This is a genomic window from Stenotrophomonas rhizophila, assembly GCF_003751305.1.
In the GTDB taxonomy this organism is placed as follows: Bacteria; Pseudomonadota; Gammaproteobacteria; order Xanthomonadales; family Xanthomonadaceae; genus Stenotrophomonas; species Stenotrophomonas rhizophila_B.
Window position 1 is genome coordinate 1,028,462 of the sequence record NZ_RJKV01000002.1, and the last position, 111,774, is coordinate 1,140,235.

The following is a 111,774-nucleotide window of genomic DNA, read 5'->3' on the forward strand; positions in this document are numbered from 1 at the left end:
TCCAGGGTGCAGCCGGCAGCATCAACGATGCCGCACAGGAACTGGCCGCAGGCCACAGCGACCTGTCGCGCCGCACCGAGCAGCAGGCGGCCAATCTGGAAGAGGCCGCTGCCTCGATGGAAGAGCTGACCTCCACGGTCCGCCAGAACGCCGAGCTGGCCAACCAGGCCGACCACGAAGCCCATGCGGCCGGTGCCGCGGTCAAGGCAACCGAGCAGGCCATCGCGCAGATGGCAGCCGTCATGAGCGAGATCGACCAGTCTTCGGCGCGCATCTCCGAGATCTCCTCGGTGATCGATGGCATCGCGTTCCAGACCAATATCCTGGCCTTGAACGCGGCGGTGGAAGCGGCCCGTGCCGGTGAGAACGGGCGCGGTTTCGCGGTCGTGGCCACCGAGGTGCGCACGCTGGCGCAGCGTGCCGGTACGGCGGCCAAGGAGATCAAGGACCTGATCGACGAGTCCAGCAGCAAGGTCAAGACCGGACTGAGCGTGACCGTGCAGTCCGAAGCGGCGATCGCCCGCCTGACCCAGGCCAGCTCGCGCACCAATCAGCTGATGAGCGACATCGCCGCCGCGACCAAAGAACAGGCCGCCGGCATCGAGCAGGTCAACCAGGTGGTCGTGCAGATGGACCAGGTGACCCAGCAGAACGCGGCGCTCGTGGAAGAAGCCACCGCTGCCAGCCGCGCGCTGGAAGAACAGGCGTATGCACTGACCGAATCGGTGGCGGTGTTCAAGCTGGACAACAGCGCGGCAAGCCTGCGTCGCCCGGCGGCATTGCAGGCAGCATGACGACACGTGTGCGCTGAGTAATACAGAAAAGCCCCGCTTCGGCGGGGCTTTTTCATGCCGATCGGGCTGGCCGACGCAGCGGCGCGCCCGCTCAGTCCTCGTTCTCTTCCGCTGCTTCGCGACCCTGCTGGCGGATCAGTGCTTCTTCGCGCGCATCGTTGATGGCATGGCGGACGCCATCCAGATCGATGGTGCTCTCATCCTGCTCGAATTCACCGGTCAGTACGCTGTCCGGCAGCAGATCGCCAGCCTCGAACAGCGCCCACATCTCCTCGCCGTACCAGGTCTCCAGCAGCTCCGGTGCCCAACGACCCAGATACGCGGTGAGGTTGTTGACGTCGCGCAGCAGCATCGTGCGTGCGGCATTGTTGCCCGCCGCACTGACCACCTGCGGGAAATCGATCACCACCGGGCCTTCCGGGCCGACCAGCACGTTGTACGGCGACAGATCGCCGTGGATCAGACCGCAGCACAGCATGCGCACCACCTGGCGGACCAGGATCTGGTGGAACTCGCGCGCCTGTTCCGGGCTGAGTTCAACCTCGCCCAGCCGCGCGGCGGAATAGCCTTCAGCATCGGTGACCAGCTCCATCACCAGCACGCCGTGGAAGTAGCCATACGGCTCGGGCACGCGCACGCCGGCATCGCGCAGCTGGTACAGCGCATCGACCTCGGTGTTCTTCCAGGCTGCTTCCTGCTGCTTGCGGCCGTAGTTGCTGGCCTTGCCCACGGCGCGCGCTTCGCGGCTGCCACGGACCTTGCGGCCTTCCTGGTACTGCACGCGCTGCTGGAAGCTGCGCTGGGCCATGTCCTTGTAGACCTTCGCGCAGCGCACATCGTCGCCGCTGCGGACCACGTATACCGCTGCTTCCTTGCCGCTCTTGAGCGGGCGGAGCACTTCATCGATCACGCCGTCGTCGATCAGCGCCTGCAAGCCTTGGGGGGTCTTCACGGTATCTCGGGAATCGGCTGGCGCGGGGCCTGCCCTGGAGGGGGAGGGATTTTCGCATCTTCGGGCCCATGGAGCCATCGACACGGCGCCCGGCGGTCGGGTTGTTCAGCTGCGTGCACGGTGGCGCCCGCTTGAAATCTGCTTCACATCCGCGCGGCAGGCTGGGGTCACTTCCCAAGGAGTGCCACCCATGATGCTGTCCCTGCTGCGCCGCACCGGTGCCGTTCTGGCCCTGCTGCTGGCTGTCCCCGCACTGCATGCCCGCCCCGCGGCATCCGATACGGTGCTGATCGTGGTCAGCGGCGAAGGCCGTAATCACGGCAAGACCCGCCCCGGTTTCGAGATGGACGAGTTTGCCCAGGCCTACCTGATCTTCCGCGACAACGGCCTGGCCGTGCAGGTGGCCAGCCCACGCGGCGGGCCGGTGGAGGCCGACAAGTTCGACCCGAAGGAGCCCTTCAACGCGCGCGTGCTGGCCGATCCGGCGGCGATCGCGCTGCTGGCCGATACCCGCGCCACCTCGACCCTGCGTGCGGCCGACTATGCGGCGGTCTACGTGGTTGGCGGCAAGGGCGCCATGTTCGATCTGCCGACCGATGCGGCGCTGCGCGGCCTGCTCGGTACGCTGCACGACGGCGGCGCCGTGGTCGCCGCCGTCTGCCACGGTCCGGCCGCGCTGGTGGATGTACGGCTGGCGGACGGATCACTGCTGGTCGCAGGTCGCCGCATGACCGGCTTCACCAATGCGGAGGAGGGCGTGTTCGGCAAGCGCTGGGCCAAGGAGTTCCCGTTCCTGCTGGAAACCGCGCTGCGCGAGCGCGGTGCGCGCTGGGAGCAGGCGCCGCTGATGATGCCCAAGCTGGTGGTGGACGGGCGTCTGATCACCGGACAGAACCCGTACTCCACGCCGGCGGTCGCCGAGGCGATCGTACGTGCCACCGGTCGCACCCCGGTCGCCCGTACCCCCTGGCGTGATGAGGCCAGCATGACGCTTGTGCAGCGCCTGCTCGACGGTGAAGGGGAGGCGGTCAAGCGCGAGCTGGCCAGCGACCGCACCGGCTATCACGACCAGTTGATCGGCGTGCTCGGCTACTACCAGCTGCAGGCCGCGCAGGACGATGCGGCCGTGCGTGACGCCCTGGCGATCATGCAGCTGGCGGCGCCGTACATGAGCGAGCCGCAGCTGCCGCTGGGCATCGCGCAGGCGCACTGGCGGCTGGGCGAGGTGGAACAGGCGCGCAGCGTGCTCGGCAAACTGCTGGAAACGCACCCTGACATGGCCGAAGCTAAGCAGCTCAAGGACACGATCGAAGGCTGACGCCATGCATGACGGCCTGCACATCCTGGTCATCGAGGACAACCCGGCGCTGCGCGCCGGCATGGCCACGCTGCTGGAGGCGCGCGGCCATCGCGTGGCCTTCGCCGCCGATGGGCTCAGCGGCCTGCAGATGGCGCTGGACGAGCCGCCGGACGTGCTGGTGCTGGACCTGACTCTGCCGGGTATGGACGGTCTGGGTGTGTGCAGCCATCTGCGCGAGCGGGCCGACCGCCACATCCCGATCCTGATGCTGACCGCACGTGACACACTCGGCGACAAACTGATCGGCTTCCAGGCCGGTGCCGATGACTATCTGGTCAAGCCGTTCGCCGGTGAGGAACTGCTGGCGCGGTGCCTGGCGCTGGCGCACCGGCATGAGCGGCGCGAGGGTCACGTGCTGCGCATCGGCTCGCTGCATATCGATCGCCGCCGCGGCAGCGCGACTCGCCGCAGCCAGGTGCTTGAGCTGCCGCAGACCGCGTATCGCCTGCTGGTGCTGCTGGCCGAGGCATCGCCGCGCACGGTGACCCGCAGCGAGCTGATCCGTCGTCTGTGGGGCGATGAAGCGCCACCGTCGGATCCGCTGCGCTCGCACCTGTACCTGCTGCGCCAGGCCCTGGACAAACCGTTCGATCGGCCCATGCTCAAGACCGTGCACGATGTCGGCTTCAAGCTGGAGGCCGACGCATGACGACGCGTGTGCATCGCCTGCGCAACCGGTTGATGCTGGCCTTCGCGGTGTTCGCACTGGCGGTGGCCAGCCTGTTCTGCCTGTACGTGGCGGTGTTCGTGTACAGCGTGGAGGATCGCTTCTTCGATGCGATGCTCGAACAGGAAGCGCATCAGCAGCTGGATCAGCGGGCCGCGGGTGGTATCTGGTCGGCGCCGCGCAACGCGTTCATGACCGTGCACGAAAGCAGTGCCACGTTCCCGGCCGATCTGAAAACCGCGTTCGATGCCGAGCCGTGGCGCCACGAGTTCGCTGGCACGCAGGGGCGGCACTATCACCTGCGCGCACTGCAGCCGGTCGGCGCCGGTACACCGGGATGGCTGGTCGCCGAGGTCAGCGAGCAGCTGGTGGTGCGGCCGATGCGCGGCCAGATTCTGGGGCTGCTGGCCTGGTCCGGGCTGGCCGTGGTGGTCGTTGCCGTGCTGGCCGGTGCGTGGCTGGCACGACGCACCACGCGTCCCTTGTCCAAGCTGGCCGCACTGGTCGATGGGATGGCGCCTGATCGACTGCCAGTCGGGTTCGCGGCCGAGTTCCCCGATGATGAAATCGGCGTGCTCGCCCGGGGGCTGGACAACCTGACCGGGCGGGTGCGTGCTTTTGTTGCCCGCGAACATGCCTTTACCCGGGATGCCAGCCATGAGCTGCGCACCCCCTTGGCGGTAATCCGCAGCGCGACCGAACAGCTGGCCAACGAACCGGAGCTGTCTGTGGCCGGACGGTTGCAGCTGGCGCATGTGCAGCACTCGGCGCGTCAGCTCGAACAAACGGTGATCACCCTGCTTACCCTGGCCCGCGAAGAGAGCCTTGAGCAGGACGCGCTGCCACTGGCGGTGCTGCCGGTACTGGAACAGGTAGTAGTCGAGCAGGCCGCGCTGCTGGACGGCAAGCCGGTGCAGGTGCGTGTCGAGGTACCCGGCAACGTGCGCCTGACGGTGCCCGGGCCGGTGCTGCACATGCTGCTGGCCAATCTGGTCGGCAATGCGTTCGCGCACACGCGGGCAGGTGAGGTGCACATCGATGTCGCGGCCGGACGGCTGCGCATCCGCAACACCGCACCGGCCGGTGACCCTGACACGATCGTGCGGCCTTTCGCCAAAGGCGAAGGCAGTGCCGGCTTTGGGCTCGGCCTGGCGATCGTGTACCGGCTGTGCGACCGCTTCGCCATCGACCTGCGCATCGAGGGAACCGAGCACGCCACGGTGGCCAGTTTCAGCGTGCACTGAAGCGGGGCGCTCCTCGCACCACATCCGCCCACTGCCACGCCCGCTTCCGTCCACCGCCAAAGTGCGCGATGCTCTGCTGAACGGGGAGGGGCGCATGGGGAACAGGGACGAGGGCATCGCGACGGCCGCTGGCGGCGAGTCGCAGACACCAGCGGCGGATCAGACGCCGACCGACTGGTCGTTGCTGCCGGTCACGCATGGCAACGAAGACTCGATGGTCGCGGTGATCTGGCGCCTGCTGCGCCAGGAGCCGGCGTTGATGGTGAGCGCGGGCTACGTGTTCCTGTCCGCGCTGGGGCTGTGGTCGAGCTATTTCTTCTACTTCAAGTTCCGGCTGTCGATCCTGGATTACCTGCAGGTCAGCGACTTCCTGGTCGCCGGTCTGCGCGATCCGGCCTATGTGCTGATCCTGCTGCTGGGCGCACTGCTGGCGGTGCTGCTGGGCTGGCCGGAAACACTGCGGCGGCGCAACCCGGCCAAGGTGGCACGCCTGCGTGCACGGCATTGGGGATGGCGGATGCTGTTCTCCGAATCGCCGTGGATGAACTGGGAGTTTTCCGGGCTGCGCCCCCTGACCGGCATGTGCATGGGGGTGGTCTGCTTCATGGCCATCGGCGCCGCACTGTATGCGTTGAACAAGGCCGAAGCCATCCGGGATGGCAACGGAGGCACGCCGGTCCAGGTGATGCTCAACGGTGACAGCGCCACCTTGCCCGGCACTGCGAAGCTGCTGGGCTCCAGCAGCGCGTTCGTGTTCCTGTGGTGGCCGGCACAGCGCCGTGCCGAGGCCGTGCCGATCGGCTCGATCCGGCGGCTGCAGTCGATGGCCCTGCCGGTGAAGCCGGCGCCGGTGCCCAAACAGGCCCCGGCGCCGCCCCCCGCGCCGCGCTGAGATCAGCACGGCGCTCCGCGCACGGCTTCAGGCGAGCGTGCGCACCTTGGGTTCACGCGCCCACTGGCGGGTGGCCGCCGCAGCCAGGAAGGCCTTGGCGTCCTCCGCCTCGACCACGCCAGCATCGTTGCCGACCCGGGCAATCTTCAGCAGCGCCTGTGCACCGTCATCGGCAGCGATCGCCTTCAGATGGGCCCAGGCGTCGCTGACGAAATCGATCGCGGCCGATTCCCTGCTCAGCTTCTTGGCGGCATCACTGCTCAGCACCACGGCGACCGCATCGAAAACCACCGAGGGCGTGCCCGCCAGCTGGCCATCAGCGGCCAGCGTCTTGCCGTCACTGAGCTTGGCGCCACCGATCTTGGGCGCGACCAGCTTGACGCTGGCCCCGGCCTTGTCGGCCGCCTTGCGCAGGTTGGCGATCAAGGCTGCATCGGAGCCCTCGTCGAACAGGATGCCGATGCAGCGGCCTTTGAGCAGGTCCTTGGTGCGGCCGATGATGCGCACCTCCGGCGCCTTCGGGAAATCCTGTGCCGGGGTCTGCGTGGCGGCCGGCTCGGGCAGCGCGGGCATCGCCAGGCCGTCGGCCACGCGCTTGGCCAGTGCATCGTCGATGTTGCGCAGGTGACTCACGGTGCGTTCGCGCACCTTGACCGTCTCCACCTTGGAGAGCTCGAACACCAGCGCCGAAGCCAGATGCGCCTGCTCCGGTGCCTCCAGGCTGCGGAAGAACATGCGGGCCTGGCTGTAGTGATCGGCGAAGCTCTCCGCGCGCACGCGGCCCTTGCGGCCGTCATCCGGCGCGGTGGCGTGACTGGGGAAGCCGTCGACGCTCTCACGCGGGCTGTCACCCTGCAGCGAACTCGGGTCGTAGGCGACCCGTCCCTTCGGGATGTTCATCTGCATGTGGCCGTCGCGCTGGTGGTTGGCGAACGGGCACTTGGGCGCGTTGACCGGGATCTGGTGGAAATTCGGCCCGCCCAGTCGGCTGAGCTGGGTATCCAGATACGAGAACAGACGACCCTGCAGCAGCGGATCGTTGCTGAAGTCGATGCCCGGCGGCACGTTGGCTGGGCAGTAGGCGACCTGCTCGGTCTCGGCGAAGAAGTTGTCCGGCCAGCGGTCCAGCACCATGCGCCCGATCACGGTCAGCGGCACCAGCGACTCAGGAATGATCTTGGTCGAATCCAGGTGATCGAACGGGAAGGCGTCGGCCTGTTCTTCAGTGAACAGCTGCACGGCCAGCTCCCACTCGGGGAAGTCGCCGGCGGTGATCGCCTCGAACAGATCGCGGCGGTGGAAGTCGTTGTCCGCGCTCTGCAGCTTGACCGCCTCGTCCCACACCGTGGACTGGATGCCCAGCTTCGGTCGCCAATGGAATTTGACGAAGGTCGATTCGCCGGCATCGTTGATCAGCCGGAAGCTGTGGATGCCGAAGCCCTCGATGGTGCGCAGCGAGCGCGGGATCGTGCGGTCGCTCATCGCCCACATGATCATGTGCATCGACTCGGGCATCAGCGAGACGAAATCCCAGAAGGTGTCGTGCGCGCTCGCCGCCTGCGGGAAGGCACGGTCCGGCTCCATCTTCACCGCATGGATCAGGTCCGGGAACTTGATCGCGTCCTGGATGAAGAACACCGGGATGTTGTTGCCGACCAGATCCCAGTTGCCTTCCTTGGTGTAGAACTTGACCGCGAAGCCGCGCACATCGCGCGGGGTATCCACCGAACCGGCGCCGCCAGCCACGGTGGAGAAGCGGGTGAACAACGGCGTGCGCACACCGACTTCACTGAGGATACGGGCGCGGGTGTACTCGCCGAGCGAGCGGGTCAGCTCGAAGTAGCCATGGGCGGCGCTGCCGCGCGCATGCACGATGCGTTCGGGGATGCGCTCATGATCGAAGTGGGTGATCTTCTCGCGCAGGATGAAGTCTTCCAGCAGCGTCGGCCCGCGCGGGGTGGCGCGCAGCGAGTTCTGGTTGTCACCGACCGGGATGCCCTGGTTGGTGGTCAGCACGGGATGGCCATTGCCTGCACGCTGGTGCAGTTCATCCCCTTCGCCACGGACATCGGTGGCGGGTGCAGGGGCGTTCTTCGTGCTTTTCTTGCTGGCGGCCATGAGGCGACTCCGGGAGCTGGCGGGAAGGGGGATCGCTTCACACTGGCGGCCGGGGCGTTAATCGACGGTGCGAAAAGGCGGCGCCGCTTGCACCCGCGCTTCACATGTGGCGCTTCGGCGCTGGGTCGGCGGCGCCCGGGCGGGTATCCTTGATGGCGTGTCCTTCTGTCTTTCCCCGCCGCATGCGCGTTGAACCTGCCGACATCGAAGCCCTGTTTGATGCGATCCCGGACGTCCTGTTCTTCATGAAGGACTGCGACGGGCGCTACACACACATCAACCAGACCATGTTGCGTCGGCTGGGGCTGAAATCCCGCAAGGACGTGATCGGGCGCACCGCAGCGGAGATCTACCCGACCGGGCTGGGTGCCGATTACGCCACCCAGGACGAGCAGGTGCTGGCCGGCAAGGTCATCGAGAACCTGATGGAACTGCACCTGTTCGCCAACCGCGAGCCGGGGTGGTGCCTGACCTGCAAGCGGCCGCTGGTGGTGGACGGGCAGATCCGCGGGCTGATCGGGATCTCGCGCGATCTGGGCCAGAAGGACAGCCTGGGCACGCAGTACGAACAGCTTCGCCTCGCGCTGGCGCATCTGAATGCGCATTACGCCGAGAACGTGCGCATGCAGACCCTGCTCGACATCACCGGGTTCTCGCTGTCCAAACTGGAGCGCACCTTCCGCAAGGTGTTCCAGATGACCCCGCAGCAGGTGCTGACCCGGCTGCGCATCCAGATGGCGGTGCATCTGCTGCATGGCCCGGACAGCATCGCCAGCATCGGCCAGGCCTGCGGCTTTACCGACCAGAGCGCGTTCACCCGCAAGTTCAAGGCCGAGGTCGGGCTGTCGCCACGGGCCTACCGCGCCCAGATCAGCGAGCGCGCGGCCGCCTGAGGCGGGGTGGGGCTTGTGGCCTATGCCGTCGCGCGGCCGACAGGGTATGGTGTCGCACTTGTTGCCCGCCAATCGATTCCGATGCCCGCATCCCAGACTCCGGCTTCCGCCACTCCGCCCGCCGCTGCCCGCCTCGGGCACGCGCTCAAGCCCCGCCAGCTGATCATGATGGGCCTGGGCAGCGCGATCGGCGCTGGCCTGTTCCTCGGCTCCGGGGTGGGCGTCCAGGCCGCCGGACCGGCGGTGCTGCTGTCGTATCTGGTCGCCGGCGCGCTGGTGATCATCGTGATGAACGCGCTCGGCGAAATGGCCGCGGCCAAGCCGACCAGCGGCGCGTTCTCGGTCTACGCCGCCGACGCCATGGGTGCCACCGCCGGTGCCACGGTCGGCTGGCTGTGGTGGGTACAACTGGTAATCGTCATCGCCGCCGAGGCGGTGGGGGCCGCTGGGCTGCTGGCGACTGTCTGGCCGGCGATCCCGGTCCCGATGGCCGCGCTGGCCTTCATGCTGTTCTTCACGGCGATCAACCTGCTCGGGGTGAAGAACTTCGGCGAGTTCGAATTCTGGTTCGCGATCCTCAAAGTGGCTGCGATCATCGGCTTCATCCTGATCGGCGTGGCCCTGCTGATGGGCTGGCTGCCGGACGTGGCCTCGCCCGGCCTGCGCAACTTCACCGAGCACGGTGGCTTCATGCCCAAGGGCCTGGCCGGGATCGGCGCGGCGCTGCTGGTGGTGGTGTTCGCCTTCGGGGGTACCGAGATCGTGGCGGTGGCTGCGGCCGAGACCGAAGATCCCGAGCGCAGCATCGCCCGCGCGATCCGTACCGTGGCGTGGCGCATCCTGGTGTTCTACATCGGCTCGCTGAGCGTGATCATCGCGGTGGTGCCGTGGACCAGCGAGGCGCTGAAGTCGCCGTTTGCTGCCGTGCTGGAAGCCGCCAGTATTCCGGGCGCGGCGACGGCGATCACGCTGATCGCGGTGATCGCGCTGCTGTCGGCGCTCAATGCGAATCTCTACGGCGCGTCGCGGATGATGTACTCGCTGGCGCAGCGCCGTGAGGCCCCGGCGGTGCTGGGCTGGACCGATCCGCGCCAGGTGCCGATCATCGCGGTGCTGGCCAGTGTGCTGTTTGGTTTTGCGGCAACGGTGATGGAGCTGGTGTTCCCGGACAAGGTGTTGCCGGTGCTGCTCAACATCGTGGGCTCGACGTGTCTGTTGGTGTGGACGATTTCGTTGTTGTCGCAGTTGATTCTGCGCCATCGTGCGAACCGGGATGGGACGCGTCTGCCGTTCCGGATGGCGGGGTATCCGTATCTGACGGTGATCGGGTTGGGGGTGTTGGCGTTGATTTTCGGTCTGCTGCTCTCCGAGTCGCATACGCGGTTGCAGTTCCTGTCGATGGCGGCGCTGACGGCGGTGATTGCGGCGAGCAGTGAGATTGCGCGTCGGGTGCGGGCTGGTCGGGGTAGCTGATTGCCAACTGCTAACAGCCAGCAGCCAACAGCCAACAGCCGCAGGTTTGAGCCTCCGCTCGCCTGGGCGGGCACGGGTGGGTTGTCGGGACCCGCTGCAAGTACGTCCATGTAAGCTCGTATGCCGCCATCCATGGCGGCATACGGTCCCGCCAACCCACCCGTGCCCACCCTTTGACAGGGGGCTGGTGGGCAATGGGAAGTCAAAAGCAGAACGCAGAACGCAGAACGCTGCCGAGCTGGTGCTGGGATGTTCGATGCACTGATGCTGGCAACACAACACAACACAACACAACACAACACAACGCTCAAAGCTCAAACCTCAAAGTTCGACACTGAGTGCGCAATGCGTACTTAGCACTCAGCACTCAGCACTTAGCACTTAGCACTCAGCATTGAACGTTGGGTGCCCAAGCTGATGCTATGGACAGTCATCCGATGAGTGCATGAGGTGTTAGTGCTCGCCTCCGTTGCACGGCGATCGCGTTTGCTTTTTCAGAGGCAGCCGACCCACTGTCGAGGGCGGGGGTGTGTGGGTTGGCGGGACCGTTGGAGCGGCATGGATGCCGCTCACGAGCCTCCAGGGACGGATTTACGGCGTGTCCCGCGGACCCGCACACCCCTGCCATGCCACAGGATCTCGCCGACGTTGATCTCGGCCGGTGCGCCAGATTGTGGGGGCATGAGGCAACACAAAAACGGCCCGCTTGCGCGGGCCGTCTGCTGTTGCGTCAGGGTAGGGAGGCTTAGACCTCCACGCCCTCGTCTTCCTTGTACGCATCGACCGGGATGCAGGCGCACATCACGTTCTTGTCGCCGTAGACGTTGTCCACGCGCGCCACCGGCGGCCAGTACTTCTGCTGGCGCAGGCTGGCCAGCGGGAAGGCCGCCAGCTCGCGCGGGTAGGCGTGGGCCCACTCGCTGGCCGAGACCGCCGTGGCGGTGTGCGGGGCGTGCTTGAGCGGGTTGTCCTCGCGGTCCAGACGGCCGTCTTCGATCGCGGCGATTTCCTCGCGGATCTGGATCATCGCGTTGATGAAACGGTCCAGTTCGTGCAGCGATTCGCTCTCGGTCGGTTCCACCATCAGCGTGCCCGCGACCGGGAAGCTCAGGGTCGGGGCGTGGAAGCCGAAATCGATCAGGCGCTTGGCCACGTCCTCGGCGCCGATGCCGGAGGTCTTCTCCAGCGGACGCACGTCCAGGATGCACTCGTGTGCCACCAGGCCGTTGCGGCCGGTGTACAGCGTCTTGAAGTGCGGGGCCAGGCGCTTGGCGATGTAGTTGGCGTTGAGCAGGGCGACCTGGGTTGCCTTGCGCAGGCCGGCGGTGCCCATCAGCGTGATGTACATCCAGCTGATCGGCAGGATCGAGGCGCTGCCGAAGCTGGCCGCGCTGACCATGCCCACATCGCCTTCGCCGCCCAGCACCTTCGGCAGGAACGGGGCGAGGTGCGACTTGACCGCACACGGGCCGACGCCCGGGCCGCCGCCGCCGTGCGGGATGCAGAAGGTCTTGTGCAGGTTCAGGTGCGAGACGTCCGAGCCCCACTTGCCGGGCTTGGCCACGCCGACCAGGGCGTTCATGTTGGCGCCGTCGGTGTACACCTGGCCGCCGTGCTGGTGCACGATCTCGCAGATCTCCACCACCTCTTCCTCGAACACGCCGTGCGTGGACGGGTAGGTGATCATCAGCGCGGCCAGGCGGTCGCTGTACTTCTCCGCGTTGACGCGGATGTCGTCCAGATCGACATTGCCGTTGGCATCGGTCTTGGTCACCACGACCTTCATGCCGCACATCTGCGCCGAGGCCGGGTTGGTGCCGTGTGCCGAATCCGGGATCAGGCAGACGTCGCGATGGCCTTCGCCGCGCGAGCGGTGGTAGGCGCGGATCGCCAGCAGGCCGGCGTACTCGCCCTGCGCGCCGGAGTTCGGCTGCAGGCTGACCGCGTCATAGCCGGTGCACTCGACCAGCATCGCTTCCAGGCCGTCGATCAGTTCCTTGTAGCCGGTGGCCTGGTCGGCCGGAGCCAGCGGATGGATGTTGGCGAACTCCGGCCAGGTCACCGGGATCATCTCGGCGGTGGCGTTGAGCTTCATCGTGCAGCTGCCCAGCGGGATCATGGTGCGATCCATCGCCAGGTCCTTGTCCGCCAGCGAACGCAGGTACCGCAGCAGTTCGTGTTCGCTGTGGTGGGTGTTGAACACCGGGTGGGTCAGGAAGTCGCTGGTGCGCACCAGGCCGGCCGGCAGCGCATCGGCGGTGGCCGCATCCAGTGCATCCACGTCGACCGTGGCACCGAACAGCTGGCCGAGCGCGACGATGTCGGCGCGGGTCGCGGTTTCATCCAGGCTGATGCCGACTGCATCGCTGTCGATCGCCCGCAGGTTGATGCGCGCCGCCGCAGCCTTGGCGTGGATCGCCTTGGCGTCCACATCCTTGACGTGCAGGGTGTCGAAGAAGTGCTCGCCCACGTTGACGCCGGCGCCGCGCAGTGCGGCGGCCAGGATCGCGGCCAGGCGGTGGGTGCGACGGGCGATGCGGGTCAGGCCTTCCGGGCCGTGGTACACGGCGTACATCGAGGCCATCACCGCCAGCAGCACCTGGGCGGTGCAGATGTTGGAGGTCGCCTTCTCGCGGCGGATGTGCTGCTCGCGGGTCTGCAGCGTCAAGCGGTAGGCAGCGTTGCCCTGCGCATCGACCGAGACGCCGATCAGGCGGCCCGGCATCGAGCGCTTGTACGCATCGCGGCAGGCCATGAAGGCGGCGTGCGGGCCGCCGAAACCGAACGGCACGCCGAAGCGCTGCGAGTTGCCGACCACGATGTCCGCGCCCCATTCGCCGGGGGCGGCGATCAGGGTCAGTGCGAGCAGATCGGTGGCCACGGCGACCAGGCCGCCGCGCGCGTGCACGGCATCGGCCAGCGCCTTGTAATCGCCGATATGGCCGAAGGTGTCCGGGTACTGCAGCAACACGCCGTAGGCTTCGGCTTCCATCGCCTCGGCCGGGGTGCCCACGCGCAGCACGATGCCCATCGGCTCGGCGCGGGTGCGCAGCAGTTCCAGCGTCTGCGGGTGCACGGCGTCGTGCACGAAGAACGTATCGGACTTGGACTTGGCCGAACGCTTGGCCAGCGTCATCGCTTCGGCCGCGGCGGTGGCTTCATCGAGCAGCGAGGCGTTGGCGATCTCCATGCCGGTGAGGTCCGCGCACAGCGTCTGGAAGTTGATCAGCGCTTCCATGCGGCCCTGCGAAATCTCGGCCTGGTACGGAGTGTAGGCGGTGTACCACGCCGGATTTTCCAGCACGTTGCGCAGGATGACGTTCGGGGTCAGCGTGCCGTAGTAGCCCTGGCCGATGAAGGTGCGGAACACCTGGTTCTTGTCGGCGATGGCGCGGATCTTGGCCAGTGCCTGCACTTCGGTCAGCGACTCGGGCAGGTCGAGCGGTGCCGGCGATTTGATCCCGGCCGGGACGATCGCATCGGTCAGCGCGTCCAGCGAGGCATGGCCGACCACGTCGAGCATCTGCGCGATTTCGGCGTCGTTGGGGCCGATGTGGCGTTCGACGAACGCGTGGCTGTGTTCAAGCTCGCGCAGGGAGGGGGTGTTCTGGGACATGGCTGGCATCCGGAAGAGAGGGCACGCACGTTCGGAAGGCGGCCGGGGCCAGGGCGCGTCGCGGGCGACAGCGATCCACCGGACCTTGCGGTCTTCCTGGGTGCCCCTCTGTCCTTTTGCCTGAGAGTTTGGAAGCGCGCATCTGCGTGCTTCGTGCCCCTTCGGCGCCGGCACTCGCCGGTCTCTCCAGAGTTTTGGTACGGGTGGTATCGGGCCTGAGCGATTACGGGCGTTGCGCCTTCGGCAGCGGGTGTCCGCTTCTCCCACCATGTAGCCCGGCGATTATAGCCCAGCGCTTTCGGCCGCTGGGCCTTTCCGCTACATGAATACGGGACCATCCCGACCCCGGAAACGTGCCCTCGGGCATGGTGCCGGGCGCGGCAAAGGCCTATGATCACTGGATCCTCGTATTCATCTGGCGCCGCCCGTTCCGGGCCAGGCGCCCGCCGTGCAGTGCGCATGGCCGCTGACGGAAGCCCGCATGACGCCCGCCTCACCCTCGACCCGCCGTCTGGCCCTGCTGCTTGCAGGCCTGGCGATGTTCGGTCCGTTCTCGATCGACACCATTTTCCCGGCCTTTCTGCTGCTGGGCGAGCGCATGCAGGTGGACCAGGTCGCGGTGCAGCAGACCATCAGCGTCTACCTGCTGTTCTATGGCCTGATGAGCCTGGCGCACGGCCCGCTGTCGGATGCCTTCGGCCGCAAGCGGGTGATCATCGGCGGGCTGGTGTTGTTCATCGGCGCCTCGATCGGCTGTGCGCTGTCGCGGGACATGACCACGTTGCTGGTGTTCCGCGCGTTGCAGGGCGTGACCGCCGGCGTCGGCGTGATCGTCGGCCGCGCGGTGATCCGCGATCTGTACCACGGTGCCGACGCGCAGCGCTTGATGAGCCAGGTCTCGATGATCTTCGGTGTGGCCCCGGCGATCGCCCCGATCATCGGTGGCTGGATCCTGCTCGGCGGCGGCGACTGGCCGCTGATCTTCTGGTTCCTGGTGCTGTTCGGCGTGGTCCTGCTGCTGGCCACGGGCAAGTGGCTGCCGGAAACCCATCCGGTCGAGGCGCGCACGCCACTGTCGATGCGTGAACTGCTGCGCAGCTATGCCCGCATGGGCTCCAACGCGCGCCTGCTGCGGCTGTCGGCCGCCGGTGCGCTGAATTTCTCCGGCATTTTCCTGTACATCGCCTCGGCGCCGGTGCTGGTGATGCAGCACCTCAAGCTGGGCGAGGGCGGTTTTGCCTGGTTGTTCATTCCAACCATCGGCGGCATGACGATGGGCTCGTTCCTGTCCGGGCGGATGGCCGGGCGGATCCTGCCGCAGCGGCAGATCGCGATCGGATTCGGCCTGTGCGCAGTGTCGGCCGTGCTCAACATCACCTACGTGCTCTCGGTGCAGCAGATCGCGCTGCCGTGGGCGGTGATGCCGATCTTCCTGGGCGGCGTGGGCATGGCGCTGATCTTCCCGGTGCTGGCGCTGGCGGTCCTGGACATGTACCCGCACCAGCGCGGCCTGGCGTCTTCGATGCAGATGTTCATCCAGCTGATGATCAACACCGTCGTGGCCGGTGTGGTCTCGCCGATGCTCAGCAGCAGTCCGGTGCATCTGGCGCTGGGCTACATGGGCTTCTTCGCGCTGGGCGGCTCGTTCTGGTACTGGGAGCGGTACTGCGAGCGCCGCCGCGAAGTATTGACACCCATCGAGTAGGCCACGCGGCTGGCGGGTCCATCAGGGCCCGTGCGGTATCCTTTGCCCTTTCATGCAGTCCGGAAGTCCCTGATGTCGACCACCTCCAAACTGCGCCGCGACATCCGCCGGCGCCGTGAAACCCTGGCCGCCAACCGCGAGCAGGCCGCCACCCCGCCGGTCGAGCCGCATGCCGAACTGCGCGACCAGCAACGTACGCTGTTGGCCGGCGTGGTACGCCGCGATGGCGAGTGGGTGCTGGGCATGGATGGGCGTATCGCCGGCCAGACCACCAGCGCGGCACGCGTGCTGGCCTTGATCATGCAGGCCGCCGAACTGCACGAGCGGCAGGGCACGCCGGTCCGGCTGGTGTACTCGGACGCGTTGAAGGATGCCGCGCACGCCGAGGCCAAGGCCGACGGCATGGACTTCGAGCAGTTCAAGACCGAGCTGGCGGCCGCCCTGAAACCCAAGTCGTAGCGCCACGCCACGCGTGGTTGCACGTGGTCCCGGCCCATCGAGGCCGGACGCAGGCCAAAGCATCTGGGACACAAAAACCGGCCTTTCGGCCGGTTTTTTCATTGCAGGCTGCGGCCGGGCAGGGCCCGGCCCAACCGGTTACGGTGCCGCGGGCGCCGTCGGTGCGGCCGGGGCGGCAGCCGTGGCCGGCGGTACCTGCCAACCACACATCTGGCCCTGGTTCTGCTGCTTGAGCCATTCGTTGACCGGGGTGAAGTACTCGATCATCGGGCCGGCATCGAGCTTGTCGCCGCCGGTGATTTCCTTCAGCGTGGCCTGCCACGGCTGGCTGGCGCCCTTGCTCAGCATTGCCCAGAACTTCTGGCCGGCTTCCTTGTTGCCGTAGAAGCTGCACTGGTGCAGCGGGCCCTTGTAGCCGGAGGCGTCGCACAGGCCCTTGTAGAACTGGAACTGCAGGATGCGGGCCAGGAAGTAACGGGTGTACGGGGTGTTGCCCGGCACGTGGTACTTGGCACCCGCGTCGAAGAACTCCTCTCCGCGTGCGCTGGCCGGCGCCACACCCTGGTACTTGGCCTTCAGGTCCCACCATGCCTGGTTGTAGTGGTCCGGGGTGATCGAGCCATCGAACACACCCCAGCGCCAGCGGTCGATCATCAGGCCGAACGGCAGGAACGACACGCCGCTCAGGGCCATGCGCATCTGCGCGTTGATGGTTGCCTCGCGGCTTTCCTGCGGGGTGTCGACCAGGCCGATCGAGTTGAGGTACTGCGGCGTCATCGCCAGCACGATGGTGTCGCCGATCGCCTCATGGAAGCCATCGTTGGCACCGCCCTGGAACAACGGCGGCAGCGGGTTGTAGGCCAGGTCGTAATAGATGTGGCCCAGCTCGTGGTAGATGGTGGTGAAGTTTTCTTCGTTCGGCTTGATGCACATCTTGGTGCGCACGTCGCCTTCCATGTTCATGTCCCACGCGCTGGCGTGGCAGACCACGTCACGGTCCAGCGGCTTGATGAACTGGGTCTTGTCCCAGTAGGACTTCGGCAGTGCCGGCATGCCGAGCGATACATAAAAGTCCTGCGCGCGCTCGGTCATCTGCTTGGCGGTGCGCAGTTCGGCTTCACGCTGCGCCTTGTACAACGCTTCCACGTTCGCGCCGCTGCCGGCCTTGGCCAGTGCGCCACTGAGGTTGGTCTGGTACTGCTTTTCCAGCGCGGCGGTGATGTCCAGGTTGCCGGCACCGGGATACGGTTCCAGCTGGTCCCACAGGTTGGACCAGTCCTGCTGCCACATGTTGCCGGTCAGGTGCGCGGCGATCAGGCCGCCGTTGACCTCGGCCTTGTCCTTGCCGTACGTACCGTCGAGCTTGGTGCGGGCATAGCAGTGCAGCTGCTCGTACATCGGCTTGACCTGGTCCCAGAGACGGTCGGTTTCCGGACCGATCTGGTCGGCGGGCATGTCATAACCGCTGCGCCACATCTGGCCGGCATCGGCGAAGCCCATTTCCTTGGCGCCTTCATTGACCAGGCTGACGAAGCGTTCGTAATCGGCGCGCATCGGCTTGGTGGTGCCGTGCCAGCCCTGCCAAGCGTCGAGCTGCTTGTCGTAGTCGCGGCTGCGGGCGAGGACCTGTTCCAGATCGCCGAGCTGGCGGCAGGTCTGCGGGTTGGCTTCATCGGTGCAGTATTTGCCGGAGCCGTAGGCGCCTTCCATGCGGCTGGCGATGCGGGTCAGCTCGGAGAGCTTGGCCGGGTCGCGCGGGGCGGGCATGGAGGTCATCAGCTTGAGCAGGTGGATCTGGCGCTTGGTGTCTTCGCTCATGGGCTGGCCGTCGTACTGGCCGGCCTGGGTGATCCAGCCATTGAGGACGGTGAGCCAGCGTTCGTTGGCCTTGGCCGCGACGCGCTCGGAATCGTCGTTGATGTAGGTCGAGGACAGCCACTGGGCCGAGGTCATTTCCGGGTACATGGCTTTGTACTCGGCGTTGACGCGGGCGATGAACTGGTCCGCGGTTTCCTTGGACTGGGTGGTGCCCGTGGCCGGTGCATCGGCGGGGGACGGTTCCTTCTGGCAGGCCGCCAGCGTCAGTGCGGCAGCACTGACTGCCAGGGCCAGCAGGAGCGGGCGGTGGTTCACGGGCACATCCTTGGGTGGTGACAGACCGGCGAAGGCTAGTGAAGCGCCGGGCGCACCGCAAGGGGCAGGGCAGCAGGGTTCGCGTGGGATCGTAGCGCCAACGTCAACGGCGTGGCGTCATTGCATCCTGGTTTGGGTCGGTGCGGGCGGGTTGTCGGGACCCGCCGTGAACCCGTCCCTGGGGGCTCGATATGCGCCATCCATGGCGCATAACGGTCCCGCCAACCCACCCACACCGCCCCGTCGACAGTGGGTCGGTGTGCATGGAGAAACAACGGCGTTCAAAGCGAACGTTGACTGTCTAAGCGAATGTTTTGCCTTTGCCTGCCGTTCCGACAACGCAATCTGTGGGGGCGAGGCAGGCCATACCGTGGCGGGACCGTCGGGCGCCATGGATGGCGCACGTCGAGCCCCCAAGGACGGGTTTACGGCGCGTCCCGCCGGGGTATGGCCTGCCTCGACCCAAACGGAAGACCGAAAAGCTGGACAGCGCTTCGCTCAAGGCACTGGACACTGCGCGCCGAACGGATCAAACCTCGCACGACGCAAACAGATCCCGGTCACGTTCATACACCGAGGTCTTGATCTGCATCAGCCCCAGCACCGACGGGAACAGATTGTCGTGGTCGGTGTACTTGCCCGCACGCTCCCGCACGCAGGCCAGGTTGAGCCCGCGATTGGCCGCGAAGGACGGCGAGAACCACATCGTCATCGGCACGCGGGTCTGCTCCTGCGGGGCGATCGCATACGGCACGCCGTGCAGATACAAGCCCTTTTCGCCCAGCGATTCACCGTGATCGGAGAGGTAGATCATCGCCGTGTCGTAGTCGTCCATGCCTTTCAGCGTGCCGATCGTGCGCGACAGCAGGTGATCGGTGTACAGCAGCGCATTGTCGTAGCTGTTGGTGATCTGCTCGCGGCTGCACTTGCCCAGGTCCGGCGTGTCGCAGGTCGGCGTGAAGCGACGGAAGCGCGCCGGATAGCGTTCGAAGTAGCTCGGGCCGTGGTTGCCCAGCTGATGCAGCACCACCACGCGGTCGCCCGGTCTGGCGCGCACCTGGGTGGCCAGATCGTCGATCAGGATCTCGTCCATGCAACGCCCGTTGGCGCACAGGGTCGGGTGCCTGGCATCGTCCAGTGCCTGCATTTCCAGACCCTCGCACACGCCCTTGCAGCCGGACTGGTTGTCGCGCCACAAGGTGCTGATCCCCGCGTGGTCCAGCACGTGCAGCAGTGACTGGTGTGCGCGGATCTTCGTTTCGTCGTAGTCATGCCGCCCGTACGGCGAGAACAGGCAGGGCAGGGAGACCTCGGTACTGGTGCCGCAGGAGTGCATGTCCGGGAAGTTGATCACCCCGGCCTGGGCCAGTTCCGGCGTGGTCTGCCTGGCATAGCCGTTGAGGCCCCAGTTCTGCGCGCGTGCGGTCTCGCCCATCACGATCACCAGCAAACGCGGGCGGCCGCCCGCAGCACGTGGAGTCGCTTTGGCATCCATGCCGATCGGCAGCTTGGGAGCGCGCTGGATCGGATTGTCACCACGCAGTGCCTTGGGCAGGCCGAGCAGGAAGTTGCCGGGCGTGGCCAGGTAACGCACCTCGCGCTGGTTGCGCATCAGCGATGACATTTCCTGGAAGGACAGCATCGCCCCGCCGAAGGCGATCAGCGCCGACAGCAGCAGGAAACCGATGCGCCACAGCAGCGCCCTGCCCAGCGTGCGCCGGCGCAGCTGCACGCGCCACAGCAGCAGCATGGGGGCGAGGGCCAACAGCAGCAGCGGCAGGATCAGCGTAGGGGTGATCAGCTCGCCGCTTTCCTTGTGATCGGTCGCCAGCACGTTGCGCAGCATGTCCGCATCCAGATAGATGTGGTAACTGCTCATGTAGTGCGCGGCCAGTGCGGTGCCGAGCAGCAGCACACTGATCACGACCTTGGCATTCCAGCGCCAGACCAGCAGGCCCATCAACAGGCTGTGCGCGCCGACCAGGAACAGCAGCAGCGAGAGCGCGAAGCGGATGCTGCCCGGGTGGGTCGCCATCGCGTTGCGCCAGAACAGGCCATTGCAGGCCAGCGCGAAGAACACGCTGGTGAGCACGATCAGGGTCTCGGTCGTGCACTGCGGACGCCACGCACGCAGGGTGGCCAGTGCGGGAAAGCGCGCAACGCGTGGAAGGGTCGCGCTCATGCTGCGTCTTCCTGCGCGATGCCCAATGCAGCGCTGCGTTCGCGCAACCGGACGCGTTCAACCAGCAGATACAGGCTCAGCGATACCGCCCAGCAGGTGGCCAGCGTCCACAGGTCGTGCGAGAGAAAGTGGGCACCGCGCAACTGCTGCGAGAACCCGAACAGCCCACCGGCCAGCAGGCCGACCCCAAGGCCACGCCACCGCCACGCCGGGCGCACCATCAGGGCGAAGAAATACAGGCTGATCCAGGCGAAGCCAGCGCTGGAGTGCCCGCCGGGAAAACACACACCGCGCGGCATGCCGGTCGGGCGGATCGAGAACAGGCCGATGAACGGGCGGGTGCCGCCGTAGCGGGCCAGATCCCACGGGCAGTCCATGTTGGTCAGTGACTTGAGCAGCGAGACCAGACCGGTCCCCAGCGCGACCGCCAGCACCAGGTACAGCAGCGGCCAGCGCCATGCGGCCGCGCGCTCACTGCGCCAGGCGTGGGTGCACAGCACGATCGCCGCCAGTGCCGCGGCACTGCTGGCCCATTTGCCGGCGTGATGGATCAGGTGAGTGGTGACCCAAGCGTTCTGCAGCGCCCACTGTTGCCCCTCCAGGCGATACCACTGGTCGGCCAGCCACTGGTCGCCCCCGACGCCCATCAGCACAGCGCTGGCGAGCAGGGTCAACGCCAGCGGAGCCCAGAGGTGGTCGCGGAGGAAGCGCGGCGTGGCGGTCGCCACTGGCGCGGAGGAAACGGCAACGGTGGACGCTGGGAACATGGACAATGGGGCCGGCGGGAGATTCCGGCGCCATGGTCGTCAGCGGGGTGTCGGAGAGCGGTCGGAGCGATGTTGCCCGTCAGTTAAGCGCGACCCATCGTTCAGTCTTCTTCGTCCCGCCCGGTGTCGTTGGCCGTCACTGCGGCATGGCAGTCCGCTCGCCACGCGGTTCCCGGGAACAGCAGCCAGCGGTTGCGGTTGGCGCTGCCGATCTCGATCACCGCCGAGGGATCCACGCACGGGCTGATCGCCTCATCAAGCACCAGCAGCCAGCGCTGTGCTGGCGCCTGCGCCAGCCACGGGCCGGCGGCGTGCCATTGCTGCTCCCATGGCGTCTTGAAGCCGAAATCGGTCACCGGGCGGTCGGCCTGCAGCAGGTTCTGCTCGCGCCAGGCCACTACACCCAGCTCGGCCTCCGGCCCGATCCGTGCGCCCACCCGCTGCATCACGGCGGAGGCGGAGCTGTACGGATCCAGCGTGGGCATCAACACCCAGCCGTACAGATTCCAGAGCAGGAAGGCGGTCGCCACCACCAGTGCGCCCGCGCGCCGTTGGCGCCACCACAGCGCCAAGGCCAGCAGCGCCACGCCGAAGGCGATCAACCAGCCGCCCAGCACGGGCAGCAGTGCATCGGGCATGGCACGTCGGGCCAGCTGGAGGTGCGCCCACGCGCTGCCGCTCCACAGCTGCGTGCCGATGTACAGCGCCGCTGCGCCCAGCACGGCGACATACGCCCACAGCAGCCAGCGCAGCCCGGCCCGGCGCAGCAGCCCGGGCAGCAGCGGTGCGGCGGCCAGGCATAGCGCGGGCAGCATCGGGAAGAGGTACACCTCGCGCTTGCCCGGGCTGGCACTGAAGAAGACGAGTACCAGCAGCGCCCAGCCCAGCAACAGCCACCAGCGCCCGTCCAGGCGGTTGAGGCGGCGCCACCACGCGGGGATCAGCGCCGGCAACAGCAGGCTGCCGGGCAGCCACAACGTCGCCATCACCTGCAGGTAGTACCACGCCGGCTTCACGTGGTGCCAGGCGTTCGCGTAGCGGGTGCCGGTCTGCTTGAACAGCAGTTCGCGCGCATACGCGTGCAGGGCGGGGTCGGGCGAGTGCAGCAGCGCCACCCCCAGCGGTGCCAGCCAGACCGCGGTGCCGAGCAGGAAGGCCGGCAGCAGCCACCACAGATCGCGCGCGGTGCCCGGCGGCAGCGCCGTGCTACGGTTGCGCCAGCGCCACAGGGCAAACGGCACCAGCACCAGCAGCGGCAGGAAGCCGACGCCCTTGGTCACCGTGCCCAGGCCGGCGGCGAACCCGGCCAGCCACAGCACCGGCCGGTTGCGGCGCTCCAGCAGGTGGCGCAGCAGCCCCCACAGCGACAGAGTGGTCATCGCTACCAGAACCATGTCGATCTGGGCCCGTTTGGCCATCAGGCCGAACTGCAGGCAGCTGAACAAGGCGAGCATCGCCCACCAGCCGATGCGTCGGGTCCACAGGCGTCGGCCGAGGTCCCAGGTCAGCCACAGCGTGAGCAGCGCGGCCAGCAGCGAGGGCACCAGAAAGGCGAGGGCCCAGCCGTCGAACAGCTGATGGCTGGCCGCCTGCATCCACATGAAGACCGGCGGCTTTTCCGCATACAGCTCGCTGCCACGGTGTGGCAGCAGCCACTGGCCGGACGCGACCATGGCCCGTGCTGCGAGCACGAAACGCGGTTCATCGGGCGGGGAGGGCTGGCGCAGGCCGATGCCGGCGGCCAGTGCCAGCAGCAGAGCGAGGCAGACCAGCACACGCGGCCACCGCCGCAGGAAGAAGGAGTCGGGCACGCGCAGGCTCGTCGGCAAAACAGCCACTGTCTCCCCGACAGCGTAGGAAAAGCGTCGTAAACCACCCCATTGCGACCGGATTCCGACACGGTTGCCGCTACCATGCGCTCAACCGGTCAAGAGAGTCTCCCATGCGGCTGCTGGTCATTGAAGACAACCGTCAGCTGGTTGCCAATCTATTCGATTATTTCGAGTCGCGGGGCCATGTGCTCGATGTCGCGCCCGACGGCGTGACCGGCCTGCACCTGGCCGTGTCGCAGCCCTATGACGCGCTGATCCTGGATTGGATGCTGCCGCGCATGGAAGGCCCGGAAGTGCTGCGCCGGCTGCGTGCCGACCACGGTTCGGAAGTGCCGGTGATCATGCTCACCGCGCGCGACGAGCTGCCGGACAAGATCGCCGGCTTCCGTGCGGGCGCCGATGATTACCTGACCAAGCCGTTCGCACTGCCCGAGCTGGAAGTGCGCCTGGAAGCATTGATGGTGCGGGCCAAGGGACGCAACCCGCGCAAGGTGCTGGAAGTGGCCGATCTCAAGCTGGATCTGGCCACGCTGGAGGCGCATCGCGACGGCAAGGCGCTGCACCTGTACCCGGCCTGCCGCAAGCTGTTGGAAGTGCTGATGCGGGCCAGCCCGGGCGCGGTGACCCGCCAGCAGCTGGAGTTCGCGCTGTGGGGCGACGAGTTGCCTGATGGTGATCTGCTGCGCTCGCATGTCTACGAGCTGCGTCGCAGCGTGGATGGCCCGTTCCAGCAGAAGTTGATCCACACGTTGCCACGGGTTGGCTACCGTTTGGGCGTGTCGGCCGCGGACAGTGCAGATGACGCGGCATAAGCGCACGCCAACGCCAGCGCCGATGCACCGGCGCATGGTCTGGTGGTTGCTGGGCTACCTGGCGCTGATCTCGCTGGCGGTATTCAGTGTCGGCAACTACGTGCATGAACATGCCGAGCACTCGGCGTGGCGCGCCCTGCTCAACTCCGAGCTGGACAGCATCGTCAACCACATCGAGCACGAGCCGCACTATCGCTGGCAGGACTCGGACACGCTGCGGTTGTTCTACCTCAACGGCAGCCCGACGGTGCCGGAAAGCCTGCGCACCCTGCATCCCGGGCTGCACGACGGCGTGGAGGTCAACGGTCGTGCCAGCGCCGTGATGGTCCGGGAGACCACGCAGCTGGGGCGGCTGGCGCTGGTGCTGGACATCAACGACTTCCATGAGCTGGAACAGTTCGCTACGCGCTGGGTGCTGCTGGCCGGCGTGCTGATGATCATCGTCACCGTGCTGATGGCGTCCTTCGGCGTCGGTCGTCTGGTACGGCCGCTGAGCTCGCTGGCCAAACGCATCGACGACCTGCACCCTGGGGTGCCCGGGCAGCGGGTGGAGGTGGACCCGCGCGCCAGCTCCGAGCTGTACGTGATCGCCAATGCGTTGAACGACTATCTGGCGCGCAACGAGCAGTTCGTCGAACGCGAGCGGATCTTCATCAGCACGGCCAGCCATGAACTGCGCACGCCGATCGCGGTGATCACCGGGGCTGCCGAGCTTGCGCTGGGCCAGCCGGAGATCCCCGACCGCGCGCGCCAGCAGATGCAGCGTGTGCATCGCACGGCCCAGGGCGTGGAGCAGCTGATCCAGCTGCTGCTGGTGCTGGCGCGCGACCCGGCACGACTGGCAGCACTCGGCGAGCGCATTCCGCTCGATCTGCTGGTGCCGGACATCATTGAAGACCATCGTCACCTGATGGGCGACAAGGACCTGCGCATCGAGATCGATGGTCTGGCGCGGGTGGATATCGTCGCACCACTGGGCGTGGTCCAGGCGGCGATCGGCAATCTGCTGCGCAACGCAATCGAGAACAGCGGCCGCGGCACCATCCACATCCAGGTGTCGGATCAGGCGGTGGTGACCCTGCAGGATCCCGGGCTGGGCATGAGTCCGGAAGAAATCGCCGCCGTGCACGCGCGCATGGCACGAGGTGACCGCAATGAGCAGAGCGGGATCGGGCTGGAGCTGATCGCCCGGCTCTGTGAACACCTGGGCTGGGCGCTGCAGATCGCACCCTGCGTGCCACGCGGAACCTGTGTGATTCTCGATCTCGGTGCCTCGTTGCCGGAGGCCAACGCGCGTCCGTCGCTGCCTGAGACGTAATCAGCCCGCGCGCTGCGCTGCAAAGTGTGGCGTCGTGAAGACAATGTTAAGCTCCGGAGGCGCCGCTCTATGCGGCGCTTTTTTTTTATCCCTTCGATCGACAGAGGATGGCGTGATGCCGACCGAACCCAGTACTGCCCTGATCACCAACGACATTGTCGGCCTCGGCCTGATCGCCGCCACCCTGGCCGTGATCTTCTGGGCCGCCAGCGGCCCGACCCCGATCCTCAAGAAAATTTTCGCGTGGGTGCCGGCCCTGCTGCTGTGCTACTTCATCCCGGCCATCTACAACACTTCCGGCCTCATCGACGGCCACAACACCTCGCTCTACAACCCGATCGCGCGTGACGTGCTGCTGCCCGCCGCGCTGGTGCTGCTGACGCTCTCGATCGATCTGAAAGGCATCCTGAAACTGGGCCCGAAGCTGCTGGTGGTGTTCTGCGCCGGCACGCTGGGCATCATTCTCGGTGCGATCGTGTCGTTCCAGGCGATGTCCTGGATCCACCCGGCCACAGTGGCTGGCGATACCTGGAAGGGCATGGCCGCGTTGGCCGGCAGCTGGATCGGCGGCGGTGCCAACATGGTGGCGATGCGTGAAGTGTTCGGCACGGATGCGACCACCTTCGGCCAGTTCGCCGTGGTCGATGTGGCCTGCGCGAGCCTGTGGATGGCGGTGCTTCTGTTCCTGGCCAACCGCGCCCAGCAGATCGACACGCGCAATGGCGCCGATACCCGCGCCATCGATGAGATGAAGGCGCGGATTTCCGCCTACGAGGCACAGAACGCGCGGATCCCCAGCCTGACCGACCTGATGGTGATCGTCGGCGTGGCGCTGGGCGGCGTCGGCCTGGCGCATGCCATCGCGGCGCCGCTGAGCGGCTGGTTCAAAGCCAATGTGAGCTGGGCCAGTCAGTTCAGCCTGGACAGCGCGTTCGTCTGGGTGGTGCTGTTGTCCACGGCGCTCGGCCTGGGCCTGAGCTTCACCCGTGCGCGGCGCCTGGAGTCGGCCGGTGCCTCGCGACTGGGCACGTTGTTCCTGTATTTCCTGATCGCCTGCATCGGCATGCAGATGGACCTGCTCTCGCTGCTCGATCGTCCGTGGCTGTTCGCGCTCGGCGCGATCTGGATGCTGACCCACATCCTGGTGCTGTGGATTGCAGCCAAGCTGCTGCGCGCGCCGCTGTTCTTCTTCGCGATCGGCTCGCAGGGCAATATCGGTGCAGCCGCATCGGCCCCCGTGGTCGCCGCCGCGTTCCATCCGTCGCTGGCGCCGGTCGGAGTGCTGCTGGGCACCGTGGGCTATGCCACCGGGACCGGCCTGGCGTATGTGACCGGGCTGATCCTGAAATGGATGGCGGGCGCGTAACGCACGCTGCCCATGGTGTTCCTGGAGGCGGCCTTGAGGGCCGCCTTTTTTTTGTGCGCTTCGCTCCTCTGCGTGGCCAGTATGCAGCCCAGTAAAAACGGCGGCGCTTTCGCGCCGCCGTGTTGGAGTTCATCCGCTGCCGGACGTCAGCAGCAGCGTCCGCCGTTCTTGCCGCTGTAACGCGCCTCCTGGCGCTCGCGGAAGAACGTCTTGTAGTCCATCGGTACACGGTCGGGATGTTTTTCCAGCACGTGCCGGACGTAGTTGTCGTAGTCGGGAATGCCGCAGCACAGCCGCGCGGTCTGCACCAGGCGCCGCCAGATGCGGCGGTGGGCCTGGTACTGACCGGCGGGGACGAGTTCGGTACTCATTACAGGTCCGCCATCTGGTGCGGCTCAAGCGCCACGTACGGGGTTTCCTTGTCGGTCCGCTGCGCGGTGCGACGGGCCATGAAGATGGTCTTGATCGCGTAGAACAGGATCGAGAACACCACGAACAGGAACAGGACGGTCAGGCCGGTGTTGACGTAGGCGTTGACCACGATCTGATGCATCTGGCCGACGGTCTTGGCCGGCGCGGTCAGCGTGCCGCTGGCGATCGCATCCTGGTACTTGTGGGCCTGGGCCAGGAAGCCCTGGGCCGGGTTCTTGTCGAAGATCTTGATCAGGCCCGCATACGTGGTGCAGATCAGCAGCCACACCGCCGGCACGCCGGTCACCCAGGCGAAGCGGTCACGCTTCATCTTGAACAGCACCACGGTGCCGAGCATCAGCGCGATACCGGCCAGCATCTGGTTGGAGATGCCGAACAGCGGCCACAAGGTCTGGATGCCACCGAAGGGATCGACCACACCCGTGTAGAGCAGGTAGCCCCACAGCGCCACGCAACCGGCGGTGGCGATGATGTTGGCGGTCCACGATTCGGTCTTCTTCAGGGCCGGGATGAAGTTGCCCAGCAGGTCCTGCAGCATGAAGCGACCGGCACGGGTACCGGCGTCGACTGCGGTGAGGATGAACAATGCTTCGAACAAGATCGCGAAGTGATACCAGAACGCCATCATCGCGTTGCTGCCGCTGGGGATCGCCTCGTGCAGGATCTGCGCGATGCCCACCGCCAGCGTCGGTGCGCCACCGGCGCGGTGCAGGATGGTCGGCTCGCCGATCGCCGCGGCCGTGGCCTCCAGTTGCTCGGGGGTGATGATGAAGCCCCACGTATTGCTGATGTAGGCCGCAGCTGAGACCGCATCCGGGCCGATCACGGCTGCCGGCGCGTTCATGGCGAAGTAGATGCCCGGGTCGATGATCGAGGCGGCCACCAAGGCCATCACCGCGACGAACGACTCCATCAGCATGCCGCCGTAGCCGATGTAGCGCATGTGGCGCTCATTGGCGAGCAGCTTGGGTGTGGTGCCCGAGGCGATCAGGGCATGGAAGCCGGAGACCGCGCCGCAGGCGATGGTGATGAACAGGAACGGGAACATCCCGCCTTTCCAGACCGGGCCGTCGCCACTGGCGGCGAACTGGGTCAGGGCCGGCATCTTCAGTTCCGGCATGACGATCAGGATGCCGATCGCCAGCGCCACGATGGTGCCGATCTTGAGGAAGGTGGACAGGTAATCGCGCGGGGCCAGCAGCAGCCACACCGGCAGCACCGAGGCCACGAAGCCGTAGCCGATCAGCATCCAGGTGATCTGGATCCCGGTGAAGGTGAAGGCCGGGCCCCAGACCGGATCGGCGGCGACCTTGCCACCGAACCAGATCGCGGCCAGCAGCAGGATCAGCCCGACCACGGAGATCTCGCCGATCTTGCCCGGGCGGATGTAACGCATGTACACGCCCATCAGGATCGCGATCGGCATGGTCGCGATGACCGTGAACATGCCCCAGGGGCTTTCGGCCAGCGCCTTGACCACCACCATCGCCAGCACCGCCAGGATGATGATCATGATCAGGAAGGCGCCGAACAAGGCGATGGTGCCGGGCACCGGCCCCATTTCCTCGCGCACCAGGTCACCCAGCGAGCGGCCGTTGCGGCGGCTGGAGAGGAACAGGATCATGAAATCCTGCACCGCGCCGGCCACGACCACGCCCACCACCAGCCAGAGCAGGCCGGGCAGGTAGCCCATCTGCGCGGCCAGCACCGGGCCGACCAGCGGGCCTGCGCCGGCGATGGCGGCGAAGTGGTGGCCGAACAGCACGTGCTTGTTGGTCGGAACGTAATCCAGGCCATCGTTGTTGATCACCGCGGGCGTGGCCCGGGTCGGATCGAGCTGCATCACCTTGTCGGCGATGAACAGGCTGTAGAAGCGATACGCGATGAGATAGATGGAGACCGCAGCGACGACGATCCACAGCGCATTGATGGGTTCACCGCGGCGCAGTGCGACGGTGCCTAGACAGAATGCGCCAAGCAGTGCGATGACTGCCCAACCCAGTTTCGAAAAACCTTTCATGAGATTGCGTCTCCCTGGAGATCGTCGTAAGAGTCCGCCTTGGCACTGACGGGGTCAATGCAATGGCGGGGGCTTGCCGCTAGTACTTTGGTCGTAGGGTGGGTGTGGCGCGTGCCTGTACACGTCGCCGGAACATCACGCTTGGAACAATCGGTTGCGGGCATGACCGTTGGCCGGGGGGACGCATGAGCCCATCTTGTACCCAGTTTCCTCAGTCTGGAGTCACCATGAGCAGCCCAACCCCGGCGCGCGTGCTGCGCACCATCCGTGGCATGGCCACCTCCGATGGCGCCGGCGTGCGCCTGACGCGGGTGATCGGTGGCCCCTCGCTGCCCGATCTGGATCCGTTCCTGCTGCTGGATGAATTCGGCACGGACCGCGCCGAGGACTACATCGCCGGCTTCCCCAGCCATCCGCACCGTGGGTTCGAGACCGTGACCTACATGCTCGACGGGCGCATGCGGCACAAGGACAACCACGGCAACGAGGGCCTGCTCACGCCGGGCAGCGTGCAATGGATGACGGCCGGCCGCGGTCTCATCCACTCGGAGATGCCCGAGCAGGAATCCGGGCAGATGCGTGGGTTCCAGCTGTGGGTGAACCTGCCGGCGCGCGACAAGATGACCGACCCGAAGTACCAGGAGTTCGCCCCGGACCACATACCGGTGACCGCGCCGGCCGACGGCGTGCAGGTCAAGGTCATCGCCGGTGAGGTGGGTGACACCGTTGGGCCGATCGTGCAGCCGGCCACTGATCCGGTGTACCTGGACATCACCCTGGATGCACGCGCGGGCTGGAGCTACACGCTGCCGGACGGCCACAACGCCTTCGCGTACGTGTTCGAAGGGGGCCTGGAGATCGGCGAGGGCGACGACGCGCGCCCGGTGGCCAAGCAGGAAATGGCGGTGCTGGGCGGCGGTGAGCGGCTGAGCCTGCGCGCAGGCGACACGGGTGCGCGCCTGATCCTGGTGGCGGGCCGACCGCTGCGTGAGCCGGTGATGCGCCACGGGCCGTTCGTGATGAACACCAAGCAGGAGCTGATGCAGGCCTTCGTGGATTTCCAGGAAGGCCGTTTCTGAGGCGCGTTGGCACCGCTCGCTGGCCGGCAAACGCATGACACCTGACGGTGTGGGAGGCGCCGGCCAGCGGCCGGCGCTACCGTGGATGGCGGGATGAGTGCGGTGCACCGTCCCGGCCTCGTGCTCAGCGCCCGGCGGCCACGGCCGAGGGCGTCAGGTTCATGCCCTGCGCCAGCGATTGCAGCGAACCCAGTTCGCTCTTGTCGCCAGCGTACAGCGCGATCTGCGCGAAACGGTTCTTGTCGAACTTCACCACCGTGATCCGGCGCGTCTCATAGCCCGGCGGTTTCTGTCCACCCAGGTCGGGCTGGTACCAGTACAGCGTTTCACCGGCGAAGCTGCCTTTTTCCTGGCGCAGCGAGCGGTTCAACGGCAGCTCGGGATTGCGGGCGCTCAAGGTCAGGCTGAGCACTTCGCGCCCATCGGCGGCGGTGGCCTTGCACAGGATGAAGTCGCGTTGGGCGAGCTCCTGCCATTGCAGGCCGCTGCTGGCGGGCAGGGACGGACATTCGCTGGTCGATTGCGCCGCAACGGCGCCGGCAGTGACCAGCAGACACACACATACGACAGCGCGCAGGACGTTCATGGTTCCCCCAAGGTCGATGATCGCGTCCGTCGCTGACAGGCATTCCGGTGGCCGTCGACAACCCAGGCCGTGGTGGCGCATTCCCCGCGCGCGTACCGGATCACTCGCTGCCGTCAGTGTCGGACGAGTGATCGGGACCTTAACGGAATGTGACTCAGTGTACAAATAACGGTTTCAGGTGAACCTTTATGCGCTGACGCCGGGCGGTTCGGGGACCGCCCGGCCAAACCGTCAGCGGGGCGCGGCGCCCATCCATTTGTAGACGATGCCGCCGATCAGGCCGCCCAGCAGCGGTGCCAGCCAGAACAACCACAGCTGGCTGAGCGCGCCGCTGCCGGCGAACAGCGCCACGGCGGTGGAGCGTGCCGGATTGACCGAGGTATTGGTGACCGGAATGCTGATCAGATGGATCAACGTCAGCGCCAGGCCGATCGCGATCGGGGCAAACCCCGCGGGCGCGTTGCCGTGGGTCGCGCCCATGATCACGATCAGGAAGAACGCGGTGAGGACCACTTCACACAGGAAGGCGGCGGCAACGCTGTAACCGCCCGGTGAGAGGGCGCTGTAGCCATTGCTCGCGAACGCGCCGGCCTGGCTGCCATCGATCTGGAAACCCGGCGCTCCGGAGGCGATCTGCAGCAGGATGAAACCGGCCAGCGCGCCACCCAGCACCTGCGCCACGATGTAGGGAAGCAGGTCACGGGCGGGGAAACGACCGCCGGCCCACAGGCCGACACTGACCGCGGGATTGAAGTGCGCGCCGGAGACGTGCCCGAACGCATAGGCGCCGGTCAGCACGGTCAGGCCGAAGGCCAGCGCCACGCCCAGAAAACCGATCCCCAGCGGATTGCCATCACCACCGAACTTGGCGGCCAGCACCGCGCTGCCACACCCGCCCAACACCAGCCAGAACGTGCCCAGGAACTCGGCGGCCAGACGTTTGCCCATGCTCATCGACGTGCTCCACGTTACGCCCGGGGTGGGCAGGCGCAACGTAGCTGAATCGGGGTTCATCGGGGTGATGGTCGCGTCAACAGCCGACGAACGGTTGTCCGCCGACTGGGCGGCTCAGTAAGCAGGCAGCGGGATGAACTCTTTATCGTCGCCCGGAATCGTGCCGAAGCGGCCGGATTCCCAGTCGTGCTTGGCCTGCTCGATCCGCTCGGTGGAGCTGGAGACGAAGTTCCACCAGAGATGGCGTGGCCCGTCGAGCGGTTCGCCACCCATCAGCATTGCCTTGATCGGGGTCTTGGCGCGCAGGCGGCCGCGTGCCCCGGGCTCGGGAATGATCAGGTGCTGGGCAGGGACATCCACACCGTCGAGCTGGGCCTGGCCTTCGAGGATGTAGAGCGAGCGTTCGGCATGGCCGGTATCCAGGTCGATTTCCGCATCGGCATCGAGATCGATGGCAACGTTGAGGGTGTCGGCGAAGACCTTGACCGGCGATTCTTCGCCGTACGCGCGGCCGGCGATGACGCGCAGCCAGGCTCCGTTGCGGCGCTGCTGGGGCAGGGTCGCGGCAGCGTGGTGGTAGAACGCGGGGTCGGTGTCTTCAACGTCTTTTGGAAGCGCCAGCCAGGTCTGCATGCCGTGCAGCGGGTGGTCGTGTTCGCGTTCGACGGCAGGCGTGCGTTCGGAGTGGGCGATGCCGCGGCCGGCGGTCATCCAGTTGACGTCGCCGGGGCGGATGACCTGGTCCGAGCCGAGGGTATCGCGGTGGCCGATGGCGCCGGACCAGAGGAAGGTGACGGTGGCCAGGCCGATATGCGGATGGGGGCGTACGTCGATGCCGGTGCCCGGGGAGAGCACGGCCGGGCCCATCTGGTCGACGAACACGAACGGACCGACACTGCGCGCCTGCAGGGTCGGCACGGCGCGGCGGACCTGCAGGCCACCGATGTCATGGATGCGGGGGGCGATGATGGTCGTCATGCGGGCGGTCTCGCTGGCGGGGACAGAGCGGGAGGATCGCATGCGGGGTGTGGGGGTGGGAGGCCTGTATCGGTAACAGGTTGTTCTGGTTGCACGCAGGCGGACACAAACAAAAACGCCAGCGTGCGCTGGCGTTTTCGCGATCCTCAGATCACCGGTTCGCGCAGTACCGGCGAATCCCAGCCCGGGCGCGGGGCGAAGCGATCGCCGTAGCGCTGCTGCAGGACCTTGAGGCGTTCGACCAGGGCATCGGCGCCGGTGGCGCGGATGTACTGGATCGGGCCGCCGCGGAACGGGGCGAAGCCGGTGCCGAAGATCACGCCGGCATCCAACAGGTCGGCGTCGGCGACGACGCCGTCGTGCAGGCAGGCCACGGCTTCGTTGAGCAGTGGCAGGATCAGGCGGTCTTCCAGATCGGCCGGCACCTCGTAGTTGGCGGGGACGTCCGGCTTCTGGGCGCGGCCGTTCTCCCACTTGTACAGGCCTTGGCCGTCCTTCTTGCCACGCTTGCCCTGTTCCACGGTCGCCAGGGCGGCCGGTACCTGCAGGCCGAGGAAGGGCGCCAGTTCCTTGCCGACGCCGGCGGCCACATCCAGGCCAACGGTGTCGAGCAGTTCGATCGGGCCCATCGGCATGCCGAACTTCACCGCAGCCTTGTCCAGCACCGGGCCCGGCACGCCTTCGGCATACGCGGTGGCAGCTTCAAGCATGTACGGGAACAGCACGCGGTTGACCAGGAAGCCCGGGGTGCCGGCGACCGGCACCGGGAACTTGCCCAGTGCCTTGCAGAAGGAGGCCAGGCGGCGCTCGGTCTCCGGCGCCATGCCCTCGTGATGGATGATTTCCACCAGCGGCATCTGCGCGACCGGGTTGAAGTAATGCAGGCCGGCGAACTGCGCCGGGCGCTCGATGTGGTCGCGCAGTTCGTCCAGCGGGATCGAGGACGTGTTGGTGGTCAGCAGCGCATCGGCCTTCATCCTGGGCTCCAGCGACTGGTACAGCTCGCGCTTGGCCTCCGGGTTTTCGATGATGGCTTCGATCACCAGATCGGCCTGGGCGACGCCCTCGCCAGCGAGATCGGCTTTCAGGCGCGCCGCCACGGCCGGACGCTTGCTGTCGTCCTTCACCCGCTTGGCGAACAGTGCCTGCGCGCGTTCCATGGCCGGGTCGATGAAGCGCTGCTCGCGATCCTGCAGGGTTACGTTGAAGCCCTTGTAGGCCGACCACGCCGCGATGTCGCCGCCCATCACGCCGGCGCCGACCACATGTACGTGCTGGATGCCGTGGTCCTTGCCGCCCAGTGCCTTCAGGCGCTCGGTCAGGAAGAAAATGCGGATCAGGTTGCGTGCGGTCGGGGTGCCGGCCAGCTTCACCACAGCGCGGCGTTCGGCATCCAGACGCGTCTGGATCGGGCTGCCACCGGTGCGTGCCCAGGTGTTGATCAGTGCGTAGGGAGCGGGGTAATGCTCCTTGCGCGCCTTGCGGGCGACCTGCTTGGCCATCTGCGGGGCGAGCAGCTTGCGCGCCAGCCAGGTATTGGTGATCCACGCGGTCGCGCGCTGCTTGAATGGGCGGGTAGTGCCCTTCAGCGCGAGCGACACGGCGGTATCGAGCAGCACGGCCGGTGCGACGACCTTGTCGACCAGGCCGATGTTGCGCGCGGCCGAGGCCGACAGATTGCGGCCGGTCAGCATCATGTCCATCGCCGCCGGGGCGCCGACCAGCTGCGGCAGGCGCGAGCTGCCGCCCCAGCCCGGGAAGATGCCCAGCTGGGTTTCCGGCAGGCCGATGCGGGTGGAGGCATCGTTGGAGGCGACGCGATAGCGGCAGGCCAGCGCCAGCTCGGTGCCGCCGCCCAGGCAGTGGCCGTGGATCGCCGCGACGGTCGGGCAGGGCAGTTCGGCCAGCTTCTGGTACGTGCTCTGGCCACGGCGGATCGCGTCATTGACGGTGCCGCGGCGGTCGAATTCCTGGAATTCCTTCAGGTCCGCACCGGCGATGAAACCGGCGGCCTTGATCGACTGGATCACCACCGCCTTGGGCGGGTCCATCGCGATCCGCTCGATCAGGTCGCCCAGCTCGAGCAGCACGTCCTGCGACATGGCATTGACGCTGCTGTCCTGGCGGTCGAGGCTGAGCACGACGACGCCATCGTCACGGATCTGCGGGTGCCAATGCGAGAAGCGGAGCCCATCGAAGCCTGAGAGCATGGGAACGTTCCATCCGGTTGTGTATGGAGAAGGGGGCTATGATCCAGAGGTTGTTTCCTCCCCGTCAAATCCCTATAGCTGGGGAGAGAAGCCGCCGATCCATTGCCTGGATCGGAAACCTTAACGGAACGGTGGTTAAAAGCTGGTGCGGCGCGGTGTGATCGAGCGCTGAACTTTTCCCGGGATTGGCAGTCTCATTGCCCGACGTCGGTTGGGCTGACAGGAGTGCGGCCCCCCATGGCCGAGGTTGAAACACCACAGGAGCTGGACCTGGAGCTGGTCCGACGTGTGCAGCGTGGCGAGAGCGCGGCGTTCGATGTCCTGGTGCGCAAGTACCAGCATCGGATCATCGCGCTGATCGGGCGCTACATCGCGGACTGGAGTGAATGTCAGGACGTGGCCCAGGACACTTTCGTCCGCGCGTATCGCGCGATCGGCAGTTTCCGCGGCGACGCCCAGTTCTATACCTGGTTGCACAGGATCGCCGTGAACACTGCCAAGAACCATCTCGCCGCCCACAACCGCCGCCCGCCCACCGATGACATCGAGATCGGGGACGCCGAACAGTTCGACAGCGGTACGCGTCTGCGCGACACCGACACGCCCGAGCGCGAGTTGATGCGGCAGGAGCTGGAACAGACGGTGATGAAGGCGGTCTCCGCGCTGCCTGAAGAACTGCGATCGGCCATCACCATGCGCGAGGTGGACGGCCTGAGCTACGACGAAATCGCGCAGAAGATGGGGTGTCCGATCGGCACCGTGCGGTCGCGGATCTTCCGTGCCCGCGAGGCGATCGACACTGAACTTCGGCCGCTGCTCGATGTGGGCAGCGCCACCCGCGAGAAGAGCCGCGCATGAGCCACGATATGTCCAATGATGCTTCCCGGGGCGCGTCCCCCGATAAATTCGACGCCCATTACCGGCAGCAGCTGTCTTCGTTGATCGACGGTGAGCTGTCGGCCGATGAAGCCCGTTTCATGCTGCGTCGGCTGGAACACGATGAGGCGTTGTCCAGCTGCAACGAGCGCTGGCAGATGCTCGGCGATGTGCTGCGCGGGCAGGCCTGCGCACCGGCGCCGGTCGATTTCGCCGAGCGGGTCCGCGTTTCCGTGGCCGCTGAGCCGGCACCAGCGATGCAGGCCAATGTCGAGCGCAGCCAGGGCCGCAAGGAACGCCGTGGCGGCTGGCGTCGTTGGGGCGGTGGCGCGGCACTGGCCGCTTCCGTCGCGGCCGTGGCGATGTTCATGACCCGCGAGCAGTTGCCGGACCCGGCAGCGCTGGACGCGCCGACCACGATCATCGCCAGCCAGGCCGAGCTGCCGCCCGCGCCCGCGCCCGCGCCGGCGACCGAAGCCTCTGCCGCCGAGCAGGCGCTGGCCGTAGCGGCGGTTCCGGCTGCAGCCGTGGCGGCCGCCAGCCGCCGCCAGGACGTGGCCAATGCGCGCCGCGCCAGTGCCACCCGCACCCAGCAGGCGGCACGCAGCGCTGCCGAGCGCAGTGCCGAGCCGCAGCGTGCGGTCGCCAGCCAGGCGCCGCTGACGCCGGCCGTACCGGCGGCCACCGCGCGCCAGTTCCCGTTCGGTGAGGTGGGCAATCTGCAGGCCAAACCGTGGCCGCGCTCCAGCCTGGCCCCGGCCGCGGGCGGCGCGCTCAATGCCAGCTTCTCCACGCAGGCACCGCAGGCCGCGTTCTATCCGTTCGAGCCGCGTCTTCAGGAATCGGCCGACACGGCCGAACCTGCGCGCCGGCACCGCGACTGAACATCGTTGCCCTGACGTTCCGCTCCGGCCTGTGCGCCGGAGCGCTCCCCCCCCCGCTTTGTTCCCTGACCCGGAGGTTCGTGTCTGATGACCGCCCGTATCCGTACCCATGCCCTGGCGCTGATCGCCATGACCCTGCCGCTGGTGGCCTGCGCTCAGTCGCCATCGCCGACGACCCCGGCCGCACCGGCCGCCGCCGCACCGCGGGCACCTGCGCCGCAGTTGGTCAGTGGCCTGCCGGACTTCACCAACCTGGTCGAACAGGTCGGCCCGGGCGTGGTCAATGTCGAAACCACCATCGTGCGCAGCAACCGCCAGGCCCGGACCATGGGGCCGGGCGGCGACGATGAAATGCCCGAGTTCTTCCGCCGCTTCTTCGGCCCGGACTTCCAGATGCCGGGGCAGGGCCCCGGTGGCCAGGACGACAGTCCCCGCATCCAGGGCCGGGGCATGGGCTCGGGCTTCATCATCTCCGCCGATGGCTATGTGCTGACCAACTATCACGTGGTCGCCGACGCCAGCGAAGTGAAGGTCAAGCTGGGCGACCGCCGCGAGTTCACCGCCAAGGTGATCGGCAGCGATCAGCAGTACGACGTTGCGCTGCTCAAGATCGACGGCAAGAATCTGCCGACCGTACGCGTGGGGGATTCCAACACCCTCAAGCCGGGCCAGTGGGTCGTCGCGATCGGCTCGCCGTTCGGCCTGGATCATTCGGTCACCGCCGGCGTGGTCAGCGCGGTGGGCCGCAGCACCGGCGGCGCTGACCAGCGCTACGTGCCCTTCATCCAGACCGATGTGGCGATCAACCAGGGCAACTCCGGCGGCCCCCTGCTCAACACCCGCGGTGAAGTGGTCGGCATCAACTCGCAGATCTTCTCCGCCTCCGGCGGCTACATGGGCATCAGCTTCGCGATCCCCATCGACCTGGCCATGGGGGCAGTCGAACAGATCAAGAAGAATGGCCGGGTCAGCCGCGGCCAGCTGGGCGCGATGGTCGGGGCGGTCACGGCGGACGTCGCGGAGGGCTTCAAGCTGCCCGACAGCCGCGGCGCACTGGTCAACCAGCTGGTGCCCGGCAGCGCTGCCGCCAAGTCCGGCCTGGAGGTCGGTGACGTGATCCGGTCCGTGAACGGCACGCCGATCAACGTGTCCAGCGACCTGCCGCCGTTGATCGGTGCCCTGCCGCCGGGAACCAAGGTGCGCATCGTGGTGCTGCGAGAGGGCAAGGAGCGCGAGATCACCGCCACGCTGACCGAGTTGGCCGAGGACGCCGATCGCGGCAACGCGCCCCAGACGGCCGACGCGGCCAAGCCGGAAACCGGTGCCAATGCCCTGCTGGGCCTGGAAGTGGCCGATCTGACCGCGCCGCAACGCCAGCAGCTGGGCCTGGCCTCGGGCGAGGGCGTGCGCATCACCCGGGTCACCGGTCAGTCGGCACGGGATGCGCGCCTGTCGCAGGGCATGGTGGTGCTGCAGGTCGGGCGGACCCCGGTCGGCAGCGTGGCCGCGCTGAACAGGGCACTGGGCGGTTACAGCAAGGGCGATGTGGTCATGTTGCTGGTCCGTGCCAACGGCAACAGCGCGTTCGTGCCGGTCAAGGCCGGCCAATAAGCCCGCCCCGCCTGCGTTTCCGGGCCCGCTTCGGCGGGCCCGGTCGTTTCTGGGGGGCCGTTGGCGACAATCGCTACCGGGCCCACGCGGGACCGGGCCGGCCATGCGATAATCCGCAGTCATCCTGACGACGCGACGCGCCGCCGCCACCTATGTCTTCTGATTCGATGCGGTTCATCCGCAACTTCTCCATCATCGCCCACGTCGACCACGGCAAGTCCACGCTGGCCGATCGCATCATCCAGCTTTGCGGCGGCCTCCAGGCCCGTGAGATGGAGGCGCAGGTGCTCGACTCGAACCCGATCGAGCGCGAGCGTGGCATCACCATCAAGGCCCAGTCGGTCTCGCTGCCGTATGTCGCCAAAGACGGCCACACGTACCACCTGAACTTCATCGACACCCCCGGGCATGTCGACTTCTCCTATGAAGTCAGCCGCTCGCTGGCCGCCTGCGAAGGCGCGCTGCTGGTGGTCGATGCGGCCCAGGGCGTGGAAGCGCAGTCCGTCGCCAACTGCTACACGGCCGTCGAGCAGGGGCTGGAAGTGGTGCCGGTGATCAACAAGATCGACCTGCCCACCGCCGATATCGACCGTGCCAAGGCCGAGATCGAGGCCGTGATCGGCATCGATGCGACCGACGCCGTGGCGGTCAGCGCCAAGACCGGCCTGAACGTGGGCGACGTGCTGGAGGCGATCGTGCATCGCATTCCGCCGCCGGTGCCGCGCGATACCGACAAGCTGCAGGCGCTGATCATCGACTCGTGGTTCGACAACTACCTCGGCGTGGTCTCGCTGGTGCGCGTGATGCAGGGCCAGATCAAGGCCGGCGACAAGTTGCAGGTGATGTCCACCGGCCGCAATCATCAGGTCGACAACGTCGGCGTGTTCACCCCCAAGCGCAAGGTGCTGCCGGCACTGAACGCCGGTGAGGTGGGCTGGGTGACGGCCAGCATCAAGGACGTGCACGGTGCGCCGGTCGGCGACACCCTGACCCTGGCCGCCGATCCGGCCGCCAAGCCGCTGCCGGGCTTCCAGGAAATGCAGCCGCGCGTGTTCGCCGGCCTGTTCCCGGTCGATGCCGAGGATTACCCGGACCTGCGCGAAGCGCTGGACAAGCTGCGCCTGAACGATGCGGCGCTGCGCTTCGAGCCGGAAAGCTCCGAAGCGATGGGCTTCGGCTTCCGCTGCGGCTTCCTGGGCATGCTGCACATGGAAATCGTGCAGGAGCGCCTGGAGCGCGAATACAACCTGGACCTGATCAGCACCGCGCCGACCGTCGTCTATGAAGTGCTCAAGACCGACGGCAGCATCATCAACATGGACAACCCGGCCAAGCTGCCGCCGGTGAACATGGTCGATGAGATCCGCGAGCCGATCATCCGCGCCAACGTGCTCACCCCCGAGGAGTACATCGGCAACATCATCAAGCTGTGCGAAGAAAAGCGCGGCAGCCAGATCGGCATCAACTACCTCGGCAGCCAGGTGCAGATCAGCTACGAGCTGCCGATGGCCGAAGTGGTGCTGGACTTCTTCGACAAGCTGAAGTCGGTCAGCCGCGGCTATGCCTCGCTGGACTACCACTTCGTGCGTTTCGATGCCGGTCCGTTCGTCCGCGTGGACGTGCTGATCAACGGCGACAAGGTCGATGCGCTGTCGCTGATCGTGCACCGCAGCCATGCCGACCGCCGCGGCCGCGAACTGTGCGAGAAGATGAAGGAACTGATCCCGCGCCAGCAGTTCGACGTGGCCATCCAGGCCGCCGTCGGCTCGCAGATCATCTCGCGCACCACGGTCAAGGCGATGCGCAAGAACGTGTTGGCCAAGTGCTATGGTGGCGACGTTTCGCGCAAGAAGAAGTTGCTCGAAAAGCAGAAGGAAGGCAAAAAGCGCATGAAGCAGGTCGGCCGCGTGGAAATCCCGCAGGAAGCCTTCCTGGCCGTGCTGCAGATGGACAAGTAAGGCCGGACGGCCTCCCGGTGGCGGCAGGCGGCACCCTCCCGGTGTCGCCGGGCGCGCAGGGAACCACCCCCGTACCGCTGCAATCGTTCCCAAGGACACTGCATGAAATTGTTTGAGATCCTCCTGGTCGTACTGACGCTGGCTTCGGGCCTGATCCTGCTGGGCGAGAAGCTGTACTTCGCCAAGCGCCGCGCCCAGCGTGCCGGCCTGCTGGATACCGAGCCGGTGATGGTCGACTACGCGCGGGCGTTCTTCCCGGTGCTGGCGATCGTGCTGGTGGTGCGCAGCTTCATCGCCGAGCCGTACAAGATTCCGTCCAGCTCGATGATGCCCAACCTGCTGATCGGCGATTTCATCCTGGTCAACAAGTTCTCCTACGGCCTGCGCCTGCCGCTGAACAACGCCAAGGTGGTGCCGTTCGGCGAGCCCAAGCGCGGCGACGTGGTGGTGTTCCATTTCCCGGGCCATTCGGACAACGATCCGGCCAAGGGCGAGAACTTCATCAAGCGCGTGATCGGCGTGCCGGGTGACCAGATCGAATTCCAGGGCAACGGCCTGATCCTCAACGGCGAGCCGGTCACGTACGACAACAAGGGCCTGTACGCCGGCCACAATGGGCAGGGCGAGGGCAGCTCACTGCTGGTCGAGCACCTGCCGGGCCGTACCCACACCGTGCTCGAGACCGACTACGCGCGTGGGCAGGGCCAGTGGACCGTGCCGGCCGGCAAGTACCTGGTCATGGGCGACAACCGCGACAATAGTGACGACGGCCGCTTCTGGGGCCTGCTGCCGGAGGAGAATCTCCGTGGCAAGGCGTTCCTGATCTGGCTTAACTGCTCCGGCTGGTTCTGCAAGGACGGCTTCGAGCCGTCGCGGATCGGCACGGCTATCCATTGATTCATGGCACACGCGTATCTGGGGAGAAACGCAATGAAGAACATGACATCGCAGCGCGGCATCACCTTGACCTCGTTCCTGGTGGTGCTGATCGTGGTCGCTTTCGGCCTGTACGTCGGCATGAAGCTGTTCCCGATGTACCAGGAGTACTACGCCGTACGCACGGCGCTGAAGAGCCTGGCCAAGGAGCCGGGTGTGGCGAACATGGAGCCGGCACGGGTCCAGGAGCTGTTCTTCAAGCGCGTTCGCATGAGTTACTCGGAAAATCTCAAGCCCTCCGATATCAAGTTCGATCGCATTGATGGCGGCTGGAACTTGAAGGTCAACTACGAAGTGCGCCGTGAACTGATCGGCAATCTCGATGTGGTGGGCAAATTTGACACAAACCAGGATTTGACTCTCCGCGGTGCCGACTAAGACTTTTCAACGCGGTGACCTGATAGGTCACGCCTTCAACGATCCGGGCCTGCTCACGCAGGCCTTGACGCATCGCAGCGCCGGCTCGCCCAACAACGAGCGGCTGGAATTCCTCGGCGACAGCATCGTCAACATGATGGTGGCCCAGGCGCTGTACGAACGCTGGCCCAAGGCTGACGAAGGCGCGCTGACCCGCGCCCGCGCCGAACTGGTGCGCGAAGGCGCACTGGCGGTGATCGCGCGCGAGCTGCAGCTGGGCGATCGCCTGATCCTGGGGCCCGGCGAGATGAAGACCGGCGGCCACCGTCGCGACTCCATCCTGGCCGATGCGCTGGAAGCGGTGGTCGCGGCGATCTACCTCGATGCCGGTTTTGCGGTCTGCCAGACCGTGGTGCTGCCGTGGTTCCTGGCCTCGATGCAGGCCCTGCCGGCGACCGGCAAGCCGGAGAAAGACCCCAAGACCCGCCTGCAGGAATGGCTGCAGGCCCGACAGAAGGCGCTGCCGCTGTACGAGCTGGTGTCAGAATCGGGTGACGATCACGCCAAGACCTTCCGGGTACGCTGCGGCGTAACCGACCCCGCTGTCAGCACCGAAGGCGAAGGTGCCTCGCGACGGCTGGCCGAACAACAAGCGGCTGCGGCCGCCCTTGAGCAACTGGATTCCAAGTGAACGAAGCAACCCCCCATCGTTCCGGCAGCGTGGCCGTCATCGGTCGCCCCAACGTCGGCAAATCCACCCTGACCAACGCCCTGGTGGGCGCCAAGGTCAGCATCGTCTCCAATCGCCCGCAGACCACGCGGCACCGGTTGCTGGGTATTGCCAGCTACCCGGAAGGCCAGATCGTGCTGGTCGATACCCCCGGCCTGCACCGAGCGCAGAAGCGGGCCATGAACCGGGTGATGAACCGCGCCGCGCGCGGCTCGCTCGAGGGCGTGGACGCCGGCATGCTGGTGATCGAGGCCGGCCGCTGGGATGACGAAGACACCCTGGCCTTCAACGTGCTCAGCGACTCGGGCATCCCGGTGGTGCTGGTGGTCAACAAGATCGACCGCCTGAAGGACAAGGGCGCCCTGCTGCCGTTCCTGCAGCAGGTCACCGAAGGCCGCACGTTCGCGGCCGTGCACCCGATCTCGGCGCAGAAGCGCAACGGCCTGGAATCGCTGGTCCGCGACCTGATGAAGTTGTTGCCGGAAGCCCCGCCGATGTTCGGCGAGGATGAGATCACCGACCGCAGCCAGCGCTTCCTCGCCGGTGAACTGGTCCGCGAGCAGCTGATGCGCCAGTTGGGCGAAGAGCTGCCGTACGCGACCACGGTCGAGATCGAGCGCTTTGTCGAAGACGGCAACCTGCTGCGCATCGGCGCGGTGATCTGGGTTGAACGCGAAGGTCAGAAGGCGATCGTGATCGGCAAGGCCGGCACCCGCCTGAAGGAAATCGGCGCCAAGTCGCGCCTGCAGATGGAGCGCCTGTTCGGGGCCAAGGTCTTCCTGGAAACCTGGGTGCGCGTACGCGAAGGCTGGTCCGACGACGAAGCCGCGCTCAAGGCGTTCGGCTACGAATAAGCCGGCCACTCCGGCCCCGGGCGGTTGAGCCATGCGCATCGAGGATGAGCCGGCCTTCGTCTTGCACGCCAGGGCCTGGCGCGAGACCAGTCTGCTGGTCGAGGTGCTGACCGAGCAGTACGGCCGGATCGGGGTGCTCGCGCGGGGCGTGTCCAGCCCGCGCAGCCAGGCGTTGCGCGCGGCCCTGCAGCCGCTGCAGTGGATTCGCCTGACTGCCGTGCAGCGGGGCGAACTGGCCCAGCTGCGCGGCGCCGAGGCCTTGGACGCCGCGCCGCGGTTGACCGGCGAAGCGATGCTGGCCGGGTTCTATATCAACGAACTGATGATGCGGCTGGCGCCCCGCCAGGATCCGCTGCCGGAGCTTTACGACCATTACGCGCAGGTGCGTGCGCGGCTGCGTGACGGAGAGCCCTTGGCGTGGACGCTGCGTCGTTTCGAGCGTGACCTGCTGGAGGCCTTGGGCTTCGGCTTCGACCTGCTGCACGGCAGCGATGACGAGCCGGTCGATCCGGCGGCGCGGTATGAGCTGGATCCGCAGGAGGGGCCTCGCCGGCTGCTCAGCGATCGGGGCGTGGATCAGCGCCGTGGTACCGCCACCGGCAGCGCGCTGCTGGCGTTGGCTGCCGATGAAATGCCCGGTACCGAGGATCTGGTCAGCCTGCGTCGGCCGATCCGCGCGGTGCTGATGCACCATCTGGGCGGGCGGGGGCTGAAATCATGGGAGATGCTGGAGGACCTGGCCCGGCGGCGCACGTAGGCCCTGGCGGGCCGCTGCATCGTTGCGGGGTGACTCAAGCGGCGCCGGTGCCCCGGCTGCCGCCCCGTGCTCACTGCAGCAGGGCGTCAACCGCGACGCGGAAGCGGCTCTGCGCACCGGTCGACTCCGGCGCCTGGTGCAGTTGACGGACTGCCCGAGCCAAGCGTGCGGCGCCGACGAACCCGCAGCTGGCCTGCAGCCGATGCAACTGCCCGCGCAGGGCCCGCACATCGTCCTCGCGCAGGGCCTGGGCCACAGCGTCGCGGACCCCGGGCAACTCGGCCAGGAACAGTTCGCGCAGCGCGATGAGGTGGTGGCGCTGCCCGTTCAGCGCAGCCAGGGCGGTGGTTTCATCCCAGTCCTGGCGCTCGCCTTCGACCTCGTCGGACCCGGCAACCGCCGGGGCGGACAGGCTGCCAGCGGTATGCACCAGGGCGCGGCGGACGGCCTTGAGCAGATGCTCGCGGCTCAGCGGCTTGACCAGGGTTTCACTGAAACCGGCATCGCGCAGGCGCGAGTGGATCGAGGTGTCACCGTCGGCGGTATGCGCCAGCGCCGGGGTGTCCGGGCGCGAGCGGCGCAGTTCCTGCAGCAGCTGGGTGCCATTGCCGTCAGGCAGGTTGACGTCGATAAGCCACAGATCGTGCTGGTTGCCGCGGGCGCGGTCCATGGCCGTGGCAAGGGAGTCGGCGGTATCCACCTGCGCCGGCAGGGTTTCCAGCGCCGCCTTGAAGAAGCCGCGGCTGATGGTGTCGTCCTCGACGAGCAGGAATCGGGGCATGGGATCCCTCGGGGTCATCTGCATTGTGGCTGCCTCCATGTCAGCGGCCTCCATATTAAACGCGAAGTCCTCGCCTGCAAGCGGTTTCAGCGGGCGGCAAGTCAGTTGGCAGTTGGTATCTGCGACAATACGCACCCTTTTTGCCCGCAGCCTGTTGCCACGTGGCCCGAACCCGCTCCCGACTCGACCGTACCCCCTTCCAGACCGACATCCTCGACCTCAGCCATGACGGCCGTGGCGTTGCCCGCCGCGACGGCGAGGGTGGCAAGGTCACCTTCATCACCGGCGCGCTGCCGGGTGAGGTGGTGACCGCGGAGCCGACCGCGCGCAATCGTCATTTCGATGAAGCCCGGACCATCGAGGTCGTACAGGCCTCGCCGCAGCGGGTGACCCCGCGCTGCCCGCATTTCGGCGTCTGCGCCGGCTGCGTGCTGCAGCACCTGGAGGAGTCGCAGCAGATCGTGGCCAAGCAGCGGGTGCTGATCGACAACCTGACCCGGATCGGTCACGTCAGTCCCGGCACCGTGCTGCCGCCGCTGGTCGGCGACAGCTGGGGCTACCGCCGCAAAGGCCGCTTCTCGGTGCGCCGCGTCGAAAAGAAGGACAAGACCCTGGTCGGCTTCCGTGAACAGGATCCGCGTTTCGTCGCGGACCTGAGCCAGTGCCTGACCGTCATCCCGGAAATCGGCATGAAGGTGGGGGTGCTGGCCGAGTTCATCGAAACCCTCGATGGCAAGCGTGATATCCCCCAGATCGAATTCATCGCCGGCGATGACGCGATCATGCTGACCATCCGTCACATGCAGCCGCTCAGCGACGCCGACCGTGCTGCATGGACCGCCTTCGGGCAGGAACACGGCTTCGCGATTTCGCTGCAGCCTGGCGGCGTGGAGTCGGTCCACCCGCTGTGGCCGGCCGAGGTGCCGCTGTCGTTCAAGCTGGCACCGTGGGATGTCGAGCTGGCGTTCCGCCCGCTGGACTTCATCCAGGTCAACGCCAAGCTCAATGTGCAGATGATCGCCCATGCGCTGGCCCTGCTTGATGCGGGTCCGGACGAGCGCGTGCTGGATCTGTTCTGCGGGCTGGGCAACTTCACCCTGCCGCTGGCGCGCACCGTGCGCAACGTGGTCGGTGTGGAAGGTGACGCCGGCCTGGTGGCGCGTGCGAAAGAGAACGCCGTGCGCAACGGGCTGGAGAATGCCGAGTTCTACGCAGCGGACCTGACCCAGGACCAGCGCCAGACGCCGTGGATGCGCCAGGGCTTCGACAAGCTGCTGCTGGATCCGCCGCGCTCGGGCGCCATCGAAGTGCTGCAGCAGCTGCCGCTGAAGCAGTTCAAGCGGATCGTCTACGTGAGCTGCCATCCCGGCTCGCTGGCGCGCGACGCCGGCTACCTGGTCAACGAGCAGGGCTTTACCCTGGTCTCGGCCGGCGCGATGGACATGTTCCCGCACACCGCGCACGTGGAAAGCATCGCGGTGTTCGAAAAGCGCTGACGGCGTTCGCGCTTACCGGCCGTTCCCCGGTGCGGCGTTCTGCCACTGGCCCTGTGCGTCGAACACATAGGTCTGCGGGTAGGTGCCGCGCTCGGTGTCATCGCCCGCGGTGATATCGCAGCGGATGTCCGGCGACTGCGTGCTGTGCAGTTCGCAGTCGTCGACCGCAAGAATCTGCACGCGCTGCTGGAAGGCGCGCAGTTCGTCGCGGGCGGCGGCATCGGTGAGGGATGCGGCACGCTGACCGAGCTGTTCGATGAGCAGTTCGCGGACACGCTCGCGCGGGGGAACCGGCGCAGCGACATCAGCCCGCTGCATCGCCCAGCCCATGCCCTGCGGAACGAAGCGCAGCATCCGGTAGCGGTTCTTGAGCCCGATCTCCATGCCGACCAGGCACTCGTAGGCACCGGTGACCGTCGTGCTGGCAAAGCACGGCCCATGCTCGAACCCGCGCGGGGTGAACATCGACTGCAGCAGCAGATCCTGCGCGGAGCCCGCCGGCTTCTTCTCGGCCTCGATCATGGCCATGATGGCCGCTTCGATCTGCGCAGGGGCCGGTGGCGTCGCGGCGACCCCGGGCAGTGGCAGCAGGGTCAGCAACAGGGTGGGGAAGAGGGGTTTCATCGGGCGTCCATGCAGGGCAGTCGGCCAGTATAGAAGCCGGCCGTGGTCGCAGTGCGGTGATCGCCGCATACTGTGCGCATGGGCATTGAAATCGAACGCAAATACCTCGTCACCGGTGAGGGCTGGCGCACTGCCGCGCACGCGGTGATCCCGATGGCGCAGGGCTATCTCAACGACACCGCCGCATTGGACAGCGGCGCGCAGAAGGCCTCGGTGCGCGTGCGCATCCAGGGCGGGCAGGCCTTCCTCAACATGAAATCGCGCGAGATCGGGCACACCCGGCAGGAGTTCGATTACCCGATTCCGGTGGAGGATGCACGCGCGCTGCTGGCGCTGTGTGTCGGCGGGCTGATCGATAAGCGTCGGCATCTGGTCGAGCACCAGGGACTGCTGTGGGAAGTGGACGAGTTCCTGGGCGAGAACGCCGGGCTGGTGGTGGCCGAAGTCGAGCTCGAGCACGCCGATCAGGCGATCACGCTGCCCGACTGGGCCGGCGCTGAAGTCACCGACGAGGTCCGTTATTACAATCTGGCACTGGCTGCCCATCCGTTTTCACGCTGGTCCAGTGCTGAACGCAGCTGACCGCCAGACCTTGTAAACGCTCCGCAGCACCCACAATCTGGCCGGATGAAAATCGATATCTGGTCGGATGTGGTGTGCCCCTGGTGTTGGATCGGCAAGCACCGGTTCCAGCAGGGCCTGGCGCTGTTGGGTGATGACGCCCCCGAGGTGGAGGTGCACTGGCACCCCTTCCTGCTGGATCCCGACGCGGGAACCACCCCCGTACCGCTGCGCGAGGCCTACGAGGCCAAGTTCGGCAGCGCCGAGCGCACCCGGCAGATCCTGACCCAGACCCAGACCGCCGCGCGCGCCGAAGGCCTGCCGATGGATTTCGACCAGGGTCAGGTCCGGGTGACCACGCTGCCCGCACACCGCCTGATGTGGCTGGCCGGGCGTGAAGGCGTCCAGGCGGCGGTCGGCGAGGCGCTGTTCCGCGCGCATTTCGTGGAGGGCCGCAACCTGGCCGACCCGCAGACCCTGATCGCCGCCGGCGCCGCCGGTGGCCTCAGCGCCGAGCGCATCACCGGGCTGCTGGCGGGTGAGGAGGGGCTGGAGGAAATCCAGGCCCAGCTTTCCCAAGCTCAGGCATTGGGTATTCAGTCGGTGCCCACCTTTGTGATCAACGATCAGTACGCCATCCAGGGTGCCCAGCCGGCCGAGGCCTTCGCCCAGGCGTTGCGGCAGATCGCAGCGGAAGGCCCGGCCGCAGGAGCTGCCGGGCCCGGTGATGGCTGCGGCCCGGACGGCTGCGAGGTCTGACGCTGCGCGCGGGTTCTGCGACAATGCGGCGGTGCGCCATCGTGGCGCCCCGTATTGGAGACATCCCATGCTCGTGATCGGCGTTGCCGGGACCGAACTCACCGCCCAGGAACGCGAATGGCTGCAGCACGACGCCGTGGCCGGCGTCATCCTGTTCAAGCGCAATTTCGCCTCGCGCGAGCAGGTGGCCGAGCTGTCGGCGGCCATCCGCGCCGCCGCGCCGCGCCCGCAGTTGATCTGCGTGGACCAGGAAGGCGGCCGCGTGCAGCGCTTCCGTGACGGTTACAGCGCGCTGCCGCCGCTGCAGGGCTTCGACGCCCTGTATGCCACCGATCCCGAGGCTGCGCTGGCATTGGCCGAACAGCATGCCTGGCTGATGGCCAGCGAAGTGCGCGCCAGCGGCGTGGACCTCAGTTTCGCCCCGGTGGTTGATCTGGGCCGTGGCAACCTGGCTATCGGCGATCGCGCGTTCAGCGCGGACCCGCAGGTCGTCGCTGCGTTCACCGCCGCCTATGTGCGCGGCATGCACAGCGTCGGCATGGCCGCCACGCTCAAGCATTTCCCCGGGCACGGCACCGTGCTGGAAGATACCCATTTCCACGATGCCAGCGACCCGCGTTCGCTCGATGAACTGCGCGCGCTGGACCTGGTCCCGTTCGCGGCCGGCATCACTGCCGGCGCCGATGCGGTGATGATGGCCCACGTGGTCTACCCGCAGGTCGCGCCGGAACCAGCCGGCTACTCGCCACGCTGGATCCAGCAGATCCTGCGCGAGGAGATGGGCTTCCGTGGCGTGGTCTTCTCCGACGACATCGGCATGGCCGCCTCGTTCTCGGCCGGTGGCGTCAAGGCGCGCGTGGATGCGCACCTGGATGCCGGCTGCGACGTGGTGCTGGTCTGCCACCCCGAACTGGTGGAAGAATCGCTGCGCGCGGTCGAAGGCCGCACCCTCAACACTGCTGCGCTGCTCGGCCTGATCGGTCGTGGCGCGCTGGGCTGGGACGGCCTGTTGGCCGATTCCCGCCATGGCACTACCCAATCCCGTTTGCTTGACACCCTTGGAAGAACCGTCTGATGCCCAACCTCACCATTTCCCAGGCCCTGGCCCAGGCCGACCTGCTGGTCGACCGTCCCACCATCGACAAGGCCATCGCTGGCATCGCTGACGCCATCGCGCGCGATTACAAGGGCGAGGTCCCGTTGTTCCTGTCGATCATGCACGGCGCGCTGCCGTTCGCCGGCCAGCTCGCGCTGGAGCTGGGCGCACGTGGCCAGGACGTGCAGTTCGATTACCTGCACGCCACCCGCTACCGCGGTGAAACCACCGGCGGCGATCTGGTCTGGAAGCACAAGCCGGCCACCTCGCTGTTCGGTCGCCGCGTGCTGCTGGTCGACGACATCCTCGACGAGGGTTACACGCTGCAGGGCGTGCGCACCTGGTGCCTGGAGCAGGGCGCCACCGATGTGCGCATCGCCGCGCTGACGGTCAAGCTGCACGACCGCGCACTGCCGGACGTCAAAGCCGACTATGCCGGCATCGACCTCCCGGACCGCTATGTGTTCGGGTTCGGCATGGACGTCAATGAGACGCTGCGGTGCGTGCCGGCCATCTACGCGATGAAGGAATGATGGAGCACATCTCTCTCGCCGTCATCGGCGGCACCGGCGTCTACAAGCTGGCACAGCTCGACGACGTGAGCAGCCATCAGGTCGAGACGCGCTACGGCACGCCGTCCGGTCCGATCCGCGTCGGCACGCTGCTGGGTCAGCGCGTAGCGTTTCTGGCGCGTCATGGCGAAGGCCATTCGCTGCCGCCGCACAAGATCAACTACCGTGCCAACCTCGCCGCGCTCCAGCAGATCGGTGCGCAGCGCGTGCTTGCGCTGAACACCGTCGGCGGGATCACCGAGCACTTCGGCCCGCGCGTGCTGGCCTGCCCGGACCAGTTGATCGATTACACCTGGGGCCGCATCTCCACCCTGTGCGAAGAACCGGGCACCGACGTGCTGCACGTGGACTTCGGCCATCCGTACACGCCGATGCTGCGCAGCAAGGTGCTGGCCGCGGCGAAAGTGACCGGCGTGCGCCTGCACGATGGCGGCTGCTATGGCGCCACCCAGGGCCCGCGTCTGGAAACCAATGCCGAAATCGCGCGCATGCGCCGTGATGGCTGTGACCTGGTCGGCATGACCGGCATGCCCGAAGCCAGCCTGGCCCGTGAGCTCGGCCTGGACTATGCGTGCCTGGCAATCGTGGCCAATTGGGCCGCCGGCTGTGGCGATGGCGATGAAATCACGATGGCCGAAGTGCTGGCCAATGTGGACGCTGCCTCCTCCGGCCTGCCCGAATTGATCGGTGAATTGGCACGGGGGTGATTGTCATTCCGGTACAAGGTTTGCATACTCCGCCAGTGCGCTGGTTGAGCGTACACCACCCATTCATAGAAGAAGGTCTCGCATCACCATGCCGAACGGTACCGTCAAGTGGTTCAACGACGCCAAGGGATTTGGCTTTATCTCGCCGGAGGACGGCAGCGCCGACGTCTTCGCGCACTTCTCCGCGATCAACTCCAAGGGCTTCCGCAGTCTGCAGGAAGGCCAGAAGGTCACCTATGACGTGACCCAGGGCCCGAAGGGCGCCCAAGCCTCGAACATCGTGCCGGCTGAGTGATTCTTTCAGCTGCGCATTGAAAACCCCGCTTCGGCGGGGTTTTTTTTCATCAGTGAGTACGCGCATGTCCCCACGTCGCACCATCGCCATCGTCGGCTACGGCACCGCCGGGCAGGCGCTGTCGATCCTGCTTTCACGCGATCATCACGAAGTGCACGTGTTCGAGCGTGCCGCAACCCCGGGTCCGGTCGGCGCCGGTTTCCTGCTGCAGCCCAGCGGCCTGGAGGTGCTGTGGCAGATGGGGCTGCTGCCCGATGTGCTGCACCACGGCGCCAGCGTGCGCCGGCTGTACGGCGAGACGCCGTGCGGACGCACGGTGATGGACATGCGCTATGCGCAGCTTGATGCCCGGCTGCATGGCGTGGGCATGCAACGGGGCGCGTTGTTTTCGCTGCTGGCCCAAGCATGGGAACACCCCGGCAATCTCCAGCCTGATACGGCGATCGTGGCGGTGGATGCCGCGCAGGGGCGACTGCGCGATGCGCGCGGCCGCTGGCATGGCCCCTACGATCTGGTGATCGCTGCCGATGGCGCGGCCTCGACGCTGCGCACGCAGGTGCAGGCCACCACGCTCGACCGCGAGTACCCGTGGGGCGCGCTGTGGTGCCTGCTGCCGCGCGGCGACTGGCCGCATGTGGATGAACTGCGCCAACGCTATGTCGCGGCCCGCAAGATGATCGGGCTGCTGCCGGTCGGCACGCGTCCCGGCCACGATGTGCCGCAGTTGAGTTTCTTCTGGAGCCTGCCGCGTGACCAGTTCGCCCAGTGGGAGCGCGACGGGATGACGCGCTGGCTCGATGAGATCGCGTCCCTGTGGCCGCAGGCGCACGCGCGCCTGGCCGGCGTGCGTGAACCGGATCAGCTGGCCCGCGCGGGCTATCGCGACGCGGTGATGTCGCGCTGGCATCGTGAGCGGCTGGTGCTGGCCGGCGACGCCGCCCATGCGATGAGCCCACAGCTGGGGCAGGGCGTGAACATGGCGCTGATGGATGCGATGGCCTTGCGCGATGCCCTGCGCGCGCACGGCGCGTTGGAGGCCGCACTGCAGGCCTACCAGGTACAACGGCGCGCGCACGTGGCGATCTACCAGTACTGGAGCCGATGGCTGACGCCGTTGTTCCAGTCCGATCGTGATGGGCTGGCGCGTGCGCGCGATGTGCTGTTCCAGCCGATGGGGCGTGTGCCGGGCGGGCGCGGTCATATGTTGCGCGTGCTCAGTGGCACGCAGCGCGGTTGGCTGGGCCGCTTGCCGTTGTCGGCGGGTTTCCTGGCGGCATTGAACGATGCCCACACGCGTGATCGCATCAGCTGATAACCACGCGCAGCAGTGCATGCGCGGCGATGTGAAGGCGTGAATAACATTCATTGACGGTGGACTCACCGGCCGCATGGGACAACACTCAGGCAAACGCAGCAGGCGTGCGCGTGTTCGATACGCGTCATGTTGCTTCCGCTGGTGCTCTGTCCGATTCCTGATCGCCAAGAGCAGCGCCACCGACCGGTGGTACTGTGGGGCTGCGTTTGCGACTCACGGTCCTTTGGACCGATCGCAACCCAAGGAGATTGAAATGCTGTTCTCGGCCGAAACTCTGGAAAGTGAAATCCGCAAACTTCGCGGACTACTGCAGATGCTGCATGAGGATCAGCCGGATGTGATGGAAGACGTGTTCGAATTCCATGTCACCAGCCTCATTACCCACGCCGCGCCGGAGCACCACCCGCGCATCCGTGCCGCCGCACACGACATGCTGACCGCGATCCAGCGGCAACCGGTGCGTCCCAATCCGAACGCACCGGATATCCGGTTGATGCCGGACCTGCTGGTGGCTTCGGCCGCCTGAGCATGCGGTGCATGCCGTTGCGCGCTGGCCAGGCTAGCGCGCCGGCAGTGCGATGGCCTGGTCTTCGACGCAGGCCACCAAGCGTTCTCCGGCGTCCATGACGGGTGCAATGCCTGCGGTGAACCGGGAGAACGCCGGCAGTATCGTCAGTCGCTCGCGCAACCAGAACGCCGGCCAGCGCCGTTGCATGCCCGGCAGGCGTGCCAGTGGATGCAGATGGCCACACAGCACGTGCAGTCCCGGATGCGGCTGTGGCGCATGACGGAGCAGAAAGGGGCCTTCCTGCACACGTTCGCCCAGCAACTCGATACCCAGGTCTGCCTTGGGCAGCACGCGATCGTGATTGCCTTCAAGCGCGCCGATCCACAGGTCCGGGTGCTGCTCGCGCCAGCCCTGCCACTGGCGGTACCACGCCGCGCGATGGGCGGCGCCATGCAGCACATCGCCCAGAATCCAAAGTTGGCGCACGTCGTGCTGTTGCAGCAACCGGCCCAGCTGCTCCAGATCATCCTGCGTGCCACCCCGGGGCAGCCCGATGCCTGCACGCCGGAACAGATCGGCCTTGCCCAGATGCAGATCGGCGATCAACAAGCCGTGCCGCGCAGGCCAGTACATCGCACGTGCGCCCAGCAGGTGCACCGTTTCGCCAGCGAGGGTGATCGGCAGCTCAGGCGCCATGACGTTTCTCCAGTTGCTGTGCCGCGCGCAGCACGCGGGTTTTCCAGTCTTCGTTGCTGAACTGACCGCGCAGCCGTTCGGCCCACAGCGGGAAGGACAGCGGCCCCAGGCTGGTCGGGTGCTGCAGGCTCAGGGTGCGCGCCTGGCAGGACGACAGCGTCGTGGCCAGACTGCCAAGCTCAAGCTGATCGTGCAGCACTTCGTGTTCGGCCAGCGTCAGCAGAATGTGATCCGGATCGTGCTGGCGCAGCACGTCGTACAGAAGCCCACTGGAGGCCTGCAGCTGACGCAGGCTGCGCGGCGTGCGTCCCGGCAATGCGGGCACCAGCATGCCGGACACGCGCGCGATGTCGCGGAACTGGCGTCGTGCGAGTTCGCCCAGATTGAGACTCTCGCGCAGATCCGTGAGCAGCCCCTCCGGTTGGAGCAGCGTCCGCACGCGTGCCGCGTCTATCTCGACAGCGCGCGCGGGTGCCAGTACGAAGCCATAGTCGTTGGCCGCATACCCGAACGTGTTGGCCTGCAGCCGCGTCCAGCGCATCGCCATCAACGCGGCCAGCCCTTCATTGACCTGCCGCCCTGCGAAGGGATACACGAACACGAACTGGCCCTCGCGGCGGCGGACATGTTCCACCAGCAGCCGGTCGGGGGCGGGCAGTGCGGACAGGCGCGTCTGCAGCGACAACAGCGGGGCCAGCCACTGCATCTCCGGGCTCTCGGGTGGGCTGGCCAGCACCGTTTCCATTTCATGCCCGAGCGCCTCCGACAGCGGCAGCCGACCACCCTGCCAGCGCGGCACCACCCCATCGCCGCCGCGTGCCACGCGCACGTAGGCGGTCAGATTCTCCAGGCGCACCAGTTCCAGCAGGCGGCCGGCGAACTGGAAGCGATCGCCCGGGCGCAGCCGGCTGAGGAACTGTTCCTCCACCGCGCCGAGCCGGCCGCCGCGCAGGAACTGCACCATGACGCTGCCATCGCTGGTGATGGTGCCGATCGACAGCCGATGCCGCAGCGCGACGCGGCGGTCATGCACGCGGTAGAGGCCATCGTCATCGCGCACGACCTTGTGGAAGTCCGGGTACTGTGACAGCGCACGACCGCCCTGCACGATGAACTCCAGCACGCCGTCCCAGTGCGCGTGGTCCAGTGCGGCGAAGGCATGCGTCCGTCGTACCTGTTCAAACAGGGCCTCCGGTTCGAAGCCGCCGCCAAGCGCGCAGCTCACCGCATGCTGCGCCAGTACATCCAGCGACAATTTCAGCGGCCGGCGTGCTTCGATGTGCCCTTGCGCCAGCGCGCGACGTGCCGCGGCATACTCGACCAGCTCCAGCGCATGCGAAGGCACACACACGATGTGCCCGGATTCGCCGGGGCGATGTCTGGCGCGCCCCGCACGCTGCAGCAAACGCGCGATGCCCTTGGGGCTGCCGATCTGCAGCACCTGATCGACACTGGGGAAATCAACGCCGAGGTCCAGGCTGGAGGTTGCCACCACGCAGCGCAGCCGGCCTTCGTGCAGGCCTTCCTCGGCAGCACGGCGCAGGGCCGGGTCGAGCGAGCCGTGATGCAGCGCGAGTGTGTCCGGGTCTTCCGGCCACACTGCGGACAGCGCCTGATGCCAGAGCTCGGCGTGGGCACGCGTGTTGGTGAACAGCAGGCTGGTGCGCACCGTCAGCAGTTTTTCCAGCACGCGCTGCAACTGCGACAGACCCAGGTGGCCTGCCCACGGGAAGCGCTCGCCCTGAGCGGGCAGCAGCGTCTCCACACTGACCGGGCGAGGCCGCGCGCCGGCCACCAGCGGGGCATCGGGCACATCGGGCAACAGCACCTCGCGCGCTTCGTCCAGATTGCCCAGCGTTGCAGACAGCCCCCACACCTGCAGCGCGGGCAGGGCATCGCGCAGGCGGCGCAGATTCAACTGCAGCAGCACGCCGCGCTTGTTGCCCAGCAGTTCGTGCCACTCATCCACCACCACGCAGCGCAGGTGCTGCAGGCGCGCCATCGTGTCGGGATAGCTGAGCAACAGCGCCAGCGACTCCGGCGTGGTGACCAGCACATCGAGCCGGCCTTCTCGCGCCAACCGCTTGTCGCGCGCGCTGGCATCGCCGGTACGCAGGCCCACCTGCCAGTCCAACCCGAGGGCATCCAGCGGCTCACGCAGGGCGCGCGCCGTGTCGGCGGCCAGTGCGCGCAGTGGCGTGATCCACAGCACCTGCAGGACGGGTACGGGAGTCTTTGCGCGGCCGCGGGTGGTACGTGGCGGTGGATCGTTGAGCGCCTGCAGCAGCGGCCCACCGAACATCGCCAGCGTCTTGCCGCTGCCCGTCGGGGTATGCAGCAGGCCGGACTCGCCGGCCAGGTAGTGCCGCCACATCGCTTTCTGGAAGGGCAGCGGCGCCCAGCCCCGGCTGGCGAACCACGCCGTCAGGCGGGCCATGGCCTCGCGTCGGGTCACCGCGCCAGCGCCTGCAGCTGGGCCAGCGTGTCGGCCTCGCTGGCCGGCTTGTCATGCCGCCAGCGCAGGATGCGCGGGAAGCGCACGGCGATGCCGGATTTGTGCCGTTTGCTGCGGTTCACCGCTTCGAAGCCAAGTTCGAATACCTGCTCGCCACGCACGCTGCGCACTGGCCCGAAGCGCTCGATCGTGTTCGCGCGGATCCAGCGGTCCAGCGCCAGGATTTCCTTGTCGTCCAGGCCCGAGTACGCCTTGGCCACCGGCACCAGCGTTTCGCCGTCCCACACCCCGAAGGTGTAATCGGTGTAGAGCGTGCTGCGCCGGCCGTGGCCGGACTGCGCGTAGATCATCACTGCATCGATGGTCAGCGGGGCGATCTTCCACTTCCACCAGTCGCCGCGTCGGCGCCCGGCCTGGTAGACAGAGTCGCCGCGTTTGAGCATCAGCCCTTCCACACCGCGCTCGCGGGCCAGATCGCGCTGCGCGGCCGCCTCGCTCCAATCCGCCACGCGGACCGCCGGCGACAGCATCAGGCGGGGGTCGTCCAGCGCGGCAAGCACCTCGGCCAGGCGCGCACGCCGTTGCGCGAGCGGCAAGGCGCGCAGGTCGTCACCGCCCAGTTCAAGCAGATCGTAGGCGAGCACGCGCACCGGCGTATCGCGCAGCGTCTTCGGGCCAGGCTTGAGGCGCTGGATGCGCGTCTGCAGCGCGGTGAAGGGCAGCGGCAGATCATCGCCGTCGGCCCAGGCCAGCAACTCGCCATCGATCACACAGCCATCGGGCAAGGCCATCGCCGCCGCTTCAATCTCCGGAAAGCGGCCATCCAGGCGTTCTTCGCCGCGCGACCACAGCGCGACCTCACCCTGGCGGCGCAGGACCTGAAGGCGGATACCGTCCCATTTCCACTCCAGCAGCCAGTCGTCGATCGGTCCGAGCGTGTCGACCTCCGCCTCCAGGGGGGAGGCCAGGAAGAACGGGTAGGGTTGCTGGCGATCTTCTGGCCGCTCTTCCGGCGACAGCAATGCCGCCAGCAGCCCGGGCGTGGGCACCCAGCTGCCGAGCATGCGCTGGGCGATGCGCGCGATATCAATGCCGGACCATTCGGCCAGTGCCTGCTGCACCAGCCGCTGTGACACCCCCACGCGCAGCGCGCCGGTCAGCAGCTTGTTGAACACCAGCCGCTCGTCGAAGGCAAGCTGTTGCCACGCCTGGGTGATCGCGGCGTGGCGCACCGGCTCGGGTTGATTGGCGCCCGGCAGCAGCTTCTGCTCGATCCAGTTGGCGAGCGCGACATCCGCACCGGCCTGCACCGGATCATCCATCAGCAGGGTGAGTGTCTCGGCCAGATCGCCGACCTGGTCGTAGCTGTCGTCCACCAGCCACGCCGGTGTGTCGGACATCTCGGCTACCCACGCGCGCAGTTCGGCATTGCCGGCGATCTTCTGCCGCGCACTGGTGACCTTGCCGCCGGCCAACAGGAACAGGGCCCATGCCGCGTCGTGCGCAGGCGCCTGCTGGAAGTAGCGCACCAGCGCAGCGCGCTTGTCGCCGGTGGCGGTGCTGCGGTCGAGTTCGCTGTAAAGCGCGGCGAAGCGTTTCATTCTTCGTCCCCGTAGCCGGTGGCGAAGGCCTCGGCGGCGACACCCCGCTCGCGCAGGAACCGGATCAGCGCATCGGTATTGCCGTGGGTGGCGATGACGCGGCGTGCGCCGGTCTCGGCGATGGTGCGCAGCAGGTCGGGCCAGTCGGCGTGATCGGAGACCACAAAGCCGCGATCGTAGTTGCGCCGGCGGCGGTTGCCACGCACCCGCATCCAGCCGGAGGCAAAGCCCAGCTGCGCGCGCTTGAAGCGGCGCATCCACGCGCTGCCGGCGGCCGAGGGTGGGGCAAGAATCAGCTTGCCGGCGAACTCGGCGCCGCGCGCCTGTTCGCTGACCGGCTCGGTGGCCAGCATGGGAATGCCGGCTTCGCGATAGACCGCGACACCGGTGGCGATCGCGCCATGCAGCAGCGCAGGCTGGTCATCCAGTGGCAGCAGTTCGGCAAGGATCCGCTGTGCTTTGCCAAGCGCGTAGCACAGCAGCACGGCCGCCTCGCCGCGCGCTTCGCACTCGCGCCGCCACGCCACGATGTCGGCGGCGACCTGCGAGGTGTCCGGCCAGCGGTAGACCGGCAGGCCGAAGGTCGCTTCGGTGATGAAGGTGTCGCAGGGCACCACCTCGAACGGGTCGCAGCTCGGGTCGGGCTGGCGCTTGTAGTCGCCCGAGGCCACCCATACCCGTCCGGCATGCGCGATCCGCACCTGGGCCGAACCGAGCACGTGCCCGGCCGAATGCAGCGAGACCTCGGTGTCGCCCAGGGTGAAGCGTTCACCGTAATCATGTGCGGTGCAGTCCACATCGCCCAGCCGCCAGCGCAGGATCGGCAGCGTTTGCGTGGTGCAGTGGTAGTGGCCCATCCCGTTGCGCGCGTGATCGCCATGGCCGTGCGTGATCACCGCGCGCGGTACCGGGCGCCAGGGGTCGATATGGAAATCACCGGCCGGGCAGTAGAGGCCCTCCGGGCGCAGCACCACCAGGTCGTCGTTGTCGGCATCCACGTTCATGCCTGCACTGTGCCGCCGCGCTCGTGCAGGAGGTGAGAATCCGCATGAACGGCGGCCTGTGCGGGGATGCGGCAGAATCGAGGCCTCTGTCTGCAAGGAGGTCGCCGTGATGACGTCTGCATGGCCCGCGTTCGAGACGCATGAAGTAAGCAACCAGCCGCCGCCCTTCGGGGGCCGCAATCTGTGGGCTGACGACGTGGCGCTGGCGGAGGCGGTGCAGCGCGAGGGCGGAGCCGCCTTCATCGGGCAGCTGGCGCGCTATGGCGGTCTCGCCGGCGATGAGCTTTACCGGATCGGCTTCGATGCCAATCGCGATCGCCCGCGCCTGCGCACCCACGATGGGCAGGGTCATCGCATCGACACCGTTGAGTTCCATCCGGCGTACCACCAGTTGATGACGGTGGCGAAAACGCATGGCGTGGCCGGGCTGTCCTGGCACGATGGTCGCCCCGGTGCGCATGTCGCACGCGCGGCGTTGAGCTATCTGCATCACCAGGCCGAGGCCGGCACCAGTTGCCCGCTGACGATGACCCACGCCGCCGTCGCGGTGCTGCGGCAGGCACCGTCGCTGGCCGAATGGGCGACCAAGGCGGCAGCCCCGGAGTACGACCCGCGCGATGTGCCGATCGCCGACAAAGCCGGCATTACCGTGGGCATGGGCATGACCGAGAAGCAGGGCGGTTCGGACGTGCGCAGCAACACCACGCGCGCCGAGCCCCAGGCCGATGGCAGCTATGCGTTGGTCGGGCACAAGTGGTTCTTCTCCGCGCCGATGTCAGATGGGTTCCTGGTGCTGGCGCAGGCACCGGGTGGCTTGAGTTGTTTCCTGATGCCGCGGCGCCTGGCCGATGGCAACCGCAATACGTTCCACCTGATGCGCTTGAAGGACAAGCTCGGGGACTGGTCCAACGCCTCCAGCGAAGTGGAGCTGTGCGGGGCCCTGGCGCAGCGTGTCGGCGAGGAAGGGCGAGGGGTGGCGACCATCATCGGCATGGTGATGATGACGCGGCTGGACTGCATGCTCGGTGCCGCAGCGGAAATGCGCATGGCGCTGGCCCAGGCGCTGCATCACACGCGGTATCGCAGCACGTTTGGCAAGCGCTTGTGCGAGCAACCGCTGATGACCAATGTGCTGGCCGATCTGGCGGTGGAGTCCGAGGCGGCCACGGTGTTGGCGATGCGCGTCGCGCGCGCCGTGGACCAGGCTGCCACCGATCCCCAGCAGGCCGCGTTCGCGCGCATCGCCACCGCAGTGGGGAAGTACTGGGTGTGCAAGCGGGCCGCGGTGTTCGTCAACGAGGCCCAGGAGTGCCTTGGCGGCGCGGGCTATGTGGAGGAGTCGATGCTGCCGCGACTGTACCGGCAGGCGCCGTTGAATTCGATCTGGGAAGGCAGCGGCAACATCCAATGCCTGGACGTGCTGCGTGCGCTGTCGCGCGAACCGCAGGTGCTGCATGCGCTGGAGGCGGAGCTGGACACCGTGGCCGGTGTGGATGCGATCTATGACGCTGCATCGCGCGCGCTGCGTGCCCAGCTCGCGGCAACGCCTGAGCAGGCGCAGGCGCGTCGCATCACCGAACGGCTGGCGTTGTTGTTGCAGGCCGCCGTGCTGCTGCGCGCGCAGAGCCCGGTCGCCTCCACCTTCATCCGCTCACGGCTGGGAGCCGAGCATGGGATGGCGTTCGGGACACTGCCGACCGATGTGGGATACGCAGCGGTGATGGCCCGCGCGTTGCCGTAACGAGAACGCCCCCTCCTGGGAGGGGGCGTTGTGCGGCGCACACTGCGATGGGACGTGAAGCCGACTCAGCGCTTGGCTTCGTTGGCGTTCTTCTGCGCGTCGTCGGCAACGTCACGCGCCTTGTCGGCCACCTTCTGCGCGGCATCGGCGGTGGAATCGCTGGCGTGGGCGGCGGCATCCTTGGCGGCGACCTTGGCTTCGCCGGCGGCTTCAGAGGTTGCGGCAGCAGCGCGGTCAAGCGCCTGCTGGGTATCGGCGGCAGCCCGTTCAGAGGCGGCAGCGGCATCGTCGGCAGCAGTGCGGGTGGCCGCAGCGGCCTTGTCGACGGCTTCGCGCGCGGCAGCGTTGGTGCTGTCGGCAGCCTGGGCGGCATCGCGACGGGCCTGTTCGGCCTCCGGGCCCTTGCACGCGGCCAGGCCGAGCAGCAGGGAGGCGGCCAGCAGGGAGGTGGTCAACGGACGGATCTTCATGTGGCGCTCCGGTAAGGCGATGGATGGGAGGCCAGCCTATTCATGCGTCTGTGAAGAACCGGTGCGTGGCAGGCCTGCTCAACACGCGCCCAAAGAAAAAGCCGCTGGCGAACCAGCGGCTTCTTCAGACTTGCTTGAAGAAAGAAGTTATTACTTCTTGGCTTCTTCAGCAGCGTCCTTGGCCTTCTCGGCGGTGCCTTCGGCAGCCTTGGCAGCGTCGGCAGCCTGGTCGGCAGCAGCGTCGGTGGCAGCGCCAGCAGCCTGGGCAGCGGCATCAGCCGAAGCGTCAGCAGCGGTGGTGGCGGTGTCAGCAGCAGCCTGGGCAGCGTCAGCAGCCGGGGCGCCAGCAGCAGCGGCCTGGTCAGCAGCGGCCTGGGCGTCAGCGGCAGCTTCGTTGGCCGAAGCGGCGGCGTCAGCAGCCTGCTCCTGCTTCGAGCAGGCGGTCAGAGCCAGGCCCAGGGCCATTGCGATCAGCAGCTTGTTGATGCTCATTGTTGTGAATCCTCGTCGTTAGATTAGGCAACGCGCTATTGCGCGCCCGGCAACATGATGACAAGCCAAGATTGGCTGTCAAGCGATCGCGCATTCAGTTTTGAGAAATGCGCGTTAAATCAAATCAAATCAATTCGATAGCGATGGCGGTTGCTTCGCCGCCGCCGATGCACAGGGTAGCAATTCCGCGCTTGGCCTCACGCTTGCGCAATGCGTTCACCAGTGTGACCACCAAGCGCGCACCCGAGGCACCGATGGGATGGCCCAGTGCGCAGGCGCCCCCGTTGACGTTGACCTTGTCATGCGGGATGCCCAGCTCGCGGATCGGCGCCATCGCCACGACGGCGAAGGCTTCGTTGATCTCGAACAGGTCCACCTGGTCCAGCGTCCAGCCGGTTTTTTCCAGCAGCTTCTGGATCGCACCGATCGGCGCGGTGGTGAACCACTCCGGCGCCTGCGAGTGGGTGGCGTGGCCGACGATGCGGGCCAGCGGCTGCAGCCCGCGGGCGGCAGCGTCTTCTTCGGACAGCAGCACCACGGCGGCAGCGCCGTCGGAGATGCTCGAGGAACTTGCCGCGGTGACCGTGCCGTCCTTCTTGAAGGCCGGACGCAGGGTCGGGATCTTGGTGACGTCCGAACGGCCCGGCTGCTCGTCCTGCGCGAACTCGACCTCACCCTTGCGGGTGCTCACCTTCACCGGGACGATTTCGTCGTCGAACGCGCCATTGGCCTGCGCAGCCAGCGCGCGGCGCACGGATTCGATGGCGAAGGCATCCTGCTCCTCGCGGCTGACCTGGAACTTCTCGACGGTGCATTCGGCGAACTCGCCCATCGCTTTGCCGTCATAGGCATTGACCAGGCCGTCGTGGGCCATGTGGTCGACCGCCTGGAAATTGCCGAAGCGGTTGCCGGTACGCGAGTTGGGGAGCATGTGCGGGGCGTTGGACATCGACTCCATGCCGCCGGCAACCACGATGCTGGCCGAGCCGGCCTTGATCAGGTCATGCCCCAGCATGATGGCCTTCATGCCCGAGCCGCACACCTTGTTGAGGGTGGTGGCGCCGGTGGAGACCGGAATCCCGGCGGCGATCGCGGCCTGGCGGGCCGGCGCCTGGCCGAGATTGGCCGGCAGCACGCAGCCCATGATCACTTCGGAAACGTCCGCAGCCGGGATCCCGGACTGTTCCAGGGCCGCGGCGATCGCGGTGGACCCGAGGGTCGGGGTCGGCACGCCATTGAACTGGCCCAGGAAGGAGCCGATGGCGGTGCGCTTGGCGGCGGCGATGACGATGTTGGACATGTGCAATCTCTTTGATGCGTGAGCGAAGAGCGGAATGGGAACGCGGGCGTTGGAAGCCGACGCATTTCCCGGCAGACTGCGTGGGGGTCGGTCCAGTATAGAGGGTCGGCATTGACCGCCGGTGTCTGCCCGGGAGGCCGACAGGTGGGGAAGGTCCATTCACAAGGGGAGCGGGGATGAAACAGGTTGTGATCGGCAGGTCGGCCCTGGCCGCGGCATTGGCCTTGGCGTTGAGCGCGTGCGGAGGCGGGGGCAGCAATGTCCGCGGGGACCTGGAGCCGTCGCCTCCACCGACCACGCCGCCGACGCCGCCCCCTACCACCCCACCGACGCCACCGCCGACCACGGCACCGCCGGCACAGCCGGCCTTCGATGCGCACCTGAGCATCATCCAGGCCGGTCCCGCGCAGGCGGCCGGCTGGACCGGCGCCGGCGTGCGCATCGGCGTGGTCGATTCAGGCGTCAACCGCAGTCATCCGGCGCTCAACGGGCGCGTCGTGGCCAGTTACAACTACGTTGATCCGCGGGTGAACAACCTCAACGTGGACGACGTGGTCGGGCATGGCACCGTGGTGTCCCAGCTGGCTGCCGGTCGGCGGGTCGGGAGCTGGCCAGGGGGTGTGGCCACGGACGCGCAGATCGTGTCTGCACGGATCATCGCCGACAAAAGCCCGGTCGATGATGGTTCCGGCAGCGGCAACCAGGTCAGCGGTGCGCTGGGCCTTGCGCCGGTGCATCAGGATCTGATCAATGCCGGCGTCAAGATCATGAACAACTCGTGGGGCGGCCTGTACTGGACCAATCCGGCCGCCACCGCGCCGATTGCCCAGGAGTACCGTCCCTTCATCATCGGCCATGGCGGCCTGGTGGTGTTCGCGACCGGCAACGAGAGCAAGGCCAATCCGTCCAGCATGGCGGCACTGCCCAGCCAGCCGGGTACCGGCGGCAGCCTGCCGGCAGCGGATCTGGAGCGTGGCTGGCTCAGCGTGACCGCCGTCGATACCGCGGACCCGAGCAGGCTGGCCTCGTATGCCAACGCGTGCGGCGTGGCGGCACGCTATTGCCTTGCCGCTCCCGGCACCGCGGCGTACGTCGATCCGGCCAATACCGGGGGCACGCCCACGTATTACTACGGCTCGGGCACCTCCTATGCAGCGCCGCTGGTTTCCGGCGCGGCCGCGCTGGTGTGGCAGAAGTACCCGTACTTCACCAATGACCTGGTGCGTCAGACCCTGCTCGGCACGGCAACCGATCTCGGCGCAGGCGGCGTGGACAGCACCTTCGGCTATGGCCTGCTCAACATCGCCAAGGCGATCAACGGGCCGGCCCGGTTCGACTGGGGGGATGCCACCGCCACTGTCGCGACGGTCGGTCTGGACTCGGTATGGGCCAACGACATCAGCGGCACGGGCGGGTTGATCAAGCAGGGCATCGGATCACTGACGCTGGCCGGTTCCAATACCTACGGCGGGGACACCCGCATCGAGCGTGGCACGCTCGCGCTGCGCGGTGGAGCGTCGATCACCTCCGATGTCCTGATCGTGCCGCAGGCCGATGCACCCGGCAACGCCGCCCTGCAGTTCATGAACGGCACAACGCGGGTGGCTGGCAACGTGGACAACGGTGCCAGCGTGATCCTGCGCAGCGCCAACATCGATGCCACCGTCGAGGGCAATTACGTACAGCGCGCCGGTGCACAGTTGGTGGTGGCGCTGGGTGCCAATGCGCTCAAGGTCACCGGCACGGCGTCGCTGGCGGGCAATGTGCACGTGGACAGCATCCTCAGCGGTTACGTGCCCGCCGATGGGCGCTCGCAGGCGCTGCTGCAGGCCGAGGGTGGCGTGAGCGGCACGTTTGCCGGCGTGACCAATGCGCTGGCGACGGGCACGCTGCTTCAGACCAGCCTGCGCTATCAAAGCAATGACGTCAGCCTGATCACCGACCGGATCAATGTCATCAGTGCGACCCAGCAGGCCGGTCTGAGTGGGATTACGCTGGCCTCGGCGGCACGGGTGGAATCGGCGTTCGAGGTCCTCGATCACAGCGGTGCGGCGCTTACCGGCTTCGCTGGTGCGGCCGGTGAGCTGCAGGGCGTGGATGGCACGGGTGCGTTGCAGGCGAGCCTGGACAGCCTGTCCGGCAAGGCCCATGCGCTGGCCACCGCATCGACCTTCGACAGCATCGATATGAACCGCCGCGCGCTGTCGGCCCGCGTTGGCGAGGTGCAGGCCGCACCGCGCCTGCGCGGTACCTGGCAAAGCGCGCTGGGCGAGGCCGGGCAGGGCAGCTTTGCCGGCAACGGCGTGGCCACCCGGGGCTGGATGATGGGCCAGGACATGGCACTGGGCAGCCACGGCATGCTCGGGTTCGCCTTCGGTGAAACGCGCAGCTTCGGCGGCCGTGACTGGGGCAGCGACCGTGGGCGCGACCGCCAGTCGCAGGCGCAGTTGTATGCAGGCTGGGGCACCGGCCGCGCCTATGCGATGGGGCAGCTGGGGGCAGGCCAGTTCACGCGCGAGATCGACCGCCAGCTGCTGCTCGGCGCGGGCCAGTACGGTGTCAACGCACGCTATGGCGGCAGCTTCAGTGCAGCCAGCGTGGAATCGGGGTATCGCTTCGGCAACGCCATCGCGTCGCTGACGCCGTATCTGGGCGCGGAGTACGCGCGCGTGGACAGCGACGGTTTCAGCGAGCAGGGCGGCATGGGCTTCGGCCTACGGACGCAGGATGCGGTCAGTACGCGCACCCAGGCCTTGATCGGCATGCGTGCCGAGCGTCGCTGGGGTGGGTGGTCGCTGCGCGGCTATGCCGAGTGGCAGCAGCACCTGGCCAGTACGGGACAGGTGCAGGAGGCCAGTTTCGTGGGCGTGGAGGCCTGGGCGCCACTGTCCGGCCTGCAGCCGGCGCGCTCGGGCGGCCTGTTCGGGCTGTCCGTGGAATCGTGGTTGAGCCGCAACACGCGCCTGGCGTTCGGCTATGACCAGCGGTTCGGCCCGCGTGGCGATCTGCGCCAGGTGCAGCTGCGCTACTCGGCCGGGTTCTGAGGGCGGGCTCCAACGCGAGGTGCGCTACAAAAAAGAGGGCGCGATCCATGATCGCGCCCTCTTCGTTTTGATCGCCGCAGCAGATCAGTTGCCGCGCAGCGTTCCCAGCCGCGGCGTGGCGCGGCCCAGCGGCATCTTCAACTTTCCGATCGACAGGATGCGCGACTCGGCGATCTGATCGGCGGCGCGCTGTGGCGCGATGCCTTCGCTCTGCGACAGCGCGAAGATGCGGCCCAGGTTGTGGTAAATGCTGCGGATCAGGCGCATCGCACGCTCGCGGTTGTAGCCGTCGATTTCCAGCGAGACGTTCATCACGCCGCCGGCGTTGACCGCGTAATCGGGCGCGTAGAGGATGCCGCGCGCATGCAGCTCGTCACCCACGTCCAGGCTGGAGAGCTGGTTGTTGGCGGTGCCGCAGACGATCTTGCACTTCAGGCGCGGCAGCGTCTCCGGGTTGATCGCACCTTCCAGCGCACACGGGGCGAAGATGTCGGCGTTGACGTCGTAGATGTCCTCCGGCTTGACGGCTTCGGCACCGTATTCGGTCACCGCACGCTCGACCCGCGCGCTGTCCAGGTCGCTGACGTACAGCTTGGCGCCGCGGTCGCGCAGCAGCTTCACCAGTTCCATGCCGATGTGGCCCAGGCCCTGCACCGCGATGCTGGCCTTGCCGACTTCCTCATGGCCCAGCTTGTGCTGCATCGAGGCCATCAGCGCCTGCAGCGCGCCATAGGCGGTGAACGGTGCCGGATCGCCGGAGCCACCGTGGACCTGGTGCACGCCGGTGACGTACTCGCTTTCCAGGTAGATGTTCTCCATGTCGTTGACGTCGGTGCCGACATCTTCGGCGGTGATGTAACGCCCGCCCAGCGAATCCACGTAACGGCCGAACGCGCGGAACAGCACTTCGGTCTTGTCGCGCTTGGGGTCACCGATGATCACAGCCTTGCCACCGCCCACGTTGAGGCCGGCCAGCGCGTTCTTGTAGGTCATGGTGCGGCTCAGCCGCAGCGCATCTTCCAGGGCCTCGTCGGTACTGGCGTAGGGACGCATGCGCACACCGCCCAGGGCCGGGCCCAGCGTGGTGTTGTGGATCGCGATGATCGCCCTCAGGCCGGCATCGCGGTTGTGGCAGAACACCACTTGCTCGTGACCGGTAGATTCGAGGGTTTCAAATAACATGGTGGCTCCGATGGTGCGAACGGTGGCGAACAGCGGCGAACGCGCCAGCAAAAGGTGGGGTGTAAAACAAAAAAAGCGACGTCGTCGGGTCTCGGACGGGTCGCGCGGCGCCATTCTAGAGCATTCCGCCGGAGGGTGTTGTCAGGGGGCTCCGGTGAAGGGCCGGGCCGGTGCCACGGCGGCCGCCATTAAAGTTGCTGACCTGCAGGCCGATGCCGTCGCAAGGGTGTGCATCACCGGCAATCGCAGGACGGATCACGTGGGCGCAGTCGCAACAAGGCAAGTGCGGTATCCCACGTGGCCAGGGGCCCTGGCGTGACGGGCGCGGTCCTCATCGCGGTCCTGGTGGCAGCCCTGCTGGGTGGGGGGCTGCTGCTCCGCCGTCGGCGTGCCGTGGCGGCGCCATCGGCCGCCCGCGCGGCACGCGGGCACTCCCCGGCGGCCGCGGCCCCGCCCCTGTGCCAGGGGGCCGATCCGGTGGCTGCCCTGCAGGCCGGCCTGCACGCGCTTGCCCTGGTACCGCGCAGTGGCGATGCCGCCGATGCAGCCGTGCGGCACACGGTCGAGCTGCGCGATGCGGTCACCGCGTCGCTTCTGGCCCGGGACTGGTCGGCCAAGCACCTGCCCCGCCGCCCGCAGCTGCTGCCGCAGCTCATCCAGACCGTCAACGACAGCGACGCCTCGGCGCGCGCGATGGCCGCGATCATCGGCCAGGATCCGGTGCTGACCGGCAACCTGCTGCGCATTGCCAACAGTCCCGTCTACCGGGTGCAGGCCAAGCCGGTGGAAACCCTGCAGCGCGCCGTCACCCTGGTCGGCACCGACGGCATCCGCCAGATCATCAGTGCGGTGCTGGTGCAGCCGGTGATGCAACTGCAGTGCGATGCGTTTCCGCAGTTCAGCGCGGTGATCTGGGAGCATGCGCTGCTGGCCTCGCGCGTTGCCGCCGACCATGCGCGCACGGTGACCCATGAGGACGGTTTCGCTGCGCAGTGGCTTGGCCTGACCCAGGGGCTCGGCGCGGCGCTGGTGATGCGCCACCTGCTCGATGCCTGCGCGCAACAGCAGGTGGCCGCCCCGCCGCGCGTGCTGGCCGCCGATCTGCTCGATAGCTGGACCCTGCCGGTGGCGAGCCGGATCGCCGCGGCATGGGAGTTGCCCAAGGCCGTCCATGACGCCCTGATCCGGCAGAGCGGCAGCGGCCTGGCCGCCAGCCTGCGGTTCGCGCGGGCGGTGGCTGCGGCCAGCCTGCTGTGCCGCCATGGCCAGATCGGGCAGGTCCAGGCACTGGCCTGGCTGGAACAGCTGGACGACACCCCGCCACAGGCGCTGCAGTGGATCTGGCGGCGCGTCCACGGGCGCGCGGTGGAAACGCTGGAGGGCGATGAGCCTGGCGTCGAGGTGGCGCAGGCTGGCTGAGCTAGAGCTGTGACTCCAGCGGCAGCCAGCTGATCGCGCGTGCGCTGGCCCGCAGCCACAACCCGGCATCGGGTTCGGTGTACAGCCAATGGGGCGGCTGCGCATCACGCTCCAGCCAGCGGACGTCGCCCTCCGGACCCAGCGCTACCCAGTAACTCTGGCGCGGGTCGGCCAGGTGCAGGTATTCCTTGCGCAGCTGGCCCGCCAGCACGGGATCGTCGAACAGCACGCCCATCTCGGTGTTCAGATAGGCCGAGCGTGGGTCCAGATTGAACGAGCCGACGAAGCCGCGCCGGTCGTCGATCATGAACGCCTTGGTGTGCAGGCTGGCACCACTGCTGCCGAACAGACCGCCGCCATCGACATTGCCACGTGATTTGAGCTCGTACAGCTGCACGCCACTGCGCAGCAGCGGTGCGCGGTAGTGCATGTAGCCGCTGTGCACGGCGGCCACATCATTGGCCGCCAGAGAGTTGGTGATGACCGCGACCTGGGCCCCGCGCGCGACCATCGCAGCCAAGCCTTCAGTGCCGTCCTCGCCGGGCACGAAGTAGGGCGAGATCAGCAGGGCTTTGTGTTGGGCGCTTTCCAGTTCCTGCACCAGGCGCGTCACCAGCCAGCCGGCCTGATCGTCGCGGCGGTGCTTCATCGGCGGGTCCGAGGCGATCTCCACGTGGTTTGACCAGTGCAGATCCAGCGCATCGCGGTAATACGATTTCTCCGCCTGCGAGCGCGCCACGCGTTCCAGATAGGGCTTGGCACTGTCCAGGCGCGCTTCGTGCTCGCTTTCGCGGATCAGCAGGCGCAGCTGCGGTTCGGCGTAGAACGCCAGCGCACGGATCGGGACGGCGGTATCGCTGTTCCAGTAATCGTCGAAGATCGTGTTGGCCTGCTGCACCGCTTGGCCGGCAACCAGCAGGTCCAGGTCGCGGAAGTTCACGTCCGGGCGCGCGCTGAAATATTCCTCGCCGATGTTGCGGCCACCGACGATCGCCACGCGCCCGTCGGCGATCCATGACTTGTTGTGCATCCGGTGGTTGACGCTGAAAACGCGCTGCACCATCTCGACCAGGCGCCAGAGTCCGTTGCGGTTGCGGAACGGGTTGTACAGGCGGATCTCGATGTTGGGGTGCGCATCGAGCGCCATCATCAGCGCGTCCTTGTCCTGCGCGTTCATGTCATCGAGCAGGATGCGTACCCGCACGCCGCGCTCGGCGGCGCGGTACAGCTCGTTGGCCATGAGATGGCCGATGAGGTCGTCGTGCCAGATGTAGTACTGCAGGTCCAGGCTGCGTCCGGCGTGCTGGGTGATCACCGCGCGCGCGGCGTACGCGTCCAGCCCGTCGGACAGGAAGGCCACACCGGTCTGGCCTGGGTGCTCGGCCTGCAGGCGGACCAGCTCGCGATCGATCGGGGTCTGGTCGGCCTGCGTAGGCAGCACCGTCGAGCGCTCGCCGACGGCCTGCGGGGTGAGGTGGTCGGCCAGCAGCAGGCCGCTGAGGACCAGCAGGATCAGCAGGGCGACAACGATCCCCAGCCAGCGCAGCAGCCGGCGCCAGAACGGTTTTTTCTCGGTCATGCCCCGATCGTAAGCGGCCGGGGCGTGCAGGGCGAGTGCTGGCGCGGTTTAGAAGCGCTCGTCCGGCGCCAGGTAACGCCACTGGCCCGGGACCAGCTTGCCCATCGCCACGCGGCCGATGCGCAGGCGGCGGATGCTGATGACCTCCAGCCCGACCTGGGCGCACATGTCGCGCAACTGGCCTGGATGCACCGGCTTGATCGCAAAGCGCAGGCGGGTTTCGTTCTGCCAGCTCACCTTGCACGGTGGCAACGGCCAGCTGCGGAAGCTCAGGCCGTGCGCGAGGCGCTTCATGCCGTAGGGCGCCAGCTCGCCACTGACTTCCACCAGGTATTCCTGCTCCAGCGTTGCACCGCGATCCTTCAGGTGCGAGATCACGCGCCCGTCCTGGCTGACCACCACCAGGCCGCTTTCGTCATCGGACAGCGGCATCACCAGCTGCAGGGCGTGGAAATGCCGCTGCAGCAGCGTTACGCCGGTGGCATCGAGTTCACTGCGGGTGTCCGGCGTTACCAGGGCGCACAGTTCGTCCGAGCGCATGCCGGCCGGCTTGTGCAGCAGCATGCTCACGGTCTCGGTGCGGGTCGCCTCGGCGTTCTCGCGCAGCACGATGTCCTCGTCGGTGACCATCGTCTGCGGCTGTTCGACCACCAGGCCGTTGACGGTCACCCAGCCGCCCTCGATGTAGCGCTGGGCGTCGCCACGGGAGCAGCCGATCAGGCTGGTCAGGCGTTTGTCGAGTCGGATAGGGTCGGTCATCGGGCAGGCAACATAAAACGGGAAGCGGGCGGGGAGTGTACTGGCTGGGGCCCGGCGCTGCGCGACGCTGGACGCTGCGGCTCAGCCCGGCGTGCGTTCCAGGTGGGTCAGGTACAGGCGCAGATCAAACTCCAGCTGGTGGTAGTCCGCTTCCATGTGGGTACACAGCTGGTAGAAGGCCTTGTTGTGGTCCGATTCCTTCAGATGGGCCAGCTCGTGCACCACGATCATCTTCAGGAACGGCGCCGGTGCCTCGCGGAACACCGTGGCGATGCGGATCTCGCGGCTGGCCTTGAGCCGGCTGCCCTGCACCCGCGAGACCGTGGTGTGCGTGCCCAGCGCGTGCTTGAGCACCTGCAGCCTGCTGTCGTAGATCACCTTGGACAGCGGCGCGGACTGGCGCAGATAGCGCTCTTTCAGGCCCTGGGTGTAGTCGTAGAGCTGGCGGTCGTTGCGGACGGTATGCAGTTCGGCGTAGCGCCGCTCCAGCCACGGCCCCAGCCGGTCGCCCGCGATCAGCTCGCGCACCTGCTGCTGCAGGGCGTCGGGATAGCCGGCGAGGTACTTCAGGGCGGTCATGGGGCGGTTGGGACGGGGCGGGCAGACCAGTATGATGGCCCCCGGAATCCCGCAACAACAGATGCTAGGCGTATGGCGAAGGCAAATCCCCTGCAGGAGCAGCTGCTCAAGGCTGGGCTGGTCAAGAAATCCCAGGTCTCCCAGACCGCCCGTGAACAGGTGAAAGCCCGCCACGGCAAGGCCCCGGTCGCGCCCAGCGAAAGCCAGCGCGAGGCCGAGCGCCTGCGTGCCGAGAAGGCTGAACGCGATCGCGCGCTGGAAGCCGAGCGCAAGGCCAAGGCCCACGCCCAGGAACTGCAGGCCCAGGTCCGCCAGATCGTCGAGGCGCACAAGGTCAAGCGTGAAGGCGAAAGCGAGTACCGCTTCAATGACGGCACGCTGATCCGCACGATGCTGGTCAACAACGTGCTGCGTCGCCAGCTGGCCTCGGGCAGCCTGGTGATCGTGCGCCATGGCGACGGCTTCGAACTGCTGCCGAGGACGGCGGCCGAGAAGGTCCGTGAGCGCGACGCCAGCGTGATCGTGCTCGACAACAGCCAGCCCGGCAGCGAGCCGAGCACCGGCAACGCCGAGGACGATGCCTACTACGCCCAGTTCCAGGTGCCGGACGACCTGGTCTGGTAAGCCACGTCTGAAGCGTTCACCCGGCGCCGCGGGCGTTCAGCCCCACGTTGGCTGGGTGTGGTGGGCCGGGTCTATGCTGGTGCCCTGACACCGGCATGGGAGACACATCATGGCGACAGGTTGGGCAGGCGACGGCGCCGTCCAGGATCAGATCGACGCCACCGTCGATGAGGCCATCCAGCGGGCCCGCGCGCAGCTGCGCGATGGCCCGGGATTGACCCACTGCGAGCACTGCGACGCGCCCATTCCCGAGGCGCGGCGGAAAGCCGTACCCGGCGTACGCCTGTGCGTGCGCTGCCAGGAAGAAGAGGACGCCGCCCAGCAGGAGGGCAGCGGCTACAACCGCCGCGGCAGCAAGGACAGCCAGCTGCGCTAGGTATCGATCCTGCGCCCGGGCATTGCCTGGCCGATGGCGGCTGGACTCAGCCGTCCCCTTGAATCCCGCCCGGCGCCTGCGAAGGATCGCGCCAACGGCGCACGGTGCGTTGGAAGAACATGTTGTTGGGCATCTGCAGCACCGTGCCTTCGTGCCCGCTGCCGGTTTCCTGCAACGTGGTGTAGATCAGATTGATGTCGATCACGCGGCCCTTGAGTCCTGGCTTCTCACCGTTTTCCAGCAGCTCGATGTAATCGTGCAGGCGGAACGGCCGCGTGGTGAAGATCAGCAGCGTGCAGAAGATGTTGGACAGCACGCTCCACGCGGCGAAGAACGCCACCGCGCCGACCGCAGCGAACCCGGTGAAGGCGGTCCAAAGTACCGTTGCCGAGACGCCCACGATGTTGAGCACGATCAGCAGCACGGTGAAATACACCACGAAGGTGAACACCCGACGTGCGCCCATGATCATTTCCGGCGGGAGTGTGTAGTGCTCACCGACGCGACGGATCAGCCGCCGGGCAACCAGCCGCAGCAGCCAGGCCACCAGCAGGGTCACCAGAATCTGCAGGGCAGGGACCCCGTACTGCAGCCATTCGTGGGTCCAGGCGGGCAGATGCTCTTTCATGGGGGCGGAATTCCTTTGCAGCGATAGTGCCGATCCCGCCATGGTAATGCCGATGCGCGTCACCGCATCGTGGTATCGGTTTACGACAGGGGGCTGCCGTACACGTCGAACACAGCGATCATCGCCGAGGCACACACCGGCGCGTTCTGCGCGTACTGCACACAGACATCGGGTGCTTCAGGCCTCAACGTGACCTGGATCTGCAGCGGGCTCCACGGCAGCGTGCAGCCGGTGGCCAGCGAGAGCAGCAGGGCCAGGCAACTGGAAGACATGGGAATACTCCTTGGCGGGGGCCGGTAGTGACATGGGATTGGATGCAGCGCCGGCCAGGAAGGTTTAAAGACCGCAGAAATAATCCGCCCTCACGCTCGCAGCAGCCCCAAGCGGAGGCGCCTGAAAAGAAAGTCAGAACGGGCTTAAACCTTTTCCATGCCCCCCGCATCCAACGGATATGCTCGATACGACCATGCCCGCCTCCAGCGCCACGACCCAGGCCGATGCCGCCGATGACCATGCCCTCGTGCGTGCCGCGGCTGCCGGCGACGTGACCGCATACGAATGCATCTACCGGCGGCATTCGCCGCGCGTGTACGCCGTGCTGTGGCGGCTGTGCGGCGGCCATGCGGCCCGCGCCGAAGACGCCCTGCAGGAGGCCTTCCTGCAGGCATGGCGCGCACTGCCGGGCTTCCGTTTCGAAAGCAGCCTCGGCACCTGGCTGCACCGCCTGGGGGTCAACGCAGCGCTGATGGAACTGCGCGCCAACGCCACCGGCGATGCGCGCGATGCCGGCGAGGAGGGCTGGGAATCGTTGGCGATGCTGCCGGCCCAGGACCGCTGCGCCGGTACCTCCATGGACCTGGAGCGCGCGCTGGAAACACTGCCGCCACGGGCGCGCGCGGTACTGGTCCTGCATGACATCGAAGGGTGGAAACACCAGGAAATCGCCGACCAGCTGCAGATGGCGGTCGGCAGTTCCAAAGCACAGTTGCACCGTGCGCGCGGCCTGTTGCGTGCGCGCCTAGGAGAAACCGCATGACGCCCCATGATTCCGATCACGACGACCTGACCGCACGCCTGCGTGCCTTGCCCGCCGAGCGCGTTCCGCCGGCGCGGGTCTGGCAGGGCATCGCCGCACAGTTGCCGGCACCGCTGACGGCACCGTCCACGCCGATCGCCACCGCTTCGCTGGCCGCACACCGGTCCCGCCGGCAGCGCTGGCCGCTGCGCGTAGGCCTGGGAATGGCCGCCGCACTTGCCGTTCTGATGGTGGTGCCTACGCCGGTTCCGCACACGCCCGCACCGTCGCTGCTGCAGCGCCAGGCCGATGCGATGGCCGGCGAGTACCAGCAGGCCATCGCGGCCTTGCCCAGCGCCGATGTCACCGATGAGTGGCGCCCGGCCCTGCATGAACTCGATGCCAGTGCGGACACCATCCGCGCGGCCATCGCTGAAAATCCCCGCTCGCGCTATCTGCTCGGGCAACTGCAGCGTACCTATGCGCTGCGGCTGGAACTCACCCAGCAGGCGGTGCTGTCCGCCGGCCTGCCCACTTGAAGGAGAACCCCATGCGTATCCCTCTGTCCCTGATCGCCGCCCTGGCTCTGTGCGTGCCGCTCGTCGCCCAGGCCGCCACCAACGTCAATGAGCGCCATCCACTGGGCGCCGGCGGTCGCGTGGAAATCAGCAACATCGCTGGCAAAGTCACCGTGCGCGGTTGGGACCGCAGCGACGTGGCGTTGACCGGTTCAATGGCCGATGGGCTCACTCTCAAGCAGGACAAGAGCAGCAACCGCGTGCGCTGGGAAGTGGAGTACCCGCGCGGCCGCAGCAACGGCGGGGCGACCCTGGAGCTGCGTGTACCGCGTTCGGTGGACGTGCAGCTTGGCACCATCAGCGCCGACATCGACGTGGCCGACATCGACGTGCGCCGCCTGCAGGCCAACAGTGTCAGCGGCAGCATTACCGCGGCCGGGCGCAGTGGCGAGACCACGTTGAACACGGTCAGTGGTGGGATCCGCTCGCAGCTGCAGACGCCGCGGTTGGACGCGCGCACGGTCAGTGGCCAGTTGCTGGCCGGTGGCGGGGCGTCGGGAGACGTGGCGGCCGAATCGGTCTCCGGCCGGGTCAACGTCAACGCCGGACGGGTCCAGCGGCTGGCGGTGGAAACCGTCTCGGGCAGCCTGGATGTGAGCGCGACCGGCATGGCGCCGGGCGGCAAGGTGACGATGCAGACGGTCAGCGGATCGGTCGCGCTGAAGCTGCCGGCGACTGTCTCGGCGCAGTTGAACGTCAAGACGTTCAGTGGTGGGATCCAGTCCGACGCCGGGCAGGTGGACAAGCCGCGCTATGGTCCGGGCCGCAGCCTGGATGCGCGTCTGGGGTCGGGCGATGGGGATATTTCGATCAACTCCCATTCCGGGAGCGTGCGGGTCAGCCTGGGCCGCTGAGTGCGGCCACCGCACCGGCCAATGCCGGTGCGGTCGGCAGCAACGTCAGCCGGCTTTCTTCAGCGCCAGGGTATTGCCCAGCACTTCGATCTTGCCGCCACCTTTACGGAAAGCAGCCAGATCCGCAGCGATGCTCTGGCTGCTGACGGCGGAGTTGGACCCTTGCTTGCGGTCAACGCGAACGGTGTTGCTTGCCTTGGGGGAGGTCTTTGGCGTACGAGCCATGGATGCTCCTGCTATGGATGAAGCGTGGAAGAAAACGTCGACAGATCCTGCTGTTGTCGACGGTAGTCCTGCCGCACGAGGCGGCAATCATCGCCGCCCATGTCGAACTGGCGGCAGATCGCGGGTCGCTGCGAGTAGATCGTGCAGCGCAGGTGATACGGGTCGATCGCAGCGCACCAGCCTTCTTCGTTGCGCGCCATCACCGTGCCGCCACGCGCATCGGTGTCCAGCAGGTAGCCGGGCACGTTGTCGTCAGGCATGACGGTGACGGTGAGCCGACAGCACACCGCGTCGCAACGACGGCAATCGATGGGGTCGGGCTCAGACGATGTAAGAAGTGCAGCCAGGCGTTCGCCCAATCTGAGTGTCTCTTGGCGGCTCGGGGTGCAGCAGGCTGTGAACGAGCCGGATCACAGCGATGAGCGATCCCGGCACCGCGGACAGGTCCGGACGGTGGCAGCATCGAAGAAGACGGTGGCCAGCAAGGCCAGGAGAGTGGTGCTTGTCGCGTCAAGCGCATTGCGCTTTGACGCCGAAAGATGATAGCGCTTTCGGCGTAACGTTTTGTTAATAAGGCCTTTCGAACCTCTTCAGGCCTTGTGGGACAAGGCCTGGCGTTGCCGGTGGATCAGTTGGCGGCGGCCAATGCCAGCCCGTGGACCACGCCGAACGACGGATTTCCGCGGACCAGGGTCGAGCCCGGGAAAGCGTTGGCCACGGCCTGCTGCAGGTAGCCGGCGCGCGACATGCCGCCAGTCAGGAACACCGCTGCCGGGTCGTGGCCGATGTCGCTGCGCACCTGCTCCAGCAGGGCGGTCAGCTCGCCCAGATACCCACCGGCGGCGGTTTCCAGCCGCGAGGCATCGATCTGCATCTGCAGGCCGCGTTCGATGAAGTCCAGCGCGCTGTCGTGGCTGGACACGCTGCTCAGGGCGATCTTGCAGCGCTCGACTTCACGGTACAGGCGCGCGGTATTGCCGGTGTCCTGCAGCGCGGTCAGGCGCGGGCCGAACGGCGCGTCCACATCGCGGTAGGTGTGCTGGCGGAAATCGCGCTGGCGGGTCATGTCCTGCACCATCGCCGCTTCCACGTAGTGGTGCGCCGGCACGCGGGTGATGCCGCGGCCGAACAGCGGCATGTAGCCGCCCAGGCTCAGCGCCAGATCGATATCGGTACCGCCACGGGCGATACCCCAGGCGCGGTGGATGGTCGGGGCCTGGCCGCCGCCTACGCGCGCATGGGCAACGTCGGTGGTACCACCGCCGATATCCACCACCACCGCGTCGTGCTCCTGCGGGCTCTCGGCGTGGTAATGCATCGCGGCGGCGGCCGGCTCTTCGAGAAAATCGATGCTGTCGAAGCCGGCGGCGATCGCTGCGCCGTGCAGGATCTCCAGCGCCTGCGCGTTGCCGGCCTCGCCGATCGAACTGCGGAACTGGACCGGGCGGCCCAGCGTGGCGGTGCGGATCGGCGTGTCCAGCTGGCGCGAGGCGGTCAGGCGGATGTGCTCGAGGATGTGCGTGGCGATGCCGGCGATGGTCTGGCGCGCACGCGGGTGCAGGTTGTAACCGAGCATCGACTTGGGGCTCTGCACCAGGTTGCCTTCGTTCTCTTCGAAGTAGGCCTCCAGCGCGTCATCGCCGTAGACCGCGTTCTGCAGCAGGGTGGTGGAGCTGAGCGGGGCGCGCATCTGCTCTTCCATCCACTGCCGGCGCACCACGCGCAGGGCCTCGCGGCGCAAGGCATCGGGGGTACGTTCCTGGCCGGCGGCACGGGCATCGCGCGCGGCCGCGTCGACCAGCCGGGCCAGGTCGTGCTCCAGCGCCGGGGTCAGTTCGAAGTCGTTCGGGTCGCGCATCACCTCGGGGAAATACACCGTGGTACGGAACTGTTCGGCCTGGCCGAACTGGATCGGCACGACCTTGCCGTCGATCACCACGGCGGCGGCGGAGTTGCTGGTGCCAAAGTCGATGCCGAGTTTCATGCGGGAGCCGGGCCGGTGGTCAGGGGGCGCGCACTTTGCGGCAACGGGACCGCCGACGCAAGGGCAGACGGTAACGGGCGGTTACACTACGGGCCGTTTCGTAACCGAAGAGCTGTCGATGTCCGCCATTCCCGCCTGCCCGCAGTGCACCCTGGAAAACACCTATGCCGATGGCGCGCTGTTCATCTGCGCGGACTGCGGCCACGAGTGGGCGGCCGGTGACGGTGGCGGCGAGGCCGTGGTGGTGCGCGACAGCAACGGCAACGTGCTGGCCGCCGGCGACACCGTGACCGTGATCAAGGACCTGAAGGTCAAGGGATCCTCCATCCCGCTCAAGCAGGGCACCGTGATCCGCAACATCCGCCTGGTCGAAGACGATGCCGAGCACATCGAAGGCAACTCGGAGAAGATCAAGGGTCTGGTCCTGAAGACCTGCTTCCTCAAGAAGGCCTGAGCCGGCTCAGTGGGCGTTGGTGCCACGCTGGCGCCAACGCTGCAGGCTGTCCAGCTTGGCCTGGTAGCGGGAAGTGACCGCATCGCCGTTTTCCCCCGCCAGGTCCCGTGCGCGCTGCATCTCCTGCGAGGCGCGATGCGGGTCGCCGGCCAGGAAGTAGGCCCGGGCCAGGGCGAAATGGAAGGGATGCGCGCTGTCGTACAGGCGCACGGCGCGGCGGTAGAACTTCACCGCATCGGGATAGTCCCGGCGCTGCTCCGCCCGCGCACCGAGCATGTACTGCGCAAAGGGATCGCTACGCTGCACCCGCGCCAGCCGGCCCGCCAGCCGTTGCGCCTGGCGGGTATCGCCCACGCGCCGGTACAGCGCACTGGCATTGCTCAGGCTGGCGCCGTGCCGCGGCTGCAGGCGCAGGGCGGTCTCGTAGTCGCGCCGGGCCTGGTCCAGGTCCCCCACGCGCGCCGCCAGTACCCCCAGATTGTTCCAGCTGCCGACAAAGTCCGGTGCCTGCGCGAGCGCGGCACGGAAGTAGGTACGTGCGCCGGCCGTATCGCCGGCGGCCATGCGGTCGGCGCCGCGGTTGTTGTAGAAATGGGCCAGCGCCCGCTGTTCGTTGATCTTTTGCGGGCCATTGCGGTCATAGAGCACGTTGTGGTCCAGATCGACGGTGCCGCTGCGCCCGTCCAGCACGATGCCGGCGTTGACGTGGCCAATGCTGTAGATCACGCCGGGTGCCTGATACCAGGACACCACCTGCGCCACTTCCTGGACATGCGCATCAATGCCGGCAAGGTTGGCCAGGGTCACGAACAACAGCGTGAACGAGAGGCAGTTGGCGCGCCGCGTCTGCCACGTCTCATTGATCGTGTGGGTCGCATCGGGGTCGTAGGCCAGGTGCAGCCCCTGCGCGTCGAAGATCATGTCGACCAACCGCTGCAGGCGGCGCTCGCGCGAGTAGCCCGGGTCGATCACCTGCTCATGCAGCAGGGTCAGCAGCGGAGCCGGCACCTCCAGGATCTGCGCCGGCGTGGGCAGCTCGGTGGTGACCGGTGCAGCTGGAAGGGGCGGCGCGGCGGGCTCCGCCGCCCAGACCGGTACGGCAGCCAGCGCCATCCACAGCATCAGTAGTCTGCAGCCGGTCATCGCCGTCACCTCGCAGCGGGCTTGGGGTCCGTCGGGTCGAGTCTAGGCGCGTTGGTACGTTCCGGCGTGCCGTTCATCGGCTGTGCACGCCATCCACAGAGGATGTGGACCAGCGGTCGACAAAGATGTGGATAACCCTCGCTGCGCCCTGTGCAGCAAGGGGGCGATGGGCGTGGTCAAAAAAGTGCCGGTCTTGCCAGCACGCGCCCGGCGGCCAATCATGGCCGCATGCGCTTTGAACCGATCCCGCTGCCCTCCGGACAGCTCGCCGAGCTGGAAACCGCTTACGCCCTGCCGCCCCGGGCGTACCACAACTGGTCACACGTGCAGGCCGTTCTGCACCACTGCGGCACGGTCGCCGAAGCTGGCCCGGGCTGGCGCCAGCCGCGCGAGGTGCAACTGGCCGCGCTCTATCACGACGCCATCTACGACGCGGGCCGCGGTGACAACGAAGCCCGCTCGGCGGCCATGGCGCGCGAGGCCATTGCACGTTGGCTGCCGGAGGCCGGGATCGATGCGACGCGGGTGGTTGAGCTGATCGAACTGACCGCGCGCCACAGCAAGCTCGCGCCCGGCGACGTCGATCCGGAGGCGGCGCTGTTCCTGGATTGCGACATGGCCATTCTGGGGGCGCCGGCGGCGGTGTTCGATGCGTACGACCGCGGCATCGCCGAGGAGTACGCCGGGCACGTGCCGGGCTTCCTGTTCCGGCTCAACCGCCGGCGCTTTCTCAAGCAGGTGCTGGGGCAGCCGCGGATCTTCCTGAGCGACTTCTTCCACCAGCGTCTGGATGCGGCAGCGCGCGACAATCTGCGCCGCCGGGTTGAGCGCTGAACCACGCCCGCTACACTGTGCGCGCTGTTTTCCCAACGTGTGTGGCCATGTCCGTGTCCGTTCCAGATCCCGATCCGCGTCCGCAGCCGCCGGAAGAGCCCGGCCCCAACGAGTGCTGCGGCAGTGGCTGCCCGCTGTGCGTGCTGGATCTGTACAGCGATGAGCTGCAGCGCTACCGCGCTGCGCTGGCGGCGTGGAAACAGCGTCACCCCGATGCCACCGACTGAGTGAAGGCGCTGCGATGTCGCTTCCCCTGCCACGCCCTTCCCGCTGGCCAGCGCAACACCACGGACGTGTCGCCCTGACCACGCTGATGGCCTTGGCGCTGTTCATCGCCATCGCGCTGTGGACGCAATGGGCACGCGATGACCTGGACTGGGTGCAGGCCACCCTGAGCCTGTACCTGCATGGCCCCTGGGGGCTGGCACTGCGCGCGGCTTACTGTGTGCTGGCGCTGGCGATCATGCTGCTGGCCGTTTCCCTGCATGCCAACAGCCGATCACCCCGCCGCAGTGCGGCCGCGCCGCTGCTGTTCTGGGGGGCCGCGCTGGGATTGATGGGCGTGGCGATCGGCGACAGCTGGCTGCCCGAGCGCGCGCCGCTGCTGGCACCGCTGGTGCACGGGCTGTCGGCCAATACCGCGTTCCTGTGCGTGAGCGTGGCGATGCTGCTGCAGAGCTGGTACCTGCGCGCTGATCCGCGCTGGCGCACGTGGGCCGGGCCGGCCTGGTGGTGGGCCTGGCTGTGCTTCGTGCTGCTGTGGCTGCACGTGCTGTGGCGCGGCCCGCCGCGCGGCGCTGGGCAGAAGCTGGTGATCGCCGTAGTGCTGGTGTGGCTGGTCGCGGTGGCCTGGCAGCTGTGGCGGCAGGCGCGTCGCGATGCGCGCTGAGCGTCCGGCCACGCTGTGTACATGCCCTTGGCAGGGCAGGGGCGTATCGTTGGCGCACTAGTCATGGGATGCGCGACGATGCGGCAAGCCGGTTGGGGGATGATGCTGGGTGTGGTGCTGGCGGGGATGTCCGGACAGGCGCTGGCCGCGCCGCCGCAGCAGCTCAGTCACGGGCGTTTCGAGAACGTGCCGGTGTACCTGCCGGACGGTCGCCCGCAACGGGTGGTGGTGTGGTTTGACGGTACCGCCAGCCATGCCGACAGCCAGCAGCGCATCGAGGCATTGCGTGCCGAGGGCGCCCTGGTCGCCCAGGTCGATGTCGCGCACCTGCGCCAGGTCCTGGCACGCGAGAAAAGCGGTGATTGCGCGTTCGGTGCCGGCGATGTGGAGAATTTCTCGCGCTGGTTCCAGGCCTATCTGCACGTGCCGGGCTATCACCTGCCGCTGATCGGCGGCGACGGCGAGGGCGCGGCGCTGGCGTACGCGGTGGCCGCCGAGGCCGATACGCAGGTGTTCGCCGGACTGATCACCACGGGCTTCTGCCCGTCGGGCGTGCGCGAGCGCAAGGTCTGCGGCGCCGGCAGCAGCCACGGTCGCCTGCAGCCGGCTGACCTGAATTTCCCCTGGTTGAACGCTGCCGGCGATGTGCATTGCCCGGCCGGCGAGTCGGCTGCGTTCGTGCGCAAGGTCGGCATGGGGCGCCAGTTCGAGCGCACCGCGCGGGGCGACGCACTGCCCGGCCTGCTGGCCGCAGCAAAAGTGATCGGCGCGCAGAAAGGCGTCAGCCTGGCGCCGCCGCCGGATGACCTCAAGGGCCTGCCGGTGGTCGATGTACCGTCGAGCAAGCCGGGCGACACCTTTGCGATCTTCGTCTCGGGCGATGGCGGCTGGGCCGGGTTGGACAAGGAGGTTGCCGCGTCGCTGAGCGAGGCCGGGGTGCCGGTGGTCGGGGTGGACTCGCTGCGCTACTTCTGGACCGCACGCACGCCCGACGGCTTCGCCCGCGATCTGGAGCGCATCGTCACTCACTACAGCCACCAGTGGCAGCGCCGCAACGTGGTGCTGGTCGGTTTCTCGCAGGGCGCCGATGTGCTGCCGGCGGCAATCAATCAACTGACGCCGGCCACCCGCGATGCGGTCTCGATGATCGCGCTGCTGTCGGTCGGCAAGACCGCCGACTACGAGTTCCATGTCAGCAACTGGCTCGGCGGCGGTGGCGATGGCCTGCCGATCGCGCCGGAGGTGGCCAAGCTGCCCGCCGGTAAAACGTGGTGCGTCTACGGCGAAGACGATGGCGACGCGCTGTGCCCGTCGCTTCCCGCCGGTGGCAATGCGCAGGTCATCAAGCTCCCCGGCGACCATCATTTCAAGGGCGATTACGACCGCCTCGCCGACACCATCGTGCAGCATCTGCCGGCGCGCTGAGCGCCGGCGATCCGTGCCGGCACGGGCTCAATCGTGCCGGCGCGGGTCCAGTGAGATCAGCCGGGTCGCATCCAGCAGGGCGGCGGGCAGGTGCACACCGCCCGGCGCGGCCAGATAACGTGCGCGCCAGACCGGGGCGAACTTCGACTTGAAACGGCGCAGGCCGCTGAAGCCGTAGAAGCGTTCGCCATGCCGCGCGACCACGTTGGCGAAGCGGTTCCAGCGCCCGGCCAGGCGATGCTGGGCCAGCCCGGACAGCGGTGCCATGCCCAGCGAGAACCGGTGGAAGCCGTGCTCGCGGCCCCACAGGAACAGCTCGATGAACAGGAAATCCATGGTGCCCTTGGGCGCATCGTCGACGTGCCGCATCAGGTCCACCGAGAGCTCGTTCCCGGCCGGTGCCTGCCACAGATTGGCGAAGGCCACGATGCGCCCTTCGGCCTCCACCACCGCGACCGGGAAACGCGCCAGATAGGCTGCATCGAAGCTGCCGAGCGAGAACCCCTTTTCATCGCCGGCCTTGTCGTCCAGCCATTGCTGGGAGACCACTGCCAGCGCCGGCAGCAGGGCAGGCACTTCCTCGGGCATGGCGACCCGGAAGCTCAGCCCACCGCGCTTGCCGCGGTTCCAGGCCTGGCGCAGATCGGCGCGCTCGCGGCCTTCCAGGGTGAAGTCCTGCAGCGGCACCATCGCCTCTTCGCCGAGCTTGACCAGGGTCAGCCCGAGGTCGAGATAGGTCTGCCAGTGCGCTTCGCCGACCTGGTAGAACACCGGGCGCAGGCCGAGCCGATCGGCTTCCTCGCGGAAGCGCCAGATCAGCGCACGCACCACCTCTGGTGGGCCAACCGGATCGCCCATCGCGATCAACGAGCCGCCGTAGCGCTGCATCATCACGAAGCCGCGCTGCGCTTCATCGCGCAGCACCGCCTTGTCTGCAGTGAGTACCAGGCAGGCCTGGGTGTCTTCGGCGGCGGCCAGGATCGGGGCGAGCGCGTCCAGGGTGGAGGCATCGGCAGCCGGCAACGGACTGCGCGTGCTGTGCAGCAACCGCGCCAGGCCGAAGATGGTCAGCGCGATCGCCACCAGCAACAAGGCACGCAGCGCGCGAGGCGCGTTGCCCTGCAGCGCGAACTGCCACCACAGCTCGTTCTGGTATTCCACGTGGCTGTAGACGAAGAACAGCAGCCAGATCACCGCGACCAGCACCAGCCCGAGGTTGCGGATCCATGGCCACGACCAGGCCTCATCCAACAATGCCCCCTGGCGATAGAACTCGCGGCGCGAGGCCCACAGTGCGGCCGCCACCAGCAGGGCGGACAGCGCGATCAGCACCTGCCCACCGCGTAGCCAGATCGGCAACGGGGACAACACGCAGATGCCGAGCGCGAGCATCCACGCGGCATGGCTGCGCCGCTGCAGGCCCTGGCCGATCAGCAGCAACGCGACACCGGCCAGGCTGCCCAGCAGGTGCGAGGTTTCCAGGATCGGCAGCGAGGCCGTGACCAGGTGCCGGCGCGGCGTCGGCAAGGTGCCGTCGATCACCAGGGCGGCGCCGACGCTGAACACCGCCAGCGCGATGATCTGCGGCAGCCAGGGGCGCAGCGCGGTCCAGCCGACCCGGGTGGCACCGGCGCCGGCACGCAGCGGGCGACGCAGTGCGGGCGCGACCGCCAGCACCGTGGCCAGCAGCAGCGGCAACACGTAGTAGGTCACGCGGTAGATCAGCGCGGCCGCGAGCACCGCGGCGGGCGCCACCTGCGGCAGCAGCTTGAGCAGGCTCCACTCGAACACGCCCAGGCCGGCCGGCACGCTGGAGATCAGGCCGGCCAGCACCGCGACCAGATACAGCCCGACGAAACCGGGCAGGCCGGTCGGCGTATCCATCGGCAGCAGCACATAGAACGCCGCACTGGCCAGCACCAGCTCGACCACGCTCAGGGCGGTCACACCGAGCATGGTGCGGCGGTCGGGCAGCCACAGGGCATGCCCGCGGATCTGGAAACTACGGCCCTCGCGGCCGACCAGCAGCACCGTGCCGGCATACGCCAGCAGGCCGAGAACGCCGATGATGCGCACCGCCTGAATCGGGATCGGCAGCGCCAGCGCCGCCGCGCCGGGTTCAAGCAGGAAGGCCAGCGCCAGCAGCAGCCACGCACCGAACACGAAGCCCAGTGTGCTCATCAATACGACCTGGCCGATCTCGCCCAGCGTCAGCCCCGCGCGACCATAGCCACGCAGGCGTACGGCGCCGCCGGTGAGGGCCGCAAAGCCCAGGGTCTGCCCCAGCGTATGCGCCAGGAACGCGGTGATGCCGACCCGCGCCGGATGCAGGCGCTTGCCGCTGCGGCGCAGACCGATCGCATCGAAACCGATCAGGCAGGCATAGCTGGCCAGGCCAAGCAGCACGGTCAGCGCGATCTGGCCGACGCCGAGATGGCGGAAGGCCTCGCGGATGGCGCGGTAGCCATGCTCATCGAATTCGTTGGCCAGCCCACGCAGGGCCAAGGCCAGGATCACCAGCGGGATGACGACGGTCGCGGCGCGGCGCCAGGGGGCGCGGGCCGGCGTGGGAGCAGGGGCGGTGTCGGTCATCGGTACAGCGTGCTCCGGGGTGGGCGATGAAAGAGTCAACACAGGCGTGGCCGCCTGACCGGCAAATCGTGCGCCTGATGCCGTCGCTTGCCAAGCGGGTGCACTGTGCGTGCTGTGGCTGCTTTGCGCACCGGGCCGGGCAGGCGCACGCCGCATCGGTGACAATGCGGTTTCATCCAGAGGAGTAATCGCCATGTTGGAACGTTTCGACGTTGGTCCGCGCATGTCCGAAATGACCGTGCACAACAAGGTCGCCTATCTGTCCGGGCAGATCCCTGAAGACACCAGCCAGGACATCACCGGCCAGACCCGTCAGGTGCTGGAAGAGATCGACAAGCTGTTGGCGCTGGTGGCCAGTGACAAGCAGCACATCCTGCGCGCGGAAATCTTTCTCGCCGACATCAACGATTTCGCCGGCATGAATGCCGCATGGGATGAGTGGGTGGTGGCAGGGATGACCCCGGCCCGCGCGACGGTGGAAGCCAAGCTGGCGGACGCGAGCTGGAAGGTGGAGATCGTGGTGACGGCGGCGTTGCCGTAAGCGCACCGCAGAACCGCTGGGCGCCATGGTGATCGACGCATCGCCGTGCGCCCAGGCCTTGCCGCTGCCGCGAGGCGCGTAGCGCCCGGCGCGGGGGTCAGCGCGCGCTGACCAGGTCGATGCAGTCCACCGGGCACGGCGCGATGCACAGCTCGCAGCCCGTGCACAGATCGGCAATGACAGTGTGCATGTACTTGGCGCCGCCGACGATCGCATCGACCGGGCAAGCCTGGATGCACTTGGTGCAGCCGATGCAGTCGGCTTCGATCACCACCGCGACCTGCGGTGCCTTGTGTGCACCGCGCGTGCGGTCGAACGGCACCGCCGCCACGCCCAGGACATTCGCCAAGGCACGCGCACCGGCATCACCGCCCGGCGGGCAGTGATCGATGCCCGCCTCGCCGCGCGCCATCGCCTCGGCATACGGGCGGCAGCCGTCATAGCCGCATTGCCCGCATTGGGTCTGCGGCAACAGCCGGTCGAGGCGTTCGGTGAGGGTGTCGATGGGGAGGCTCATGGCGTGGCGATGGCTGCGCGGTGGGGCATCAGGCCCGGCTGTCCCGGGCAGGTGGTGTGCCCGCCGGGAGATCCCGACGCGGCTTCATGGGCTTGCCGCGATACCAGCGCTCGTGGGCGAGTGCCAGCATCGGACGGTCTTCGCGGCTGTCGCCGTACGCGTGGATGCGCAGGTAGCGCGCGAGGTCGAACCGCCTGCGGATGTGGTCAACCTTGCGCGGGCCGCAGTCGCCGTCGGCATAGCGTCCGGTGAGGCGTCCGTCATGGCTGTCCAGCCGGTTGCAGATCAGCTGCAACCCCATCGCCTCGCACCATGGGCGCAGGTACAGGTCCAGCGAGCCGGACACGATCACCACGGTGTGTTGCTGCTTGAGGTGCCAGTGGATCTGCTCGAGCATCTCCGGCCGCATCACCCCGGGCAGCACATCGCGCGCGTAGCCGGCGGCCTGCGCGGTGATGTCCTCGAGATGGCGGTCGGTGAAGGTCAGGCGGGTGACACGGGCGCGGATGCGTTGCGCGGAGATCAGCTTCAGGCGATAGGCCAGCAGCCACGGGCCGACTTTCCACCAGGCCTGTGCAAGCTGTTCGGGGGTCGCCACGCGGCGCAGGAAACGCCCGTAGGTATCGCAGGTGGTGACCGTGTGGTCGAAATCGAACAGCGCCAGTTCCAACCCACACCTCCAGGCAGAAGAGCGTGGCAGGGCGACCGGGTGGCCGCCCTGCCGCAGCGATCAGCGGACCGGCATGCCCGGCAACGCGGCGCTGTCGGCGTCCAGCAGGGCAAGTGCGCCGCCATCAAAACCGGCCGACAGGATCATGCCTTCGCTCAGGCCGAAGCGCATCTTGCGCGGGGCCAGGTTGGCGATGAACACCACACTGCGGCCGACCAGCTGTTCCGGCTCGCCGTAGCTGGCGCGGATGCCGGAGAAGATCTGGCGCTTGCCCAGGTCACCGGCGTCGAGCTCGAAGCGCAGCAGCTTGTCCGAACCTTCCACGAACTCGCAGACCAGCACCTTGCCGATGCGCAGATCCAGCTTGGCGAAGTCGTCGATGCCGATGTAGGCCGGTGCGGCCTCGCCATCGGCCGCAGCAACCGGTGCCGGTGCGGCAGCGGGCTTGGCCGGTTTGGCCGGGGCGGCGGGGGCCGGGGTGGCGGCCTGCAGGGTGTCCTTGGATGCGTCGGTCATGGCGTCGATTTTTTTCGGGTCGATACGGGTGAACAGGGGCTCGTACACCGCGATGGTGTGCGCGGTCAGCGGGGCAGCGATGTCGGTCCAGGCCTGCACGGGCGCGGCCAGGAAGGCCTCGGCCTGCGCGGCGGTGGCCGGCAGCACCGGCTTGAGTGCGGTGACCAGCACGCGGAACAGGTTCAGGCCCTGGGTGCAGACCGATTGCAGCTGCGCGTCGGCGCCGTCCTGCTTGGCGATCACCCACGGCTTTTCATCGTCGATGTAGCGGTTGGCTTCGTCGGCCAGCGCCATGGTCTGGCGCAGTGCACTTGCCGGATCGTTGCGCTCGTACGCCTCGCGGATCGGCGCCAGCGCGGCGACGAAACGGTCGTACTGGGCGGCATCGGGCAGCGCGGCGGCCAGGCGGCCCTCGAAGCGCTTGCTGATGAAGCCGGCGCAGCGGCTGGCCAGGTTGACGAACTTGCCGACCAGATCGGCGTTGACGCGCGCGATGAAGTCACCCAGGTTCAGGTCGAGATCGTCCACGCCGCCGGAGGACTTGGCCGCGAAGTAATAGCGCAGCGCTTCCGGCTCCAGCCCGGCATCCAGGAAGGTGCGGGCCATCACGAAGGTGCCGCGCGACTTGGACATCTTGGCACCATCGACGGTCAGGTAGCCGTTGACGTGCAGGCGGGTCGGCGCGCGGTGGCCGGTGCCGTGCAGCACCGCCGGCCAGAACAGGCCGTGGAAGTTCACGATGTCCTTGCCGATGAAGTGGTGCAGCTCGGTGCTGGTGCCGGCGCGCAGGTGCGCATCGAAATCTTCGCCGGTCTTCGCGCACAGGGTCTGGAAGCTGGAGAGATAGCCGATCGGCGCATCCAGCCACACATAGAAGTACTTGCCCGGGTGACCCGGGATCTGGAAGCCGAAGTACGGCGCATCGCGCGAGATGTCCCACGCGCGCAGGCCACCCTCGGCATTGAGCCACTCACCCAGCTTGGCCTTCACGCCCGGCAGGGCGACGTCGCCGGCCAGCCACTCGCGCAGGAAGCCTTCGAAGCGGCCGACCTCGAAGAAGAAATGCTCCGAATCGCGGATTTCCGGCGTGGCGCCGGAGATCACCGATTTCGGGTCCTTCAGGTCGGTCGGGCTGTAGGTGGCGCCGCAGACTTCGCAGTTGTCGCCGTACTGATCCGGCGTGCCGCAGTTCGGGCAGATGCCCTTGATGTAGCGGTCCGGCAGGAACATGCCCTTGGCCGGGTCGTAGAACTGGGCCACGGAGCGGCGCGCGATGTGGCCTTCGGCCTCGAGCTTGAGGTAGAAGGCTTCGGTCAGCGCCTTGTTGGCGGCGGAGTTGGTCGAGTCGTAATGATCGAACGCCACGCCGAACGCGGCGAAATCACGCTCGTGGCTGGCCTGGATGTTGGCGATGAAGGCCTCCGGCGTCACGCCGGCCTTCTCGGCCGCAAGCATGATCGGGGTGCCGTGGGTGTCATCGGCGCAGACGAACCAGGTCTTGCCGCCGCTCATTCGACGCGCGCGCACCCAGATGTCAGCCTGGATGTAGCCGACCAGGTGGCCCAGGTGCAGCGGGCCGTTGGCGTAGGGCAGGGCGGTGGTGACGAGAGCGGTGCGGGTCATGATGAGCGCTGTTGCCAGGGGAACCGGGGATTATCGCACGCCAAAACGCAGTAACCCGGCCGAAGCCGGGTTACGGGGGCTCAAAAGCAGCGCCAGGCTTACTCGCGCACCCAGGTCTGGGCGCGGCAGATGAAGGCCACGCAGCCGGACACGTCCAGCTTGGCGCCGCCGGTCTGCAGCTTCATCTTGGACTTGTAGGTCTTGCCATTGCCCGGATCCAGGATGGTGCCGCCGGACCAGGCGTTGGTGCCGTCGGCCTTGAGGTTCCACAGGATGGTCATGCCTTTGACCGGCTTGTTCTTGTTGGCGCCCTCGCAGCCGTCGCAGACCGGATTGGGGCCCTTGTCCGAGTGCAGGATGTCCACGACCTTGCCGGTCAGCGTGCCGTTGGTGGCCTGGGTGATCTCCACGATCGACTTCACCTTGCCGGTCTTGTCGTCGATGGTCTTCCAGCGGCCGACGGCGCCGTCGGCGGCGCTGGCCGACATCGCGGCCATCATCAGCGGCAGCGCCAGCAACAGGGTCTTGAAAGTCTTGCGCATGTTCCCCTCCCAGGGATGTCCGTGAACGCCGGCGCAGGCGGCCGGTACAGGGCCGACTGTATACCCATTCGCTCCGGTACGGAACGTGTCGGGTGCACGCTTCAGCCGGCGTCGGCCGGGATCTCGTACAGCTCCAGCGGCAGGTCGTCCGGGTCGGCGAAGAAGGTGAAGCGGCGGCCGGTGTACTCATCCACCCGGACCGGTTCGCAGGCCACCCCGGCCGCGGTCAGGCGGGCGATCATGGGCTCCAGCAGATGCACGCGGAAGGCCAGGTGGCGCAGGCCCTGCGCCTCGGGGCGGCTGGGCCGTGCGGGCGCGCCCGGGAACGAGAACAGCTCCAGCTGGCTGCCATCGGGCAGGGCCAGATCGAGCTTCCAGGAGTCGCGCGCCTGCCGGTAGTTCTCGGCGATCACGTGCAGGCCGAGCACGCGGGTGTAGAAGTCTTTGGAGCGGACGTAATCGGCGCAGATCAGGGCCACGTGGTGGACGCCGATGAGAGGGGAGTCGGAAACGTTCATTGCAGAGTATCCAGCCAGCGCCGGGCGATCTGCAGCGCCAGCGGATAGGGTTCGGGGGCGTTGCGGTTGCTGAGTACGATCACGGTGAGGCGCTGCGCGGGGTAGCGCAGGATCACGTTGCGGAAGCCGATGCTCTCGCCGCTGTGCCATTGCGCGCCACCGTTGAGCCGCCAGCCGAAACCGTAGAACGGCACGTCCGTCTCGGCGGTGCGGGTAGCAGGGGAGAACATCTGCTTCAACGATGTTGCCTTCAACAGGCGCTGGTCATACAACGCCGCATCCCAGCGCGCCAGGTCATCCAGCGAGGAATACACCCCACCGTCGCCGAGCACCGCGCTGGTCGGGCTCTGATCGGTACGCTGCCAGCGCCCGTCGCGCTCGCTGTATCCGTAGGCGCGGCGCGCGATATCGTCCACGCCGTCCTGATGCGCGACGCTGTCGCGCATGCCCAGCGGCAGGAAAATCCGCTGGCGCAGGAAGCTGGCGAAATCAGTGCCCGAGGCCTTGCCGACCACCAGCGCCAGCAGGGCGTAGCCGCTGTTGCTGTAACGGTAGGCCGTGCCCGGTGCAAAGTACGTTCGATCCTGGCCTTCCAGCAGATGCAGCACGTCCTGGTCATGGACCTGCACGGTCGCGTCGGCAGCCATCAGGTCTTCGTAGTCGAGCAGGCCGCTGGTGTGGCTGAGCAGCTGGCGCAGGGTGATGGCATCGGCGGCCGCTGGCAACGAGGGCAGCCAACGCTTCACTGGGTCATCCAGGGTCAACGCGCCATCTTCGGCCAACAGCAGGATCGCCGCGGCGGTGAACTGCTTGCTGACCGAAGCCAGGCGGAAATTGGTCTGCGCGGTCACAGCAGTGCGATCTTCCAGCACCGCCAGGCCGTACCCGCGCCGGAACACCGGCTTGCCGTCGTGCAGGACCAGCACCGCCGCGCCGGGGACCTGGCCGTCGTAGCGTTGCATCAGCGCATCGATGCCCGGATCCGGTGGCGTCAGCACCGGCGCTGCGGTGACGGTGCCGCTGCCGGCGATGCACATCGCGCTGATCCACACACGCAGATGCCGGACGATGTGCATGCTCGGTTTCCTTCAGGGCTCAGGGCGCGGGCGTGGCCGCGCCACCCTGGCTGGCGATCCAGCGGGCGATCTTGGCGTCCAGAATGTCCAGCGGCATCGATCCATCGCGCAGCACTTCCTCATGGAAGCGGCGCGCGTCGAAACGTGCCCCCAGCGCGGCCTTGGCCTTGTCGCGCAGTTCCATCATCTTCAGTTCGCCCAGGCCATTGGCCAGGGTCTGCCCGGGCAGGGCCATGAAGCGCTCCACTTCCGCGGTGGCATCGCTGGCGCTCATGTCCGCGGTCTTGACCAGATAGTCCACGGCCTGGCGCTTGCTCCAGCCCTGCGCGTGCACGCCGGTGTCGGCGGACATGCGCGCCGCACGGGTCAGCGCGGCCTGCAGGTAGCCGATCCGCTCGTACGGGTCCTGGTATACGCCCAGTTCCTCGCCCAGCGACTCGGCATACAGGCCCCAGCCTTCCACGAAGGCGATATCGCCGCCCAGGCGACGGAAGCGCGGCAGCTTGTCCAGCTCCTGCTGCAGGCCCAGCTGCACGTGATGGCCCGGAATGCCCTCGTGCAGGAACTGCATCGGCGCCGACCAGCGGCGGCGGCTCGGCAGATCGCCGGTGTTGATGTACAGCACGCCCGGACGCATGCCGTCCGGCAACGGCTGCTGGTAGCTCACCGCGCCGGCGGTGGCCGCGCGTTCGGGCTCGACCGCGCGGATTTCCATCGGGGCCTTGGGCAGCGTGCCGAGCAGGCTAGGCAGGCGTGCGTTGACCTGGCTCTGCAGCTGCTTGTAGCGGTTGATCAGTGCATCGGCGCTGGCGTACTGGAAATCGCGGTCGGTGCGCATGGTGCGCAGCAGCTTCTGCTGCGAGCCGCGGATCTTGTTCTCTTTCATGATCGTGGTGATCTGCGCCTGCAGCGTGGCCACGCGTTGTTCGGCCAGCGCATGGATCTGTTCGGGCGTCAGCGTGGATGCGGTGCTCTGCACGATGGTCTGCGCATACCAGGCCTTGCCGCCGGGCAGGCCGGCCAGGCCATCGGTGCTGCGTGCGGCGGGCAGGTACTCGGTGGCGATGAAGCCGCGCAGGGCGCGGTACGACGGCATGATGCGCAACTCGATCATGCGCTTGTATTCGGCGGTGATACGCGCCTTGTCGGCGGCCGGGAAATCCTCGGGCAGGTTGCGTATCGGCGCCCAGAAGATGCTCTCTTCCGCAGTCGGCTTGATCACCGCATCCAGCTGCGGCAGCACCTTTTCCATCAGATCGCGCGGCTGTACCACTCCGGCGGCCATGCCCTGGCGCATGTTGGCGATGGCCTGTTCGAACAGGGCGGGAATGCCCAGCGAACGGCGCGACCAGCCATCGTAATCCTGCACCGTGTTGAAGGGCTGCGCACCGGAGCCGGAGCCGAGAATGGCCATGATGCTGCCGAGGTTGTAGTACTGGCTTACCGGCAGCATCCAGCCGGGGAACTGCTCGGCGGCCAGTGACATGCGCGCATCGCGCACGAAGATTTCATAGCTGAGCAGGTCCTGGCCGGTCAGGCCATCCGGGCCGATCTTCTCGACCTTGCCCAGCCACTCCACGGTGAAGTCATGCGACTGCTGGCGGTAGGCGGCGGAGAGGATGTTCGGGAGCTGATCGTTGTGGCGGCTGTCGCCCTGGAACGTGGCCTGCAGCGGATTGAGCCGCATCGAGGCATCCCAGTACTCATCGTAGATCCGGTCCAGCTGCGCGGCCTTGCTCTGCTGGCGCACCAGCGGCTGGCGGGCAGGGGCGGCGGCCGGGCGTGCACGCGGCTTGGCTTTGGGCTTGGCGGCGGGCCGGGACTGCGTCGCGGCGGGCCGGGTGGCCTTTTTCTTGGCAGCTTCGGCCGGGGCGGCGGCGCTGAAGGCCATCAGGACGGCGATGGCAAGCGCCAGGGCGCGGGCGGGGTGGGGCATCGGCTGTTTCCGTAAACGCACAGACACGGGAGCTTGCCCGATTCGCCTGCGTACGGCCAGCACCGGTCCCCGGTCAGCTTTGTCACGTACGGCGCTCAGTCAGCTGCGGCAGCACGGGGCTGCCGCGAGGCTCAGCGATCGCCGGCGCGGGTGAACGGTACGCTTTCCGGGGCGACCGCGCCGCCGGAGATGATGAAGCTCATTGCCTGGTCCACGGTCCAGTCGGTGGGCGTGAGCAGTTCCACCGGCACGATTTCCAGATAGCCGGAGGTCGGGTTGGGTGTGGTGGGTACATACACCGCCGCCAGTTCGCGGCCGGTGCCCTGTTCCTTGATCACCCGGGTGACCAGGCCGACCGACTTCATGTCCCGGTGGGGAAAATCGATCAGCACCACGCGCTGGGTACTACCCGGCTCGGTCTGCAGCATGTCCAGCAGCTTCTTGGCGCTGTCGTAGATGATGCTGGCAAGCGGAATGCGTTTGATCACCGCGCCGAACCAGCGCAGCAGGCGCTGGCCGATCACGCGGCGGCTGAGAACGCCCACCGAGAGGATTACCAGCAGCGTGGCGGCCAGGGCGATGATGTCCTGCATCCACTCGACCTTGATCCAGCCCAGGTAATGCGGGAACGAGGCGGCGATCTGCTCGGAGAGCGGCACCACCAGCGGGCTGGAAATGCCCGACAGCAGCACGAACACGAATTTGACCACCACCCAGGTCAGCCAGATCGGCAGCAGGGTCAGCAGGCCGGTCAGGAACAGGCGCTGCAGGGAGGGACGCGGAACGAGTTGGGGGGCTTCGGGCGACATCTGCGCATTGTAGCGGCGGCGATGCCCGGTTTACGCTGCCTCTCCCTGCAGGACGCGGGGTCTGGGAGAACGCTGTGTTGAAGACAGGTCTGAAATGGGTGGGTATCTCGATCCTGAGCCTAGGAGTGGCGGTCGTCCTGCTCTGGGCGGCTTCGCGGTTCTGGCCGTTGCCAGTTGAACAGCGCGAGGCGATGCGGCTGCTGCAGGCGCCCTTGCCCACGCGTGGCGAGAACGGCTTCACCGCGCTGTGGACCCTGCGTTACGACGGGCTGGAGGGCGCCGGCGGTGACGCCGTCATGGCGCAGGACGTCGAGCGGTGGCGCACCGGTTCGCCCGGCCAGCGACCCGTATCGTCCAGCGCGGAAGGACGCTTCCCCGCAACGCCGCTGTCCGCCCCGGCAGGCTGCGGCCGGCGGGGTATCGGGTGTCTGGCGGCGGTTCGCGCCGACCCGGACGGTGTCGAGGCTGCGCATGCCGGGCACGACGCGCTTCACCAGCGTGTGGCCGCGCTTGCCGGCTACGGTCACTTCACCTCGCCGTTCAAGCGGTTCGACACGGATCCGATGGTCCCACTGCCGGTCTTTCAGCCGGTGCTCGATCCTGTCTCCGCGCACGCGCTCGCCCATGTGCGTGGCGACAGTGGCACCGCACTCGCCGGTGCATGCGCGGACATCCTCAGCGGTCGGCGGATGACGGGGCAGGGCGATGCCCTGATCACCAGCATGATCGGTGCGGCGATGGTGGAGAGCAACGCGCGGCTGCTGGCCGACATCCTGGTTGAACTGCCTGCTGATACCGCGCTGCCTGCCATCTGCGTCGCCGCACTGGCGCCGATGACGGCCGATGAGCAGAGCCTGTGCACGGCGATGCGCGGTGAGTTCGGGCTGGCCGGGGCGGGAGTGCGCCTGACGACCGGGAACCCGGCGGCGCAGTACCTGCTGTTGGATGTGCCGCGCACCCAGGCACGCATGGCGCCGCGCTACGCGTGGGCATGCGCCGCCAGTGCTGAACTGGTGGCCACCCGGGATGCGCCCACCCCGATTCCCGGGCCCGCACAGGATCGCTTTGCCTGCATCGCCAATCCGCTGGGATGCGCCTTGTCCAACATCACCGGGCCGGACATGCGGCAGTACGCAGGCCGCCCGCAGGACGCGGCCGCGATGCTGCGCCTGGTTGCGGCGCAGCGCTGGTTGCGGCAGCAGCCCACCCCCGCGTCCGTGGCCCTGCAGCGCCTGCCAGAAGCGCTACGCTCGCCCACCCGCACACCGGTGCTCAGCGACGATGGCCACTGGCTGCAGGTGGAGCGGCGCGCGGTGATGAGCGATGTCGAAGCGACGCTGCGGGTGCCGATGCGCGCACCTGCGCACTAGCCAACGCGCCGGGATGCCGTGGCTCAGCGATCCTGCGCCGACGCCAGCGGCTCGAACGCGCTGCCGTCGCCGACGGTCTCCAGGGTCCAGCGCTGCGGCGAGCTCAGGGTCTCCCAGCGCACGCGCTCCTCGTCCGATTCCATGCTGCCTTCGGCATGACGCACGCGTCGGGTCGAGTAATTGATGCTCAGGCTTTCGGTCTGCCCGGAGTTGCGCATCATCGAACTGCGGTCGTAGCCGATCAACGCGAAGGCACCCGCCTGCCAGCGGAAGGTGTAGCTGGCCGAGCCGGTGGACCAGCTGCCGGCGTTGGAGAAGAAGAACAGCGTGGTCTGCAGCGTGCCGCGCACGATCGAAACGCCGGCGCCCTCCTCGAAGACATCGGACAGGTTCGGCGCCTCGTGGCGGGTGATGAGCGTATGGTTCTGCGCAGCGAGTGAGTAGCCGTCCGGCGTGGCCCAGGCGATGGCGAGCATGCGTGGATTGCTGTCCAGCGGACTGATGCCGAACCCATCGTGTTCGACGATGTTGCGCGGGTCCTGCTGGCGCAGGACGAGAACGAGATCCTCGCGCTTGTCGCCGTTGAGGTCGCCGCGAAGCTGCTGCTCGATGCGCCACCCTGACGGCACGAAACCTTCGGCCCGGGTGGCGTGGGCGGGCAATACCGGATAGTCGACCGGTGGGATCCGCAGTTCCTGCGCGAACGCGGGCAGGGCAGTGAGCAGCAGGGCAGCAAGCAGGGGCAGGCGCATGGTCGTCCGTGGGGTGGAGCCGGCGCGCGAGCATAGCAAGCGCGCGATGACTCATCCCGCGCGCTGGCGTGCCTCGGGCTTGAGGCGCAGGTAGACCTGCTTGCGCACGCGGGCGATGACCTCGCCTTTCGCATCGACAATGTCGTTGCTGAACCAGTGCAGGTACTTGTCCCCGCTGGCGGTGGCGGCACGCAGTTGATCCAGCAGCGCTTCGTCCAGCCTGAACTCGGCGGCCACGGTGCCGCGGCCCGGCTTGAGGAATTCGATCTCCCCGGCGCGGTCCCAGACGTAGTAATCGCGGCCCAGGTTCTGCATCACGGTGAGCATCCAGAACGGATCGGTCATCGCGAACAGGCTGCCACCGAAATGGGTGCCCACGTAATTGCGGTTCCAGGGACGCATGCGCAACTCGACGCGCACATGGCGGTAGTCCGGGCTGACCTGGGTGACATGGATGCCGGTGAACAGGAATGGAGGCCACAGGTTGAGGCCAAGGCGGAAGACGGAGGCCTTCATTCGGATCGCAGCTCAGTGGAGAGGAGATCCGAGTCTACCATTCGCCTGCGTATGGAGTGGCGCCTCAGCCCAGCCCACCGTCATCCACCGAATACCCATTCCGTCCGGCCGCCTTGGCCTGGTACAGCGCGGCATCGGCGCCTTCGAAGAAGTGCCGCGGCTCGGTGTTCGCGGTCGGCACGCGCGTGAACACGCCGACGGTCACGGTGATATGCGTGGTCGCGCCGCGCCCGGCCGGGATCTCCAGTGCCTGCGCGCGCGCGACCAGATCCTGCACCACCTGGAGGGCGCCTTCCGGCGTGGTGTCGGGCAGGATCAGCGCGAATTCGTCGCCGCCGAAGCGCGCGGCCATGTCACGGGGGCGGCGGGCATGCGCGCGGATTTCCTGCGCGATCCGGCGCAGCACGTTGTCACCGGCCTGGTGGCCGAACTCGTCGTTGTGGCGTTTGAAGTGGTCCACATCGATCAGCACCAGGCTCAATGGCCGCCCGGTGCGCCGGCCGGCGTCATGCTCGGCCTGCAGGGTCTGCTCGAAGCGCAGCCGGTTGCCCAGTCCGGTGAGGGCATCGCTGTTGGCTTGGCGCCGCCACGCACTGACGCGCCACAGCGCCCACGCCAGGATCACCGCCAGCATCCCGGTCAAGGCGGCAGCCGGTGCAAACCACAGGCTGCCGGCGCGCAACAGCACGAAGCTCAGCAACAGCGTCGATGGCAAGGCGAGCACGCCGCTCAGCCACGCCCGCGGCAGGGTCAGCAACAGGCAGCACAGCGCCACCAGCAACCCGGTAAGCACGCTCTGGCCGAGAGGTGCCAACGGCACGATGACCTTGTCGCCCAGCAGCATCGAGGCGACATTGGCCTGGTACTCGCTGCCGCTCATCCAGCGGTCGCGCGTGGTCGGGGTGAGCAGGCGCGGCGCGATGCCACTGGCGGTCAGGCCGACCAGGACCAGGCGGCCACGCAGCAGCGCCGGGTCGACCTCGCCATTGAGCACATCCACGTAGGACAGCTGCGGGAAACGCTCGGGCGGGCCCGCATAGCGCACCCGCACATAGTGGTCGCGCCGCCACTGATACGGCGAATCCAGGCCGGGACGATCATCGCGCAGCCCGGGCAATGGCCCCGGCGGATCGGCCAGTGCCAAGCCGAGCGCTGGCCAGTGCGGGGAACCGATGCCGGCGGTGAGGAACAGCCCGCGTGCGACGCCGTCGCTGTCCACCTCGATGTCGCTGTGGCCGAGGCTGGCCGCGTTGGCGGCGATCAGCGGGATCGGCAGCAGCTCCTCGGCCATGCGCGGGCCACTGGCCGGCGCGGCCACCACCGGCAGCACGACGTGGCCGTTGCGACGGATCGCTGCGGCCAGTTCGGCATCCTGTGTGCTGTCCTGGCGATCGGCTTCGGACAGCACCAGGTCCAGCACCACGCGTTCGGCGCGCGCGTCGGTGAGGCGATCCAGCAGACGCGCATGGGTGCCGCGTGGCCACGGCCACTGGCCGAGCTGCTGCAGGCTGTTGTCGTCGATCGCCACGATCAGCAGGCGCGCATCGGGGGTGTACTCCCAGCCGCCCACGTAAGCATCGTAGACCGCTTCATCCTGCTTCCAGAACCACTGCCAGTGGTTGGCCGCCACGGCCAAGGCACCGACCACTGCCGCCAGCGCGATGCGGTGCGGCCAGGGCAGGTGCAGCGGCGTCACAGCAGCAGCCACAGCAGCAGGGCGCCGCCGCCGGCGCCGTAACAGGTACGGCACGGCAGGGCGATCTGTTGTGTCGGCGAGAACGGACCGGCGTAGCCGTCCTCGTCGATGTACTGCACGCGGACGTGCAGCGTGCCGCGCCAGGGGCGCTTGAGGGTGACCTCAGGCTGATCCAGTTCGCGATCCAGCAGCGGGGTGGCAAAGTCCCCACGCCGATCCAGCTGCACGCGGTAGCGCTGGCCTGGTTCGCCGGCCTGCCAGCGCAGCGTCAACTGCCCTTTGGCCGCCTCCGGTGGCTGCAGTGCGGGATCGACCGGCTTGTCGGTGATGGTCAGCGGCAGCGGCTGACCGAAACGCCCGCGGTCGCCGTTGCGATCCACCGACGCCACGCGCCACGCATACTCGCCCGCGGGGAGGTCCAGGACGGGACGCAGGTGGGTGGCGCGGGTGTCCTGTTCGAGCAGGAGATGGAGGAACTGCGGGTCGCGGGCGATCTGCAGAACGGTCCGCTCGGCGTCGGCGACGCGGGTCCATTCGAAACGCGGCCGTGCGCTGTTGACGGTCTGGCCGTGCAGCGGGCGTACGGTCAGCGGGGCGATCGGCTGGTCACGGACCTGGAAGTCCTGCCCGGCATCCCGTCCTTCCACCTGTTCGGCACTGACCGCCCGCACCAGCACGCGCAGATCGCCCGGCGGCAGGTCGGGCAGGGTGAGCGCCGTGGTGTCGGTATCGCGGGCGAACAGCAGCACCTCCGGTTGGTCGGCGCGGACCACTTCCACCCGGTAGCCAACGGCATCCGGCACCGGCTGCCAGGCCAGCGCAGCGGGCAGGGTGGCCAGCCGCTGGGGATCGGTCGCCAACACGGGGGCTGGCAGCAGCGCTTCCAGATCGGCCGGGCGCGCATGGCGCGACGGGCTGCGCGTGGCCTGGCCGTGGGTGACCAGGCGCTGGCCGCGGCGGTTGCCGACCTGCACGCGGCCTTCCAGTACCTCGGTGGCCGCGCCACGGCCGTCCTGGCCGGCGCTGACCCGGAATACGGTGCCGCGTACGCTGCTGGTCGCGGTGGGCGCGTCGATGATGTAGCGCGACGCCGGGCCGCTGGCGGGGGTCACGCGGTTGCTGGCACGGCCTTGTTCCAGGCGCAGGCGGGTATCGACCATGCCGGTGCGCCCATAGCGGCTGAGCTGGTCGAAGCGCAGCCGGGACTGCTCGCGCAGCTGCAGGCGTGAATCATCGGCGAATACCACGGTGACGCTGGCATCGTCGCCGGTGAAAAGTTCCTGGCCGATCCGCAGCAGATCGCCTTCGGCCACCTCGCGGCGGGGCTGGCCGCCGGTCTGGCTGTGTACCGGGCCCCGCACGGCGAGTACACGCGCCGGCGCAGGCTGGACCTGCAGCCAGGCCACGGGGAAGCGGAGCTGGCTGCCGGGCGGCAGCCGATAGGGATCGGCGATGCCGTTGTGCGACTGCAGCTGTTCCCAGGCGATGGACGGTTTCAGATAGCGGGCGCTGAGGTCCCAGATCGTGTCGCCAGGACGCACCCGGTAGGTCCAGTCCTGGGCCAGAACCGGCGCGGCAGACAACATCATGGCGGCCAGCACCAACAGGCGGGCGGCCATCGGAAAACGGAGGAATCGGGTCAATCTCACGGTCATTCACGGCCCTGCAAGGCGGGGCGCAGCCAAGTAGGCCGCCATGGCCCAGACCTCATCCTCCCCGATGGATCGCAGCCTCCAGTGGGCCGCGGCGGCATTATTGCCCGGGAGTCGTGCAGGGTTTCTGAACGTGACTCACGTCACACATCGAAGTTGCCGGTCTGGGGAGACGGCTTCGTTGGCCAGCGCCCCGGAAGGCGCTGGCCGTGGCCGATCAGAACAGCAGCGAGGCCATCCGGCGACGGTACTGGCCGACCAGGTCTTCATCCTCGATCACCTTGAAGGCATCGATCAGCAGTTTGCGCGGGCGGCCCTCGTCGTAGGTGCGGTCCCGGCGCAGCATGTCCAGGAACTGCTCCAGCGCGGCGGCGTCCTGTCCGGACAGCAGCAGCTGCACGCCACGCAGATGGCGGGCCTGCAGGTCATCGCCATTGGCCGCGATGCGCGCCTCCAGGACCTCGGGAGCCGGGGCTTCCTGCAGGGCGCTGGCGAATTCCAGGCGGGCGCGGGCGCGCACGGCGCGGTCATCGGTGGAGAGGTTGGCCGGCAGCGCGTCGATCAGGGCGGTGGCCTCGGCGGTGGCGCCGGTCTGCAGCAGGGCCAGGGCCAGGTCGAGCTTGAGCTCTTCCTTGTCCGGCTCGGCGGCAATCGCCGCGCGCAGCACGTCGACCTGGGCCTGCGGATCCAGCGGCGGCGCCTCCACAGGCGTTGCTTCATCCGGGGCCGCTTCAAGCGGGACCACGCCGTGCTGGCTCAGGAACTCGCGCAGCTGACCTTCCGGCACCGCGCCCGGGAAGCCATCGACAATCTGCCCGCCCTTGACCAGGAACACGGTCGGGACCGAGCGGATCTGGAAGGCGGCGGCGATCTGCTGTTCTTTGTCGACGTCGACCTTGGCCAGCTCGAAGGCGCCATGGTATTCGCCGGCCAGCTTTTCCAGCATCGGTCCCAGGGTCTTGCAGGGGCCGCACCAGGTGGCCCAGAAATCGACCAGCACGGGGGTCTGCAGGGACTTCTGCAGCACCTCGGTCTCGAAGGTCTCGGTGGTGGCGTCAAACACGTGGGGCAGATCGCTCATGGTTTCAGATCAACGGGAAACTGGAGAGGAAGTGTATGGTGCCGCCCGCGGCCTGACGCAACCCCACTGGGCGGAATCCGTGCGTAACAGCGACAATGCGGACCTTGTGAACAGGCCGGGTGCAACATGCTGGAACTCCATCGTTGGGAACGTGCGCTTGGCATCGCCGCCGCCGTGTTGTTCGTGGGGGCGGTGATTGGATTTGGCGCGGCGCTGCCGTTGTTCGATCCGATCGGCCACCCGGTCGCGCTGCTGGGTGCGCTGGGCGTCCCGCATGCGCTGGCCTTCAACCTGCTCGGCTTTGCGCTGCCCGGCCTGCTGGCCAGCCTCGTCGCGCTGCGCCTGCTGCTGCGGGTGCCGCGCACCGCGCCATGGTCGATGCGGGTCGGCGCCCAGCTGCTGATGCTGGCCGGGGTCGGCTTCACCGCGATGGGCGTGCTGCCGCTGGATACCAGCGATCTGGACAATCCCGCCAGCCAATACCACGCCAGTGCCTGGATGATCTGGGTGCTGGCCTTCGTGCCGGGCGCGGTGATGTCCGGGATCGGCGCGCTGCGGCTGCCGGCGTGGCGTGCCGTGGGCGCCCTGCATCTGGCGTGCGGGGTGGGCGTGCTGCTGGCCGCGTTTGCGCTGCAGGCCCTGCTGCCGGCCCCGCTGGCCCAGCGCGTGGCCTTCGGGGTGTGGCTGGTCTGGCTGGTGGCGGTGCTGCCGCTGGCCCCGGCGGCGCGGCGGGGCTGAGCGCGGGCGGGACGTTGCTGCGCCCCGGTACGCCGCGCGGCGCGGGGCAGGGGCAGGGGGTGTTCTGCCAATCCCCTGTCAATTCAATGAGATGACAGGTTTGGCCACGGCAGTGGGCAACGTCGATTGGAGCCCTTTGCCGCACTGCGGTACCCTGTGCCGCTTTGCCGCCGCACTAGCGTTTTTATGACCAGCGTCGAACCCAACGTTTACGATCCGCAGCAGGTTGAATCCGCCGCCCAGCAGTACTGGGATGCCACCCGTGCCTTCGAAGTCACCGAGACCTCGGACAAGCCGAAGTTCTACTGCCTTTCGATGCTGCCGTATCCGTCCGGTGCGCTGCACATGGGCCACGTGCGCAATTACACGATTGGTGACGTGATCAGCCGCTACAAGCGGATGACCGGTCACAACGTGCTGCAGCCGATGGGCTGGGATGCGTTTGGCCTGCCGGCCGAGAACGCGGCGATCAAGAACAAGACCGCGCCCGCCAAGTGGACCTACGCCAACATCGAGCACATGCGTGGCCAGTTCAAGTCCATGGGCTATGCGATCGACTGGTCGCGTGAGTTCGCCACCTGCACGCCCGAGTACTACGTGCACGAGCAGCGCATGTTCACCCGCCTGATGCGCAAGGGCCTGGCCTACCGCCGCAACGCGGTGGTGAACTGGGACCCGATCGATCAGACCGTGCTGGCCAACGAGCAGGTCATCGACGGCCGCGGCTGGCGTTCCGGCGCGCTGGTGGAAAAGCGCGAGATTCCGCAGTGGTTCCTGCGCATCACCGATTACGCCCAGGAACTGCTGGACGGCCTGGACGAACTGCCGGGCTGGCCGGATTCGGTCAAGACCATGCAGCGCAACTGGATCGGCCGCTCGGAAGGGCTGGAGATCCAGTTCGACGTGCGTGACGCAGACGGCAGCACGCTGGACCCGCTGCGCGTGTTCACCACCCGTCCGGACACCGTGATGGGCGTGACCTTCGTGTCGATCGCCGGCGAACACCCGCTGGCCCAGCACGCGGCCAAGTCCAACCCGGCACTGGCCGCGCTGCTGGCCGAGATGAAGCAGGGCGGCGTCTCTGAAGCCGAACTGGAGACCCAGGAAAAGCGCGGCATGGATACCGGCCTGCGCGCCATCCATCCGGTCACCGGCGCCCAGGTGCCGGTGTGGGTCGCCAACTTCGTGCTGATGGGCTACGGCACCGGCGCGGTGATGGCCGTTCCCGGTCACGACCAGCGCGACAATGAATTCGCCAACAAGTACGGCCTGCCGATCCGCCAGGTCATCGCGTTGAAGTCGCTGCGCAAGGAAGAAAGCGCCTACGACGCCACGCGCTGGCAGGACTGGTACGGCGACAAGACGCGCGAGACCGAGCTGGTCAACTCCGAAGAGTTCGACGGGCTGGATTTCCAGGGCGCCTTCGAGGCACTGGCCGAGCGTTTCGAGCGCAAGGCCCAGGGCCAGCGCCGGGTGAACTACCGTCTGCGCGACTGGGGCGTGAGCCGCCAGCGCTACTGGGGCTGCCCGATCCCGGTGATCTACTGCCCCAAGTGCGGCGCCTTGCCGGTGCCGGAAGAGCAGCTGCCGGTGATCCTGCCGGAGAACGTCAACTTCGTCGGCACCGGTTCGCCGATCAAGGCTGATCCGGAATGGCGCAAGACCACCTGCCCGGACTGCGGCGGCGCGGCCGAGCGTGAGACCGACACCTTCGATACCTTCATGGAGTCGAGCTGGTACTACGCGCGCTACACCTCGCCGGGTGCCCGTGATGCAGTCGACAAGCGCGGCAACTACTGGCTGCCGGTCGATCAGTACATCGGCGGCATCGAGCACGCGATCCTGCACCTGATGTACTTCCGTTTCTTCCACAAGCTGCTGCGTGATGCGCGCATGGTGGACAGCAACGAGCCGGCGCAGAACCTGCTGTGCCAGGGCATGGTGATCGCCGAAACCTACTACCGCCCGAATCCGGACGGCTCCAAGGACTGGATCAACCCGGCCGATGTCGATGTGCAGCGCGATGAGCGCGGCCGCATCGTCGGGGCGACCCTGATCGCCGACGGCCTGCCGGTGGTGATCGGTGGCACCGAGAAGATGTCCAAGTCCAAGAACAACGGCGTGGACCCGCAGGTGATGGTGAGCAAGTACGGTGCCGACACCGTGCGTCTGTTCTCGATGTTCGCCGCGCCGCCGGAGCAGTCGCTGGAATGGAACGAAGCCGGCGTCGATGGCATGGCCCGCTTCCTGCGTCGCTTGTGGGCGCAGGTGCAGAAGCACGCTGCCGACGGTGCCGCCCCGGCCCTGGACGTGGCCGCGCTCAATGCCGAGCAGAAGGCGCTGCGCCGCAAGACCCATGAAACCATCGGCAAGGTCGGCGACGACTACGGCCGCCGCCACAGCTTCAACACCGCGATCGCTGCGGTGATGGAACTGATGAACGCGCTGGCCAAGTTCGATGACGTCAGCGATCAGGGCCGTGCGGTCCGCCAGGAAGCGCTGCGTGCCACCGTGCTGCTGCTCAACCCGATCACCCCGCATGCCAGCCATGCGTTGTGGCAGGTGCTGGGCCATGGCGAAGAACTGCTGGAAGACCAGGCGTTCCCGGAAGCCGATCCGGCTGCGCTGGTGCGCGATGCAGTGACGTTGGCCGTGCAGGTCAACGGCAAGCTGCGTGGCACCATCGAGGTCGCGGCCGATGCCCCGCGGGATCAGATCGAAGCCCTGGGCCTGGCCGAGCCGAACGCGGCCAAGTTCCTGGAAGGGCTGGTGGTGCGCAAGATCATCATCGTGCCCGGCAAGATCGTGAACATCGTGGCGGCCCCGCAGGGCTGATCCTGTCGTGCCGACCGGGTGCCTGTGCACCCGGTCTGGTATCAAGTCCTGTTCACGCGGCATCCGGCACGATCACTGCTTGTTGCCGCGACCGCCCGGCTCCTACAGACTGTGTCCATGACCCGATTCCTGCTTGCCCTTGTCCTGACCGCGACCCTTGCCGGGTGCGGCTTCCATCTGCGCAACAAGCTGATGCTGCCGGCCGATACCGCCGCAGTCCAGGTGGTGTCCACCGCGCCCTACAGCGAGCTGGTCAAGCTGCTGCGTCGTGGCCTGCAGGCCTCCGGGGCACAGCTGGCCGATCCGGACAGCACGGGCCCGGCCTCGCAGCTGCAGGTGGTGTCCGAGCGTTGGGGCGATCTGCCGATCGCGATCGATGCGCAGGGCCGCGCCCAGGAATACAGCCTGCGCTACGCGGTGATCTTCATCTTCCGCCGCGAAGATGGCAGTGAGCTGGTGCCGCAGCAGGTGATCGAACTCTCGCGCGACTACGTGTCGCCGCCGACCGATGCCACCGGTACCACCACCGAGCGCGAAATCCTCGCCGACGAACTGCGTCGTGAGATGTCGGCCTCGATCATGCGCCGCATCGACAGCGTGGTCCGTGCCGAGCTGGAGCACGGCCGTGCCCCGGCCAAGCCGGGTACGACGCCGGTGGAGACGCCGGTTGAGATGCCTGCGGCCACCCCGGCTTCGACCACGCCGACGCCGGCGGTCCCCGCCGTCGTCCCGCAGGGGCGCTGAGCCCGGTCCGCCCGCGGATCGGCCTGCCCGGATGGAACTGCGCCCCGAACAGCTTGCCAGCCAACCGGCCAGCCAGCCGTTGGCCCCGGTCTACCTGATCGCCGGCCCTGAGACCCTGCGCGTGCTCGAAGCTGCCGATGCGGTGCGGGCGCGGGCGCGTGCCGATGGCGTCAACGAGCGCGAAGTCTTCGATGCCGATGGCCGTGACTTCGACTGGCACCAGCTCGACGCCAGCTTCAATGCGCCCAGTCTGTTCAGTGCCCGACGCCTGATGGAACTGCGGCTGCCCAGCGGCAAGCCGGGCAAGGAAGGCGCCGAGGTGATCAGCCAGTTCTGTGCCAATCCGGCGCCGGACGTGATCCTGCTGATCACCTGCAACGAATGGAGCAAGGCCCACCAGACCAAGTGGGCCGATGCGGTGGGCCGCGCCGGGGTGATCTCGGTGGCCTGGGCGATCAAGCCGCATGAGCTCACCGAGTGGATCGAGCGCCGCCTGCGCGGCAAGGGCCTGCGCGCCGATCCCCAGGCCGTGCAGCGCCTGGCCGAGCGGGTGGAAGGCAATCTGCTCGCCGCCGCGCAGGAAATCGACAAGCTGGCCCTGCTGGCCGATGGCCAGACTTTGGACGTGGACACGATGGAGTCGCTGGTGGCCGATGCCGCCCGCTATGACGTGTTCCGTCTGGTTGAAGCGACCTTCTCCGGCCAGCCCGCCGCCGTCCTGCGGATGATCGCCGGCCTGCGTGCCGAGGGTGAAGCGGTGGCTGCACTGACCCCGATCGTGATCCGCGAGCTGCTGTCCACGGCCGGTCTGGCGCGGGTGCAGGCGCGCGGCGGCAACCTGGCGGCGGAGATGAAAAGCCGCGGCATCTGGGAATCGCGGCAGGCGCCGTTCAAGCGCGCGCTGCAGCGCCATCCCGAGGTCAAACGCTGGGAGCGCTTCGTGGCCGAGGCCGGGCTGGTGGACCGCATTGCCAAGGGGCGCGCTGACGGCGATGCCTGGCTGGCGCTGGAACGGCTGCTGATCGCCGTGTCCGAAGCCCGCGCCGTGCGCCTGCTCGCCCGGGCCTGAGCCCATGGGCCTTCGCATCTACTACGGCGGGACCTTCGATCCGGTCCACCTGGGCCACCTGGCCATTGCCCGTGCCGCCCGCGACCAGCTGCAGGTTGCCGTGCGCCTGTTGCCCGCCGCCGATCCGCCGCACCGCGCTGCCCCCGGCGCCGATGCCGGCCAACGTCTGGCGATGCTGGCGCTTGCCATCGGTGAGGAGCCGGGCCTGCTGGTGGACCGGCGCGAGCTGGACCGGGCCGAGCGCACCCCGGGCGTGCCGTCCTATACCGTTGATACCCTGCGCGAGCTGCGCGCCGAACTGGGCCCGCGCCAGCCGATCGCCTGGCTGGTCGGCGCGGACAGCCTGTTGGCCCTGCCCAGCTGGCACGAGTGGACGTTGTTGTTCGAGCTGGCGCATTTCATCGTCGCCGACCGCCCGGGCAGCCCCTTGGCCGACACGCTGGACCCGCTTCTGGCGCAGGCCCTGGAAGGGCGGTGGGCCCGTCATGAGCGCGAGCTGTTCAACGCGCCGGGTGGGCGCCTGCTGCGCCTGCAGGCCCCGCTGCGCGAGGAATCGGCCACCGCCGTGCGTACGCAGATCCAGGCCGGTGGCCCTTGGCAGCGGCTGCTGCCCGAGCCGGTGGCCGGCTACATCCTCGATCACCGCCTGTACGGCGCGACACCGTCGTGAATACGCGCGGGCGCGCCGCCCCGTATAATCGATCCCACATTTATCGAGTTGACCCGCTTTGAGCAACCAAGCCCAGCCCCAGACCATCAAGGTCCAACTGCCGAATCCGGCGCCCTCCGTTCTGCAGCTGCTCGAGTGCGTGCGCGGGGCCACCGAAGAACTGAAGGCCAAGGATCTCGTTGAGATCGACGTTATCGGTCGCTCCAGCGTCGCCGATTACATGGTGATCGCGTCGGGTACCTCCAGCCGTCACGTCAAGTCGATCGCCGACGAAGTGGTGAAGTTCGCCAAGAAGCTGGGCGTGATGCCGCTGGGTGTGGAAGGCGAGCGCGAAGCCGAGTGGGTCCTGGTCGATCTGGGCGACGTGGTGGTCCATGTGATGCTGCCGCGCGTGCGCGAGTTCTACGCGCTCGAGCGCCTGTGGACCGTGGGCGACCAGCCGCCGATCGAACTGCTTGACGATGCGGACGACGACTACGACGCGCGGTAATTCCCGCACGTACGGTCACGACAACGGCGCCGATGGCGCCGTTGTCTTTTGCGGCGCCACGCAGGGTGTCGGCGGAGGACAGAGATGAAAGCCAAGTTGATCGCCACCGGCGAACGCGCACCGTCCTGGGTCGCGCAGGGGTTTGCCGAATACCAGAAGCGGCTCTCGCACTGGTTGCCCTTCGAGCTGGTCGAGATCGAGCCCGGCCTGCGTGGCAAAGGGCGCGATGCGCGCCGCGCGACCGATGACGAAGGCAAGCGTGTGATCGCCGCATTGCCCAAGAATGCCTACGTGGTCGCGCTCGATGTGCCGGGGCGCCAGCTCAGTTCCGAGCAGCTGGCGCAGCGCCTGGAGCATTGGCGCGGGCAGGGCCGGGACCTGGCCTTCCTGATCGGCGGGCCGGAAGGTCATTCGGCGGAAGTGTCGGCGATGGCGGACGAGAAATGGTCGCTCGGGCCGTTGACGCTGCCGCACATGCTGGTGCGCCTGGTGGTGGCCGAGCAGCTGTATCGCGCTGCGGCGATGCTGGCCAACCATCCGTACCATCGCGCGTGAAATAGTTGTCGCCGAACAGGTTACATCTCGCGAAAAACGGGCTACAATGCGCACCCCGCCCGAATAGCTCAGCCGGTTAGAGCACTTGACTGTTAATCAGGGGGTCGTTGGTTCGAGTCCAACTTCGGGCGCCAAGATTCGAGAAAAAGCCTCGCAGCGATGCGGGGCTTTTTTTTGCAACAAAAAGCCCGGGCACTGCCCGGGCTCCTTGTTCCCCAGGTGCGGCTACCTCATTCGAAGGTGTACTTGGCCCCCACGGTGAAGTAACGGCCGATCGCGCCGCTGAAGTGCAGCGGGTTGTAGTTCACGCCACCGTAGGTGGTCGGATCCAGCGGGGCGATGCGGTCGAACAGGTTCTGCACCGACGCGTTCAACTCGAAGGCCTCGGTGATGTTCCAACGACCGGACAGGTCGAAGGTGGTGAACGAGGAGATCTTCTCGACGTCTGTACCGTCGGCGTAGGAGAACTGGTACGAGCCGTCCGGACCGCGGAAGTCGGTGTTGTCCATCTTGGAGATGTAGTTGGCCACGCCGCTGACGCTCCACGGGCCCTGCTTCCAGGTGGTGCCGAAGTTGATGCGGTCCTTCGGCGTGCCGATGCAGTTGGTGACGTCGCAGTTGCCGTGCGTGCCGGCGTAATCGACGGTCACATCCGAATCCGTGCGCTCGAACTTGAGCACGTGGCTCCACTGCAGGTCCATCTCCAGCTGGCCCGGGCCGATGTCGAAGGTCTGGCGGATGTCGGTATCGATACCGCGCACGCGGGTCGATGCGGCATTGATGTAATCCGTGTTGACCGCCAGGATCGTACCGGTGCCTGCGACGCCATTGATCAGATCGGTGTCACGCAGCACGTTGCCCGCCGCGATCGCATCGGCAGTGGCACCCTGTGCGATTTCGTTGGTGCGCTTGATCTGCCACGCATCGATCGTCATCGAGGTGCTGGAGGTCGGCTGCAGCACCAGACCCACCGAGTAGCTCTTGGACTCTTCCGGCTTCAGGTCCGGATTCGGCCGGGTGATGATGGCCACCGGGCGTGCACTGCAGTTGGTGCCCACATCCGCAATCGGGCTGGCTGCGCAGCGGACCGGATCGCGGGCGTTGGAGAAGGCGGCCAGGCCGCCGTCGCCGTTCTCGGCCGGGTTCGGCGCGCGGAAGCCTTCGGCATAGCTGCCGCGGACCGCGATCCAGTCGGACGGGGTCCACTTGATGCCAACCTTCGGGGTCGCCTTGCCTTCGCCGCTTTCATACTTGTCGTAGCGCACCGCACCGGACAGTTCCAGCTGCTCCAGCACCGGCGCGGACAGTTCGACGTAGCCGGCATATACGTTCTGGGTGCCGTCGTAGGCCGAGTAGCCCAGGCCGATGATGTCGCCCTGGTCGGTGTAGGTCTGCGGGGTCAGGCTGTTGCTGGTCTTGCGCCATTCGGTACCCAGCGCCAGGCCCAGCGGCCCGCCCTTCAGGTCAGCCAGGCTGCGCGAGACGGTGAAGTCGAACATGTCCAGGCTGGACTTGGCGCGGGCGCTGATGTCCGGCGAGATGTAGTCGTACAGGGCCTGCGAGTTCTGACCGGCGTTGTCGCCGATGCGCCACACGCCGCCCGGGCAGGCCGGGTTGCCGAGCGCGCATTGCACCGCGCTGTAACGCAGGAAGCCGGTGCGCTTGTTGGTCAGGTCCGTACCAGAATGCAGGTAGGCGGTATCGTAGCTCCACTCACCCCAGTTGCCCTTGACGCCCACCAGGAAGCGATTGAACTCATTGGTGTTGTTGGTGACACGCGGGCCCACATCCCATGCCGAATAGCGCAGGCGCGACGCCTGTCCCTGGATCGGATTGTCCGGATGGGTCGGGCTGAGCACGACGGCTCCGGGACCACTGCTGGCGTTGCGCGGGCCGTCCGGGAAGCCCCAGCTGCCCGACACGCCCGACGGGGTGTTGCTGAAGGTCGTCTCCTTCTTGGAGTAGCCGATCTCGGTGTAGATCTCGCCGCCTTCGCCGAAGGCAAAGCTGGCACGACCGAACACGTTGACGTACTTCTCCTCCGGGGTCAGATCACGGTACAGCTGTGCCGGGTCCCACAGGCACCCGTTCTGCGCGATCGACGCATCGGTCTGGTCCGGAATCGTCGTAAGACCCTGGCAGCCCGGCAGCGGAACGAGGAAGGCGGGGGTAGTGGCGGTCACGGCACGGTCGTCGAACACCGAGCCGTTGGGGCTGTTGCCGCCGCTGGTGCGGCCGTTGAGGAAGGCGCCGCCCAGGAACTGCGCATTGTTGCCATAGCCATACCGGCGGATGTCACCGGTGCCGATCCACTTGCGATCCTTGCGGTCGCTGATCTTGATCGCGTCGGTCTTGCCCACGTCCAGGCTGAAGAACGCATTCCAGCCATCGGTGGCCAGATCGCCGGTGCCGGCGGTCAGGGTGGCCTTCTTGGCATCGCCGTCGCTGTCGCCGGACAGGCCGTAGGAGGCGCGCAGGATGGCGCCGTTGAAGTCGCTGCGCAGGATGATGTTGACCACGCCGGCGATCGCGTCCGAACCGTAGATCGCAGAAGCGCCGTCCTTGAGGACTTCGATGCGCTCGACCGCATCCAGCGGAATGGTGCTCAGATCGGTGAACACCTTCTGGCCGTCATCGGCCAGGCCGTAGGTCGCCATGCGGCGGCCGTTCAACAGCACCAGCGTGGAGCCAGCGCCCAGGCCGCGCAGCGAGATGCCTGCGCCACCGCCGGCAAAGCCGTTGCCGAAGGTCTTGGGAATGGAGCCGGAGCCGTCCGCGGTCAGGGTCTGCAGGTACTCGGCGACGGTGGTCTTGCCGGTACGGTCGATCTCCTGGCGGGTGACCACCTGGACGGGGGAGGGGGTTTCGGTGTTGGTGCGGGGGATGTTCGACCCGGTGACGGTGATCCGGTCAAGGTTGGTCGCCTGCTCCTGCGCGAACGCGGAGGACGACGCCATGGCACCCACCAGCAGCAGCGCGCCGCCGGTAAGGATCGTGGAAATGGAGGTGGCCAGGCTGGTGCGGCGGCTGTCGTCGCGGCGTTGGATCGGGTGTTTCACAGCATCTCTCCTGACTGGGAAAACCTAGATGTCAATAAGTCGACACCAGGACGGTGGCAACGGCGCCAATCTAGGTTTACGTCCTGTGACGCAAGAGTGAAAAATTGCTTAATTGGGGAAAGATGCACTCCGTCCCATTTTGTGAATGGGGAGCCCCGTCGTGGGGCTCCCGGATCACTCAGCGTGGCAACGTAAAATCGATGGGCACCAGGCCATCGGCCGCAATGGCCTGTCCATCAACAATGGCCGGCACGAAGTGCCAGTGGCGCAGGACCTGCTGGCGGGCCGCCTGGTCAAGCACGCGCGAGCCGCTGCTCTTCTCGATGCTTACCGCCACCGGGTTGCCCTCGGCATCGACCCGGATGCGCAGCAGGACCGTGCCCTGCTGCCCGAGGCGGATCGCTGCGATCGGATACGGCGGTGGGGGGGCGCTGCGGTACTGGAGCTGGGCACCCCCGCCAGGTGCAGCCTCGGCGGGGGCCGGGTCCAGTGACGGTGCGGTCGCGTCGCTGGCCGGAAGCGGGGCCATCGCCCGCGCGTCATCAAGGCTGGCTGTGGGGGTGGGTAACGGGGCTGGCGCGCGTTGCGTGTTCACTGGCACGGTGCGGGGTGGAACCCGGTCCGGAGGATGGCGAGGGGAGAAATCCGGGAGTGGCGGCGGGGTAGGGACCCAGCCCGCCCGTACGCGCTCAAGCGGGGCCTTGATCAGGGGCTGGGTGGCGGGGATCAACAACAGCATCAAGGCCAGCGCGTGGACCGCGATGGCGGTGCTCCACCCGAGCACGCGGGAGACGTCGATCTGCAGCGGGACAACCGGGGACGGGGTACGGACCATGCTCCACTCTCCTTGCCAGATGTGCGGGAACATCAACGTGCCTGCGCGGCGCATGGGGTCAGGCGGGGGCCGCGCAATGACAGCAATACCCGAGCCCGGCGCGGGCCGGAAGTCAGGGGCGGGGTGGAGGTTTTGCTGGCAGTCAGAATCAGGCCGTGCACAGCATGACGGCGCCTTTCGGCGCCGTCATGGAGGACTGACCGGGGGCGCGGATCAGCGGCCCAGATCGAACACCACGTCCAGGTTGACCGAGACGGTCGATTCGCCCGGCGATACCGGGGTGGATTCGTCGGCGGACATCGGCGCGGCGGCCGCGCGCATCATCATCATCGGGCGGACGTTGCCGCCACCGCTCTCGGAAATACTGACGATGCGGCGCACGCGCAGACCCAGCGCCTTGGCGTAGGTCTCGGCGCGGGCCTGGGCCTTCTTCAACGCGGCCAGGCGCGCTTCGTCATAGACCGGCTCGGGCTGGTCGATCTCGAACTGCGGGCCGTTGATCT

The 111,774-nt window shown here is 67.5% G+C and carries 102 protein-coding genes, 1 tRNA gene and 1 riboswitch (2 of these 104 only partly in view); of the genes, 54 read left to right on the forward strand and 49 right to left on the reverse strand.

The genetic code is table 11. From position 1 onward, the window contains the following. Positions 1-794, forward strand: the end of a protein-coding gene (locus EDF74_RS13025) for a methyl-accepting chemotaxis protein (RefSeq protein ID WP_123730494.1). It extends 1,339 nt beyond the left edge of the window; 794 of the gene's 2,133 nt are visible here — the last part of the coding sequence; its start codon lies off the left edge, out of view; it ends in the stop codon at positions 792-794. A gap of 91 nt (positions 795-885) precedes the next feature. Here EDF74_RS13025 and EDF74_RS13030 read toward each other — a convergent pair whose 3' ends face one another. Further along, positions 886-1,746 carry a PA4780 family RIO1-like protein kinase gene (locus tag EDF74_RS13030; RefSeq protein WP_123730495.1) on the reverse strand — a complete coding sequence of 287 codons (861 nt, stop codon included), beginning with the start codon at positions 1,744-1,746 and terminating at the stop codon, positions 886-888. Between the two features lie 190 nt (positions 1,747-1,936). Here EDF74_RS13030 and EDF74_RS13035 point away from each other — a divergent pair, with 190 nt between their 5' ends. The 4 genes from EDF74_RS13035 to EDF74_RS13050 all read left to right on the forward strand — a co-directional run bounded on the left by EDF74_RS13035 (position 1,937) and on the right by EDF74_RS13050 (position 5,909). Beyond that, on the forward strand, positions 1,937-3,064 hold the full coding sequence (locus EDF74_RS13035; RefSeq protein WP_123730496.1) for a DJ-1/PfpI family protein: 1,128 nt from the start codon (positions 1,937-1,939) through the stop codon (positions 3,062-3,064). Between the two features lie 4 nt (positions 3,065-3,068). Further along, positions 3,069-3,755 (forward strand): response regulator transcription factor, encoded by a 687-nt coding sequence (locus EDF74_RS13040; protein ID WP_123730497.1) that lies wholly within the window; start codon positions 3,069-3,071, stop codon positions 3,753-3,755. Next, the gene (locus tag EDF74_RS13045) at positions 3,752-5,017 is read left to right on the forward strand and encodes a sensor histidine kinase (protein ID WP_123730498.1); all 1,266 of its coding nucleotides are present in this window, start codon (positions 3,752-3,754) and stop codon (positions 5,015-5,017) included. The genes EDF74_RS13040 and EDF74_RS13045 overlap by 4 nt, the downstream gene beginning before the upstream one ends. A gap of 94 nt (positions 5,018-5,111) precedes the next feature. Beyond that, positions 5,112-5,909: a hypothetical protein gene (locus EDF74_RS13050; RefSeq protein WP_123730499.1), complete on the forward strand. Its 798-nt coding sequence runs from the start codon at positions 5,112-5,114 to the stop codon at positions 5,907-5,909. A gap of 27 nt (positions 5,910-5,936) precedes the next feature. Here EDF74_RS13050 and EDF74_RS13055 read toward each other — a convergent pair whose 3' ends face one another. Then, positions 5,937-8,027, reverse strand: coding sequence for a catalase (locus tag EDF74_RS13055; RefSeq protein WP_123730500.1), 2,091 nt, complete (start codon positions 8,025-8,027; stop codon positions 5,937-5,939). 182 nt (positions 8,028-8,209) lie between these two features. Here EDF74_RS13055 and EDF74_RS13060 point away from each other — a divergent pair, with 182 nt between their 5' ends. Continuing rightward, positions 8,210-8,920 (forward strand): AraC family transcriptional regulator, encoded by a 711-nt coding sequence (locus EDF74_RS13060; protein ID WP_123730501.1) that lies wholly within the window; start codon positions 8,210-8,212, stop codon positions 8,918-8,920. A gap of 81 nt (positions 8,921-9,001) precedes the next feature. Continuing rightward, positions 9,002-10,393: an amino acid permease gene (locus tag EDF74_RS13065; RefSeq protein WP_123730502.1), complete on the forward strand. Its 1,392-nt coding sequence runs from the start codon at positions 9,002-9,004 to the stop codon at positions 10,391-10,393. Positions 10,394-11,138: 745 nt separating this feature from the next. On the opposite strand, the gene gcvP is transcribed toward EDF74_RS13065, so the two are convergent. Further along, entirely contained in the window at positions 11,139-14,018 is a 2,880-nt protein-coding gene (gcvP, locus tag EDF74_RS13070; protein ID WP_184997236.1) for an aminomethyl-transferring glycine dehydrogenase, read from the reverse strand. Positions 14,019-14,107: 89 nt separating this feature from the next. Continuing rightward, a riboswitch (glycine riboswitch) is annotated at positions 14,108-14,209 on the reverse strand. Positions 14,210-14,490: 281 nt separating this feature from the next. On the opposite strand from gcvP, the gene EDF74_RS13075 reads away from it, so the two are divergent. Both EDF74_RS13075 and EDF74_RS13080 read left to right on the forward strand, forming a co-directional pair. Further along, positions 14,491-15,714 carry a multidrug effflux MFS transporter gene (locus tag EDF74_RS13075; protein ID WP_123730504.1) on the forward strand — a complete coding sequence of 408 codons (1,224 nt, stop codon included), beginning with the start codon at positions 14,491-14,493 and terminating at the stop codon, positions 15,712-15,714. Between the two features lie 72 nt (positions 15,715-15,786). Next, positions 15,787-16,173: a hypothetical protein gene (locus EDF74_RS13080; protein WP_123730505.1), complete on the forward strand. Its 387-nt coding sequence runs from the start codon at positions 15,787-15,789 to the stop codon at positions 16,171-16,173. Between the two features lie 138 nt (positions 16,174-16,311). On the opposite strand, the gene EDF74_RS13085 is transcribed toward EDF74_RS13080, so the two are convergent. The 4 genes from EDF74_RS13085 to EDF74_RS13100 all read right to left on the reverse strand — a co-directional run bounded on the left by EDF74_RS13085 (position 16,312) and on the right by EDF74_RS13100 (position 23,066). After that, the gene (locus tag EDF74_RS13085) at positions 16,312-18,306 is read right to left on the reverse strand and encodes a M2 family metallopeptidase (protein ID WP_123730506.1); all 1,995 of its coding nucleotides are present in this window, start codon (positions 18,304-18,306) and stop codon (positions 16,312-16,314) included. A 529-nt stretch (positions 18,307-18,835) separates the two neighbouring features. Then, positions 18,836-20,488: a phosphoethanolamine transferase gene (locus tag EDF74_RS13090; RefSeq protein WP_123730507.1), complete on the reverse strand. Its 1,653-nt coding sequence runs from the start codon at positions 20,486-20,488 to the stop codon at positions 18,836-18,838. Beyond that, positions 20,485-21,255: a phosphatase PAP2 family protein gene (locus tag EDF74_RS13095; protein ID WP_123730508.1), complete on the reverse strand. Its 771-nt coding sequence runs from the start codon at positions 21,253-21,255 to the stop codon at positions 20,485-20,487. Before EDF74_RS13095 ends, EDF74_RS13090 begins: the two co-directional genes overlap by 4 nt. Before the next feature lie 101 nt (positions 21,256-21,356). Further along, positions 21,357-23,066, reverse strand: a complete 1,710-nt coding sequence (locus EDF74_RS13100) for an ArnT family glycosyltransferase (RefSeq protein WP_123730881.1) — start codon at positions 23,064-23,066, stop codon at positions 21,357-21,359. Positions 23,067-23,197: 131 nt separating this feature from the next. On the opposite strand from EDF74_RS13100, the gene EDF74_RS13105 reads away from it, so the two are divergent. The 3 genes from EDF74_RS13105 to EDF74_RS13115 all read left to right on the forward strand — a co-directional run bounded on the left by EDF74_RS13105 (position 23,198) and on the right by EDF74_RS13115 (position 26,583). After that, positions 23,198-23,899, forward strand: a complete 702-nt coding sequence (locus EDF74_RS13105) for a response regulator transcription factor (protein ID WP_123730509.1) — start codon at positions 23,198-23,200, stop codon at positions 23,897-23,899. Next, positions 23,886-25,217 (forward strand): sensor histidine kinase, encoded by a 1,332-nt coding sequence (locus EDF74_RS13110; protein WP_123730510.1) that lies wholly within the window; start codon positions 23,886-23,888, stop codon positions 25,215-25,217. The genes EDF74_RS13105 and EDF74_RS13110 overlap by 14 nt, the downstream gene beginning before the upstream one ends. A gap of 115 nt (positions 25,218-25,332) precedes the next feature. Beyond that, the gene (locus tag EDF74_RS13115; RefSeq protein ID WP_123730511.1) at positions 25,333-26,583 is read left to right on the forward strand and encodes a DUF819 domain-containing protein; all 1,251 of its coding nucleotides are present in this window, start codon (positions 25,333-25,335) and stop codon (positions 26,581-26,583) included. 146 nt (positions 26,584-26,729) lie between these two features. Here EDF74_RS13115 and EDF74_RS13120 read toward each other — a convergent pair whose 3' ends face one another. Both EDF74_RS13120 and EDF74_RS13125 read right to left on the reverse strand, forming a co-directional pair. Then, on the reverse strand, positions 26,730-26,954 hold the full coding sequence (locus EDF74_RS13120; protein WP_019183464.1) for a YbdD/YjiX family protein: 225 nt from the start codon (positions 26,952-26,954) through the stop codon (positions 26,730-26,732). Beyond that, a complete protein-coding gene (locus tag EDF74_RS13125; protein WP_123730512.1) occupies positions 26,954-29,035 on the reverse strand; it encodes a carbon starvation CstA family protein in 2,082 nt (693 codons plus the stop codon). The genes EDF74_RS13120 and EDF74_RS13125 overlap by 1 nt, the downstream gene beginning before the upstream one ends. 227 nt (positions 29,036-29,262) lie before the next feature. Between EDF74_RS13125 and EDF74_RS13130 the strand changes: the two genes are divergently transcribed. Next, the gene (locus tag EDF74_RS13130) at positions 29,263-30,114 is read left to right on the forward strand and encodes a pirin family protein (protein WP_123730513.1); all 852 of its coding nucleotides are present in this window, start codon (positions 29,263-29,265) and stop codon (positions 30,112-30,114) included. 124 nt (positions 30,115-30,238) lie between these two features. Here EDF74_RS13130 and EDF74_RS13135 read toward each other — a convergent pair whose 3' ends face one another. The 4 genes from EDF74_RS13135 to EDF74_RS13150 form a co-directional block, all read right to left on the reverse strand. Then, positions 30,239-30,700 carry a hypothetical protein gene (locus EDF74_RS13135; RefSeq protein ID WP_123730514.1) on the reverse strand — a complete coding sequence of 154 codons (462 nt, stop codon included), beginning with the start codon at positions 30,698-30,700 and terminating at the stop codon, positions 30,239-30,241. Between the two features lie 231 nt (positions 30,701-30,931). Further along, the gene (aqpZ, locus tag EDF74_RS13140) at positions 30,932-31,654 is read right to left on the reverse strand and encodes an aquaporin Z (RefSeq protein WP_123730515.1); all 723 of its coding nucleotides are present in this window, start codon (positions 31,652-31,654) and stop codon (positions 30,932-30,934) included. Between the two features lie 114 nt (positions 31,655-31,768). Beyond that, complete coding sequence (locus tag EDF74_RS13145; RefSeq protein WP_123730516.1) at positions 31,769-32,632, reverse strand: pirin family protein; 864 nt, start codon at positions 32,630-32,632, stop codon at positions 31,769-31,771. Between the two features lie 146 nt (positions 32,633-32,778). Then, the gene (locus EDF74_RS13150) at positions 32,779-34,842 is read right to left on the reverse strand and encodes a 3-hydroxyacyl-CoA dehydrogenase NAD-binding domain-containing protein (protein ID WP_123730517.1); all 2,064 of its coding nucleotides are present in this window, start codon (positions 34,840-34,842) and stop codon (positions 32,779-32,781) included. Positions 34,843-35,079: 237 nt separating this feature from the next. Between EDF74_RS13150 and rpoE the strand changes: the two genes are divergently transcribed. The 9 genes from rpoE (at position 35,080) to recO (ending at position 43,805) form a co-directional block, all read left to right on the forward strand. After that, complete coding sequence (gene rpoE, locus EDF74_RS13155) at positions 35,080-35,700, forward strand: RNA polymerase sigma factor RpoE (RefSeq protein ID WP_123730518.1); 621 nt, start codon at positions 35,080-35,082, stop codon at positions 35,698-35,700. Next, positions 35,697-36,602 (forward strand): sigma-E factor negative regulatory protein, encoded by a 906-nt coding sequence (locus EDF74_RS13160; RefSeq protein WP_123730519.1) that lies wholly within the window; start codon positions 35,697-35,699, stop codon positions 36,600-36,602. Before rpoE ends, EDF74_RS13160 begins: the two co-directional genes overlap by 4 nt. Positions 36,603-36,689: 87 nt before the next feature. Then, on the forward strand, positions 36,690-38,213 hold the full coding sequence (locus tag EDF74_RS13165) for a DegQ family serine endoprotease (RefSeq protein ID WP_123730520.1): 1,524 nt from the start codon (positions 36,690-36,692) through the stop codon (positions 38,211-38,213). Between the two features lie 167 nt (positions 38,214-38,380). Continuing rightward, positions 38,381-40,171 carry a translation elongation factor 4 gene (gene lepA / locus EDF74_RS13170; protein ID WP_184997305.1) on the forward strand — a complete coding sequence of 597 codons (1,791 nt, stop codon included), beginning with the start codon at positions 38,381-38,383 and terminating at the stop codon, positions 40,169-40,171. Between the two features lie 102 nt (positions 40,172-40,273). Beyond that, a complete protein-coding gene (gene lepB, locus EDF74_RS13175; protein WP_123730522.1) occupies positions 40,274-41,068 on the forward strand; it encodes a signal peptidase I in 795 nt (264 codons plus the stop codon). Positions 41,069-41,101: 33 nt separating this feature from the next. Beyond that, positions 41,102-41,485, forward strand: coding sequence for a DUF4845 domain-containing protein (locus tag EDF74_RS13180; RefSeq protein WP_123730523.1), 384 nt, complete (start codon positions 41,102-41,104; stop codon positions 41,483-41,485). Next, complete coding sequence (gene rnc / locus EDF74_RS13185) at positions 41,475-42,155, forward strand: ribonuclease III (RefSeq protein ID WP_123730524.1); 681 nt, start codon at positions 41,475-41,477, stop codon at positions 42,153-42,155. The genes EDF74_RS13180 and rnc overlap by 11 nt, the downstream gene beginning before the upstream one ends. After that, a complete protein-coding gene (gene era / locus EDF74_RS13190) occupies positions 42,152-43,048 on the forward strand; it encodes a GTPase Era (RefSeq protein ID WP_121038751.1) in 897 nt (298 codons plus the stop codon). The genes rnc and era overlap by 4 nt, the downstream gene beginning before the upstream one ends. A 31-nt stretch (positions 43,049-43,079) precedes the next feature. Next, positions 43,080-43,805 (forward strand): DNA repair protein RecO, encoded by a 726-nt coding sequence (recO, locus tag EDF74_RS13195; protein WP_123730525.1) that lies wholly within the window; start codon positions 43,080-43,082, stop codon positions 43,803-43,805. A gap of 70 nt (positions 43,806-43,875) precedes the next feature. Here recO and EDF74_RS13200 read toward each other — a convergent pair whose 3' ends face one another. Beyond that, on the reverse strand, positions 43,876-44,610 hold the full coding sequence (locus EDF74_RS13200) for an Hpt domain-containing response regulator (protein ID WP_123730526.1): 735 nt from the start codon (positions 44,608-44,610) through the stop codon (positions 43,876-43,878). Between the two features lie 137 nt (positions 44,611-44,747). On the opposite strand from EDF74_RS13200, the gene rlmD reads away from it, so the two are divergent. Beyond that, positions 44,748-46,082: a 23S rRNA (uracil(1939)-C(5))-methyltransferase RlmD gene (gene rlmD / locus EDF74_RS13205; RefSeq protein ID WP_123730527.1), complete on the forward strand. Its 1,335-nt coding sequence runs from the start codon at positions 44,748-44,750 to the stop codon at positions 46,080-46,082. A gap of 12 nt (positions 46,083-46,094) precedes the next feature. Here rlmD and EDF74_RS13210 read toward each other — a convergent pair whose 3' ends face one another. Then, positions 46,095-46,706: a hypothetical protein gene (locus tag EDF74_RS13210; RefSeq protein WP_123730528.1), complete on the reverse strand. Its 612-nt coding sequence runs from the start codon at positions 46,704-46,706 to the stop codon at positions 46,095-46,097. Positions 46,707-46,784: 78 nt separating this feature from the next. On the opposite strand from EDF74_RS13210, the gene EDF74_RS13215 reads away from it, so the two are divergent. The 8 genes from EDF74_RS13215 (at position 46,785) to EDF74_RS13250 (ending at position 52,537) form a co-directional block, all read left to right on the forward strand. Then, on the forward strand, positions 46,785-47,288 hold the full coding sequence (locus EDF74_RS13215) for a CYTH domain-containing protein (RefSeq protein WP_123730529.1): 504 nt from the start codon (positions 46,785-46,787) through the stop codon (positions 47,286-47,288). Positions 47,289-47,333: 45 nt separating this feature from the next. Then, positions 47,334-48,026: a DsbA family oxidoreductase gene (locus tag EDF74_RS13220; protein WP_123730530.1), complete on the forward strand. Its 693-nt coding sequence runs from the start codon at positions 47,334-47,336 to the stop codon at positions 48,024-48,026. A 67-nt stretch (positions 48,027-48,093) separates the two neighbouring features. Next, on the forward strand, positions 48,094-49,101 hold the full coding sequence (gene nagZ, locus EDF74_RS13225; protein ID WP_123730531.1) for a beta-N-acetylhexosaminidase: 1,008 nt from the start codon (positions 48,094-48,096) through the stop codon (positions 49,099-49,101). Then, entirely contained in the window at positions 49,101-49,655 is a 555-nt protein-coding gene (locus EDF74_RS13230) for a hypoxanthine-guanine phosphoribosyltransferase (RefSeq protein ID WP_123730532.1), read from the forward strand. Before nagZ ends, EDF74_RS13230 begins: the two co-directional genes overlap by 1 nt. After that, positions 49,655-50,401 (forward strand): S-methyl-5'-thioinosine phosphorylase, encoded by a 747-nt coding sequence (locus EDF74_RS13235; RefSeq protein WP_123730533.1) that lies wholly within the window; start codon positions 49,655-49,657, stop codon positions 50,399-50,401. Before EDF74_RS13230 ends, EDF74_RS13235 begins: the two co-directional genes overlap by 1 nt. A gap of 88 nt (positions 50,402-50,489) precedes the next feature. Continuing rightward, the gene (cspE, locus tag EDF74_RS13240; protein WP_019183439.1) at positions 50,490-50,696 is read left to right on the forward strand and encodes a transcription antiterminator/RNA stability regulator CspE; all 207 of its coding nucleotides are present in this window, start codon (positions 50,490-50,492) and stop codon (positions 50,694-50,696) included. A gap of 64 nt (positions 50,697-50,760) precedes the next feature. Further along, positions 50,761-52,008 carry an FAD-dependent oxidoreductase gene (locus tag EDF74_RS13245; RefSeq protein WP_123730534.1) on the forward strand — a complete coding sequence of 416 codons (1,248 nt, stop codon included), beginning with the start codon at positions 50,761-50,763 and terminating at the stop codon, positions 52,006-52,008. 256 nt (positions 52,009-52,264) lie between these two features. Beyond that, a complete protein-coding gene (locus tag EDF74_RS13250) occupies positions 52,265-52,537 on the forward strand; it encodes a hypothetical protein (protein WP_123730535.1) in 273 nt (90 codons plus the stop codon). A gap of 33 nt (positions 52,538-52,570) precedes the next feature. On the opposite strand, the gene pdeM is transcribed toward EDF74_RS13250, so the two are convergent. From pdeM to EDF74_RS13270, 4 genes are read right to left on the reverse strand one after another with little or no spacing between them, the layout of a single operon-like run. After that, entirely contained in the window at positions 52,571-53,215 is a 645-nt protein-coding gene (gene pdeM, locus EDF74_RS13255; RefSeq protein ID WP_123730536.1) for a ligase-associated DNA damage response endonuclease PdeM, read from the reverse strand. Then, positions 53,205-55,652 carry a ligase-associated DNA damage response DEXH box helicase gene (locus EDF74_RS13260; protein WP_123730537.1) on the reverse strand — a complete coding sequence of 816 codons (2,448 nt, stop codon included), beginning with the start codon at positions 55,650-55,652 and terminating at the stop codon, positions 53,205-53,207. Before EDF74_RS13260 ends, pdeM begins: the two co-directional genes overlap by 11 nt. Before the next feature lie 14 nt (positions 55,653-55,666). Next, a complete protein-coding gene (locus tag EDF74_RS13265; protein WP_123730538.1) occupies positions 55,667-57,271 on the reverse strand; it encodes an ATP-dependent DNA ligase in 1,605 nt (534 codons plus the stop codon). Continuing rightward, positions 57,268-58,275, reverse strand: a complete 1,008-nt coding sequence (locus tag EDF74_RS13270; RefSeq protein ID WP_123730539.1) for a ligase-associated DNA damage response exonuclease — start codon at positions 58,273-58,275, stop codon at positions 57,268-57,270. Before EDF74_RS13270 ends, EDF74_RS13265 begins: the two co-directional genes overlap by 4 nt. A gap of 109 nt (positions 58,276-58,384) precedes the next feature. Here EDF74_RS13270 and EDF74_RS13275 point away from each other — a divergent pair, with 109 nt between their 5' ends. Further along, the gene (locus EDF74_RS13275) at positions 58,385-60,016 is read left to right on the forward strand and encodes an isovaleryl-CoA dehydrogenase (protein WP_123730540.1); all 1,632 of its coding nucleotides are present in this window, start codon (positions 58,385-58,387) and stop codon (positions 60,014-60,016) included. A gap of 65 nt (positions 60,017-60,081) precedes the next feature. Here the strand turns inward: EDF74_RS13275 and EDF74_RS13280 are convergent, their stop codons facing one another. The 3 genes from EDF74_RS13280 to EDF74_RS13290 form a co-directional block, all read right to left on the reverse strand. Continuing rightward, a complete protein-coding gene (locus tag EDF74_RS13280) occupies positions 60,082-60,486 on the reverse strand; it encodes a hypothetical protein (RefSeq protein WP_123730541.1) in 405 nt (134 codons plus the stop codon). Between the two features lie 150 nt (positions 60,487-60,636). Continuing rightward, the gene (locus EDF74_RS13285) at positions 60,637-60,978 is read right to left on the reverse strand and encodes a hypothetical protein (RefSeq protein ID WP_088434503.1); all 342 of its coding nucleotides are present in this window, start codon (positions 60,976-60,978) and stop codon (positions 60,637-60,639) included. 124 nt (positions 60,979-61,102) lie between these two features. Beyond that, positions 61,103-62,278, reverse strand: coding sequence for a thiolase family protein (locus EDF74_RS13290; RefSeq protein ID WP_123730542.1), 1,176 nt, complete (start codon positions 62,276-62,278; stop codon positions 61,103-61,105). Between the two features lie 176 nt (positions 62,279-62,454). Between EDF74_RS13290 and EDF74_RS13295 the strand changes: the two genes are divergently transcribed. Further along, complete coding sequence (locus EDF74_RS13295) at positions 62,455-65,322, forward strand: S8 family serine peptidase (RefSeq protein WP_123730543.1); 2,868 nt, start codon at positions 62,455-62,457, stop codon at positions 65,320-65,322. Between the two features lie 84 nt (positions 65,323-65,406). On the opposite strand, the gene EDF74_RS13300 is transcribed toward EDF74_RS13295, so the two are convergent. Beyond that, positions 65,407-66,504 carry a Glu/Leu/Phe/Val dehydrogenase dimerization domain-containing protein gene (locus EDF74_RS13300; protein ID WP_123730882.1) on the reverse strand — a complete coding sequence of 366 codons (1,098 nt, stop codon included), beginning with the start codon at positions 66,502-66,504 and terminating at the stop codon, positions 65,407-65,409. A 342-nt stretch (positions 66,505-66,846) separates the two neighbouring features. On the opposite strand from EDF74_RS13300, the gene EDF74_RS13305 reads away from it, so the two are divergent. Beyond that, positions 66,847-67,923: an HDOD domain-containing protein gene (locus EDF74_RS13305; RefSeq protein WP_123730883.1), complete on the forward strand. Its 1,077-nt coding sequence runs from the start codon at positions 66,847-66,849 to the stop codon at positions 67,921-67,923. Between the two features lies 1 nt (position 67,924). Here the strand turns inward: EDF74_RS13305 and EDF74_RS13310 are convergent, their stop codons facing one another. The 3 genes from EDF74_RS13310 to EDF74_RS13320 all read right to left on the reverse strand — a co-directional run bounded on the left by EDF74_RS13310 (position 67,925) and on the right by EDF74_RS13320 (position 70,840). Continuing rightward, on the reverse strand, positions 67,925-69,502 hold the full coding sequence (locus EDF74_RS13310; protein WP_123730544.1) for a phospholipase D family protein: 1,578 nt from the start codon (positions 69,500-69,502) through the stop codon (positions 67,925-67,927). 48 nt (positions 69,503-69,550) lie between these two features. Further along, positions 69,551-70,261: an rRNA pseudouridine synthase gene (locus tag EDF74_RS13315; RefSeq protein WP_123730545.1), complete on the reverse strand. Its 711-nt coding sequence runs from the start codon at positions 70,259-70,261 to the stop codon at positions 69,551-69,553. A gap of 81 nt (positions 70,262-70,342) precedes the next feature. Beyond that, entirely contained in the window at positions 70,343-70,840 is a 498-nt protein-coding gene (locus EDF74_RS13320) for a M48 family metallopeptidase (RefSeq protein WP_123730546.1), read from the reverse strand. A gap of 72 nt (positions 70,841-70,912) precedes the next feature. On the opposite strand from EDF74_RS13320, the gene EDF74_RS13325 reads away from it, so the two are divergent. After that, complete coding sequence (locus EDF74_RS13325) at positions 70,913-71,464, forward strand: DUF2058 domain-containing protein (RefSeq protein WP_123730547.1); 552 nt, start codon at positions 70,913-70,915, stop codon at positions 71,462-71,464. A gap of 109 nt (positions 71,465-71,573) precedes the next feature. After that, positions 71,574-71,840, forward strand: coding sequence for a DksA/TraR family C4-type zinc finger protein (locus EDF74_RS13330; protein WP_121038682.1), 267 nt, complete (start codon positions 71,574-71,576; stop codon positions 71,838-71,840). Between the two features lie 46 nt (positions 71,841-71,886). On the opposite strand, the gene EDF74_RS13335 is transcribed toward EDF74_RS13330, so the two are convergent. Then, a complete protein-coding gene (locus EDF74_RS13335) occupies positions 71,887-72,468 on the reverse strand; it encodes a mechanosensitive ion channel family protein (RefSeq protein WP_123730548.1) in 582 nt (193 codons plus the stop codon). Between the two features lie 80 nt (positions 72,469-72,548). Further along, positions 72,549-72,740 (reverse strand): hypothetical protein, encoded by a 192-nt coding sequence (locus tag EDF74_RS13340; RefSeq protein WP_123730549.1) that lies wholly within the window; start codon positions 72,738-72,740, stop codon positions 72,549-72,551. Positions 72,741-72,919: 179 nt separating this feature from the next. Between EDF74_RS13340 and EDF74_RS13345 the strand changes: the two genes are divergently transcribed. The 3 genes from EDF74_RS13345 to EDF74_RS13355 are packed head-to-tail and all read left to right on the forward strand — an operon-like array spanning position 72,920 to position 74,915. Beyond that, positions 72,920-73,504 carry an RNA polymerase sigma factor gene (locus EDF74_RS13345; RefSeq protein WP_123730550.1) on the forward strand — a complete coding sequence of 195 codons (585 nt, stop codon included), beginning with the start codon at positions 72,920-72,922 and terminating at the stop codon, positions 73,502-73,504. Continuing rightward, a complete protein-coding gene (locus tag EDF74_RS13350; protein WP_123730551.1) occupies positions 73,501-74,022 on the forward strand; it encodes an anti-sigma factor in 522 nt (173 codons plus the stop codon). Before EDF74_RS13345 ends, EDF74_RS13350 begins: the two co-directional genes overlap by 4 nt. A gap of 11 nt (positions 74,023-74,033) precedes the next feature. Continuing rightward, the gene (locus EDF74_RS13355; RefSeq protein ID WP_123730552.1) at positions 74,034-74,915 is read left to right on the forward strand and encodes a DUF4097 family beta strand repeat-containing protein; all 882 of its coding nucleotides are present in this window, start codon (positions 74,034-74,036) and stop codon (positions 74,913-74,915) included. Positions 74,916-74,960: 45 nt separating this feature from the next. On the opposite strand, the gene EDF74_RS13360 is transcribed toward EDF74_RS13355, so the two are convergent. From EDF74_RS13360 to EDF74_RS13370, 3 genes are all read right to left on the reverse strand, one after another. Further along, positions 74,961-75,140 carry a hypothetical protein gene (locus EDF74_RS13360; protein WP_019183415.1) on the reverse strand — a complete coding sequence of 60 codons (180 nt, stop codon included), beginning with the start codon at positions 75,138-75,140 and terminating at the stop codon, positions 74,961-74,963. A gap of 11 nt (positions 75,141-75,151) precedes the next feature. Next, positions 75,152-75,451, reverse strand: coding sequence for a YkgJ family cysteine cluster protein (locus EDF74_RS13365; protein ID WP_080114834.1), 300 nt, complete (start codon positions 75,449-75,451; stop codon positions 75,152-75,154). Positions 75,452-75,768: 317 nt separating this feature from the next. Next, a complete protein-coding gene (locus tag EDF74_RS13370; RefSeq protein ID WP_123730553.1) occupies positions 75,769-77,124 on the reverse strand; it encodes an Hsp70 family protein in 1,356 nt (451 codons plus the stop codon). A 118-nt stretch (positions 77,125-77,242) separates the two neighbouring features. Here EDF74_RS13370 and EDF74_RS13375 point away from each other — a divergent pair, with 118 nt between their 5' ends. Then, positions 77,243-77,578 (forward strand): zinc ribbon domain-containing protein YjdM, encoded by a 336-nt coding sequence (locus EDF74_RS13375; protein ID WP_123730554.1) that lies wholly within the window; start codon positions 77,243-77,245, stop codon positions 77,576-77,578. Positions 77,579-77,584: 6 nt separating this feature from the next. Here EDF74_RS13375 and EDF74_RS13380 read toward each other — a convergent pair whose 3' ends face one another. Next, positions 77,585-78,721, reverse strand: a complete 1,137-nt coding sequence (locus EDF74_RS13380; protein ID WP_123730555.1) for a tetratricopeptide repeat protein — start codon at positions 78,719-78,721, stop codon at positions 77,585-77,587. A 228-nt stretch (positions 78,722-78,949) separates the two neighbouring features. On the opposite strand from EDF74_RS13380, the gene EDF74_RS13385 reads away from it, so the two are divergent. From EDF74_RS13385 to EDF74_RS13400, 4 genes are all read left to right on the forward strand, one after another. After that, a complete protein-coding gene (locus EDF74_RS13385) occupies positions 78,950-79,555 on the forward strand; it encodes an HD domain-containing protein (protein ID WP_123730556.1) in 606 nt (201 codons plus the stop codon). Between the two features lie 47 nt (positions 79,556-79,602). After that, positions 79,603-79,782 carry an oxidoreductase-like domain-containing protein gene (locus EDF74_RS13390; RefSeq protein ID WP_123730557.1) on the forward strand — a complete coding sequence of 60 codons (180 nt, stop codon included), beginning with the start codon at positions 79,603-79,605 and terminating at the stop codon, positions 79,780-79,782. Positions 79,783-79,796: 14 nt separating this feature from the next. Continuing rightward, complete coding sequence (locus EDF74_RS13395) at positions 79,797-80,444, forward strand: DUF998 domain-containing protein (protein ID WP_428999162.1); 648 nt, start codon at positions 79,797-79,799, stop codon at positions 80,442-80,444. 78 nt (positions 80,445-80,522) lie between these two features. Continuing rightward, positions 80,523-81,869, forward strand: a complete 1,347-nt coding sequence (locus EDF74_RS13400; protein ID WP_123730559.1) for a virulence factor family protein — start codon at positions 80,523-80,525, stop codon at positions 81,867-81,869. 27 nt (positions 81,870-81,896) lie between these two features. On the opposite strand, the gene mprF is transcribed toward EDF74_RS13400, so the two are convergent. After that, positions 81,897-84,461, reverse strand: a complete 2,565-nt coding sequence (mprF, locus tag EDF74_RS13405; RefSeq protein WP_123730560.1) for a bifunctional lysylphosphatidylglycerol flippase/synthetase MprF — start codon at positions 84,459-84,461, stop codon at positions 81,897-81,899. 193 nt (positions 84,462-84,654) lie between these two features. Between mprF and EDF74_RS13410 the strand changes: the two genes are divergently transcribed. Then, the gene (locus tag EDF74_RS13410; RefSeq protein ID WP_121038644.1) at positions 84,655-85,002 is read left to right on the forward strand and encodes a RidA family protein; all 348 of its coding nucleotides are present in this window, start codon (positions 84,655-84,657) and stop codon (positions 85,000-85,002) included. A gap of 97 nt (positions 85,003-85,099) precedes the next feature. On the opposite strand, the gene rnfB is transcribed toward EDF74_RS13410, so the two are convergent. The 8 genes from rnfB to EDF74_RS13450 all read right to left on the reverse strand — a co-directional run bounded on the left by rnfB (position 85,100) and on the right by EDF74_RS13450 (position 93,209). Next, a complete protein-coding gene (rnfB, locus tag EDF74_RS13415) occupies positions 85,100-85,519 on the reverse strand; it encodes an Rnf electron transport complex subunit RnfB (protein ID WP_123730561.1) in 420 nt (139 codons plus the stop codon). Positions 85,520-85,547: 28 nt separating this feature from the next. Further along, entirely contained in the window at positions 85,548-86,189 is a 642-nt protein-coding gene (locus EDF74_RS13420) for an HAD family hydrolase (RefSeq protein WP_123730562.1), read from the reverse strand. Positions 86,190-86,249: 60 nt separating this feature from the next. Further along, positions 86,250-88,328 (reverse strand): methionine--tRNA ligase, encoded by a 2,079-nt coding sequence (gene metG, locus EDF74_RS13425; RefSeq protein WP_123730563.1) that lies wholly within the window; start codon positions 88,326-88,328, stop codon positions 86,250-86,252. A 98-nt stretch (positions 88,329-88,426) separates the two neighbouring features. Beyond that, the gene (locus tag EDF74_RS13430; RefSeq protein ID WP_121038630.1) at positions 88,427-88,870 is read right to left on the reverse strand and encodes a DUF2147 domain-containing protein; all 444 of its coding nucleotides are present in this window, start codon (positions 88,868-88,870) and stop codon (positions 88,427-88,429) included. Positions 88,871-88,971: 101 nt separating this feature from the next. Further along, entirely contained in the window at positions 88,972-89,388 is a 417-nt protein-coding gene (gene gloA2, locus EDF74_RS13435) for an SMU1112c/YaeR family gloxylase I-like metalloprotein (protein ID WP_123730564.1), read from the reverse strand. Beyond that, a complete protein-coding gene (locus EDF74_RS13440) occupies positions 89,385-90,425 on the reverse strand; it encodes a serine hydrolase domain-containing protein (protein WP_428999173.1) in 1,041 nt (346 codons plus the stop codon). The genes gloA2 and EDF74_RS13440 overlap by 4 nt, the downstream gene beginning before the upstream one ends. 58 nt (positions 90,426-90,483) lie before the next feature. Further along, positions 90,484-92,400, reverse strand: coding sequence for a DUF885 domain-containing protein (locus tag EDF74_RS13445; protein WP_123730566.1), 1,917 nt, complete (start codon positions 92,398-92,400; stop codon positions 90,484-90,486). Between the two features lie 131 nt (positions 92,401-92,531). After that, positions 92,532-93,209, reverse strand: a complete 678-nt coding sequence (locus EDF74_RS13450; RefSeq protein WP_123730567.1) for a DUF502 domain-containing protein — start codon at positions 93,207-93,209, stop codon at positions 92,532-92,534. Positions 93,210-93,286: 77 nt separating this feature from the next. Between EDF74_RS13450 and EDF74_RS13455 the strand changes: the two genes are divergently transcribed. Then, entirely contained in the window at positions 93,287-94,579 is a 1,293-nt protein-coding gene (locus EDF74_RS13455) for a hypothetical protein (RefSeq protein ID WP_148045955.1), read from the forward strand. 23 nt (positions 94,580-94,602) lie between these two features. Here the strand turns inward: EDF74_RS13455 and EDF74_RS13460 are convergent, their stop codons facing one another. The 5 genes from EDF74_RS13460 to trxA form a co-directional block, all read right to left on the reverse strand. Continuing rightward, positions 94,603-95,331, reverse strand: coding sequence for a hypothetical protein (locus EDF74_RS13460; RefSeq protein ID WP_123730569.1), 729 nt, complete (start codon positions 95,329-95,331; stop codon positions 94,603-94,605). 51 nt (positions 95,332-95,382) lie between these two features. Next, positions 95,383-95,847 carry a DUF4442 domain-containing protein gene (locus EDF74_RS13465; RefSeq protein ID WP_123730570.1) on the reverse strand — a complete coding sequence of 155 codons (465 nt, stop codon included), beginning with the start codon at positions 95,845-95,847 and terminating at the stop codon, positions 95,383-95,385. A gap of 64 nt (positions 95,848-95,911) precedes the next feature. Continuing rightward, on the reverse strand, positions 95,912-97,543 hold the full coding sequence (locus tag EDF74_RS13470) for a CHASE2 domain-containing protein (RefSeq protein WP_123730571.1): 1,632 nt from the start codon (positions 97,541-97,543) through the stop codon (positions 95,912-95,914). Continuing rightward, entirely contained in the window at positions 97,540-99,192 is a 1,653-nt protein-coding gene (locus EDF74_RS13475; protein ID WP_428999163.1) for a FecR domain-containing protein, read from the reverse strand. The genes EDF74_RS13470 and EDF74_RS13475 overlap by 4 nt, the downstream gene beginning before the upstream one ends. Before the next feature lie 220 nt (positions 99,193-99,412). Then, positions 99,413-100,276, reverse strand: coding sequence for a thioredoxin (gene trxA / locus EDF74_RS13480; RefSeq protein WP_123730573.1), 864 nt, complete (start codon positions 100,274-100,276; stop codon positions 99,413-99,415). 126 nt (positions 100,277-100,402) lie between these two features. Here trxA and EDF74_RS13485 point away from each other — a divergent pair, with 126 nt between their 5' ends. The 8 genes from EDF74_RS13485 to EDF74_RS13520 all read left to right on the forward strand — a co-directional run bounded on the left by EDF74_RS13485 (position 100,403) and on the right by EDF74_RS13520 (position 107,511). Further along, positions 100,403-101,014 carry a DUF998 domain-containing protein gene (locus EDF74_RS13485; RefSeq protein ID WP_123730574.1) on the forward strand — a complete coding sequence of 204 codons (612 nt, stop codon included), beginning with the start codon at positions 100,403-100,405 and terminating at the stop codon, positions 101,012-101,014. Positions 101,015-101,200: 186 nt separating this feature from the next. Next, positions 101,201-103,849: a leucine--tRNA ligase gene (leuS, locus tag EDF74_RS13490; RefSeq protein WP_123730575.1), complete on the forward strand. Its 2,649-nt coding sequence runs from the start codon at positions 101,201-101,203 to the stop codon at positions 103,847-103,849. A 117-nt stretch (positions 103,850-103,966) separates the two neighbouring features. Then, a complete protein-coding gene (lptE, locus tag EDF74_RS13495) occupies positions 103,967-104,593 on the forward strand; it encodes an LPS assembly lipoprotein LptE (RefSeq protein ID WP_123730576.1) in 627 nt (208 codons plus the stop codon). Between the two features lie 31 nt (positions 104,594-104,624). Continuing rightward, on the forward strand, positions 104,625-105,662 hold the full coding sequence (gene holA, locus EDF74_RS13500; RefSeq protein ID WP_123730577.1) for a DNA polymerase III subunit delta: 1,038 nt from the start codon (positions 104,625-104,627) through the stop codon (positions 105,660-105,662). Positions 105,663-105,666: 4 nt separating this feature from the next. Further along, entirely contained in the window at positions 105,667-106,332 is a 666-nt protein-coding gene (nadD, locus tag EDF74_RS13505) for a nicotinate-nucleotide adenylyltransferase (protein WP_123730578.1), read from the forward strand. Positions 106,333-106,390: 58 nt separating this feature from the next. Continuing rightward, positions 106,391-106,822 carry a ribosome silencing factor gene (gene rsfS, locus EDF74_RS13510; RefSeq protein WP_088434466.1) on the forward strand — a complete coding sequence of 144 codons (432 nt, stop codon included), beginning with the start codon at positions 106,391-106,393 and terminating at the stop codon, positions 106,820-106,822. Between the two features lie 84 nt (positions 106,823-106,906). Further along, positions 106,907-107,377 (forward strand): 23S rRNA (pseudouridine(1915)-N(3))-methyltransferase RlmH, encoded by a 471-nt coding sequence (gene rlmH, locus EDF74_RS13515; RefSeq protein ID WP_123730579.1) that lies wholly within the window; start codon positions 106,907-106,909, stop codon positions 107,375-107,377. 57 nt (positions 107,378-107,434) lie between these two features. After that, positions 107,435-107,511 (forward strand) — tRNA-Asn (locus EDF74_RS13520). Positions 107,512-107,607: 96 nt separating this feature from the next. On the opposite strand, the gene EDF74_RS13525 is transcribed toward EDF74_RS13520, so the two are convergent. The 3 genes from EDF74_RS13525 to EDF74_RS13535 form a co-directional block, all read right to left on the reverse strand. Next, positions 107,608-110,436 (reverse strand): TonB-dependent receptor, encoded by a 2,829-nt coding sequence (locus tag EDF74_RS13525; protein WP_123730580.1) that lies wholly within the window; start codon positions 110,434-110,436, stop codon positions 107,608-107,610. A gap of 178 nt (positions 110,437-110,614) precedes the next feature. After that, positions 110,615-110,965, reverse strand: coding sequence for an energy transducer TonB (locus EDF74_RS18405; protein ID WP_311316918.1), 351 nt, complete (start codon positions 110,963-110,965; stop codon positions 110,615-110,617). A 519-nt stretch (positions 110,966-111,484) separates the two neighbouring features. Continuing rightward, positions 111,485-111,774 carry the 3' portion of an SIMPL domain-containing protein gene (locus EDF74_RS13535; protein WP_123730581.1) on the reverse strand. 448 nt of this gene lie beyond the right edge of the window, so only the last 290 of its 738 coding nucleotides appear in the window; the start codon falls outside the window, past its right edge — the gene reads right to left on this strand; the stop codon is at positions 111,485-111,487.

What these genes read in the sequence shown, in the direction of transcription:
- EDF74_RS13035 (WP_123730496.1), top strand. Translation starts at nt 1,937, where the DNA reads ATGATGCTGTCCCTGCTGCGCCGCACCGGTGCCGTTCTGGCCCTGCTG.
- EDF74_RS13040 (WP_123730497.1), top strand. Translation starts at nt 3,069, where the DNA reads ATGCATGACGGCCTGCACATCCTGGTCATCGAGGACAACCCGGCGCTG.
- EDF74_RS13045 (WP_123730498.1), top strand. Translation starts at nt 3,752, where the DNA reads ATGACGACGCGTGTGCATCGCCTGCGCAACCGGTTGATGCTGGCCTTC.
- EDF74_RS13050 (WP_123730499.1), top strand. Translation starts at nt 5,112, where the DNA reads ATGGGGAACAGGGACGAGGGCATCGCGACGGCCGCTGGCGGCGAGTCG.
- EDF74_RS13055 (WP_123730500.1), bottom strand. Translation starts at nt 8,027, where the DNA reads ATGGCCGCCAGCAAGAAAAGCACGAAGAACGCCCCTGCACCCGCCACC.
- EDF74_RS13060 (WP_123730501.1), top strand. Translation starts at nt 8,210, where the DNA reads ATGCGCGTTGAACCTGCCGACATCGAAGCCCTGTTTGATGCGATCCCG.
- EDF74_RS13065 (WP_123730502.1), top strand. Translation starts at nt 9,002, where the DNA reads ATGCCCGCATCCCAGACTCCGGCTTCCGCCACTCCGCCCGCCGCTGCC.
- gcvP (WP_184997236.1), bottom strand. Translation starts at nt 14,018, where the DNA reads ATGCCAGCCATGTCCCAGAACACCCCCTCCCTGCGCGAGCTTGAACAC.
- EDF74_RS13075 (WP_123730504.1), top strand. Translation starts at nt 14,491, where the DNA reads ATGACGCCCGCCTCACCCTCGACCCGCCGTCTGGCCCTGCTGCTTGCA.
- EDF74_RS13080 (WP_123730505.1), top strand. Translation starts at nt 15,787, where the DNA reads ATGTCGACCACCTCCAAACTGCGCCGCGACATCCGCCGGCGCCGTGAA.
- EDF74_RS13090 (WP_123730507.1), bottom strand. Translation starts at nt 20,488, where the DNA reads ATGAGCGCGACCCTTCCACGCGTTGCGCGCTTTCCCGCACTGGCCACC.
- EDF74_RS13095 (WP_123730508.1), bottom strand. Translation starts at nt 21,255, where the DNA reads ATGTTCCCAGCGTCCACCGTTGCCGTTTCCTCCGCGCCAGTGGCGACC.
- EDF74_RS13105 (WP_123730509.1), top strand. Translation starts at nt 23,198, where the DNA reads ATGCGGCTGCTGGTCATTGAAGACAACCGTCAGCTGGTTGCCAATCTA.
- EDF74_RS13110 (WP_123730510.1), top strand. Translation starts at nt 23,886, where the DNA reads ATGACGCGGCATAAGCGCACGCCAACGCCAGCGCCGATGCACCGGCGC.
- EDF74_RS13115 (WP_123730511.1), top strand. Translation starts at nt 25,333, where the DNA reads ATGCCGACCGAACCCAGTACTGCCCTGATCACCAACGACATTGTCGGC.
- EDF74_RS13120 (WP_019183464.1), bottom strand. Translation starts at nt 26,954, where the DNA reads ATGAGTACCGAACTCGTCCCCGCCGGTCAGTACCAGGCCCACCGCCGC.
- EDF74_RS13125 (WP_123730512.1), bottom strand. Translation starts at nt 29,035, where the DNA reads ATGAAAGGTTTTTCGAAACTGGGTTGGGCAGTCATCGCACTGCTTGGC.
- EDF74_RS13130 (WP_123730513.1), top strand. Translation starts at nt 29,263, where the DNA reads ATGAGCAGCCCAACCCCGGCGCGCGTGCTGCGCACCATCCGTGGCATG.
- EDF74_RS13135 (WP_123730514.1), bottom strand. Translation starts at nt 30,700, where the DNA reads ATGAACGTCCTGCGCGCTGTCGTATGTGTGTGTCTGCTGGTCACTGCC.
- aqpZ (WP_123730515.1), bottom strand. Translation starts at nt 31,654, where the DNA reads ATGAGCATGGGCAAACGTCTGGCCGCCGAGTTCCTGGGCACGTTCTGG.
- EDF74_RS13145 (WP_123730516.1), bottom strand. Translation starts at nt 32,632, where the DNA reads ATGACGACCATCATCGCCCCCCGCATCCATGACATCGGTGGCCTGCAG.
- EDF74_RS13150 (WP_123730517.1), bottom strand. Translation starts at nt 34,842, where the DNA reads ATGCTCTCAGGCTTCGATGGGCTCCGCTTCTCGCATTGGCACCCGCAG.
- rpoE (WP_123730518.1), top strand. Translation starts at nt 35,080, where the DNA reads ATGGCCGAGGTTGAAACACCACAGGAGCTGGACCTGGAGCTGGTCCGA.
- EDF74_RS13160 (WP_123730519.1), top strand. Translation starts at nt 35,697, where the DNA reads ATGAGCCACGATATGTCCAATGATGCTTCCCGGGGCGCGTCCCCCGAT.
- EDF74_RS13165 (WP_123730520.1), top strand. Translation starts at nt 36,690, where the DNA reads ATGACCGCCCGTATCCGTACCCATGCCCTGGCGCTGATCGCCATGACC.
- lepA (WP_184997305.1), top strand. Translation starts at nt 38,381, where the DNA reads ATGCGGTTCATCCGCAACTTCTCCATCATCGCCCACGTCGACCACGGC.
- lepB (WP_123730522.1), top strand. Translation starts at nt 40,274, where the DNA reads ATGAAATTGTTTGAGATCCTCCTGGTCGTACTGACGCTGGCTTCGGGC.
- EDF74_RS13180 (WP_123730523.1), top strand. Translation starts at nt 41,102, where the DNA reads ATGAAGAACATGACATCGCAGCGCGGCATCACCTTGACCTCGTTCCTG.
- recO (WP_123730525.1), top strand. Translation starts at nt 43,080, where the DNA reads ATGCGCATCGAGGATGAGCCGGCCTTCGTCTTGCACGCCAGGGCCTGG.
- EDF74_RS13200 (WP_123730526.1), bottom strand. Translation starts at nt 44,610, where the DNA reads ATGCAGATGACCCCGAGGGATCCCATGCCCCGATTCCTGCTCGTCGAG.
- EDF74_RS13210 (WP_123730528.1), bottom strand. Translation starts at nt 46,706, where the DNA reads ATGAAACCCCTCTTCCCCACCCTGTTGCTGACCCTGCTGCCACTGCCC.
- EDF74_RS13215 (WP_123730529.1), top strand. Translation starts at nt 46,785, where the DNA reads ATGGGCATTGAAATCGAACGCAAATACCTCGTCACCGGTGAGGGCTGG.
- EDF74_RS13220 (WP_123730530.1), top strand. Translation starts at nt 47,334, where the DNA reads ATGAAAATCGATATCTGGTCGGATGTGGTGTGCCCCTGGTGTTGGATC.
- nagZ (WP_123730531.1), top strand. Translation starts at nt 48,094, where the DNA reads ATGCTCGTGATCGGCGTTGCCGGGACCGAACTCACCGCCCAGGAACGC.
- EDF74_RS13230 (WP_123730532.1), top strand. Translation starts at nt 49,101, where the DNA reads ATGCCCAACCTCACCATTTCCCAGGCCCTGGCCCAGGCCGACCTGCTG.
- EDF74_RS13235 (WP_123730533.1), top strand. Translation starts at nt 49,655, where the DNA reads ATGGAGCACATCTCTCTCGCCGTCATCGGCGGCACCGGCGTCTACAAG.
- cspE (WP_019183439.1), top strand. Translation starts at nt 50,490, where the DNA reads ATGCCGAACGGTACCGTCAAGTGGTTCAACGACGCCAAGGGATTTGGC.
- EDF74_RS13245 (WP_123730534.1), top strand. Translation starts at nt 50,761, where the DNA reads ATGTCCCCACGTCGCACCATCGCCATCGTCGGCTACGGCACCGCCGGG.
- EDF74_RS13250 (WP_123730535.1), top strand. Translation starts at nt 52,265, where the DNA reads ATGCTGTTCTCGGCCGAAACTCTGGAAAGTGAAATCCGCAAACTTCGC.
- pdeM (WP_123730536.1), bottom strand. Translation starts at nt 53,215, where the DNA reads ATGGCGCCTGAGCTGCCGATCACCCTCGCTGGCGAAACGGTGCACCTG.
- EDF74_RS13260 (WP_123730537.1), bottom strand. Translation starts at nt 55,652, where the DNA reads ATGGCCCGCCTGACGGCGTGGTTCGCCAGCCGGGGCTGGGCGCCGCTG.
- EDF74_RS13265 (WP_123730538.1), bottom strand. Translation starts at nt 57,271, where the DNA reads ATGAAACGCTTCGCCGCGCTTTACAGCGAACTCGACCGCAGCACCGCC.
- EDF74_RS13270 (WP_123730539.1), bottom strand. Translation starts at nt 58,275, where the DNA reads ATGAACGTGGATGCCGACAACGACGACCTGGTGGTGCTGCGCCCGGAG.
- EDF74_RS13275 (WP_123730540.1), top strand. Translation starts at nt 58,385, where the DNA reads ATGACGTCTGCATGGCCCGCGTTCGAGACGCATGAAGTAAGCAACCAG.
- EDF74_RS13280 (WP_123730541.1), bottom strand. Translation starts at nt 60,486, where the DNA reads ATGAAGATCCGTCCGTTGACCACCTCCCTGCTGGCCGCCTCCCTGCTG.
- EDF74_RS13285 (WP_088434503.1), bottom strand. Translation starts at nt 60,978, where the DNA reads ATGAGCATCAACAAGCTGCTGATCGCAATGGCCCTGGGCCTGGCTCTG.
- EDF74_RS13290 (WP_123730542.1), bottom strand. Translation starts at nt 62,278, where the DNA reads ATGTCCAACATCGTCATCGCCGCCGCCAAGCGCACCGCCATCGGCTCC.
- EDF74_RS13295 (WP_123730543.1), top strand. Translation starts at nt 62,455, where the DNA reads ATGAAACAGGTTGTGATCGGCAGGTCGGCCCTGGCCGCGGCATTGGCC.
- EDF74_RS13300 (WP_123730882.1), bottom strand. Translation starts at nt 66,504, where the DNA reads ATGTTATTTGAAACCCTCGAATCTACCGGTCACGAGCAAGTGGTGTTC.
- EDF74_RS13310 (WP_123730544.1), bottom strand. Translation starts at nt 69,502, where the DNA reads ATGACCGAGAAAAAACCGTTCTGGCGCCGGCTGCTGCGCTGGCTGGGG.
- EDF74_RS13315 (WP_123730545.1), bottom strand. Translation starts at nt 70,261, where the DNA reads ATGACCGACCCTATCCGACTCGACAAACGCCTGACCAGCCTGATCGGC.
- EDF74_RS13320 (WP_123730546.1), bottom strand. Translation starts at nt 70,840, where the DNA reads ATGACCGCCCTGAAGTACCTCGCCGGCTATCCCGACGCCCTGCAGCAG.
- EDF74_RS13325 (WP_123730547.1), top strand. Translation starts at nt 70,913, where the DNA reads ATGGCGAAGGCAAATCCCCTGCAGGAGCAGCTGCTCAAGGCTGGGCTG.
- EDF74_RS13330 (WP_121038682.1), top strand. Translation starts at nt 71,574, where the DNA reads ATGGCGACAGGTTGGGCAGGCGACGGCGCCGTCCAGGATCAGATCGAC.
- EDF74_RS13335 (WP_123730548.1), bottom strand. Translation starts at nt 72,468, where the DNA reads ATGAAAGAGCATCTGCCCGCCTGGACCCACGAATGGCTGCAGTACGGG.
- EDF74_RS13340 (WP_123730549.1), bottom strand. Translation starts at nt 72,740, where the DNA reads ATGTCTTCCAGTTGCCTGGCCCTGCTGCTCTCGCTGGCCACCGGCTGC.
- EDF74_RS13345 (WP_123730550.1), top strand. Translation starts at nt 72,920, where the DNA reads ATGCTCGATACGACCATGCCCGCCTCCAGCGCCACGACCCAGGCCGAT.
- EDF74_RS13350 (WP_123730551.1), top strand. Translation starts at nt 73,501, where the DNA reads ATGACGCCCCATGATTCCGATCACGACGACCTGACCGCACGCCTGCGT.
- EDF74_RS13355 (WP_123730552.1), top strand. Translation starts at nt 74,034, where the DNA reads ATGCGTATCCCTCTGTCCCTGATCGCCGCCCTGGCTCTGTGCGTGCCG.
- EDF74_RS13360 (WP_019183415.1), bottom strand. Translation starts at nt 75,140, where the DNA reads ATGGCTCGTACGCCAAAGACCTCCCCCAAGGCAAGCAACACCGTTCGC.
- EDF74_RS13370 (WP_123730553.1), bottom strand. Translation starts at nt 77,124, where the DNA reads ATGAAACTCGGCATCGACTTTGGCACCAGCAACTCCGCCGCCGCCGTG.
- EDF74_RS13375 (WP_123730554.1), top strand. Translation starts at nt 77,243, where the DNA reads ATGTCCGCCATTCCCGCCTGCCCGCAGTGCACCCTGGAAAACACCTAT.
- EDF74_RS13380 (WP_123730555.1), bottom strand. Translation starts at nt 78,721, where the DNA reads ATGACCGGCTGCAGACTACTGATGCTGTGGATGGCGCTGGCTGCCGTA.
- EDF74_RS13385 (WP_123730556.1), top strand. Translation starts at nt 78,950, where the DNA reads ATGCGCTTTGAACCGATCCCGCTGCCCTCCGGACAGCTCGCCGAGCTG.
- EDF74_RS13390 (WP_123730557.1), top strand. Translation starts at nt 79,603, where the DNA reads ATGTCCGTGTCCGTTCCAGATCCCGATCCGCGTCCGCAGCCGCCGGAA.
- EDF74_RS13395 (WP_428999162.1), top strand. Translation starts at nt 79,797, where the DNA reads ATGTCGCTTCCCCTGCCACGCCCTTCCCGCTGGCCAGCGCAACACCAC.
- EDF74_RS13400 (WP_123730559.1), top strand. Translation starts at nt 80,523, where the DNA reads ATGCGGCAAGCCGGTTGGGGGATGATGCTGGGTGTGGTGCTGGCGGGG.
- mprF (WP_123730560.1), bottom strand. Translation starts at nt 84,461, where the DNA reads ATGACCGACACCGCCCCTGCTCCCACGCCGGCCCGCGCCCCCTGGCGC.
- EDF74_RS13410 (WP_121038644.1), top strand. Translation starts at nt 84,655, where the DNA reads ATGTTGGAACGTTTCGACGTTGGTCCGCGCATGTCCGAAATGACCGTG.
- rnfB (WP_123730561.1), bottom strand. Translation starts at nt 85,519, where the DNA reads ATGAGCCTCCCCATCGACACCCTCACCGAACGCCTCGACCGGCTGTTG.
- metG (WP_123730563.1), bottom strand. Translation starts at nt 88,328, where the DNA reads ATGACCCGCACCGCTCTCGTCACCACCGCCCTGCCCTACGCCAACGGC.
- EDF74_RS13430 (WP_121038630.1), bottom strand. Translation starts at nt 88,870, where the DNA reads ATGCGCAAGACTTTCAAGACCCTGTTGCTGGCGCTGCCGCTGATGATG.
- gloA2 (WP_123730564.1), bottom strand. Translation starts at nt 89,388, where the DNA reads ATGAACGTTTCCGACTCCCCTCTCATCGGCGTCCACCACGTGGCCCTG.
- EDF74_RS13440 (WP_428999173.1), bottom strand. Translation starts at nt 90,425, where the DNA reads ATGTGCATCGCCGGCAGCGGCACCGTCACCGCAGCGCCGGTGCTGACG.
- EDF74_RS13445 (WP_123730566.1), bottom strand. Translation starts at nt 92,400, where the DNA reads ATGCCCCACCCCGCCCGCGCCCTGGCGCTTGCCATCGCCGTCCTGATG.
- EDF74_RS13450 (WP_123730567.1), bottom strand. Translation starts at nt 93,209, where the DNA reads ATGTCGCCCGAAGCCCCCCAACTCGTTCCGCGTCCCTCCCTGCAGCGC.
- EDF74_RS13460 (WP_123730569.1), bottom strand. Translation starts at nt 95,331, where the DNA reads ATGCGCCTGCCCCTGCTTGCTGCCCTGCTGCTCACTGCCCTGCCCGCG.
- EDF74_RS13465 (WP_123730570.1), bottom strand. Translation starts at nt 95,847, where the DNA reads ATGAAGGCCTCCGTCTTCCGCCTTGGCCTCAACCTGTGGCCTCCATTC.
- trxA (WP_123730573.1), bottom strand. Translation starts at nt 100,276, where the DNA reads ATGAGCGATCTGCCCCACGTGTTTGACGCCACCACCGAGACCTTCGAG.
- EDF74_RS13485 (WP_123730574.1), top strand. Translation starts at nt 100,403, where the DNA reads ATGCTGGAACTCCATCGTTGGGAACGTGCGCTTGGCATCGCCGCCGCC.
- leuS (WP_123730575.1), top strand. Translation starts at nt 101,201, where the DNA reads ATGACCAGCGTCGAACCCAACGTTTACGATCCGCAGCAGGTTGAATCC.
- lptE (WP_123730576.1), top strand. Translation starts at nt 103,967, where the DNA reads ATGACCCGATTCCTGCTTGCCCTTGTCCTGACCGCGACCCTTGCCGGG.
- holA (WP_123730577.1), top strand. Translation starts at nt 104,625, where the DNA reads ATGGAACTGCGCCCCGAACAGCTTGCCAGCCAACCGGCCAGCCAGCCG.
- nadD (WP_123730578.1), top strand. Translation starts at nt 105,667, where the DNA reads ATGGGCCTTCGCATCTACTACGGCGGGACCTTCGATCCGGTCCACCTG.
- rlmH (WP_123730579.1), top strand. Translation starts at nt 106,907, where the DNA reads ATGAAAGCCAAGTTGATCGCCACCGGCGAACGCGCACCGTCCTGGGTC.
- EDF74_RS18405 (WP_311316918.1), bottom strand. Translation starts at nt 110,965, where the DNA reads ATGGCCCCGCTTCCGGCCAGCGACGCGACCGCACCGTCACTGGACCCG.